A 115343-nucleotide genomic window follows, 5' to 3' on the forward strand; every position below is an offset into this window, starting at 1 on the left:
TTGTCGTACCGCGACGGACTTCACGCGGACGTGATGCGCGGTGAGGAGGTCCAGTTGCTGGGCGCGGTTGCGGCAGGGCTCGTCCCCGCGGACGCACTGCTCTGCCAGCCCGGCACGCACTGCAAATGGGCGACCGTCGAGGGCGGCAGGATCACGCAATTCACCACCGCGATGACCGGCGAACTCTTCGCCCTGCTCCGCGCGCACGGCGTCCTTTCGCGCCAACTCGGCCATCCGGTCAAGCCGGGCGCCGCATTCCTCGAAGGCGTCGCCGAGGGAGCGAAGCGTGATCTCGCCGCCAGCCTGTTCGCCATCAGGGCGCGCGGCGTGCTCGGGCTGGCCGACGACGCGCACGCAGCCTCGTTCGCGAGCGGCCTGTTGATCGGTGCTGATACCGCCGCGCGGATCACGCCCGGCGCAACCGTCCACATCCTCGCCGACCCGGCGCTTGGCGCACTTTATGCCAGCGCGATCGATGCGCTCGGCGGCGCCTCGCACCATATCGACAGCCAGGCCGCGTTCGTGGCCGGCATCACCCGCATCCAGGATCTCGCTGCATGACTCCCGACACGACCCATCGCCAAGCCTTCGACAACGCCTTCGCGAAATGCCCGCTGATCGCGATCCTGCGCGGCGTGAAGCCCGACGAGGTCGAGGCAATCGGCGAAGCACTGGTCGAGGCAGGCTTCACGATCCTCGAAGTGCCGATGAACTCGCCCGACCCGCTCGACAGCATCGCCCGGCTGGCGCGCTCGCTCAAGGGCCGCGCAGTCGTCGGTGCGGGGACGGTGTTGCGCGTCGAGGACGTCGAGGCAGTCGGCGCAGCCGGCGGGACGCTGATTATCGCCCCCAATGCGAACGTGCGCGTGATCGCGGCGGCAGCGGAACGCGGCTATGTCGCCCTCCCCGGCATCGCCACGCCAACGGAGGCCTTCGCCGCGCTCGAGGCAGGCGCAGCCGCGTTGAAGCTGTTCCCGGCCGAAGCCGCGAGTCCGGCTGTGCTGAAGGCGATGCGCGCGGTGCTGCCCAAGGACACGCGCGTGCTGCCGGTCGGCGGCGTCGTGCCCGAGATCATGGCGGAATGGCGCAAGGCGGGCGCGGCCGGTTTCGGCCTCGGCTCGGCCCTGTACGCACCCGGCATGACCGCAGCGGACGTCGGCGCCCGCGCGGCCGGCTTCATCGCGGCGTTGAAGGGCGAGTAACGCGCTTCCGTTCGTATTTTCCCCGGAGTTCGCTCTCCCTTTCCGTTCGTGCCGAGTAGCGACCGAGTAGCCCACTTGGGCGTATCGAGGGCGCGTATCGAGGTACAGGTTCCGCGCACCAACCTGTCCTTCGATACGCCGTCTCGATACGCCGCCTTCGGCGACTACTCGACCGCTACTCAGGAGGAACGGGACGGGTGGGCTGTCCCCTCTACTTTCCCCGCTTCACATACCGCCGCCCAAGAAAATCGAACGCGGGCAGCGCCTCGTGCCGCCCCAGCCCGAACCACGCCGCATTCTCCCAGTTCGAGCCCGTTCCCCACCGCGTCCCGCACCCGGTCGAGACCCAGCCCGGCTCCCAATACACCACGCCGATCCCGCCCGCATCGACCACCGTCTGCGTCAGGTCGACCAGATATTTCAGCTGCCCCTGCGGCGTCGCAGGATAGCCCGGCAGCAGCGAATCCGCGCCCAGCAGATCGGGCGACGCATCCTCCCCGACCGGGCTGAACGGATACGCAGTCTCGACCACGATCACGTCCGCCTTGTACCGCGCCTTCGCCAGCGCGATCGTCTCGCCCAACTGGATCGGCGTCCGCGTCGACCATTTCCGGTAATAGCTGATGCCGATCACGTCGAAATCGCGCACGCCAGCCTCCGCCGCATCGTCGAACCACGCCGCGACATGCTCGGGCTGGGCGATGTGCAGCATGATCCGCGGATTGATCTTCGCACCCTTCCCCGCATCGCGCACCGCCTTGATCCCGGCGTTGAGCAACGTCGCATTACGCGTCCAGTCGATCTTGCGATCCTTTACGCCGCCCATCAGCTCCGGGTTCGTCTCGTTCCCGACCTGCACCATCTCCGGCATCAGGCCGTCCGCATCGAGCTTCCCCAGCACGTCGCGCGTATACGCATACAGCGCCTTCGCCTGCCCCCCGGTGTCGAGCTTCGCCCAAGCCGCAGGCGGGATCTGCTTCTCGCCGTCCGCCCAATCGTCGGAGTAATGAAAGTCGAGCAGCACCTGCATGCCCGCCGCCTTCGCGCGCCGGATCGTCTTGGTGACGTCGGCGAGATCGCTGTATTTCGTCCATTTCGCGTCGTTCCAGATCCGGACGCGGACGATATTTCCCCCCTTCGCCTTCATCAGGACGAACGGATCGACCGGCTTGCCCTTCGAGCGATAGACCGCGCCGCAATCCTCCATCTCGTTGACGTAGGACAGGTCGGCACCGAGATAGACCCCGCCGGCCGGCTTGGGGGCGAGCGGCTGCGCGGTGGCGGTCGACGCGAGCAGGGCGAACGCGAGCAAAGCGCGCCGCATCACCGCACCGCCATGATACGCAGCGACGCGGACCTGAGCCCCTCGCCCGACACCGAAATCTCGACCGGCCCGGGTTGCGACCCGACCCGCACGATCGCCTGCGCAAGCCCGTGGAACGCCCGCCGCTGGCTTGCGACATCCGCTTCGAGGCTGGTCGGATTGCCGTTGCCGACACCGATCACCGCCGCGCCGCCGCTCGTTTCGAACCGCAGCAGCGTATCCGCGTCGGGCACCGGCCGGCCCCGCGCATCGACGATCTCCGCACGCAGCATGACCACGTCGCTGCCGTCCGCCTTCACCACGCGGCGGTCCGCAGTCAGCCGCACCGCCGCCGCCACGCCCGCGGTCTCGCGCACCGACGACGCCACCCGCCGCCCCTTGTTCAGCCCACGCGCTTCGATCCTGCCCGGCGCATAGGGCACGCTCCAGGCAAGATGCCCGTTGCGCGGCATCGGTTTGCGCCCGAGCGACCGCCCGTTGAGCAGCAGCTCCACCTCGTCGCAATTGCCATGTGCCCAGACCTCGATCGGCTGGCCCTCGCGGCCCGGCCACGTCCAGTGCGGCAGCAGGTGAACCTGCGGCAGGTCGGGCCGCCACCACGCGCGATAATAATGAAAATTGTCCTTCGGAAAGCCACACGTGTCGAGCACGCCGAAATAGCTCGAGATACTCGGGAACTGCGCGAACGGCGTCGGCTCGCCGCGATAGTCGAAGCCGGTCCAGATGAACCCGCCCGCGATATACGGTCGCGTCGCCGCGATCGACCACCAGGCTTCCGCAGTCGACGCCCACCACGGATGCTCGGTGTCGTACGCGCGCACCACATGCGCCGCGGCATCGTTCACATACGCGCCCCGCGTACTGACGGTGCTGCCGGTTTCGGTGCCCATCGTCGGCATTTCGGGGAATTGCTGGTGGAACGCCTCGATCTTGTCGGTGCGGTAGTTGAAGCCGACGACGTCGACGACCTTGGCCGCGCCCTTGTCCCAGCTATTGTCGAACGCGAACGTCGTCGGGCGGGTCGGATCGAGCTTCCGCACCGCCGCCTGCATCTCGGACGTGACGCGCGCGCCCTTGGCCGAGCCCTGTTGCGGCTCCTCGTTGCCGAGCGACCATGCGATCACGCTCGGCCGGTTGCGGTCGCGGCGGACGATCCGGTCGAGCTGCGCCATCGCCTCGTCGTCGCTGCTGTTGAGCCGCGCCTCGACGATCATCATCATGCCCATCTCGTCGCACACGTCGAGCAGCGCGGACGCGGGCGGGTTGTGCGCGCTGCGCCATGCGTTCGAGCCCATGTCCTTGAGTTGCGCGACCCGCCACGCGTGCAGCGCATCCGGGATGCCGGTACCGACGCCCGCATGATCCTGGTGATTGCAGGTCCCGAGCAGTTTCACCGGCTTGCCGTTGAGCAGGAAACCGCGCGCGCCGTCGAAACGGATCGTGCGGATGCCGAACCGCGTATCGTAGCGGTCGACGACGCGCCCGCCGACGACGATCTCTGCCTCTATGGTATAGAGCCGAGGTGTCTCGATCGACCACAGGACGGGCGTCGCGACCTGCGTTCGGGCGTCGAGCATGGTGCGGTCGCCGGCCGCTATCGCAAACGGCGTATCTGCCAAGCTCGCGGCCGCGCGCCCATCGGGACCAATCACGCGCTGCCGCACCACGCCCTCGACCTTGGCATCGCCGCTGTTGAAGATTTCGGTCGAGACCGTGACCTGCGCGCCATCGGCCTGCACGTCGCTGCGGACGACGGTTTCCCATTGCGGGACGTGCACCGAATCCGCGCGCATCAGGTCGACGTGGCGGTAAATGCCTGCGCCTTCGTAGAACCAACCTTCGCCGAGCGTCGCATCGACGCGCACCGTGATGACGTTGCCGCCGCCGTCATAGTCGAGAAAGTCGTCGATCTCGACGCGGAACGGCGCATAGCCGCTCTCGTTGCGGCCGACGATATGGCCGTTCACGAACACCAGGCAATCGCGGAACACACCGTCGAATTCGAGCCACAGCCGACGCCCGCGATCCGCCGCGGCGACCGCGATCGGGCAGCGATACCAGCCGATGCTGTTTGCCGGATGATCGCGCCCGATCGCCTTGAAGCCGTGCGCCGCGACCGCATCCTCGATTTCCTTCGGCGCGGGGGTGGCTGGCGGCGCGAAGGGCAGCGCGACCGCCCAGTCGTGCGGCACACGCACCTGTTGCCACGCACTGTCGTCGAAACCCGGTATCGCCGCATCGGCAGTCCCCGCTCCGGCCTTCGCATAGGTGCGCTGGTTCCGTCCGAACCCGAAATCGCGATCGACGTCCGCGGCGTGCCCCAGATGGAACCGCCATTCCTCCAGGCGTTCGCGACGTCGCGGCGCTGCAACGACGGGCATCGCCGTGGTCGCGCTGAACGCCGGGGTCGCGGCGACCGTCAATGCGAGCGCACTCTGCCCCAGCACCGACCGGCGGGTTAATCCTGACATCCTACTCTCCCGTTTTTTGTATGATAATTCGGCGTGGGCGATTGTGCGAGCCTGATTTGCAACGGTGGATTGCGCCCGGGGATCGTCTTCGCGGCGCGTTGCGGTTAGGGCGGCGCGATGATGTTTGCCGACCAGGAACGAGACCTCGCCACGCTGGCCGCCGCCGACCGGTATCGATCGCTCCGACCGCGCACGGGCGTCGATTTCGCCTCGAACGACTATCTCGGACTCGCCGGATCGGACCGTCTGCGCCGCGCAATGATCGAGGCTTTGGCGCGGGGCGTGCCGGTCGGCTCGGGCGGCTCGCGGTTGTTGCGGGGCAACGCGCCCGAGCATGAGGCGCTGGAGGCCGATGCGGCACGCTTCTTCGGGACCGAGGCGGCGCTGTTTTTCGCGAGCGGCTATGTCGCGAACACGATCCTGTTTGCGACGCTGCCGCAGCGCGGCGACCTGATCGTCCACGACGCCCTGATCCATGCAAGCGCGCACGAGGGTATGCGCCTCACCCGGGCGACCTGCGTGAGCGCGACGCATAACGACGCGAATGCGTTCGAGGATGCCATCGCCAACTGGCGCGCGGCGGGCGGCACGGGCCGCGTGTGGATCGCGGTCGAGAGCCTCTACAGCATGGACGGCGACCAGGCCCCGCTCGCCGACCTCGCGCGCGTCGCAGATCGCCACGACGCGATCCTGTTGATCGACGAGGCGCATGCGACCGGGGTGTTCGGCACCGACGGCCGTGGCCTCGCCGAAGGACTCGACGGGCACGAGAACGTCATCACCTTGCGGACCTGCGGCAAGGCGCTCGGCTGCGAGGGCGCGCTCCTGTGTGGCCCCGCGGTGATGCGCACGTTCATCGTCAATCGCGGCCGCGGGTTCATTTTTTCCACCGCACCGTCGCCGCTGATGGCGCTGGCGGTCGGTGAAGCATTGCGGATCATGGCCGACGAACCCGCGCGGCGGGACCAGCTGTGGGGCCTGATCGCGACGGCCGAGCGCGTGCTGGCGCCGGACGGTGTCATGGCGACTGGGTCGCAGATTCTGCCGCTGGTGCTGGGCGACGCGGCGCGGACGATGCGTGTCGCGAGCGCGATCCAGGCGGCGGGGTTCGACGTCCGCGGCATTCGGCCGCCGACCGTGCCCGACGGGACGTCGCGGTTGCGGATATCGTTGACGCTGAACGCCACCGCGTCAGATATCGAGGCACTGGGCGAGGTCATGAAGGAGGCGCTGCAATGACGATTATCGTCACCGGGACGGACACGGATATCGGCAAGACGGTGTTCGCCGCCGGCCTGACCGCCGCGCTCGGCGCGCGTTACTGGAAGCCGGTCCAGGCCGGGCTTGCGGACGGCAGCGACGCGGCTTCGGTCGTGACCCTGGGTGTGCCCGCGGACCGAGTCCTGCCCGAGGCATACCGCCTGACGACGCCGTGCTCGCCGCATCTCGCCGCGGAGATCGACCGCCTGACGATCGATCCGGACCGGCTCGCGCTGCCCCAAGTCGACGGCCCGCTGGTGGTCGAGGGTGCGGGCGGCGTGATGGTGCCCGTGACACGCGACCTGATCTTCGCCGACCTGTTCGCGCGCTGGGGCAAGCCGGTGGTGCTCGTCGCGCGCACGGGCCTCGGCACGATCAACCATAGCCTGTTGTCGATCGAGGCGTTGCGCAGTCGCGGCGTGCCGATCCTCGGCATCGCCTTCGTCGGCGACGCGGTCGAGGATAGCGAGGCGACGATCGCCGCACTCGGTAAGGTCTGCCGCCTGGGCCGCCTGCCCCGCCTCGATCCGCTCAACGCCGCGACGCTGGCCGAGGCGTTCGCCGCGAACTTCGACCTGGAGGCATTCCAGTGAATTCCCCCGTCTGGCACCCCTTCACGCAGCACGGCCTGCGCGAGCCCATCCCGCTCGTCACGCATGCCGAGGGCGCGGCGCTCTATACCGCGGACGGGCGGCGGATCGTCGATGCGATCTCGTCCTGGTGGGTGACGACGCATGGCCACGCCAACCCGAAGATCATGGCGGCGATCGCCGAGCAGGCGGGCAAGCTCGACCAGATCATCTTCGCCGGCTGGACGCACCAGCCCGCCGAGGACCTCGCGCGCGGGCTGACCGCGATCATGCCGCCCGAATTGACCCGCGTGTTCTTCTCGGACTCCGGCTCGACCAGCGTCGAGTGCGCGCTGAAGATGGCGCTCGGCTATTGGCTCGATCGCGGCGAAGACCGCCACCGCATCCTCGTGCTGGAGCATGGATATCACGGCGACACGATCGGCGCGATGTCGGTCGGCGCACGCGGCGTGTTCAACCGGGCGTACGAACCGCTGCTGTTCGACGTCGGCACGATCCCCTTCCCTGCCGCCGGGCAGGAACAGGCGACGCTCGACGCGCTGGAGAAGGCCTGCGCCGCGCACCCTGCCGCGTTCATCGTCGAGCCGCTGCTGCTGGGCGCGGGCGGGATGCACATCTATCCAGCACACATCCTCGGTGAGATGCGGCGGATTTGCGCCGCGCACGGCGTGCTGTTCATCGCCGACGAGGTGATGACCGGCTGGGGCCGCACCGGCACGTTGCTCGCCTGCGAACAGGCCGGCGTGGTGCCCGACATCTTGTGCCTGTCGAAGGGGCTGACCGGCGGGGCGATTCCGCTCGCAGTGACGATGGCGACCGAGGCGATCTACCAGGCGCATTACGGCACCGACAGGTCGCGCATGTTCTTCCACTCGTCGAGCTACACCGCCAACCCGATCGCCTGCGCCGCCGCCAATGCGAACTTGGCGATCTGGCGCGACGAACCTGTGCGCGACCGGATCGCCGATCTCACCGCACGCCAGCGCACGCGGTTGGAGACGTTGGCCAAGCATCCCCGCATCGCCAACCCCCGCCAGATTGGCACCATCACCGCCGTCGAACTAGAGGGCGAGGACGGCTATCTCTCGCAGATCGGTCCGCGCCTGCTCGCGTTCTTCGGCGAGCGCGATCTGCTGCTCCGCCCGCTCGGCAACACCGTCTACGTGATGCCGCCCTATTGCATCGACGATACCGATCTCGACCGGATCTACGCGGCGATCGGCGACGCATGCGACATGCTCGGACAAGACTCCTGACGTTCTTGCTGCACTGCAGCAACAAATGATGTACGTGCGACGTTGAGATAAGATCGCGGCCGAGTACGCTGGCGACGAAAGGCTCGATTCACGTGAGAAACATCGCCGATACCATCGCCCGCATGGCGCGTGCCGGGGCCCCGACTCCGCGCGAAACCGTGCCAAGCCGCCTTACCCCGCTGATCGAGTTCGGCACCAATCCGGGCGCGCTGCTTGGGCACAGCTACGTCCCCAAGGACCTGCCACCCGGCGCGCCGCTGGTCGTCGTCCTGCACGGCTGCACGCAAACCGCGGCGGGCTATGACCACGGCTCGGGCTGGTCGCAGCTCGCCGATCGCGCCGGGTTCGCGCTCCTGTTTCCCGAACAGACGCGCGCGAACAATCCCAACCTCTGCTTCAACTGGTTCGCGTCGGAGGACACCGCGCAGGCCGGCGGCGAGGCCGAATCGATCGCGCAGATGACCGAGACGATGATCGCCCGCCACGGCCTCGACCGCAGCCGCGTATACGTCACCGGGCTGTCGGCAGGCGGCGCGATGACGATGGCGATGCTGGCAACCCGGCCGGACCTGTTCGCGGGCGGCGCGGTGATCGGTGGGCTAGCCTATGGTACCGCGACCGGCGTGTCGCAGGCGCTCGACCGGATGCGCGGGCACGGCGATACCAGCAACACCGCGCTGGCCGACGCGGTCCGCAGCGGCTCGCGCGGACATGACGGACGCTGGCCGACGCTCGCGATCTGGCACGGCGGTGCGGACGCGACGGTGAGCGTGGCGAATGCGGACACGATCGCGCGACAGTGGCGCGGCATCCACGGCGTCGATGCGAAAGCCGTGCGCACGGAGCGAGTCGGCACCGCCGTCCACCGGATCTGGTCGGACGCGGAAGGGCGCGACGTAGTCGAGGACTGGACCGTACCAGGCATGGGCCACGGCACGCCGATCGACCCGTCGCGTGGCCAGCGGCTGGGGGCGGCGGGGCCGTTCATGCTCGATGTCGGGATTTCGAGCACGGTGATCGCCAAGTCCTGGGGCCTGGTTCCGGTTGCAAGGACCGAGACCGCAGCCAAGCCCTCGCCGGTCGAGCGCGTCGCCAAGATTGCCATCCCCGCGGCGACGAAGCCCGCGCTGAAGCCGCGTACCGAAGCACCTGCCGGTATCCAGGCGACGATCGAAAACGCCCTCCGCGCCGCTGGGCTGATGCGCTAGATGCCGGGGTGGCCGCGGCCCTCTTAGAAATGGCGCTGTCGACCGTGTCCATGCAGTTGACCGAAACAACCGTCACCCCAGCGAAAGCCGGGGTATCCCACGAGGCAGATGACGCCCGCCCCATGATGATCTCCCAGCTTTCGCTGGGATGATGGAGTTTGGGAGCGGCGCGTGCATCGAAGATCCGATCGTTCGTCCGTGAACCAGCGTCCATGAACTAGCGAGGTCCCCCTGCCTCGATCCTCCCCTCGCAGGGGAGGATAACGGAATAATCGACTTGGCCGTGAACCCGGCTAAAGCCGGCGCATGACGTCCACCCCGCCCCACCCCTGGCGCACCGAATTCGCGGCCACGCTGAAGCTCGTCTGGCCGCTCGTCGCGACGAACCTCGCCCAGGCGCTGGTCGGCGCGACCGACGTGGCGATGCTCGGCCGGCTCGGGCCGGATACGCTGGCGGCGGCGACGTTGGGGCTCAACCTCTACCTCGTGTTCCTCGTCTTTGGCATGGGCCTGACGACCGCCGCGGTCCCGATGATCACCCGCGAGCGCGGCGCCCGGCCGCATGCGGTGCGCGATATTCGGCGGACCGTGCGCCAGACGATCTGGGTCGCCGCCACGCTCTGCATCCCGTCCTGGATCATCCTCTGGAATGCCGAGGCGATCCTCGTGCACCTGCTCGATCAAGACCCGCTGCTAGCGCACGACGCGGCGCGATTCGTGCGCGCAGTGATGTGGGGCATGCTCCCGAGCCTCGCCTTCCTCGTGCTGCGTGCATTCGTCGCCGCGCTCGAGCGGCCGGGCTGGTCGCTGGTGGTGATGCTCGGGCTGCTGATCGTCAACGCCGGGCTCAACTGGCTGCTGATCTTCGGACACGCAGGATTGCCAGCCCTCGGTCTGCTCGGATCCGGCACCGCGAGCAGCATCGCCAACGGCCTCAGCTTCGTCGCGATGGCCGCCGTGATCGTCTGCGCCAGGCCGTTCCGCCGCTATCGCCTGCTCGGCCGGTTCTGGCGCAGCGACTGGCCGCGATACCGCGCGGTGTGGACACTCGGCCTGCCGATCGCGATCACGCTCGGGTTCGAGTCCACCGTGTTCATCGCCGCGGTGTTCCTGATGGGACTGCTCGGCACCGTGCCACTTGCAGCGCATGCGATCGCGATCCAGATCGCCAGCGTCACCTTCATGGTTCCGCTCGGCATCGCCCAAGCTGCCACCGTCCGCGTCGGACTCGCCTCGGGCCGCGGCGATCGCGCGGGGATCGGTCGCGCCGGCTGGGCGGCGTTCGCGATTGGCGAGGGCTTCATGGTACTGACCGCCGCGCTGCTGATCCTCGCGCCGCAACTGCTGATCGGCATCATCCTCGACGTCGACGCGCCCGCCAATGCACCGGTCGTCGCCCTCGCGATCTCGCTGCTCGCGGTCGCCGCGGTGTTCCAGGTGGTCGACGGCGCGCAGGTGATCGGCGCAGGCATGTTGCGCGGGCTGGGCGATACCAAGGTGCCGATGATCTACGCGGCGGTCGGCTATTGGGGCATCGGCATCGGCGTCGGCGCGTGGCTCGCATTCGGACGCGGCTGGGGCGGGGTCGGCATCTGGACCGGGCTCGCGACCGGACTGGCGGTGGTATCCGTGCTGATGATTGCCCGTTGGCAGGCGCGCGAGCGACTTGGGCTCGGCTAAGGCTCGCTTGGCCTCTTTATCCTATATTACTGATACATAGCGGCTGCGACGTGTTAACGTGTGTTACACCAACGGAGCCTGACATATGCCTGATCAAGACCGCATCGTCGCGATCGGGTTGCTCACGCAGCGCGACGTTTTCGCGCTCGGACACGACCTGTCGCGTGTCTATCCGATCGACGAGGTGCCGTGTTTCGGTAGCCTTCTCGGCGCGATCGACGACGCCGACCGCGCGTTCCACCGCGCCCGCGATGCACGCCAGCTTGCCAGTCAGGTCCAACACGGCGCAACCTCGCCGACATAGCGGCGTTCGATATCCGCTGCCCCCTGCGGAGATCGACCATGACGCATTTGCCTACCGAATTGCTGCTGCTCGGCTGGTCGACGGTCCTGCTGTTCACGTACATCATGATCCAGGGCCAGACCGCGACGCGTGATCGCGGGCTCGACTGGAACGCAGGCTCACGCGACGGCGAGCAGAAACCGCTCGGCGAAATGGCCGGTCGCGCCGAACGTGCGCTCAAGAACTTCCAGGAAACCTATCCGGTGTTCGTCGCGCTCGCTCTCGGGCTGGCGGTGACCGATCGCACCGGCGGGTTGGGGGCGATAGGTGCATGGCTCTGGTTCGGTGCGCGGATCGCCTACATCCCGCTCTATCTGTTCGGCATTAAATATGTCCGCAGCCTGTGCTGGATGGCGTCGATCCTCGGACTGTTGCTGATGCTGATCTGCTTCCTCTGAGGCTCAGTCCCGTAACGTGCGGATGATCGCCGAGAAGTCGAGGCCGCCCTGCCCGGCGTCGGCGAACGCCTCGTAGCGCTCGGCGGCCTTCGCGCCCATCGGCGTATCCGCGCTGACATCCTGCGCCGCCGCCATCGCCAGCCGCAGGTCCTTGAGCATCAGCGCCGCCGCGAAGCCGCCCTGATAATCGTGATCGGCGGGCGTATCGGGACCAATCCCGGGCAGCGGCGCGTACGTCGTCATCGACCAGCTCTGCCCCGACGACACACTAGCGATATCGTAGAACGCCTGCGCATCGAGCCCCAGCTTCTCCGCCAGCACGAACGCCTCGCAGGTCGCGACCATCGTCGCGCCGAGAATCATGTTGTTGCAGATCTTCGCCGCCTGCCCCGCGCCGTTTGTGCCGGCATGGATGACGGCCTTGCCCATGTCGGCGAGGATAGCCTGCGCCCGATCGAACGCCTCGGCCGAACCCCCGACCATGAAGGTCAGCGTGCCCGCATTGGCCGCACCGATCCCGCCAGAGACGGGCGCATCGACTGCGACGAGGCCTTTCGCCTGTGCCGCCGCGGCGACCTGCTTGGCGGTGGCGACGTCGATCGTCGAGCAATCGATTAGGATCGCGGAGGGCGACGCGACGCCGAACAGCGTGTCGTACACCTCAGCGACGTGCTTGCCCGCCGGGAGCATCGTCACGATCGCCTCGGCGCCATCCGCGGCTTCCCGCGCAGAAGCGACCGGCAGGCATCCCGCGGCCTTCGCCTTGTCCAGAGCGTCGGAACTCAGATCGAACGCGCGGACGTCATGGCCCTTCTTGGCGAGGTTCGCCGCCATCCCGCCGCCCATGTTGCCAAGCCCGATGAATCCGATCCGTGCCATGTTCTCTCTCCTAATCTTTGCTCCCCTCCCGTTCACGGGAGGGGTTGGGGGAGSSCMGCGCCGCAATCACAGTGTCGGCAATCGGGGCACTCCCCTCCCCTGACCCCTCCCGCAAGCGGGAGGGGAATTCGTCATTTCCCCGTCCAGCTACCCGGCCGCTTCTCGACAAACGCGGCCATGCCTTCGCTCTGGTCCTCAGTCCCGAACAGCCCGTGGAACAGCCGCCGCTCGAACTGGACGCCCATCGTCAGGCCCGTCTCGAAGGCCGCGTTGACCATTTCCTTGTTCGCCAGCACCGCCAGCGGCGCCATCGCCGCGATCGTCGCGGCGGTCTTCACCGCCTCCTCGACCAGATCGTCCGCCGGCACGATCCGCGACACGAGGCCCGCGCGCTCGGCTTCCTCGGCATCCATCATCCGTCCGGTCAGGCACATCTCCATCGCCTTGGCCTTGCCGACTGCGCGCGTGAGGCGTTGTGATCCGCCCATGCCGGGGGACACGGCCAGCTTGATCTCGGGCTGGCCGAACTTGGCGGTATCGGCCGCGAGGATAAAGTCGCACATCATCGCCAACTCGCAACCGCCGCCGAGCGCATAGCCCGCCACCGCCGCGATCACGGGTTTCCGCGTCCGCGTGAAATGCTCCCAGCCCGCGAAGAAGTTGCTCGCGTACATCTCGGCAAAGCCCTGCGACTGCATCTCCTTGATATCCGCCCCCGCCGCGAACGCCTTGGCCGAGCCCGTCAGCACCGCGCAGCCCTGGGAAGCATCCGCATCGAACGCCGCAAACGCAGCGATCAGGTCGGCGAGCACCTGCGAATTGAGCGCGTTCAGCGCCTGGGGCCGGTTCAGCGTGACGAGCGTGACGCCGCCGCGCTGCTCGACGAGGATCGTTTCGTATTCGGCCATTCCAAACCCTTCCAATTTCGTCACCCCAGCGAAAGCTGGGGTCTCATCATTACCGGGAGACCCCAGCTTCCGCTGGGGCGACGTGTTTTCTGTTCAGCCCGGCGTCCACGCCTCATGCTCCGGCAAAGGCGCGAAGATCTGATCGATCACATGATCGGTCACAGCCTCGGGCGTCGCCGGTTCCCATTTCGGCGCATTGTCCTTGTCGACAATCACCGCGCGCACGCCCTCGATAAAGTCATGCCGCTGCACGACATGCGCACCGACCGCATATTCCTGCCGCATCTCGTCCGCGAAACTTGCCATCGCAGCGCCCTCGTGGAGCAACCGCAGCGACACCTTCATCGTCTGCGGCGACTTGGTCTTGAGCGTCGCGAGCGTCTGCACAGCCCATTCTCCACCATCCGCGTCGAGCGCAGCGTAGATTTCCTCCAGCACGTCCGACGCGAACAGTCGGTCGATGTCGTCCTTCCGCGCGAGTATCTTCGCCTCGGGCGCCGATGTAGCCAGCGCATCAAGCACCGCCGCAATATCCTGCGGCGTCTTGCCGATCCGCGTCTTGGCTGTCTCCACCGCGTCACTCGACAAATAATGCGTAGCGAGCCCCAGCGCCAAACACTCCGCCCCGTCGAGCCGATGCCCGGTCAACGCGAGATACTGCCCGATCCGCCCCGGCAATTGCGACAGATACCAGCCGCCGCCGACGTCCGGGAACAGCCCGATCCCCGTCTCCGGCATCGCAAACTTGGTGTTCTCCGTCGCGACCCGATACCGGCACGGCAAGGCCAGCCCGACGCCACCGCCCATCGTGATCCCGTCCATGAACGCGACGATCGGCTTGGCATAGGTGAACAGCCGGTGGTTCATCCGATACTCGGCATGAAAAAACGCCCGCGCCTCGACGCCATCGGTCGCGCCGGACGCGGCAAGCATGCGGATATCCCCGCCAGCACAGAACCCGCGCCCCTCGGCATGATCGACCACGATCGCCTCGACCGCCGCGTCGCCACGCCACGCTTCCAGCGCCTCAAGCACGCCTTCGCACATCGCTAGGTTCAACGCGTGCAGCGCCTTCGGGCGGTTCAACCGAATCCGGCCGACAGGCCCTTCACTCTCGACGATCAGATCATCGGTCACGCGTTCACCTCCCGAACATCATCTCCGCGCCTCTGCGCCTCTGCGCGAACAAGAAACTTTTTCGCGCAGAGGCGCAGAGGCGCGGAGCAGAAGAAAGACTTGAAGCTGCGCGGACTCACTGCCGCGTCAGTTCGCGACCGACGATCATCCGCATCACCTGGTTCGTCCCCTCGAGGATCGAATGCACGCGCAGATCGCGCCAGAAGCGTTCGATCGGATAGTCCTGCAGATACCCGTACCCGCCATGCAGCTGCAACGCGCGATCGACCACCGAAGACCCCGTGTCCGTCGCCAGCCGCTTCGCCATCGCCGCAAACTTGGTCTTGTCGGGCGCGTTCGCAGTCACCTTGGCCGCGGCGATATACAGCAGCGCGCGCGCCGCCTCCAATTCGGTCGCCATGTCCGCCAGCATGAACTGCGTGTTCTGGAAATCGGCGATCGCCTTGCCGAACTGCTTGCGGTCCTTCGTATACGCGATCGCCTCGTCGAGGCACCGCTGCGCCCCGCCAAGCGAACACGCGCCGATGTTCAACCGCCCGCCATCGAGCCCCATCATCGCGATCCGGAAGCCCTCGCCCTCGCCGCCGACCATGTTTGCGGCCGGCACGCGGACTCCGTCGAAGATCACCTGTCGCGTCGGCTGCGAGTGCCAGCCGAGCTTCTTCTCGTTCGCGCCAAACGACACCCCCGGCATGTCCTTCTCGATCACCAGGCACGAGATGCCCTTGGGCCCCTCCTCCCCAGTGCGGACCATCGTCACGTATACCTCGTTCTCGCCCGCACCCGAGATGAACTGCTTCGAGCCCGTCACGACCCAGTCGTCGCCATCACGCACTGCGCGCGTCTTCAGAGCAGCCGCGTCCGACCCAGAGCCCGGCTCGGTCAGGCAATAGCTCGCCAGCCGGTCCATCGTCACCAGGTCAGGGAGGTACTTGTCCTTCACCACGGCCGACCCGAACCGGTCGATCATCCATGCCGCCATATTATGGATGCTAATAAACGCCGACGTCGAGGGACACCCGTACGACATCGCCTCCATGATCAGCGCGGCTTCCAACCGCCCGAGCGCGATCCCGCCGCTCTCCTCGCTGACATAGATCGCTGCAAAGCCGAGTTCTGCCGCCGCCTTGATCGTATCGCGCGGGAAAATGTGCTTCTCGTCCCACTCAGCCGCCTCCGGCGTGATCCGGTCTGCGGTGAAGCGGCGCGCCAGCTCCTGGATCTCGCGCTGGTCGTCGGTAAGGTCGAACTGGTTCATCATCTGTCCTTCAGCGAGCGGCGCCGTTCGGCTGTCCAATCCATTCCTCTCGTTTAGCGAAACACCACGGTACGCTTGCCGTTCAACAACACGCGCCGCTCGGCGATCCATCCCACCGCCCGCGCGAGCACCTGCGCCTCGCTGTCCCGGCCGATCGCGATCAGATCATGCACGGTAGCGCGGTGATCGACGCGCTCGGCCGCCTGCTCGATGATCGGACCCTCGTCGAGATCGCTGGTCACGAAATGCGCGGTGGCGCCGATCAGTTTCACCCCGCGCGCATGCGCCTGGTGATACGGCCTGGCGCCCTTGAAGCTCGGCAGGAAACTATGGTGGATGTTGATGCAGCGCCCGGCCAGTAGCTCGACCAGATCCGCGCTCAGCACCTGCATATAGCGCGCGAGCACCAGCAGATCGGCGCCGCTCGTCTCGAACAGGTCGAGCAACGCCGTCTCCTGCGCCGCCCGGTTGCCCGTATCGACCGGCAGATGGTGGAACGGCAGTCCGTGCCATTCGGTCAGCCCGCGCAAAATCTCGTGGTTCGACACCACGCCGATTGGCTCGATCGGCAGTGCACCGGTCGACCAACGATGCAGCAGATCGTTGAGGCAATGCGACGTGGTCGACACCGCGATCAGCACGCGCGGCCGGGCATCCGCAGCGACCAGCGACCAGTCGAGCGCAAACGTCTCGCCGACCGTGCCGAGCCGCGCGCGCAAATCCGCCTCGCCGTCCTGGGCCGCGCTGAACACAACGCGCATGAAGAACCGCCCGGTTTCCAGATCGGCATATTGCTGGCTGTCGAGAATGAACCCGCCCGCCGCCGCGAGTTCACCTGTGACCGCGGCGACGATCCCGACGCGATCCTCGCACGTGAAGGTCAGTATCTGCGCGCTCATGCGCTCGTCTCGATCAGGTCCCATCGGTTGCCATATAGATCCGAGAACACCGCCACCCAACCATAGGTTTCCCGCCGCGGCGCCTCTTGGAAAGTAACGCCGCGCGCGCGCATCGCATCGTAGGTCGCTCGAAAATCGTCGACCTCGAGAAAGAACGCGACGCGTCCGCCTGCCGCCTTGCCGATTGCCCCGACCTGCTCATCGCCAACTGCCCGGGCAAGCAGCAGAGCGGCGCCACCACCCGGCGCGGCAACGTGCACCCAGCGCTTGCCGCCGCCGAGATCACTGTCCTCGACCAGCACGAAGCCGAGCATATCGACGAAATACCGGATGGCTTCGTCATAGTCGCGAACGACGAAGGCAACCGACGCGAGCCGCATCACCCCATCGTCGGAATGACGAACGCGTCGTTATTCCGCGCCGGACCGCCATCCTCGGCCATAGCCGGCAGGGCCGACCCGTCCGGCCAGCGCTGCGTGATCGTCTTGACCTTGGTCCAGAACTTCACGCCCTCCATGCCGTGCTGGTTGGTGTCGCCGAACGCCGAACGCTTCCACCCGCCGAACGTATGATACGCGACCGGCACCGGGATCGGCACGTTGATACCCACCATGCCCACATTGACTCGCGCCGCGAACTCGCGCGCCGCGTGACCGTTGCGCGTGAAGATCGCGACGCCATTGCCGTATTGATGCTCGCTCGGCAGCCGCACCGCTTCCTCGAAGTCCGCGGCGCGGACGATCTGGAGGACGGGTCCGAAGATCTCCTCCTTGTACGCCGACATCTCCGTCGTCACGTGATCGAACAGCGACGGCCCGATAAAGAAGCCCTTCTCGTGCCCCTGGAGCGAAAATCCACGACCATCGACGACCAGTTCCGCGCCCTCGTCGACACCGGTCTGGATCCAGTTCTCGATCCGCGTGCGATGCGCAGCATTCACAACCGGGCCATAATGCGCGTCGTTGTCGGTCGACACGCCGACGCGCAGCGCCGCGATCGCCGGGATCAGCTTCTCGCGCAACGCAATCGCGGTCTTCTCGCCGACCGGCACCACCACCGGCAGCGCCATGCAGCGCTCGCCCGCCGAGCCGAACGCCGCACCCGACAGGTCGGCGACGACCTGGTCGAGGTCCGCGTCGGGCATGACGATGCCGTGGTTCTTCGCGCCGCCCATCGCCTGGACTCGCTTGCCCGCCTCGACGCCGCGACGGTACACGTAATGCGCGATGTCGGACGAGCCGACGAAACTCACCGCGCTGATCGCCGGATGATCGAGGATCGCGTCGACCATTTCCTTGTCGCCGTGAACGACCTGGAAGATGCCCTCGGGCAACCCCGCCTCGACGAACAATTCGCCAAGGCGCACCGGCACCGAAGGATCGCGCTCGGACGGCTTGAGGATGAACGCGTTGCCGGTGGCGATCGCGACTCCGCTCATCCACAGCGGGATCATCGCCGGGAAGTTGAACGGCGTGATGCCTGCGCCGATGCCGAGCGGCTGGCGCATCGAATAGACGTCGATCCCCGGCCCTGCGCCCTGGGTGTATTCGCCCTTGAGGATGTGCGGGATGCCGCAACAGAACTCGATGACTTCGAGCCCGCGCTGGATATCGCCCTTTGAATCCGCGATCACCTTGCCGTGCTCGGACGAGAGCAGCCGCGCGAGTTCGTCCATGTTCGCCTCGACCAGCCGCTTGAACTCGAACATGACGCGGGCGCGACGCTGCGGATTGGTCGCCGCCCAGGCGGGCTGAGCCTTCTGCGCGGCCGCGACGGCGCGGTCCAGATCGGTCGCGCCCGACAGCCGGACCCGCGCCTGCACCTCGCCCGAATTCGGGTCGAACACGTCGCCGAAGCGCTCCGCTTTGCTCGCCGCACCGCTCACGAAATTCTCGATGGTCCGCATGGCATCCTCTTCTAGTTATCCACACCGTCGGGCATAAGCGTTTCGCAGCCAAGTGGGGCTGTTTGCAGATTCGCTCTGCAAATATGCAGCTTGAGGTAAGGCGTTCATGGATTGGGACGACGTCCGGTATTTTCTTACGTTAGCGCGTACACACCGGCTTGGGCCTGCTGCAAAATTGCTCGGCCAGGACGCGACGACGGTCTCGCGGAGGCTGCAACGCCTCGAACGGCGACTCCAGACGACCTTGTTCGAGCAGACCGTGGCCGGATACGCGCTGACCGAACGCGGCGCAGCTTTGCTCGACCACGCCGAGACGATGGAGGCGTCCGCGCTCGGTATCCAGGAAGTGGTCGGCAATGATGCCGGCGTGCTCGCGGGACCGATCCGGCTGAGCGTCTCGGAAGGGTTCGGCAGCCGTATCCTCGCGCCACGCCTTCCGTCGTTCACCAACCAGCATCCGCGGATCGCCATCGACCTGATCGCCTCGACCGGCTTCCTCAACCCGTCGCGACGCGAAGCGGATATCGCGGTAATGCTCGCGCGGCCGAAGAGCGGCCCACTGGTGGCTCGGAAGCTCACCGACTATCACCTTGGCCTCTACGCGCATCCCGATCATCTCGCGCGGACGGGACCGATCGCGACCACTGCGGACCTCATGCGGCACCGGCTGATCGGCTATGTTCCCGACATGATCTATGCCCCCGAACTCCGCTATCTGGCCGAGATCGACGGGCGCCTCGATGCCTCGATCCGCAGCTCGAGCATCGTCGCGCAGGCCGAACTGATCGCGGCAGGGGCGGGCTGCGGGATACTGCCCTGTTTCATCGGCGACCGCGTACCGGGGCTGGTCCGCGTGCTGCCGGACGCCGTCGATATTCAACGCTCGTTCTGGCTCGTGGTTCACCGTGACGTCCGCCGGATCGCACGGATCGACCGGTTCATCGCGTGGCTGGACGCAACGGTCGGCGAGCTGAAGCCACTGATGCTGGGTGTGTCGCCGACCTCGATTGCGGCCCCCGGATGAGCCCCGTATAGCCCGCCCCGCAACGAGCCCCGTTTGCCCGGAGTACCGCGTTGATTCCCACACTCTATCACCAGATGATCGATTCGATCGGCGACGGCACCGGCCTGCCCGACACGATCCTGCATATTCATGCCGGCATGGCGCTGCTGATGCTCGCGCGGCTGGTGACGCGACGGTCGTTCGGGACGTTCATCCCGTGGTGGGTGGTCGCGGCCGGCGAAGCGTTCAACGAGATCATGGACCGGCTGAACTTCGGCTCGTGGCGGTGGGAGGATACCTCGCTCGATATCGTCAACACGTTGCTGTGGCCGACGGTGATCTGCCTTGGCGTGCGGCTGCGGCCGATGATCCGGTCGCGGACGACAATCGAGCGCGAAGTGGCGGAACGGAATCTGGCGGATCGTACGGTGGCGGAGGGTGAGCACTCAGCACTCTAACGAACGCACAATATAGTCATCCCCGCGCAGGCGGGGATGACGCATGCTGCGCAAGCGAGCTTAGCGGCTCCACACCAGTCTTATCCCAACGCGATATACCGCTGCAGGTGAAAGTCCTCGTCGCCGAGCTGGTGGTCGATCATCACCAAGCGCTTGGCGTAATGCGACACCGCATATTCCCACGTCATACCGATACCGCCATGAAGCTGGATCGACTCCTCCGCGACCAGCGCGCCGGTCCGCCCGATCGTGTATTTCGCCGCGGCCAATGCCCGCTCGCGCGCCTTCGCATCGTCGCCGTCGAACGCCGACGCTGCGTTGATCACCGCCGACTGCGCCTGCTCGATCTCGAGCAACACCGTCGCCATGCGGTGCTGGAGCGCCTGGAACTTGCCGATCGGCACGCCGAACTGCTTCCGGTCGCGGAGGTAGCCGAGCGTGGCTTCCTTGACGAACTCCATCGCCCCGACCGCTTCGGCCGACAGCGCGAGAAGGCCCGCACCGACCGCCGCGTCGACGATCGCCTGCCCCTGCCCGTCACCGCCGACGCGCGCGTTCGCCCCCAGCGTCACGTTCTCAAACGTCACGTCACCAGCGCCGCCACCCTCGACGACGTTGTAGCTCCGTACCGAAACGCCGGTCGTGTCGGCAGGCACGAGAAACACGAGCGGACCACCGTCCTGCTCGACCGTCACCACGAACACCGACGCCGCGCCCGCCTGCGGAACGACCGCCTTGGTCCCGCTCAGCGTCCAGCCATCGCCGCTCTTCGTCGCGGTTACCGGCGTCGCGCCATCCTCATGTGCAAACGCGGCGATCGTCTCGCCGGACACGATCCCGGCCAGCGTTTCATCATGCCCGCCGCCCGCCGCCAGCGCACGCCCCGCCATCAGCGCGCCGAGAAACGGCTCGACCACCAGCGCACGGCCAAGTGCCTCGAACACCACCATGATGTCGAACCCGCTGCCGCCGAAGCCGCCGGCCGCCTCGTCGAACAGCGCCGAGACGATGCCGAGTTCGGTCAGCTGCTGCCAGACCGCCGGATCGTACCCCGCCTCGCTATAGGCGCCCGCATTGCGCGTATCGATCGGATAGCCGTCCCGCAGCGCGCGGACGAGCGTGTCGGCGAGCATGCGGCGGTCGTCGGTGTGTTCGAAGTTCATGTGATCAGAGACCCAGGATGGCTTTGGAGATGATGTTCTTCTGGATCTCGTTCGACCCGCCGAAGATCGACAGTTTGCGGTTGTTGAAATAGCTCGGCGCCGCCATCGCCGCGTCCTCCGGACCGACATCCTCGCCGTTCCACCCCGCCTCCAGAGCCTCGGGTATGTACGGCGCCGCGTACGATCCATAGGCGCGGCGGGTCAGCGAGGTGATCTCCTGGCGGATCTCGGTCCCCTTGATCTTGAGCATCGAACTCTCCGCACCTGGCGCACCACCGCCCGCAACTGCCGCTAGCACGCGGAGGTTGGTCGTCTGCATGTTGGCCAGATCGATCTCGACCCGCGCCATCCGCGCCGCGAACAGCGGATCGTCGGCCAGCGCACGCCCGCCCTTCTTCTGCATCTGCGCGACTTCCTTCAGCCGCTCGAACGACGCGATCGAGAAACCGACGCCGGCGATGTTGGTGCGCTCGTACGTCAGCAGATACTTGGCGTAGGTCCAGCCGAGGTTCTCCTCGCCGACGAGGTTCGCGACCGGCACCTCGACATCGGTGAAGAACACCTCGTTCACCTCCTGCTCGCCGTCGATCAGCGTGATCGGGCGAACCTCGATGCCCGGCGACTTCATGTCGATCAGCAGGAACGAGATGCCCTCCTGTTTCTTCGCCGCCGGGTCGGTGCGGACGAGGCAGAAAATCATGTCGGCATGCTGACCGAGCGTCGTCCAGGTCTTCTGGCCGTTGACGACATAGACGTCGCCCTTCCTGACCGCCGTGGTCTTCAGACCGGCGAGATCGGATCCCGCCCCCGGCTCCGAATACCCTTGGCACCACCAGTCGGAGCCATCGAGGATCCGCGGCAGCCACTGCTTCTTCTGCTCTTCGGAGCCGTATTTGATCAGCACCGGCCCGAGCATGTTGACGCCGAACGGGACGACGCGAGGCGCGTGCGCGAGCGCGGATTCATTGTCGAAGATGAAGCGCTGGATCACGCTCCAGCCAGGGCCGCCCCATTCCTCGGGCCAATGGTTCGCAAGCCAGCCGCGCTCGTTGAGGATGGCGTGCCATTCCTCCATGTCCGACTTGCGCAGGCGCTTGCCTTCGCGGACCAATGTCGAGAGCCGCGCGGGGAGTTTGTCGCGGAAGAATGCGCGGACTTTGTCGCGGAATGATTCTTCTTCGGGCGTGAAGCTGAGATCCATGGCCATGTGCTCCTGATGTTGGAGCCCATGTGCCACAGTCGAACGTGGAATTGAAGGACCGGTATGGTCTGAATTACCGAATTTGTTGCGCGGAGCGACGCAGGTTAATCCGAACGGTATCGCCGCGCCTTGATCCTCCCCTGGCAGGGGAGGATCAATAGGTTATCAGAACCGGTAGCTGATCCAGCCGGCCAGGAAGTCGGAGTTCTTATACCCCGCGTTCGTCAGCGCAGGCCCCGCGATCAGATGCTCGTAGCGCCCCGTGAACGACAGCCGCGAGGTGAACGGATACACCGCCTGGAACCGCAACGTATCCGCGATCCTGCTGCCCGAGACGTTCTGCGTGCCGGCAAACGCGGACCCGTTCGCGCGGTACACCGCATCGCTCGTCGTATCGCGCCAGGAACGCTGATATTCCGCGGTGAGCCTCAGCTTGTCGAACACGCTGAACGTCACGTTCGGCGCCAGCGCGACAAGGTTGGTCGGCGTCGCGAACAACTGATAGCTGTAATAGATGTTGTTGCCGAACGGCGCGAGCGCGGTGCGCAGCGTGCCATTGCCATAGGCGCCACCGCCGCTGGCATAGTCCGCGTGGAAGCCGACACGCGGTGCGTTCTTGCCCTCGCCCAGCTTGTAGGTCTGCGCCAGGAGTATCAGCCACGCCTTGATCGAGCGGTTATCGTAGCTGCCGCCCTGATAGTTGATCGTCCAGTCAAGGTTGACCGGCCCGGCATCACCCCAGACGTGAAGGCCGTAGAAATTGCGGACCTCGCGCGCGGTGTCGGTGCCCCATACCGCCGCGCGGTTACGCAGCCGCCAAAGGAAGGGATCGACGTACAGCTTCGATCCGCCGAACAGCGATTCGGGAACGACGATCCCGGTCGAGATGCCCGAGAAACGCCGCGCGCTCTCCGCATTGTCATCCTGAGTACCGCCATTGCCGTATGCGGTCGGCTTGAAGTCGAACACGTCGGCACGGACGCCGGCCGTGCGCGCCCAGGCCCGGAAGCCGTTGAACCCGAAGAACAGCGTGTTGTTGTCACGCGGCACGACCAGCAGGTTCGGACCGTCCGCGAACGTCTGGCGGCCATAGCGGACGCCGACATCGACATCGGCGACCGTCCCGGTCAGGTCGACGAACGCCTGCTGCACCGCCAGCTTGTTGCGCAGGTTCGGCAGCGCGGTGCCGAGATTCTCTCCCTCCAGCGTGCCATGCGCGAGCTCGCCGTAGAAGCGAAGATGCTGACCGACATGTAGATCGGCACCCCCGAACAGGCGGAGAATATCCTGCCGCTGCGCTTCAGAGTCGCGCAGATTGGGGTTGGTGGTCTGGTTGACGCGCAACCGCGCCTCGCCCGACAGCGTCAGATACACGTCGCCATCACCGGCGAGGGAAATGAACTTCAGCTGGTCGACGATATCCTTGCGCTTCTTCGGGTCGCGCAGCTTCGACCAGTCCTCCGCCCAGCGCGACTGGTTGTAGCCGCCCGCCGTCACCCCGTCGCCGATCGCGGCATCGGGATAGCTCTCCGCGATCGGCGATGCGTCGGCGGTGCTCGACACGTCCTTGGCGCCGATATTGGCCTGCCGTGACGGCGGCGCCTCGGCCTGGGCGGTGGCAACATTCGCGAACGCGAAGATCGAGAGTGCGGACGTGGCAAGGCCAGCCGCGTGCCGCAAGCGGCGCATCGTCATCGAGGTCATAAGCAAGTTCCGGTACTGGCTGGCGGGAACGGGCGAACGGGGACGGACTGGCCGTCCCCGTCGGCATCAATGGGCGGTGGCAGCGGCGGGGATTGCCGCCGGCACGAACTCGGGAAGCTTACCCGACAGCGCCGCGTCGAGCTTGTCGCGGTCGAGTGCACCCTCCCAGCGCGCCACGACGATCGTCGCGACCGCGTTGCCGATGAAGTTGGTGAGGCTGCGGCACTCGCTCATGAAGCGATCGACGCCCAGGATCAGCGCCATGCCCGCGATCGGCACCGTCGGCACGATCGACAGCGTCGCGGCCAAGGTGATGAAGCCCGCGCCGGTAACGCCCGCCGCACCCTTGGACGAGATCATCGCCACGACCAGCAGCAGCAGTTCCTGGCCGAGCGTCAGATGCGTGTTGGTCGCCTGCGCGATGAACAAGGCGGCCAGCGTCATGTAGATGTTGGTGCCGTCGAGGTTGAACGAATAGCCGGTCGGCACGACCAGCCCGACGACCGATTTCTCGCAGCCTGCAGCTTCCATCTTCTGGATCAGGTTCGGCAGGGCTGCTTCCGACGACGACGTCCCGAGCACCAGCAGCAATTCAGCCTTCAGATACTTGATCAGTTTGAAGATCGAGAAGCCGGTCAGCCGCGCGACGGTGCCGAGCACGACCACCACGAACAGGATCGCGGTGAGATAGAAGGTCGCGACCAGCGCACCGAGATTGGCGAGGCTGCCGATCCCGTATTTGCCGATCGTGAAGGCGATCGCACCGAACGCACCGAGCGGGGCCGCGCGCATCAGGATGCCGACCAGCTTGAAGACGATCAGGCTGAGGCGCTCGAGGAAGTTCAGCACCGGCTTGGCAGGCTCGCCGACCAGGCTCAGCGAGATGCCGAACAGGATCGCGACGAGCAGGATCTGGAGGATGTTGCCCTCGGTGAACGCGCTGACCATCGTGTCCGGGATAATGCTCATCAGGAACCCGGTGATCGTCGTCTCGTGCGCCTTCACGGTATAGTCCGCGATGCCCTTGGTATCGAGCGTGGCGGCGTCGATGTTCATCCCCGCGCCCGGCTGGACAACGTTGGCGACGATCAGCCCGACGATCAGCGCGAGCGTCGAGAAGAACAGGAAGTAGGCGAACGCCTTGCCCGCGACCCGACCGACCGAGCCGAGCTCCTTCATCCCGGCAATGCCGGTGACGAGCGTCAGGAAGATCACCGGTGCGATGATCATCTTCACCAGCTTGATGAACGCATCGCCGAGCGGCTTCAGCGCCGCGCCATAGGTCGGGTAGAAATGCCCGAGCGCCGCGCCGAGCGCGATCGCGATCAGCACCTGGATATACAGCTGGCCGCTCCAGCGCTTGCGCGCAGGCGTTTCCGCGACGCCATATGTCTGGGATGGTAGGGTCAACATCGCCTCCTGAAACTCTCGTCCACTGCCACGGGACGTTATGGCGACGGTAATGCCGGGCCGGACCGGGGACTACAAGACTAGGTCGCATTCGGTATAAAACGTTGGTTTTGCGTGCTTTGTCGGCATACCGCGTTTTCAGATGTGCGGGAAATGCCGTTTTTGAGTGATGGCGAACCCCGTTCGTGTGTGATAATCCGCACAAATGGCGCGGCTTCGATCCCCTCTTTTCATGACCGCGCTGGCGGTGCTGTTGGCGTTTGCAGCACTCGGTGTGATCGTCGCCGGAGTCGCCTCGATCTATGGCCCGCGCGCGGTGGCGGACGTGACCGCCACGGTGCGGATGCGCGCGGTCCAGCAGACCCGCAGCAACCTCCGCCTGCTCGAAGCCGAGTTGCAGACCTATCGCCTGCTCCCGGTCATGCTCGGAGAATATCCCGCGGTGCGCGCTGCGCTCGCATCGGGACGCGTCGACCCGGCGCTCAACGAAAAGCTGGCAATGCTGGCGGAACGCACCGGCGCGCCGGTGATCTACGCGCTCGATACGCGGGGGATGACGATCGCCGCGTCGAACGCCGCGCGGCCCGACAGCTTCCTCGGCCACGACTACCGGTTCCGCGAGTATTTCACCAAGGCGATGGCATCGGGCGCGACCGAGTTCTTCGCGCTCGGCAGCGTCAGCGGGCGCCCCGGCCTGTATCTCTCGCGACGGATCGACCGTGACGGACGACCGCTCGGCGTAGTCGTGGTCAAGGTCGAGTTCGGCAAGATCGCGCGCGCTTGGATCCAGGACCACATGGCGACCTTCGTCACCGACGCCGACGGCATCATCCTGATCTCCAGCGACCCGGCGCTGCAATTCCGCACGACCCGCCCCCTGTCGTCAACGCGCCGCGCGGCACTGATCGCGACGCGACAGTTTGGCGCCTCCCCGCTTACGCCCGCGCCCTTGATACTCGACGCCGATCGCGCGCGTCTCGCAGACGGGACTCCGGCGGTAGAGGTCTCGCTGCCCGTACCGATCGCGAAGTGGCGGCTGGTCCATATGGAGCCGCTCGACGCCGCGCTGCGCACTGCCGCCGCGCGTACCCGCTGGGCGACCGCGATCGCGGCGCTGGCGACGATCGCGACAATGCTGGCCGCGTGGTGGCTCTATGAACGTCGCAAGCGCAATGCGGGTGCGCGCGCGGAACTCGAAGCCGAAGTCGCACGCCGCACCGCCGAGCTACGCGCTACCGCCGACCGTCTCCAGATCGAGGTGGAACAGCGCGAAGCCTCCGACCAGCGCTTCCGCCAGGCGCGCGAGGAACTCGCCCACGCCAACCGCGTCGGCTCGATCGGCACGATCACCGCCAGCGTCGCGCACGAGATCAACCAGCCCGTCGCCGCGATCCGCACCTTCGCCGACAACGCCGCCGCCTTCCTGGACCGCGGCGAACCGGTGCGCGCGGCGACCAATCTCCAGTCGATCGTCGACCTCACCAGCCGGATCGGCACGATCACCGCTGGGCTCAGGCGCTATGCGCGGCGCGGCGCAGGCTCGATCGGCCCCGTAGCGCTAGACGAGGCGATCGACGGCGTCCGCCTGCTGATCGGCGACCGCTTCCGCGCGAAGGGCGTGAGGCTCGACCTCCCGACCGGTCCCGAGGCGCGGCTGACAGTCATCGCCGGCCGCGTCCGCCTGGAGCAGGTCCTGGTCAACCTCCTCCAGAACGCGCTCGACGCGGTCGCTGATCGCCGCGACGCGCGCGTGAGCGTCACGGTCGGACGGAAGGGCCGCGACGTCGTGCTGACCGTCGCCGACAACGGCCCCGGCATCGACGCGGCGATCGCCGACCACCTCTTCACCCCGTTCGCGACGAGCAAGAAGGACGGCCTCGGGCTCGGCCTCGGCATCGCGCGCGACATCATGACCGAGTTCGGCGGCACGCTCGACCTCGTCCCAGCACCCGAAGGCGCCATTTTCCGTATGATCCTGGTGAAGGCATGAGCGAGCAAGCGGTATTGCTCGTCGACGACGACGACGTGTTGCGCGGTGCGCTCGAGCAATCGTTCGAACTCGCCGGCATCGCGGTGATCGCCGAGCGCGACCCGACCGTCGCGCTGGCCCGCGTGACTGCGGGCTTCGACGGCGCGGTGGTGTCCGACATCCGCATGCCGAAGATGGACGGATTGGAACTCTTCCGCCGGATCGCCGCGATCGACCACGAAATCCCGGTGCTGCTGATGACCGGCCACGGCGACGTCGCGATGGCGGTCGCCGCGCTGAAGAACGGCGCGTTCGACTTCATCCCGAAGCCGTTCGCGACCGATCACCTGATTGCGGGCGCGCGGCGTGCGCTCGAAATGCGCCGCCTCGTCCTCGACAACCGCCGGCTCCGCGCCGCCGCCGAGGAAACGATCGGCGCCGAGCCACTGATCGGCGAGACCCCGGTGATGGTCCGCCTCCGCGAAACGATGCGCCAGATCGCGCAAGCCGACATCGATGTCCTGATCGAAGGCGAGACCGGCACCGGCAAGGAACTCGTCGCAGTCCTGCTCCACCGCTGGAGCAACCGCCGTTCGCGGCCGTTCGTCGCCGTCAATTGTGCCGCGCTCCCCGAGGCAGTCGCGGAGATCGAGCTATTCGGCCACGACGGCGACTCCCGCCTGCCGCGCACCGGCCGGATCGAGGCCTCGAACCGCGGCACGCTGTTCCTCGACGAGATCGAGAGCACGCTGCCTGCATTCCAGGCCAAACTGCTGCGGGTGCTGGAGGAGCGTGAGGTGATGCCAGTCGGCGGCGACTTGCCGCGGGCGCTCGACCTCCGCGTGATCGCCGCCGCCAAACCCGGCCTCGAACAAGCGGTCGAAGAAGGCCGTTTCCGCGCCGATCTCCTGTTCCGCCTCGACGCGGTACGCCTACGCATCCCGCCGCTGAGGGAACGTCGCGACGACGTGCCGCTGCTGTTCGGCCACCTGCTCCACCAGGCGGCAGAACGGTTCGGCCGCGAAGTGCCGACGATCGACACCGCCACGCTCGCCTATCTCGGTCAGCACGACTGGCCCGGCAACGTCCGCGAACTTGACAACCTCGCCAAGCGCCTTGTCCTCCGCGTCGAGGCCGAAGACCCGGTCGACGAAGACAGCGACATCCCCCTCCCCGCCCGCGTCGACAAGTTCGAGGAAGCCACCATCCGCGCCACCCTCCAACAGGTCAGCGGCGACGTCCGCTCGGCCCTGGCCGCACTCGGCATCCCGCGAAAGACGTTCTACGATAAGCTGAAGCGCCACGACATCGACGTCGAAGCCTACCGCCCGACCAAGGCGTGACTGCAGATCCTCCCCTGCAAGGGGAGGTGGCAGCGTGAAGCGCTGACGGAGGGGTGCCCCGCTCCCGATAGCGCGACACCCCTCCGTCGCTGCGCGACACCTCCCCTTGCAGGGGAGGATCAGATTTAGGTCGGGATGACCGGCGGCGGCACACCACCCTGCCGCGTCGCCACGAACTTCGCGAGCGGTGGCCCGATCAGCAACACGCCCAGAAACCGCAACACCTGCAACGCCATCACGAACGGCACGTCCACCGGACTCGACGCCGCGATGATCGCGACCGAGTCCATCCCGCCAGGGCTAGTCGCCAGATACGCGGTCACCGGATCGATCCCCCACCACCGCGTCAACACCGCAGCAATTCCCCCACAGAACGCGATCAGCAATGCCACCGACAACAGGATCCGCGGCATCGCCTTGCCGGCCACCCGCAGCGTATCGCGCGTAAACGACAGCCCGATCCGCCACCCGACCACCGCGTAGCTGATCGCGAGCAGCCACTGCGGCAACACCGGCTGCGCGACGCCGGTAACGTTGAGCGCCGCCCCCGCCATCAGCGACCCAAGCAGGGCGCCGGCGGGAAGCTTGAGCGCCACGCCGACACCCGCACCAACACCAGCAATCGCGATCGTCCGCAGCACGGCAACCGGATCGACGGATGCGAACCAAGTGCCCGCAACATGATGCCCGCTCCCACCACCGACCATCACCGCTGCCAGCACCGAAGCGACCACTGCCACGCTCACCACCCGCGTGTAGGTCATCACCGCGACAAGCCGCGAGTCCGCGCCGTACGCCTGCGCCATCAACACCATCGCGCTCGCCGCGCCCGGGGTCGATCCCCACACCGCGACGGTTCCCGGCAACACCTGCCACCGGCTCAGCAGATAGCCGAGCACGCTGCTCGCCGCGAGCGTGACGAAATTGACCATCAGGAACACCGGCCAGTGATCCGCCACCGTCGCGACGATCCCGGTCGTGATCGAGCCCGCGATGAGCGTCCCCACCGCCGCCTGAGCGGCGCGAAACGCCGAGGTCGGCACGGTCAGCGACCACCCCCGCACCGCCAGCACCACCGCCGCGACCATTGGCCCGAGTAGCAACCCCGCGGGAAGCCCGACCAGCTCCAGCACCCCCGCAATCACCGCTGACAGCGCGATCAATACGGCCCAGCGCCCGATCATGCCTTGGTAGCGAACCAAATCGTATGCCGCGCGCCGCCCTTCCGCGTCGCGCGCGCAATCACCTCGTCGACCGCGAACCCCGCTTCGGCCAGTCGGGTAGCGAACGGCTTGCTCGGTGCCGACGACCACACGGCAAGTATGCCCCCCGGTCGCAACGCCGCCCGCGCCAACGACAATCCGCGTGCGCCATATAGCCGATCGTTACCCGGCCGCGAAATCCCGTCTGGGCCGTTGTCGACGTCGAGCAGGATCGCATCCCATTTACCCTCGGCAATCGCTGCGGCAACGTCGCCCTCGAAGATTCGGGTCCGCGGATCGGTCAGGCCGTCACCATGCAGCGCCCCCATCGGCCCGCGCGCCCACTCAATCACCGCGGGCACAATCTCGGCGACGGCTACCTCGGCATCGGCCCCAAGCCGGCCAAGCGCAGCACGAAGCGTAAAGCCCATCCCAAGACCGCCGATCAGCATCCGCACCCCCGGCCGGTCGCCGATCCGGTCGCAAGCCTGCTCCGCCAGCGCCTCTTCCGACCCGCTCAGCCGACTGTTCATCAACTCGTTCGCGCCTAGCATGATCGAGAACTCCGCACCACGCTGGAGCAACCGAAGCTCCCCCCCGCCCGGCACCTGCGCCGTCCCGAGAAGCACGCGCGGGATCATGCCGACCACGCCGCGATGTCGTCCTGCTCGCCGATCAATGCGAGGCCGTGCGCGATCGAGGTCAGTTCGCCGCCGCTCATGATCGCCGCCTCGCCGAACCGCTCGACGAAGATCCGCCGGATGCGCGGAATCAGCGACGACCCGCCGGTCAGGAACACCCGGTCGATCTCGTCGCCACCGACGTTGGCCACCTCCAAGGCCCGGTCGACCGCCGCCTCGATCCGCACGACGTCGTCGGCGATCCAGCCCTCGAACTGCGCGCGCGTCACGTCCGCCTCGATCTCAAGCCCCGCGCCCGCAAAGTGGAAATGCGCGTCCTCGCCGCTCGACAGCGCACGCTTGAGCGACCCGACCGCATCGTACAGCGGATACCCCAGTTCGTTCTCGATCACCGCGATCATCCGCCCGATCGCGTCGGGATCGATCGCGGTCTTCTGCAACCGCTCCAGCTCGGTCATCGTCTTGCGGTTGCGCATCAGCGCAAGGCGCGACCAGTCCGCGAAATCGGCGAAATACGCGCGCGGAATCTCCAGTTCCTTGCCGAACGACTTGTACGCGCCGCCCTTGCCGAGCATCGGCAGCACCAGCCGGTCGAGGATCCGGTAATCGAACCGATCCCCGGCAATCCCGACGCCCGCATGTCCCAGCGGCGTACACCGTCGCGCCGCGCCCGGCTCGGCGACGCGCACCACCGAAAAATCGCTCGTACCGCCGCCGAAATCCGCGACCAGGATCGTCGCCGGTTCGGTCAGCCGCGTCGCGTAGCTATAAGCGGCACCGAGCGGTTCGTAGACATAGTGGATCTCCGCGCCGAAACCCTTGAACATCGCGTCATAGCGCGTGCGGGCGAGCGCCTCGTCGGGCCGCGCGCCGGCATATTCGACCGGCCGCCCTACCACGATCCGGTGCGGCCGCGTGTCAAGCCTGCCGCCCGCATGCGAAATCAGCTTTTCGAGGAACAGCTGGCCCATTTCCTCGAACCGATAGCGCTTGTCGAAGACCGAGGCCTGCTCGAACGTCTTCATCGCCGCGACCGACTTGAACGACTGGATGAACCGGCTGTCGAGCGGATACTCCATATATTCCGCGATCGCCCACGGCCCGGCATCCGACGCGAGCCCCTTGCCGCTGTCGTCCTGCCAGAAACACAACGCCGAGCGGAACACCGGGCTCGTCTCGGCGGGGGCGGCAAACGTCACCAGCTCGGGTGAGCCACCGCGCGTCCCCAGCGCCACGACGCTATTGGTCGTGCCGAAATCCAGCCCCAAGGCGGGGCCGCCAGCGTCCGTCTGCATCGCGTCGTCCTTTAATGAACGCGGGCCTATGCCGATGCGGGGGGCGGGATGGCAACCCCGCGCGTGCGCGGAACCACGGGTTTGTCGGATCAGGCCGATCCTCCCCCGCCAAGGGGAGGATCGCGAACAACCGCCCCCTTACCGCCCGATCATCGCGCGTATCCGGTTCGCCAGCACATCCAGCGCGAACGGCTTGGTGATCATGTCCATGCCCTCGTCCAGGAAATCGCCACGCACCGCCGCCTTCTCCGCATAGCCCGTCACGAACAGCACCTTGAGCCCCGGCCGACGCTGGCGCGCGATCTCCGCGACCTGACGGCCGTTGAGCCCCGGCAGGCCGACGTCGCTGACCAGCAGGTCGATCCGCTGCTCGCCCTCCAGGAACGGCAGCGCGGCGCGCCCGTCCGCCGCCTCCAGCACGCCGTAGCCAAGCCCCGCCAACACATCGACGATCAGCATGCGCACCGCAGGATCGTCCTCGACCACCAGCACGCGCTCGCCGTCGGCACGAGGCAGCTCGGCATCAGCGATCTCCGCCACCGCCGCCGCGCCGCCGCGGAACCGGGGCAGGTACAGCTTTACCGTCGTCCCACGCCCCTCCTCGGAATAGATCCGCACGTGCCCGCCCGATTGCCGCGCAAAGCCGTAGATCATCGACAGGCCGAGCCCGGTGCCCTGCCCGATCGGCTTGGTGGTGAAGAACGGATCGAACGCCTTGGCGATTACCGCCGCGCTCATGCCCGTGCCGGTATCCGACACCCCGATCACGACGAAATCGCCCGGATCCAGGTCATCGATCGTCTCGGTATAATGCGCGTCGAGATGAGCATTGGCCGTCTCGATCGTCAGCAAGCCGCCCTCGGGCATCGCATCGCGCGCGTTGATGGCCAGGTTGAGCAGCGCGCTTTCGAGCTGGTTGGCGTCGGTGTACGCCGGCCAGATTCCCGCCTGCCGCCGCACCTCGAGTCCCGCATTCTCGCCGAGCGTCCGCCGCAGCAGGTCCTCGATCCCGTCGACCAGCACGCTCACATCGACGGCCTTCACGTCGAGCGACTGGCGGCGCGAGAAGGCGAGCAGGCGCTGCGTCAGCCCCGCCGCGCGGTTGGCGGAGACGGTCGCCGCCTCGATGTACCGATCGACGCGCTCGTGCCGCACCTCGGGCAGGTTGCGCTTGACCATGTCGAGCCCACCGATGATCCCGGTGAGCATATTGTTAAAATCATGCGCGATCCCGCCGGTCAGCTGGCCAACGGCTTCCATCTTCTGCGCCTGGCGCAACGCATCCTCGACCCGAGCGAGCCGCGCCTCGTTCTCCTTTTCCTCGGTGATGTCGCGACCGATCGCGTTGATCATCCCGTCGCCGGGCTGCGCGGCCCAGCTGACCCACCGATAACTGCCATCCTTGTGGCGGTAGCGATTGTCGATCCGCGTCACCAGGTCGCCGCGGACGATCGCGGCGACGCTGTGGCCGGTCTGGGCGACGTCGTCGGGGTGCAACAGCGCGAACAGCGGTCGACCGACGATCTCGTCCATCGCCCAGCCGAGCATGTCGGTCCAGGCCGGGTTCACCGCGACGATCGTGCCGTCATATTGCGCGCGCAGCATGATATCCGACGACAGGTCCCAGAGCCGGTCGCGATCCGCCTTCGACGCGACCACCGCCTCCTCCAGCCCCTCGTTGATCGCGCGCAACTGCCGCTCGACCGCCTTGCGCGCGGACTGGTCCAGCATCGCGCCGATCATCCGGATCGGCGCACCATCCTCGTCGCGGATTAGATAGCCGCGGTCGAGCACGTCGGCATAGCTGCCGTCGGCGCGCGCGAACCGGTATTCCTCGCTCCAGTCGCTGCCGCCACCGTCGATCACCGCGTGGATGCTCGTATCCATCCGGGCGCGGTCGTCGGGATGGATATGCCCGATCCACCAGTCGCCGGTCGGTTCGACCTGCGCGAGGTCGTGGCCATAGGCGGCGGTCAGCGCCTCGTTCCACAACACGTGATTGCGGCGCAGGTCCCAGTCCCAGATCGCGTCGTTGGTCGCCCGGCTGGCCAGCCGCAACCGCTCGCTCGTCTCGCGCAGCACCGCCTGCGCCTTGCGGTCCTCGGTCACGTCCAGCACGGTCCCGATCAGCCGGATCGGCTCCCGCCCATCGAAGAAGGCCACACCGTGCGCGGCGATATACCGCTCGATCCCGTCGTCGCGACCGATCGCACGATAGTCCGCATCGAAACGGCGCGGACCGTCGGGATCGAGCGTCGCGGCGACCGTGGCGTCCATCCGCGCGCGGTCGTCCGGATGAACCGCAGACTGGAACATCGCATAGGTCACCGGCTCGCCAGCGGGCAGGCCGAACAGCTCGCGACACCGATCGTCCCAGGTCAGCCGCCCGGATGTGGGATGGTAATCGAACCGCCCGAGCCGGGCGACGCGCGTCGCCAGTTCCAGCTCCTCGCGGCTTTCGGCCAGCGCGATATCCTTGCGCCGCCGATCGCTGATGTCGTTGAACAGCACCGCGACATGATGGAGGCCCGGCGCATCGACGCGGTAGGCGTAGACCTCGTACCAGCGATCGTCGAGCGCGGCGGCCGGATCCTCGAACCGCGTCGGCTCGCCGGTGATCGCGACATGGCCGTAGAGGTCGAACCAGCGCTGTTCCATGTCCGGGGCGAAATCGCGCATGGTCCGGCCGATGACGTCGTCGAGCCCGGTGTTGCGCGCGAACGCCGCATTGACCTCGATGAAGCGGTAGTCGTGCGGTGTGCCGTCGACGAACAGCATCTCGATCACGCAGAACCCGGCGTCGATCGACTCGAACAGCGAGCGATACCGTCCTTCGCTGGCCCTGAGCGCGGTTTCCGCCCGTGCCCGCTCGACCGCATCCGCGGTGCGCAACGCGACGTCCTCGACCAGCGCGATGTCGGCATGCGTCCAGTGGCGCGGCTTCGGCTCGTGAAGGTAGAAGATCGCGGTCAGTCGATCGTCATGGATCAGCGGGTACACGATCAGCGCACAGGCACCGATCCGCGTCCAGGTGGCACCATACGCCGGATCGCTGGACCGGGGGTCGGTATGGCAATCGTCGACGATGACCGTGTGCCCCGCGCGCAGATCGTCGAGCAACCCGGTGCCCAACGTGCTCAGCGCGCAGGAATCGCCAGCCAGACTTGCCAGGCTGCCACCGATCCAGTCGCCGCCGCCGTGCAGCACGGTTCCGTCCTCGGATACCTCGCCATACCCACAGCGCGCGACGTCGAGATGCGATCCGAGTGCCGAGGCGGCCGCGGCCATGATGTCCTCGGGCCGCTCCAGGGCGCGCAACAGGTCGACCAGCGCAAGCTGGAACGCCTGGCGTGCCAGCAATTCGTCACGGTCGAGCAGATGTGAGCGCATGCAAGGTGTGTGCCTCGCGGCGATACGGAAGTCGAGACGTCGGAGGGTCTTAACCTCGTTTAAGGCGTACCAGTGCCGCATCGAGCGCGGACAGGAAGCGCGAACGGTCGGTCTTGGAGAACGGCGCCGGCCCGCCGATCACGTCGCCGCCGGCGCGCAGGTCGGCCATGATCGCGCGCGTCGCGATCGCGCCGCCGATCGAACTGGTGGTGAACGGCTTGCCGGTATTGGCTAGCACCGTCGCGCCGGCCTTCACGCAGCGATCGGCGAGCAGGATGTCGGCGGTGATCACGACCGACTTCGCATCGGCCTGTTCGGCGATCCAGTCGTCGGCCGCGTCGAACCCGTCGCTGACGACGATGCGCGAGATCAGCGGGTGGACGGGGATGCGGAAATGGCTGTTCGCGACGATCGTCACGGGGACTTCGTGCCGCCACGCGACCTTGTAGATCTCGTCTTTGACGGGACACGCGTCGGCGTCGACGAGAATGCGGATTGGAGTGTCCGCGATCATGTGGACCATCGCGATTGCATGCCCACCACGCTCCACACCTTCAACTTGGCAGCCCCAATTCCGTCATCCCAGCGAAAGCTGGGATCTCCCTGTTAGTCGCATGTCGCGAGCCACGTGGGATACCCCAGCTTTCGCTGGGGTGACGGGTTTGGGTCAGGTCGCACTCACACGTTCGTGAATCCGATCCCTCAGGTCCGGTCGCGATTACCGCGGTACGGCGGCTTGCGCGCAGGCGCCGGACCACCACGGGGCGCCGCACGGTGCAGCGTCGAACGCGGGCCGTTCGCATTGCTGCGACCGCCACCGCCATCATGCCGCGCACCGCTCTCCGGCGCACCTTGCATTGCCTCGATCGCCACGCCGCTCTCTTCTTCGCCAGCCTGTGCCGTACGCTGGATCGCCGCCGAGAACCGCGACGCCACCGCGCGGGGAATCTCGAACGCGGTCTCGTTCGGCCCGATCCGGATCGCACCGATCTCCGACTTGGTGATGTGCCCGCGACGGCAGATCAGCGGCAGGATCCAGCGCGGATCGGCGTTCTGGCGACGACCGATGTCCATCCGGAACCAGACGGTGTCCTCGAAGCCTGCGCGCGGCCCCTGCGAACGCTCGTCCTGCGTCGGCTGCTTGCTCTGGTCGATCAGATCCTCGGCCTGCGGCATCGTCGCGCGGTGCATGTGCACCAGTGCCGCAGCGATATCCTCCGGGGTCTTCTCGGCCATCAGGCGGACGGCGAGCGCGCGATCCTCCTCCTCGACCTCGACCGGCTGCAACAGCATGCCGATCAGCCGCTCGTGATCGTTCTTGCGGATGTCCTCCGCGGTCGGGGCGTTGACCCACTCCGCGTTGATCTTCGCACCACGGAGCATCATCTCGACGCGACGGCGACGCGGAAACGGCACGATCAGGACGGCGGTGCCCTTCTTGCCGGCGCGACCGGTACGACCCGAGCGATGCTGGAGCGTCTCGGCGTCACGCGGCAGTTCGACATGGACGACCAGCGACAGCGTCGGCAGATCGATCCCGCGAGCCGCAACATCGGTGGCAACGCAAACGCGAGCGCGACGGTCGCGCAGCGCCTGAAGCGCCGCGTTACGCTCGTTCTGCGAATGCTCGCCCGAAAGCGCCACGGCGGCAAAGCCACGCTCGACCAGGCTCGCGTGCAGGTGACGCACGTTATCACGCGTCGCGCAGAACAGCATCGCCGTCTCCGCCTCGTGGAAGCGCAGCAGGTTGATCACCGCATGCTCGATCTCGGACGGCGAGACCGTGACGGCCTGGTACGAGATATCGCCATGACCGCGATCCTCGCCGACGGTCGAGATCCGCAGCGCATCCTTCTGATAGCGCTTGGCGAGTGCGACGATCGGCCGCGGCATCGTCGCCGAAAACAGCAGCGTGCGGCGCGCTTCAGGCGACGCGTCGAGGATCTGCTCGAGGTCTTCGCGGAAGCCCATGTCGAGCATCTCGTCGGCCTCGTCGAGCACCGCGACCTTGAGGGCCGACAGGTCGAGCGCGCCACGCTCGAGGTGATCGCGCAGACGGCCCGGCGTGCCGACGACGATATGCGCGCCGTGGGCGAGCGAACGACGCTCCTTCGAGGCGTCCATCCCGCCGACGCAGGTCGAAATGCGCGCACCGGCCTTGGCATAAAGCCACATCAGCTCACGGCTGACCTGGAGCGCGAGCTCGCGAGTCGGCGCGATGCAGAGGACGAGCGGCTTGTGCGGCGCGGGCAGGCGCTGGACGCCGTCCTCGCCGGCATCACCGAGCAGTTCGCCGGCCATCGCCAGGCCGAACGCCACGGTCTTGCCCGAGCCGGTCTGCGCCGACACGACGAGGTCGCGACCGATCGCATTGTCCTCGATCACATGAGCCTGAACGGGGGTGAGCGCGGTATAGCCGCGCGCTTCGAGCGCCTCGGAAAGAAGCGACGGAATATTTGTAAAAGGCATGTACGTCCTAATTGGTGGCCGGCTTGACGCTACGGCAAAGCACTGGCGTGGTGGTCCCTACAGGACTTGGCCCGCGGCCCACCCGCTCGCCCATGCCCATTGGAAGTTGTAGCCGCCGAGCCACCCTGTGACATCGACCGCTTCGCCGACCGCATACAACATTGGTACGCGTTTGGCTTGCATTGTTTGCGAAGATAGTTCCGCAGTGCTGATTCCGCCAGCGGTGACCTCGGCCTTGGAATAGCCTTCTGAGCCATTTGGCGTGAATTGCCAATGACTTAGCGCACGTTCGGCGTCCTGGAGCTTGCGGTCGGTGAGCGTGGAAATTTCGCCGCCCATGCCCAATCGCTCGCTCAAAGTCTCCGCGAGTCGGTCCGGCAGCGTGCTGCCAAGCAGTTTCCGGAGAGTCGCGCGCGGCGTGGTACGCTTGGCGGCGGGGAGCCAGCCGGACTCGCGATTGGGGAGGAAATCGATCCCGATCGGCTGGCCGTTGCGCCAATAGGACGATGCTTGGAGGATCGCGGGGCCCGACAGCCCCCGGTGCGTGAACAGCGCGGCCTCGCGAAACGCGGTCTTGCCTGCGGTGGCAACCACGTCGGCGGCGACCCCAGACAGTTCGCGGAACAGGATTTCATCGCCGCCCAGCGTCAGCGGGACAAGTGCGGGGCGTGGTTCGACGACCTTCAGCCCGAACTGCCGCGCGAGATCATAGGCGAACCCGGTCGCGCCCATCTTCGGGATCGATGGGCCTCCGGTTGCGATGACCAAAGCGGGGGCGGTGACGGTGCGACCGTCGAGCGACACGCGGTACTGCCCGTCGGCGTGGTCAACCCCTGTGACCGCGCGGCCGAGCGACAGGTCGACCCGCCCCTTGTCGCATTCGTCGAGCAGCATTTCGACGATCTGCTTCGCGGAGCCGTCGCAGAAGAGTTGCCCCAGCGTCTTCTCGTGCCACGCGATCCCATAGGACTCGACGAGCGCGATAAAGTCCTGAGCGGTGTAACGGCCGAGCGCGGACTTGGCGAAGTGCGGGTTCGCGGAGATGTAGCGATCGGCGGCGGTGTGGACGTTGGTGAAGTTGCACCGCCCGCCGCCGGAGATGAGAATCTTTTTGCCGGCCTGGTCCGCATGATCGACGAGCAGGATCTTCCGCCCGCGCTGGCCGGCGACGGCGGCGCACATGAGACCGGCTGCGCCTGCGCCGAGGATTATCGCGTCGTAGTCGGACAAGTGTCGCTCCGTGCTGCTTCGGTCAGCAGCTGCCAATTAAGAATGTTTCCCCGCGAAGGCGGGGACCCAGACTGGACTCCCGCCTTCGCGGGAGAACAAGAAGGGGTGGCCGCTGTAGCGTGTTTGGAATTGCCCACAAAGGTGGTGATCTGCTCCCGCGTCCACTAACGCCTTACATGGGGATTGCCCCACCCCGGCGAAGGCCGGGGCCCAGTTGGGGGCCGGCAGTGGCGCAGGTTGCCCCTCGTTACAGCGACCTTTCCAACTGGGCCCCGGCCTTCGCCGGGGTGGTGCCTTCGGTTGGTCAAGCTTCAGTTATTTTGCAGGGCGGCTCACCGCACTCCTGCTCCCTCTCCCCTCCGGGGAGAGGGCTGGGGTGAGGGSCMGCCAAGCAGTGCATCGCCCAGAACAGCCCCTCACCCAACCCTCTCCCCGAAGGGGAGAGGGCTAAGCACGCCCCAAACTACCGCAACTTGGCGATGTTCAACGAATCTTCCTTCGCCCGAACCTTCACCGACTCCTCGCTCCGGGTAAGCGCCTTGGCGATCGCCTTTAACGCCATGCCCTTCTTGGCCAAGGTATGAAGCTTCTGGATTTCGTCCTGCGTCCAAGCCTGACGATGCCGCTCGAATTTCGCCTCAGCCATCAGCCATCATCCTTGTCGATCGCCAGCACCTCGATCGCGTCCGCCTTGTCCGCAAACGCCACCGTCTCGCCAACCGCAGCCCCCATCAGCGCACGCGCCAACGGTGCAGAGAACGCCAGCCGGTCCTCGCCAGGCTCGGCTTCGTCGCCACCGACGATAGAGATAACCCGCTCCGCCCCGTTCATCCGAACGCGCACCCGCGAGCCGATCCCGACCTCGTCCTCTTCCGGCGACGGCGCAATCTCGGCCGTCGTCTGCCGCGTATGCCAATAGCGCAGATCGCGCAGCAGAAGCTTCCGAGCCTCCTCGTCCGTCTCCGCTGCGACCGCAGCCTCGATCGCGACCACCCGCTCGCCAATCAACCGCAATCCCCGCGCCGTGACCAGATTAGGTCCCGGCGCGATCGGCTGTTCGAACTTCGGCTCGAGATGTTCCTCGTCACTCTCGCGACGGAAAGCGACGCTCATGCCATCACTTCAGACACGCGACGATCCCGGCGATCGCCGCCAGCGTGCCGTCGACGTTCTTCACCTTCACGACGTCCAGCCCAAGCTGCTCCGCCGGATAGTCGTTCCCACCCGGGAAGATCGCGTCGCCGATGAACATCATCTTGTCGAGCGCGATGCCACTGGCCTCGTTGAGCTTCTTCAAACCATACGCCTTGTCGACACCCTCACGCGTGATGTCGATCGAGGTCGCGCCACCCATGTTGATCGACAACCCCGGCAGGCGCTTGCGCAGATCCGCCTGGATCACCTTGCGCTTGGCGAAATCGGGATCCCAGCTGTGCTTGGCATCGATCGGCGCTTCCTGGCCGAGTGCCGAGAACGTGATCTGGCTACCCCGATCCTCGATCCGCTCGCCCCAGGTCTTCTCCGGCACGAAGCCGGTAGCCTCCAACGACTCGTCGAACGCCTTGAGGATCTTCTGCTTCTCGTCGTCCTCGAACAGCTCGGCATACACCGCGCGCCATTCGCCATCGAACCGGTACAGCTTGGTCCCCGTCGTTGGCATCAACCAAAGCTTGGTACGATCCGCCCGCTCGGGCAGCCGCGACGCGACCTGCTTCTCGAACTGCGGCCAGTCGCCACCCGAGATCACCGCGACATGCGCGACGTCGAGCAGGTTCGCCAACGCCTCGCCCATCGGCTCCTGCAAGGGCTGCTTGCTCTCGGCCAGCGTTCCATCGAGGTCGAAGGCAACCAACTCTTTCATGCGGAAACTCCAGTAAGGATAAAATTGTCGATCGCGTGTGCGACGCCGTCGGCATCGTTCGCGCTGGTAATCTCGTGCGCAACGTCGCGGACATTCTGCGGCGCGTTGCCCATCGCGATCGCCAGCTTGGCGCGCTTGAGCATCGCGATGTCGTTCGCCTGATCGCCGATCGCCGCGGTCTCGGTCAGGGATATGCCGAACGCGTCTGCCAGTTCCTCGATGCCACTGCCCTTGTTGCCGGCCACCGGCGTGATGTCGAGATAATAGGTCTGCGACTGGACGATCGTCGCCTGCGCGTCGAACTTCGCCGCGACTTTCGCATGCAGGTCGCGCAACAGGTCCTCGTCATCACTGACGAACGTGACCTTGTCCGCCTTAGCCAGCAGATCGGAAAAATCGGACACGATCACCGGATCCTGCGCCGACGCTTTCCGCTCGCTACCGACATGCCCGCCCTGATCGGTGCTCGCATACCACACGTCATCCGCAAAGAACCATGTATCGACCGGGGCATCGCCAACGATCTCCATCGCGCCGCGCACGACATCGACGTCGATCATGTGATGCTCGATCACGGTGCCGTCACGCTTGAACACGATCCCGCCATTGAACGCGCCCATCGGCTCGTCGATGCCAAGCAGCTCCGCGATCGGCATCATCCCCGAGCGCGGCCGTGCGCTGATGATCGTGAAACCAAGGCCCGCCGCCTTCAACCGCTTGACCGCATCGACAGTGGCGGGCGCGACCTTCTTCTCCTTGTCGACGAGCGTCCCGTCGACATCGGAGACGAGGAGCTTGATCGCGCTCACTGCGGCATCTCGACATGACCGCCAAAGCCATAGCGCATCGCCGACAACAGCTTGTCGCCGAACGTGTGGTCCACGCGGCTGCGATAGCGCGCATACAGCGCCGCGCTCAGCACGTTTGCCGGCACCTTCTCCTCCATCGCCGCGTCGATCGTCCACTGGCCCTCGCCGGAGTCCGCGACGCTGCCGCTGAATCCTTCAAGCGTGCCGTCCTTCGCCAGCGCGATCGCCGACAGGTCGAGCAGCCACGACGAGATCACGCTGCCGCGACGCCACACTTCGGCGACGTCGGTCAGGTTGATGTCGAAGCGCTGGTCCTCCGCGACATGCTCGCCCAACTTGCCCTTGAGGATGTCGAAGCCCTCGGCATAGGCCTGCATCAGGCCGTATTCGATGCCGTTATGAACCATCTTGACGAAGTGGCCGGCGCCCGGAGGACCCGCGTGGATATAGCCTTTCTCGGCGCGTGGATCGGCCTGACCCTCGACGCGGCCCGGCGTGCGGACGATGTCGCCCAGCCCAGGTGCCAGCGTCTCGAAGATCGGATCGAGATAGTCGACCGTATCCTTCTCGCCGCCGATCATCATGCAATAGCCGCGCTCGAGGCCCCACACGCCGCCCGACGTGCCGACGTCGACATAGCGGATACCCTTCTCAGCGAGTTCCTTCGCGCGACGGACGTCGTCCTTGTAGAAGCTGTTGCCGCCATCGATGATGATGTCGCCGTCGTTAGCCTTCGCGGCGATCGCCTGGACGGTCTGCTCGGTGGGCTCGCCTGCGGGCACCATCACCCACCAGATCGCCGGGCTCGCGAGCTTGGCGCGCATGTCGTCGAGCGAGTCGGCGCCCTCCGCGCCGTCGGCAGCGAGCTTCTTTACCGCCTCCGCATCGCGATCATAGGCGACGACCTCATGGCCGTTCTTCATCAACCGGCGCGCGATATTGCCGCCCATCCGGCCGAGGCCGATCAGTCCGATCTTCATGATTTCACTCCGCGCTTTCGCTGGAAAAATAACTGCCGTTCGTCCCGAGTAGACGTCGAGCTTGTCGAGACGACGTATCGAAGGACATGTACCTCGATACGGTCTCTCGACTTCGCTCGATCCCTACTCGGCACGAACGGAAAAGTTGCGTTACGCCGTTGCGGGCTGCTTCTTGGCGATCGAGCCGAGCAGGTCGTCGAACGCCTTCACGAACGACGCCACGCCTTCCTCGACCAGCTTGCCGGTCACGCCATTCAGGTCGAGCCCCAGCCGCTCAGCTTCGGCGAGCGTATGCTTCGCGCCCTCCACATCCTGCGTGATCGTCTCCGCCGCGGTGCCATGGTCGCGAAACGCGTCCATCGTCTTCGGCGGCATCGTGTTGACCGTGTCCTTGCCGATCAGCGTGTCGATGTAGAGCGTGTCGGGATAGCTCGGATCCTTCACCCCGGTCGACGCCCACAACAGCCGCTGCGGCTGCGCACCCTTGGCGGCGAGCGCCTGCCAACGATCCGACTTGAGGAAATCGAGATACCATTGATACGCCATCTTCGCGTTCGCGATCGCGACCTTGCCGCGGACCGCCTTCAGCGCTTCGGCCTCGGCATCGCCCTTCTCAAGACGCGCATCGATCTCCTTGTCGATCGACGAATCGATCCGGCTGACGAAGAAGCTGGCGACGCTGGCGATCTTGTCGATCGGCTGCCCCTGCTTGACGCGCTCCTCGAGCCCCGCGGCATATGCCTCGGCGACGCGGATGTAGGCGTCGAGCGCGAACAGCAGCGTCACGTTGACGTTGATCCCGCTGGCGATCGTCGACGAGATCGCCGGACCACCCGCGAGTGTCCCCGGGATCTTGATCATCAGGTTCGGCCGGTCGACCGCGGCCCACAGCTTCTTCGCCTCCGCGATCGTCGCGTCGGTATCGTCCGAGATATACGGCGACACCTCGAGGCTGACATAGCCGTCCTTCGCGTCGAGCTTGTCGTAGACCGGCTTCAACGTCTCCGCCGCCGCCTTGATGTCCTGGATCGCGAGATGCTCGTAGCGATCGATCGTCGCCGCGCCGGGATGCTGCTTGTCGTATTCGGCCAGCGTCGCGTCATAGGCATCGCCGTGACCCATCGCCTTTTCGAAGATCGACGGGTTCGACGTGACGCCGGTCAGTCCGTCCTCGTCGACCAGCTTCTGGAGACCACCGGCCTCCAGGAACTTCCGGTCGACGAAATCGAGCCATACCGCCTGGCCGAAGCCTTCGAGATCGTTGAGCGCACCCATCACTTGGTCTCCATCACTTGGCGGGCGACCTTGACGACATTGTCGACGGTGAACCCGAACTTGTCCTGCAGCTTGGCGAGCGGTGCCGAGGCACCGAAGGTCGACATCGTCACGGTCGCGCCGTCGAGCCCAACATAGCGGTCCCACCCGATCGACCCGGCCATCTCGACCGCAACGCGCGCGCGCACTTCGCGCGGCAGCACGCTTTCCTTGTACGCGGCGTCCTGCAATTCGTAGCGATACCAGCTCGGCATCGACACGACCCGGCTCTTCACGCCGTCCGCAGTCAGCTTCTCGTGCGCCTCGACGACCAGCGACACTTCGCTGCCGGTCGCGATCAGGATCACGTCGGGCGTGCCATCGCTATCCGCGAGGACATAGCCGCCCTTTTCGAGCCCGTCGGCGCTCGCATATTTGGTGCGGTCGAGCGTCGGCAGAGCCTGGCGCGACATGATCAGCGCGGCCGGCGTGCTGGCGTCCTTCAGGACCGCCTTCCATGCCGCGACGACTTCGTTCGCGTCGCTCGGACGGATCGTGTCGAGACCGGGGATCGCGCGCAGCGTGGCGAGATGCTCGATCGGCTGGTGCGTCGGGCCGTCCTCGCCGACACCGATCGAGTCGTGCGTAAACACCCAGATCGCGCCGACTTCCATGATCGCCGACAGGCGCACCGGCGCGCGCATATAGTCGGCGAACACCAGGAAGGTGGAGCCGTACGAACGCAAATGCGACAGCGCCATGCCGTTGACGATCGCGCCCATGCCATGTTCGCGGATGCCGAAGTGGAAGTTCCGCCCGGCGTAGTTCTCTGCCTCGAACGACGGCTGACCCTTGATGTCGGTCTTGGTCGACGGCGCGAGATCGGCGGATCCACCGATCAGCCACGGCACCTTCGCCGCGATCGCGTTGAGCACCTTGCCGCCGGAGTCGCGGCTGGCGACACCCTTCGCATCCGCCTCGAAGGTCGGGATGTCGGCATCCCAGCCCTCGGGCAGTTCGTCCTTGAGCAACAGGTCCAGCTCAGCCGACAGCTCAGGGTACGCGGTACGATACTTGTCGGTCAGCGCGACCCACTCGTCGCGCAGCTTGGCGCCACGCTCGGCGATCGCGCCGTTGAAATGCTCGATCACGCCGTCGGGCACGTAGAACGACTTGTCCTCGGGCCAGCCGTAAGCCTGCTTGGTGAGGCGGATATTCTCTTCGCCGAGCGGCTCGCCATGCGCCTTCTCGCTGCCCGCCTTGGGGCTGCCGTAACCGATCACCGAATGCACGACGATGAAGGTCGGCTTGTCATTGGTCGCCTTGAACGTCTCGATCGCGCGGCTGAGCGCGGCGGTATCGTTCGCGTCGTCGATGTGGATGACGTTCCAGCCATAGGCGTCGAAGCGCAGGCCGACATCCTCGTCGAATGCGAGATCGGTCGCGCCCTCGATCGAAATGTGGTTGCTGTCGTAGATCCAGCACAGGTTCGAAAGCTTGAGGTGGCCGGCGAGGCTCGCAGCCTCGGCCGAAACGCCCTCCATCATGTCGCCGTCGCCGCAGATCGTGTAGACGTCATGGTCGAACAGCGTGAAGCCATCCTTGTTGTAGCGCGCCGCGAGCCAGCGCTCGGCGATCGCCATGCCGACCGAATTGCCGCAACCCTGGCCGAGCGGACCCGTCGTGGTCTCGACACCGGTGGTGTGGCGATATTCGGGGTGACCGGGAGTCTTCGACGACAGCTGACGGAACTGCTCGATGTCCGCGAGGCTGACGGCCTCCTTGCCGGTCTTGTTACCCTCGGCGTCGATCTCTTCGATCTTGGCGAGGTGGATCAGCGAATAGAGCAGCATCGACGCATGGCCGACCGACAGCACGAAACGGTCGCGGTTGGGCCAGTCGGCATGCTTCGGGTCATAGCGCAGGAACTTCGACCAGAGCGTGTAGCCGACCGGCGCGAGCGCCATCGGCGTGCCGGGATGGCCCGAATTGGCCTTCTGCACCGCGTCCATCGACAGCGTGCGGATGGTATCGATCGCGAGGCGTTCGGGCGAACCGTCCTCGTGCAGCATGGGGTCCGCCTTGGGGGCGGCGGTTGCGGTATCGGTCATGGAAGAAGCCTCGCTCTAGACGGTGACCGAACGCCGCGCATCCGATCTGGTTGCCAACATAGGGTGCCTTTAGTCGGATGCACCCGCCCGTTCCAGTCGCGTAACGATGCCATTCGTAGCAATATACGCGGCGTCGACCTCGTCGAGGAACAGCCCGTGCCCGAGAATGCCCGGGATTGTGGAGAGGGTGGCGGCGGTTGCGTGGGGATCTTCGAGGGTCGCGAAATGGCAGTCGACGACGAGATTGCCTTGGTCCGTCCGGTAGTTGTCGCGGATGATAGGCGCGGCACCCATGTCGGCGAGGACACGCATCACATAGGCTATGGCGAACGGCAGCACCTCGACCGGCAGCTTGGCCGCGCCGATCCGGTCGACGCGCTTGGAGCCGTCGGCGATCACGACCATCCGTGCCGAGCTCGCGGCGACGATCTTCTCGCGCAACATCGCCCCGCCGGCGCCCTTGATCGCGAAACACCGCGAGTCGATCTCGTCCGCACCGTCTATCGTGAGGTCGACGGCGGCAATGTCGACGAAATCGAGGACGTCGATGCCGACGTCGCGTGCGAGTTTGCCGGAGGCTTCGGACGTGACGACCGCGCGGATCTGCAGACCGTGCGCGACCCGCTCGCCTAGCGCCCGGATCGCGAATGCCGCTGTCGAGCCGGTCCCAAGGCCGACGAGCATCCCCTCTCGAACTTCAGCGACGGCCGCAACCGCGGCGGCCTTCTTGTCATCATCGATAGAAGCCATCAGCCCACCCCATCCGTCATGCCGGGCTCGTTACGGCATCCACCGCTCAACGCACCCGAGAGAATTTGGTTTGGAGGACCCGGAGAACAAGCACCACCCCGGCGAAGGCCGGGGGCCAATTGGGAGACGTCTTTAACGGAGCGCAGCCCCTCGTTACCACGACCATTCCAATTGGGCCCCGGCCTCCGCCGGGGTGGTTCTGTGGGTGCGCGCTGTGCGGGCAATCGCGGGCGAACACCCTTCCCTTGTTCTCCCGCGAAGGCGGGAGCCCAGTCTGGATCCCCGCCTTCGCGGGGAAACAATCTTCTTGGTTTGGCGATCGCTTCACCCGCAACCAAACAAACCAGGTTACTCTTCCTACCCTATTTCTCACCCCCGCTTTTCAACTGACATACTTCTGGTACATCCTCGTGGTTTAGCCCGACCAACAGCTGCCCACACCGATCGCGAGCGGATACCAACTTGATAGCCACACGATTTTCCACGCGGCAGTGCGCCCTCCTGCTGGTGCCTGCACTCGCGCTCGCCGCCTGCTCCGGCGGTGACGACAAGGCTCAGGGCAAGGCAGGTCGCGCAGGCCAGCCAGGCCAAGGCACCCCCACAGTCGGCTATGTCGTCGTCCAGCCGACCAGCGTCGCGATGACCACCGAACTCAGCGGCCGCACCACCGCGTTCGAAAGCTCGGACGTCCGCCCGCAGGTCACCGGCATCATCCGCCGCCGCTTCTTCACCGAGGGCACGCTCGTCAAGAAGGGCCAGCCGCTCTACGAGATCGACCCGCGCCTCTATCGCGCCGCCGCCAACGAGGCGCAGGCCAACCTCCAGAGCGCGCGCGCCAACCAGCAGGCGCAGAATATTCTCGCCCAGCGCTACAAGCCGCTCGCCGAGATGGAGGCGATCAGCAAGCAGGATTACACCAACGCGGTCGCCACCTCGCGCCAGGCCACCGCCTCGGTCGCGCAGACCCGCGCCGCACTCGAGACCGCGCAGATCAACCTCAAGTTCACGACCGTCCCCGCGCCGATCACCGGGCGCATCGGCCGCTCGCTGTTCACCGTCGGTGCGCTCGTGTCCGCGACGCAGACCGATCCGCTCGCGCAGATCCAGCGACTCGATCCGATGTTCGTCGACATCCAGCAATCCTCCGGCGACCTGCTCGCGCTGCGCCGCTCGCTCGGCCAGAACGGCATCGTCGCGACCCGCGCCGAGGTCCGCCTCACGCTAGAGGACGGCAGCGAATACGGCGCGACCGGCTCCGTCCAGTTCGCCGAGGCGCTGGTCAACACCGAGACCGGCACCGTGACGCTGCGCGCCCGCTTCCCCAATCCGCAGGGGCTGCTGCTGCCCGGCATGTTCGTCCAGGCCAAGTTCGCGCAGGCGATCAACCAGCGCGCGTTCCTCGTGCCGCAGGCGGGCGTGTCGCGCGACGCGAAGGGCAATGCGACGGTCTACGTCGTCGATGCGAACAACAAGGCAGTGCAGAAGAAGATCAAGGCGGACCGCACCCAGGGCGCCTTCTGGGTGGTCACCAGCGGGCTCAATCCCGGCGACAAGATCATCACGCAGGGCCTGTCGAAGATCGCGCCCAATCAGGGCGTGAAGCCGGTGCCCGAAAACACCGCGCAGAAGATCGAAGCGCCCAAGGATGACTCCTCAGGCGGCCAGTCCAGCCAGAAAAAGGCCGACTAAGCCCTTATGTTGTCCCGTGTCTTCATCGATCGCCCGATCTTCGCCTGGGTGCTCGCGATCATCGTGATGCTTGGCGGCATCGGCGCGATCATGAGCCTGCCGATCGCGCAATATCCCGACGTCGCGCCTCCACAGGTGACCGTCCGCGCGACCTTCCCGGGCGCCAACGCGCAGACCATCCAGAACAGCGTGACGCAAGTCGTCGAGCAATCGCTGACCGGCATCGACGGGCTGATCTATTTCAGCTCGTCCTCGTCGTCGCGGGGGTCGGTGACGATCACCGTGACGTTCGAGAAGGGCACCGATCCCGACATCGCGCAGGTCCAGGTCCAGAACCAGGTCCAGCAGACGCTCTCCCGCCTCCCCTCGCAGGTCCAGCAGCAGGGCCTAGTCGTCCGCAAATCGAACCCGGACAACCTCCTGATCGTCGGCGTCTACGACGAGACCGACAAGCTGACCAACCAGGACGTCTCGGACTATCTGGTTTCGAACCTGCAGGACCCGCTCGGCCGTATTCCCGGCATCGGCGACAGCAACGTGTTCGGCGCGCAATACGCGATGCGGATCTGGCTGAACCCGAACAAGCTCGCCAGCTATCAGCTGATCCCGAGCGACGTGACGACCGCGATCCAGGCGCAGAACACAGAAGTCGCGGCCGGCGAACTTGGCGGCCAGCCCCAACCCGACACGCAGATGCTGAACGCGACCGTCACCGCGCAGTCGCGCCTCCAGACGCCCGAGCAGTTCGCCAACATCATCCTGAAGACCACCAACGACAGCGCGGTGGTCAAGCTGCGCGACGTCGCCCGGATCGAACTGGGCGCGGAGAACTACAACGCCCGCAGCCGCGTCAACGCGCATCCCGGCGCCGGTATCGCGGTGCTGCTCGCGCCGGGGGCCGACGCGCTCAAGACCGCCGAGCTGGTCAAGGCGTTCGTCGCCAAGTCCGCCAAGAGCTTCCCGCCCGGCCTGAAATTCGCCTACGCCAACGACACCACCGACTTCATCAAGCTGTCGATCGACGAGGTCGTGAAGACGCTGATCGAAGCCGTCATCCTCGTCGTCATCGTCATGTTCGTGTTCCTGCAAAGCTGGCGCGCGACGCTGATCCCGACGATCGCGGTCCCGGTCGTGCTGCTCGGTACGTTCGGCGTGTTCTATCTCGCCGGCTTCTCGATCAACACGTTGACTCTGTTCGGGCTCGTGCTCGCGATCGGCCTGCTGGTCGACGACGCGATCGTCGTGGTCGAGAACGTCGAGCGCCTGATGGAGGAAAATCCCGAGATGACGCCTCGGGAGGCGACGATCGAATCAATGAACGAGATCACCGTCGCGCTGGTCGCGATCGCGCTGGTGCTGTCGGCGGTGTTCCTGCCGATGGCGTTCTTCGGTGGCTCGACCGGCGTGATCTACCGCCAGTTCTCGCTGACGATGGTGTCGGCGATGGTGCTGTCGGTGCTGGTCGCGCTGATCCTCTCCCCCGCGCTCACCGCGACTCTGCTCAAGCAGAAGAAGAAGGACGCCGAGGGCAACCACGAGAAGAGCTGGGGCGAACGCAAATTTCCCAAGGTCGCGTATTTCTTCACGCGCGCGGGCGACAAGTTCAACAGCGGGTTCGAGAAGGGCACGCAGAAATACACCAGTGCGGTCCAGTCGGTGATCGACCGGAAGTGGATTTTCCTGCTGATCTACGTCGCCGTCGTCGCATTGCTCGCGGTGCTGTTCCTGCGGCTGCCGACGGGCTTCCTGCCGACCGAGGACCAGGGCTCGGGCATCGTCCAGTTCCAGCTTCCCGCGGGCGCCACGCAAGGCCGTACCTTCGCGCTGCAGAAGCAGATCGAGCAATATTACTTCACCAACGAGAAGGCCAATATCCGCACGATGTTTACCGTCAGCGGTGGCGGCGGTGGCGGCGCGAGCGGCCAGAACACCGGGCAGGGCTTCGTCTCGTTCGCGCCGTGGGATGATCGCAAAGGCAAGGAAAACACCGCCGATGCGATCACCGGTCGCGCCTCGAAGGCCTTTGCCGGCTTCCGTGACGCGCAGGTCTATTCGCTCGTCCCGCCGGCGGTGCGTGGTCTCGGGTCGTCGAACGGCTTCACGATGGAGTTGCAGAACGCCGGTGGCCTGACGCAGATCGAGTTCAACGCCGCGCGCGACAAGCTGCTCGCGCTCGCCCGCGCCGACTCGTCGCTGACCGCGATCCGCCTGACCGAACTGCCCGACGTGGCCACGCTGCGCGTCGATGCCGACCAGCAGAAATTGTCGACGCTCGGCCTGACCCAGGCGAACGTGAACTCGACGCTGTCGACCGCCTGGGGCGGGCAATACGTCAACGACTTCATCGACCGCGGTCGTGTGAAGCGCGTCTATGTCCAGGGCGACGCGCAGTTCCGCGCGCAACCGTCCGATCTCAGCCAGTGGTTCGTGCGCGGATCGAACGGCCAGATGGCGCCGTTCTCGTCGTTCGCGAAGACCAGCTGGGGCCAGGCACCGACGACGCTGTCGCGCTTCAACGGCATCGCCTCGTACGAGATCCAGGGCTCGGGCGCGCCCGGCGTCAGCTCGGGCGACGCGATGAACCGGATCGCCGAGCTTGCGGGGCAGATCCCCGGCACCTCGGTCGCGTGGTCGGGCCTGTCGTATCAGGAACGCCTGTCCTCGGGTCAGGCGCCGTTCCTCTACGGCCTGTCGCTGCTCGTCGTCTTCCTCTGCCTCGCCGCGCTCTACGAGAGCTGGACGATCCCGATCGCGGTGCTTCTCGTGATCCCGCTCGGCCTGGTCGGCGCGATCCTCGCGGTGACTCTGCGCGGGCTGATCAACGACGTCTATCTCCAGATCGGCCTGCTGACGACGATGGGCCTGGCCGCGAAGAACGCGATCCTGATGATCGAGTTCGCCGAGCAGGAGGAGAAGAAGGGCAAGCGTGTCATCGAGGCGGCACTGTCCGCGGCGAAGATCCGGTTGCGCCCGATCCTGATGACGTCGTTCGCGTTCATCCTCGGCGTGTTGCCGCTGGCGCTCTCGACCGGTGCGGGTGCCAACAGCCGCATCGCGATCGGGACCGCAGTGGTCGGCGGCATGCTGACCGCGACGATCCTCGCGATCTTCTACATCCCGCTGTTCTTTGTCCTCGTCCGCCGCGGCGCGCGCGATGGCATCGCCAAGCTGCGGGGCAAGCCCACCGGCTTCCAGGGCCATGACGACCACGGCGGCGATCACAACGAACCGCTCGGACCACCCGAACCACAGGGCCCTCACCGGCCGGAGCCCGCATGATGCGCTCGCTAGTCCTGATCCTCGCCGCCTCGACCGCGCTCGCCGGCTGCTCGCTCGCACCGAAATACGCGCGTACCGAGCTCCCCACACCGCCGTCATGGCCGGTCGGCGACGCGTATCTCCGCCAGTCCGAAGCCGCGCTCCCCGCGATCACCTACCGCGACGTGTTCAGGGACCCGCGCCTCCAGCAGATCATTGTCCAGGCCTTGGCGAACAACCGCGATCTCCGCGTTGCCGCCGCCAACATCGCCGCCGCCCGCGCGCAATACCGCATTCAGCGTGGCGACCTGTTCCCGCAGATCGACGCGAGCGGTCGCTACACTTATTCGGGCGGCGGCAACGGCGCGAGCACCACCGCGACGAGCAACACGGGCACCGGGACGGGAACGGGAACCGGAACTGGTACAGGCACCGGGACCGGAACGGGCACCGGCTCCACCGGGACGGTCGTCAGTTCGTCGTCCAGCTCGAACAGCGCCTTCTCGGTCGATCTCGGTACCACTGCGTTCGAACTCGACCTGTTCGGCCGTATCCGCTCGCTGACCGGCGCCGCGCTCAGCCGCTATTTCGAGACCGAGGCCGCCGCCCGCGCGACCCGCCTCACCCTCGTCGGCGACATCGCCGATGCCTGGCTCACCTACGCGTCGGACCAGAGCCTGCTGAAGATCGCGCAGGACACCGTCGCCAGTTCGCAGCGCAGCGTCACGCTGACCGAAGCGCGGCTTAAGGGCGGCGTCGCGCCGCGCACCGACCTCCGCCAGGCGCAGCAGATCCTGTTCACCGCGCAGAGCGACCTCGCGACCCAGAAGACCGCGCTCGCCCAGGATATCAACGCGCTGCAACTGCTCGTCGGTGCGCCGGTGAACAGCGCGTTGTTGCCCGCCTCGATCGAGACCGCGCTGCCGACGATCGCCACGCTGCCCGCCGGACTCGACAGCCGCATCCTCCTGCGTCGCCCGGACGTGGTACAGGCCGAATACGAACTGCGCGCCACCAATGCCGAGATCGGCGCGGCGCGTGCGGAACTGTTCCCGACGGTCTCGCTCACCGGCCTGCTCGGGTTCGCCAGCAGCGCGCTGTCGTCGCTCTTCACCGGCGGCGCGTTCAACTATTCGGTCGCGCCGTCGGTCAGCTACCCGATCTTCCGCGCCGGCGCGGGCGTCGCCAACGTCGCCTACACAAAGGCGCAGCGCGACGCCGCGCTGGCGACCTATGAAAAGTCGATCCAGACCGCGTTCCAGGAAACCGCCGACGCGCTCGCACGGCAGGGCACGATCGCCGATCAGCTCGCCGCCAACGTCAACTTCGCCGCCGCCGCACAGGACACGTTCCGCCTGACCGACGCACGCTATCGCGGCGGCATCGACACGTTCCTCAGCTCGCTCGACGCGCAACGCTCGCTGTATACCGCGCAACGCAACCTCGTCGCGACGCAGCTGGTCGGTGCCAGCAACCGCGTGACGCTGTACCGTGTGCTCGGCGGGGATTCGACGCTGGAGGCGACCGCGAACGGTCCGCAGCCGGTCACCGCGAGCGGTGCGCCACGGGCGGAGACCGACTGAGCGACCTCCCCGACCGTCAGGCCGCCTTTAGCATCACCTGATCGAGCAGCCCGGCGATACGATCGCTCTCGACCGGCCGGCTGAACAGATAGCCCTGGATGTTCCCGCAGCCCTCGCCACGCAGGCGGTCGAGCTGCTCGACATGCTCGACCCCCTCCGCGGTCGTCTCCATGTGCAGCGCGGTGGCGAGGTCGACGATCGCGCGGACGATCGCCGCCGCGCTGGGATCGCTCGCGACGCTGGTGACGAACGAGCGATCGATCTTGATCTTGTCGAACGGGAAGCTGCGCAGATAGCTCAGCGACGAATAGCCCGTGCCGAAATCGTCGAGCGCGATGCGGATGCCCATCTCGCGCACCCTGTGCAGCAATGCGACGACCGGCCCCTCACCGCCGAGGAATACCGATTCGGTAATCTCGATCTCCAGCCGGTTCGCGGCGAGGCCGCTGTTCGCCAGCGCCTGCAGGATGATCGTCTGGAACCCGGCGTTGCGGAACTGGAGCGGCGAGACGTTCACCGCGACGCGGACATGCTCGGGCCAGTGTACCGCCTGGCGACACGCCTCGTGCAGCACCCATTCGCCGATCGCGACGATCAGCCCGGTATCCTCGGCGACCGGGATGAATTCGACCGGCGACACCAGGCCCTGGGTCGGGTGATGCCAGCGGAGCAACGCCTCGAACCCGCCGATCCGATCGGCCTTCAGGTCGAACACCGGCTGGTAGTTGAGCACGAACTGGCCGCGGTGGATCGCCTCGCGCAGATCGAGCTCGAGTTGCCGGCGGCGGCGCGCAGCGGCGTCGAGCGCGGGTTCGAAGAAGCGAAACATGCCGCGCCCGTCCTGCTTGGCGCGGTGCAGGGCAAGGTCGGCATTCTCCAGCAGGCGATCGGCGGTGTCCCCGTCGACCGGCCCGATCGCGATGCCGATGCTGATGCCGATACCGACAGGGTGCCCGTCCGCGTCGACCGGCACGCGCACCGCATCGAGGATCGCCTGCGCCAGTGCCCGCGGGCGATCGGCCGCGAACGGCCCCGCCAGCACGATCGCAAAATCGTCGCCGCCGAACCGCGACACCAGCCCATCGGGTGCGAGATCGACAAGCCGCCGGGCGATCGATGCCAGCAACGCGTCGCCGACCGGATGGCCGAGCGTATCGTTGACGGCCTTGAACCGGTCGAGATCGATACACAGTACGGCGATGGTTGCCCCGGCGCGGTCGGCGCCGCCACGATCGCCTGCGCCCCTATCGCCGCTGCCACGCCCCGTTTGCGCGATCACCCGGTCGAGCGACTGATGGAAATACGCACGGTTGGGCAGGCCGGTGAGCGGATCGTGAAAGGCGAGATGGCGGATCCGCGTCTCGCGCTCGGCGATCCCCGCCGCCATCCGGTTGAAGCTCGCGGCGAGCCGGCCGATCTCGTCGTCGCCCTCGATCACCGCGGGTGCCCGCCCGCCTTCTTCGAGCGCCCTTGCGGCGGCATCGAGCGCGGCGATCGGCTGCGCGATGCCGCGTGCCAGCCGGCCACTCGCGAGCAGCACGAGCAACAGTCCGGCAAACCCGGCGAGCATGATGCCCGCCTGCAACGGCCGGTACGGCGCCAGCGCGGCGTCGAGCGGATAGCGGATCAGGATCGCCGCTTGGGGCGCACGGCCGATCCCCACGAGCGGCTTGGCGATCGCGAAGGCGCGCCCCTGGCTGAGACCGAGCGTCGCGAGCGCGCGTTCCGATCGGGAGCGAAGGACGAGCGCATCGATCGCTTCCGAGGCCGGGATCGATCCATCCGCCGCCAGCCAGTGCCCGGTCGCATCGCGGCGCATCATCGTCGCGACCAGCGGTATCGCCGACAAGCGTTCGAGCGCGCGCATCTCGGTCGAATCGAGCCGGACCGCGAACACCACCCAGCCGATCCGGGTCGGCGCCATCACCGGCGACAGGACGAGCCGGTACACCTGATCCCCGACCGCGACCACCGCATCGCGACGGCCCTCGGCAACCGCGAACGGGAATTGCGCGACCGCCGATTCGAGCGCGCCGGGCGGACCGGTCACCTGCCCGTCGGTATCGACGACATAGGCGGCCGAAACCGAGGCCCGTTGGCCGAGATTGGCGAGGGCCGACGCGATCGTCGGCCGGTCGCCGCTCGCCACCGCGGCGCGAAATCCGAAATCGCGCGCCAGCACGTCCGCCGAACTGGCGAGCGACTGGGCCTTCAGCGCCCAGAGACGGTCGTACACGCTGCCGCTGGTCGTCAATTCGGCGCGCACCGACTCGCGCGCGTGGCTCCAGATCATGACCTGCGCGACGACCGCCAGCAGCACCAGCACGACCGCGAACAGCCCGGCATACAGCACCGACAGCTTGGTCCGCAGCCGCCGGAACCGGAACCGCCCAGATCGCCAGAATCCCGATACCCCGGGCAGCGACACACGCATCAGCGGTGCAGCGCGAAGGTCGTCGACAGTCCCGATGTCGCCACCGTCACCGGTTGCGACGCGGTGCTGCCCGGCGCGCGGATCGACGGATGCCAGACACGCACGATCGCGCCGCCGGCGGGGATGCCGGTCATCGCGACATGCCCGGCCGCATCGGTCAGCGCGGCGAACGGCGTGGCCGTGACGAACACGAAGCCGCTCATCGAATCATGGATGTTGCAGCCGAGCGGGACGACCCCCGGCGTGTCGAAGGTCACCGTCCGCGCATCCTCGCGCCCATAGAGCTTGAGGTCGAAGCGCTTGGCCTTCGAGAAGGAATAGACATGGTGGCGCACCTTGTCGCGATTCGGAAAGCCCACCGCGGCACCGACGGGCACGATCAGCACATGCGGCTGGAACGCGATATCGCGCTGCTCGACCATATAGGGGCCACGCACCGTCACCGGCGGTGCCTTCGGCGTCTCGATCGTGACGACGGCACCCACCAGCGGCCGGCCGTCGAGACCGCGCACGTCGATCGACACGGGCGCCGCATGGGCCTCGAACGGCGCTGCGATCAGCGCGAGAAGGGCGATTGGGAGGAGCGAGACGCGGAATACCATGCGGTTTCGGATAATATTCCATGATTACAAACTGGTGAAGATCGAACCATTTTGACTTCTAATACCGCGTTAACCAGTGCCCGGTATCGAGACCGGATGAAGGACCCCAAGCGTTCGCGCCACCGCGCCAGATCGACTCCAGTCATCACCCTCGTTTTCGCGCTATCGTTGATGGCGTCGGCTCCCGCCCTGGCCGGCGAAGGCCGCGCCGGCGGCAAGCTGATGCTCACCAACGGCGTCTCGACGATCGAGGGCAGTTCCGGCGGCGGCATCTCGACCTGGGCGCTGATCGCCGGCAACGAAACCGCGGACGGCATCGGCGGGTCCGCGCACGTCTCGGTGATCGCGCTGCCCGACTTTCGCTGGACCAGCTATGGCGGCGCGATCGGGATCGAGGACCGCCTCGAACTCAGCTATGCGCGGCAGAATCTCGACACCCGCGCGGTCGGCGCGACGCTCGGCATCGGCCGCAACTATACGCTGAACCAGGACGTGTTCGGCGCTAAGGTGCGGGTCGCGGGCGACGCCGTCTATGGTAGCGCCTGGCTGCCGCAGGTCGCGGTCGGGTTGCAATACAAGCACAATCTCGACGCGCCGATCACCGCCGCGGTCGGCGCGCGCCATGCGAGCGGAGTCGATTTCTACGCCGCCGCCACCAAGCTGCTGCTGCGCCGGAGCATCCTGCTCGGCGCGACCGCGCGCTATACCAAGGCGAACCAGAACGGGCTGCTCGGCTTTGGCGGCGACCAGGGGCGCAACCGCTCGCTTCAGGTCGAGGGTACGGTCGGCTACCAGGTGTCGCGGCGGTTCGTGGTCGGCACCGAATATCGCTCGAAACCCGACAATCTGGGGTTCGCCCGCGAGGACGACTGGAAGACGGCCTATGCCGCCTATGCGATCGGCCGAAACCTGACTGCGACCGCCGCCTATGTCGATCTCGGATCGATCGCTACCGCCGACCGCCAGCGCGGCGGCTTCCTGTCGCTCCAGGCAGCGTTCTGAGGACATGACGATGCTCCCCCTCCTGCTCACATTGCTCCAGACCGCTTCCGCCCTGCCCGGCGAGGACCCGGTCGCGCCCTATGCAATGGCCGACGCCAACGCCGGCGCCCGCCCGTTCACCGGCACGGCGCTGCTCGATGCGTTCCATGGCCGCGCGGGGATCGACCGCATCGTCGACGACCTCGTCGCCACCAGCCAGTCGGATCGCAGGATCGGCGACATCTTCAAGGGCCAGGACATGAACCGCCTGCGTCGCACGCTGAAGGAGCAGTTCTGCTATCTGCTGGGGGGCGGCTGTAGCTATTCGGGGCGCGACATGACGACCGCGCACAGGGATCTCGGCCTCCAGGCCAAGGACATGAACGCGCTGGTCGAAAACCTCCAGGCCGCGATGCGCCGCGAGGGCGTGGCGTTCGCCGCGCAGAACGCACTGCTGAGCAAGCTCGCGCCGATGAAGCACGCCGTCATCACCCGCTGACGCGTCCCCGCGCGCCTATCGTCCGAACGTCCGGTTAACCTCGATAGCACGCCATCTCGGCAAGCTATTACACTCATAACGGGTTTATGTACGCGCCACTTCCCATTGCCGATCGTCGCGCGCGCGATCGATCGCCTGCGCCGGCCGTGTTCGGCCTGGTCGAGGATTCGCGCGAGCAGGTCACGGTGCTGCTCGAATCGAAGCTCGCCCAGATCGCCGCTCTGTGGCCGTTCACGCTGGCGACGCAGATGCTCGCCTGCGCGCTGCTGATCGTGGTCGGCTTCGTCGCACCGCCCCTCCGCGCGTTCGTGCCGATCGTCGCCATCCATGCGATGCTGCTCTGCGCGATATCGTCGGCGATGTTCGGCGTACTGCATCTGTCGGTGCCGCGACGCTGGCCGGCCTATCGCCGCAACCGCATCGTCATGCTGTGCGTCGCGGCGATCGCGGCGGTGCTGCTGTCGCTGGCATGGACCAGCGCACGGATGCCGGCGGGGCCGTTGCAGTTCGGCTGCATCGTCGCGGTCGCCGGCGCGATCGTCGTCACCACGGTCGGCATCCACGCCGTCCGCGCCGCGACGCTCGGGTTCGGCATCGGCGCGGTAGCGGCGCTGGCGATACTGGCGGGAATCGGCGTGGCGCTGATGGTCGCGATCCTGTTCCTCGGCTGTCTCGCGATCGCCACCCGGCGACTCGCGCAAGTCGATCACGGCGTCGAACTCGATCGTGCCGAACACGCCAGCCATGGCCGCCTCGCGGTCCGGATGATCGCCGAATTCGAGGGCCAGGGCACCGGCTGGTTCTGGGAAGCCGATCGCCAGGGCCGCGTCACCTATCTGTCGGCCAAGGTCGCACAGGATCTGGGCCGCACCGACGGCGCGATCGGCCAGCCGCTCATCGACCTGTTCCGAATGGACAGCAACGCGCCCGGCACCGAGCGCACGCTCGCCTTCCACATCGCCTCGCGCACGTCCTTCTCCGACTATTCGGTCTGCGCGGCGAGCGATGCCGATTGCGAGCGCTGGTGGTCGATTTCCGGCCGGCCGGTGGTCGACGATCTCGGTCGCTTCCAGGGTTTTATCGGCTCGGGCAGCGACCTGACCGAAAAGCGCCGGTCGGAAGCGGAGATCACGCGCCTCGCGCTGTTCGACGGGCTGACCGGCCTCGCCAACCGCCAGCGCATGCGGCTGTCGCTCGACAAGACGCTCGCGCAGCAGGCCGGGCCGTACCGCGCGACCTCGCTGTTCCTGATGGACCTCGATCGGTTCAAGGCGGTCAACGACACGCTCGGCCACCAGGCCGGCGACGCGCTGCTGCAACAGGTGGCGCAACGCCTGCAGCGCGGGGTCGGCGATGCCGGACTGGTCGGACGCCTTGGTGGCGACGAATTCGAGGTCGTCCTGCCCGGCATCGACAACCGCGACACGCTGGCCGCGCTTGCGCGTGATCTGATCGCGTCGCTGTCGCAGCCTTATTTCATCAGCGGCACCGCGGTCACGATCGGCTGTTCGATCGGCATCGCGATCGCTCCCGACGACGGCGACACGTCGGAAACGCTGGTCCGCAACGCCGATCTCGCGCTGTACGCGGCGAAGGGCGATGGCCGCGGCGTCCACCGCTTCTACTCGGACGCCATGCTGACCGGCGCCAGGACGCGGAAACTGCTCGAGGACGATCTGCGCGCTGCCGTCACCGAAGGCGCGTTCCACCTCTGCTATCAACCGGTCGTCGACACCAGGACGACGCACATCGCCGGCTACGAGGCGCTGATCCGCTGGGATCACCCGACGCGGGGCCCGGTCTCGCCCGCCGACTTCATTCCGGTGGCCGAGGAATGCGGGCTGATCGAGGCAATCGGCGAATGGGTGCTGCGAACCGCCTGCCACGAGGCGGCGCGCTGGCCCGACACCGTCCGCATCGCCGTCAACGTCTCGCCGATCCAGTTCGCCAACGCAGGTCTGCCCGCACTCGTCACCAGCGCGCTGGCCCAGTCGGGAATCACCCCCGGCCGGCTCGAACTCGAGATCACCGAAGGCGTCTTTCTCGACGAGACGACCTCGTCGGAGCAGATGTTCAAGGCGCTCAAGGGCATCGGCGTCCGGCTCGCGCTCGACGATTTCGGCACCGGCTATTCGTCGCTCGGCTATTTGCGCAACGCCCCGTTCGACAAGATCAAGATCGACCAGTCGTTCGTGAAGGGCGCCGCCGAGCCCGGCAACCGCAACGCCGCGATCATCAAGGCGATCGTCACGCTCGCCGATACGCTCGGCATGGAGACGACTGCGGAGGGGGTAGAGATCCAGGACGAGATCGACCTGATCCGCGATCTCGGCTGCAGCCATATCCAGGGCTATGTCTACGGTCGCCCGGTCCGCGCCGACGAGGCGTTACGCCAGTTGGGCGTCGAGAACGGGGTCGCCACCGCGAGCGGTTTCAAGGTCAGCCGCGCGCCGCGCCACAAGATGCTGCGTTCCGCCCAGATCCTGATCGACGGCGTCCGCGGCGACGTCCGGATCCGCGACATCTCGACCACCGGCGCGCTGCTCGACGGGCTCAGGATCGACGGCAATCCGGTCGGCGTCGAGATGCGGATCGAACTGCTCGAAGACCAGATGACACCCGCCCGCATCCGCTGGGCGCGCGGCGGTAAGGCGGGGATCGAGTTCCACGAGGCCTTCAACCTGGACCGGTTGAACCAGGGCCCCGCGTCCCGCATCCGCCGCGCAGGTTAATAGGTCGCAAGCATCACGATCCTCCTCGCCAGAGGGAGGATCGCAAGACCATCGCGACGCGCCAGTCCAGGCCAAGCGCGCCTAGTGTCGTCCCGGCTCCACGTCACCACCAAGCCCCACCCGTCACCCGTCACCCGTCACCCCAGCGAAAGCTGGGGTCTCACGCGGCAGGCGCGCGCGATTACCAGAAGACCCCAGCTTTCGCTGGGGTGACGATCGGGAGGGATTTCGGGTGCGCCACAGGGCTAAAGTCTCGGGGCTAAAGGCTCGGGGGTGTGGCTCGCGGGTGTAGCCCGGGGATAACCGACATCGTCGCCAACCCCACCAACCACCCCGGCGAAGGCCGGGGCCCAGGTGGAAAGGTCGCGGTAACCCCGCGCAGCACTGACCAAATGCTGCACGCCCACCCGGCCCCCAGCCTCCGCTGGGGTGGTAGATAGCGGACCACCCGCCCGCCCCCTCGGAACCAACCGCTCCCAACACCGTCTTTCCCCCATGCCCACGCCCCCCATCAAAGCGCTCGCGTTCGACGTCTTCGGCACGGTAGTCGACTGGCGCTCGGGCATCGCCCGCGACGCAGCGTCGGTCCTCGCGCGTCTCGGCCGCACCGACATCGACCCGCACCGGTTCGCGGATGGCTGGCGCAAACGCTACCAGCCCGCGCTGGAGGAAGTCCGCAGCGAGCAGCGGCCATTCGTCATCCTCGATACGCTCCACCGCGAGGCGCTCGAAGACCTGCTCCGCCACCATGCGATCGATCCCGCCACGCTGGACGAGGGCACGCTGGTCGACCTGACCCACGCGTGGCACCGGCTCGATCCCTGGCCCGATTCCGTCGAAGGCCTCACCCGCCTGAAGACGCGTTTCCCGATCGTCACGCTCAGCAACGGTAACATCGCGCTGATGCTCGACATGGCGCGGCGGGCCGGGCTTCCCTGGGACGCGATCCTCGGGGCCGAAGTCAGCCGGGTCTACAAGCCGCTTCCCGAATCCTACCTCGCGACCGCCCGCATGCTGGGTAACGAGCCCGCCGAACTCTGCCTGGTCGCCGCGCATCACAGCGATCTCGCCGCCGCCCGCGCCGCCGGATTGCAGACCGCCTATGTCGACCGCCCCCTGGAATATGGCGGCCGCCGCGCACCCGATGCCGATGCCGCGCAGGATTGGGACTTCACCGTCGATACGCTGACCCAATTGGCCGTCGAACTGTCTTCGTGATTGATCCATGATGGTTCGAACGATGGATAATGCCGCGATCAGCGCCTATCCGATCGCCCGTCCGATTGTCGCCGACACACGCCCAAGGATCTGAAATGCATACCGATATCGCGGCGGACGCGGATTTCCTGACCGGCGGCGGCGAAATGGCCGCGATGATCCGCGCGCACGACTGGTCGCATTCCCCGCTCGGCCCGATCGCGCGCTGGCCACAGTCGTTGCGGTCGATCGTCTCGCTGATGCTCGCGTCCGAATTCGCGATGTGCGTCGCGTGGGGCCCGGAGCTCGGCTTCCTCTACAACGATCACTACGCGCGTATCCTCTATGACAAGCACCCCGCCGCGCTCGGCGAGCGGTTGCCGGAAATCTGGTCCGAACTCTGGTCGGACATCGGCCCTCTGGTCGACAAGGCGCTGGCCGGGCAAGCCTCGTTCTTCGAGAACCTGCCGCTGCTCGTTAATCGCAAGGGCTATGACGAGCAGACGTGGTTCACCTTTTCCTATTCGCCGGTGCGCGACGAGAGCGGCGCGGTCGCGGGCATGTTCTGCTCGACCTACGAGAGCACCGAGGGCGTCCTCACCGAACGCGCGCTACGCGACGAACGCGAGCGGATGGGGCAGATGTTCGCGCAGGCGCCGACCTTTATGGCGATGCTCCGCGGCCCCGACCATCGGTTCGAACTTAGCAATCCGGGGTATGAAAAGCTCGTCGGCCACCGTCCCGTGCTCGGCCGTACCGTCGAGGAGGCGCTTCCCGACGCGGTCGAACAGGGGTTTCTCGAACTGCTCGACCATGTCTACGCGACCGGCCAGCCGTTTACCGCATCCGGCATGCTCTACGCGGTCCAGGCCGAGCCCGGCGGCCCGATCGACGATCGATATCTCGATTTCGTCTACCAGCCGATTCGCGATGCCGGCGGCGCGGTCGTCGGGATCTTCGTCGAGGGCGCCGACGTCACCGATCGCAAGCGGCTCGAACGCGACCTGCAGGCACTCAACGCCGACCTTGAGCAACGCGTCCGCGATCGCACGCAGGAACTGGTCGAGGCGCAGGAGGCACTCCGCCAAGCGCAGAAGATGGAGGCTGTCGGCCAGCTGACCGGCGGCATCGCGCATGATTTCAACAACCTGCTGCAAGGCATCACCGGCAGCCTGGAGATAGTCCAGCGCCGCGTCGCGCAAGGCCGCGTCGGCGAGCTCGATCGCTTCATCACCGGCGCCACCACCGCCGCCAACCGCGCCGCCGCGCTGACCCACCGGTTGCTCGCCTTCTCGCGCCGCCAGCCGCTCGATCCACGCCCGGTCAAGGTCAACCCGCTGGTCGCCTCGCTCGAGGATCTGCTCCGCCGCACCACCGGCGAGCAGATCGAGTTGGAGATGGTGCTCGGCACCGGGCAGTGGACGACGCTGTGCGATCCCAACCAGCTCGAGAATTCACTGCTCAACCTCGTCATCAACGCGCGCGACGCGATGCCGCATGGCGGCAAGCTGACGATCGAGACCTGCAACGCACATCTCGACGATCATTTCGCCGCCAGCCAGCGCGACGTGCGGCCCGGCCATTACGTCTGCATCTGCGTGTCCGACACCGGCACCGGCATGTCCGCCGACACGATTGCGAAAGCGTTCGAGCCGTTCTTCACCACCAAGCCGATCGGCCAGGGCACCGGTCTCGGCCTGTCGATGATCTACGGTTTCGCCCGCCAGTCGGAGGGCTATGCGAAGATCTACAGCGAGATCGGCGAGGGCACGACGATCAAGCTCTATCTCCCGCGGCACTACGGCGAAGCGGAACAGGACGAGGCGCTCCCCGGCCTGACGCAGGACCACGTCACCGACGCAGGCGAGATCGTGCTGGTGGTCGAGGACGACGCCGTCGTCCGCGCGCTGATCGTCGAGGTGCTGGGGGAACTGGGATATCAGGCGGTCGAGGCGCATGACGGCCCGACGGGGCTCGAGAAGCTGCGGACGATGGAGCGCATCGACCTGCTGGTCACCGACATTGGCCTACCCGGCTTGAACGGCCGCCAGATCGCCGACGCCGGCCGCGCACTGCGCCCAGGCCTCCGCGTGCTGTTCATGACCGGCTATGCGGAAAATGCCGCATTGGCGTCGGGCTTCCTCGAGCCCGGCATGTCGATGATCACCAAACCCTTCGCGATGGAAGCGCTGGCCACGCAGATCCGAACGATCATCGAGGGGTAGCGCTGGGGACGTCCCGCCACCCTCCCACCGCGGCCACCCCGGCGAAGGCCGGGGCCCAGTTAGCAAGGTCGCAGTAACGACGCGCTGCACTCCATTAGCGACGTCTCCCAACTGGGCCCCGGCCTTCGCCGGGGTGGTTCTCTCGTTTGGAAGAGGAGAACGCCCCCATCCCGTTCCCCCGCGAAAGCGGGGGTCCGGGAATCACGCAGGACGACGCTCGCGGCTCCTGGGCCCCCGCCTCCGCGGGGGAACTAGAGATGGAATGGAGCCCCTACGGAAACCAAGCCACACCTCCCGCACCCTCCCCAAAACCAAAGCAACATTTGCCACTCCCACCCCTTAAATAATTTTTCGTTCCCGCCCCGTTCCCTTGCACATCGCGAACCCCGCAGAACTCCACGCGTCGCGAATCCCCCGCTCGTCCAACCCCGCAACGAACGCGACGAACCGAGCCCCGACCCGCCCCCGCACCCCCTTGCGTCTCCCTGCGCTTTGGCACAATCTCTTGGGGTTGCGTTCGGGGGCGGACCCAATCGCTGGTAGAACAACCCTCGCATAGTCCTATGCGATATGACCGTAAGCGCGCCTTCCACCGCCGCGATGGTCACTTTTTGTTCTCCCGTTTGAGCTCGCCCGATGGTAGCATGGCGACAGGCGACCGATTCGAACGAATACAGAACACTAGGAGCGGTTTCGATGGATTTCAGAGACAGCAGCCGGGATAGCGACATGACCACAGACACGATCGAACAAACCACTGCCACGCCTGAAGCCGAGGCCCCCAAGGCGCCGCGCCAGGCGCAGGACAGCCACTCCGTGCGCGCCCAGATCTACCCGGTCGAGGTCGATCACAGCCGCGACGCGCTGCTGACCGAATTCGGCAAGGACACGCTCAAGGACCGCTACCTGCTCCCGGGCGAGAGCTATCAGGATTTGTTCGTCCGCGTTGCGTCGGCCTATGCCGACGACGCCGGCCACGCGCAGCGCCTCTACGACGCGATCTCGAAGCTCTGGTTCATGCCCGCTACCCCCGTTCTCTCGAACGGCGGCACCGGTCGCGGCCTGCCGATCTCGTGTTATTTGAACTCGGTCCCCGACAGCCTCGGCGGGATCGTCGACACCTGGAACGAGAATGTCTGGCTCGCCTCGCGCGGCGGCGGCATCGGCACCTATTGGGGCAACGTCCGCGGCATCGGCGAGCCGGTCGGCCTCAACGGCAAGACCAGCGGCATCATCCCGTTCGTCCGCGTGATGGACTCACTGACGCTCGCGATCAGCCAGGGTTCGCTGCGTCGTGGCTCGGCGGCGGTATACCTCGACGTCTCGCATCCCGAGATCGAGGAATTCCTCGAAATCCGCAAACCGTCGGGCGATTTCAACCGCAAGGCGCTGAACCTCCACCACGGCGTGCTGATCACCGACGCCTTCATGGAAGCCGTCCGCAACGGTGAGGAATGGCACCTGCGCTCGCCGAAGGACCAGGCAATCCGCGCCACCGTCGACGCGCGCTCGCTGTTCCAGAAACTCGTCGAGACCCGCCTCCAGACCGGCGAGCCGTACATCGTCTTCGCCGACCACGTGAACAAGGCGATGCCGAAACATCACCGCGAGCTCGGCCTCAAGGTCTCGACCTCGAACCTGTGCTCGGAGATCACGCTGCCGACCGGCAAGGATCACCTCGGCAACGAGCGTACTGCGGTGTGCTGCCTGTCGTCGCTGAACCTCGAGACGTGGGACCAGTGGAAGGACGAGAAGGGCCTGATCGAGGACGTCATGCGCTTCCTCGACAACGTCCTGCAGGATTATATCGACCGCCACGAGCCCGGCATGGAACGCGCCGCCTATTCCGCCGGCCGCGAGCGCTCGGTCGGGCTCGGCGTGATGGGCTTCCACAGCTTCCTCCAGGCGCGCGGTCTCGCGTTCGAGGGCGCGATGGCGAAGTCGTGGAACCTGCGCATGTTCAAGCACATCAGCACCCAGGCCAACGAAGCCTCGATGCAGCTCGCGATCGAACGTGGCCCCTGCCCCGACGCCGCCGACGTCGGCGCGATGGAGCGGTTCAGCTGCAAGATGGCGATCGCACCGACCGCGTCGATCAGCATCATCTGCGGCGGCACCAGCGCGTGCATCGAGCCGATCCCGGCGAACATCTACACGCACAAGACGCTCTCGGGCAGCTTCTCGGTCAAGAACCCGTATCTCGAAAAGGTGCTGAGCGAGAAGTCGAAGAACAGCGATGCTGTCTGGAACTCGATCCTCGAGCAGGGTGGTTCGGTCCAGCATCTCGACTTCCTCTCGGTCGAGGAAAAGGACTGCTACAAGACGTCGTTCGAGATCGACCAGCGCTGGCTCCTGGAGCTGGCGGCGGATCGCACGCCGTACATCGACCAGGCACAGTCGCTGAACCTGTTCATCCCCGCCGACGTTGAGAAATGGGACCTGCTGATGCTCCACTTCCGTGCGTGGGAGCTCGGCATCAAGTCGCTCTATTACCTCCGCTCGAAGTCGGTCCAGCGCGCAGGCTTCGCCGGCGGGGTCGAGGCCGACAACACGATCGACCTGCGCCAGATCGACGTCGAGTCGAAGGATTACGATGAGTGCCTTGCCTGCCAGTAAGGCGCCTCGGCGTTCAAGCGTGACCCCGGCCCGTGAAGTACGGACCGGGGGGCGCCTGACGCACGAAACCTCGGCCCGTGGATCACGGACCGGGGTTCGGGCAGTCTCGGCGGCGCGTACGACACGCGCCGCTAGGGACTCAGGCCTCTTCTTCGAACGTCACCGCCACGTCGGCGTTGGCGGAAAGGCGGACCTTGCCGTCCTCGATATCCGCGACCAGCCCGAGCGAGATGAAGTGATGATGCCCTTCATGGCTGCCCGTGCCCTCGACGACCTGCGGACCCGAGTCCTTCTTGGTCAGCTTGATGCGGTTGCCTTCGACCTTGTCGACGGTGCCGACATGGACGCCGTCCGCACCGATGACTTCGGCATGTTCCTGGATCTGGGTTGCATCGACCATGGTCGTTCTCCTGTTTTGGGTTCCGCATCTCAACGCACGCCGTGCGAGTTGGTCGCATGACATATGGTTCAGCTATCATGTTCGTGGTCGCCGGCGTGCTCGGAATCGTCGGCACCGCGATGCTGCTCCGGCTCCGTTCGCCGAGCATCACCGAACCGCAGACCTACGCGTTCCGCATGATCGGCATCATGCTCACCTCGGGCGCGATCGTCCTCGCAATGTCCGCCGCCGCGATGTGGCAGTGGAGCACCGAGACATGACGCCGCCCTCCTGATCCCACCAGTTTCCCGATTTAAAACCCATCCCCCGAAAGGCCTCCCATGTCCCTCCTCGAAGCCCGCAAGCAGTACAAGCCGTTCGAATACCCCTGGGCGTTCGAGTTCTGGAAGCGTCAGCAGCAGCTCCACTGGCTACCCGAGGAAGTACCGCTCGGCGAGGATTGCCGCGACTGGGCGCAGAAGCTCACCGATCACGAGCGCAACCTGCTGACCCAGATCTTCCGCTTCTTCACGCAGGCGGACGTCGAGGTGCAGGATTGCTATCACGAGAAATACGGCCGCGTGTTCAAGCCGACCGAGATCAAGATGATGCTGGCCGCGTTCAGCAACATGGAGACGGTCCACATCGCCGCCTACAGCCATCTGCTCGACACCATCGGCATGCCCGAGAGCGAGTATGGCGCCTTCCTCGAATATAGCGAGCTGAAGGACAAGCACGACTATATGCAGAGCTTCGGCGTCGACAACGACGAGGACATCGCCCGCACGCTCGCGATGTTCGGCGGCTTCACCGAGGGCGTCCAGCTGTTCGCCTCGTTCGCGATGCTGATGAACTTCCCGCGCTTCAACAAGATGAAGGGCATGGGCCAGATCGTCACCTGGTCGATCCGCGACGAAAGCCTGCACTGCGAGGGCATCATCAAGATGTTCCACACCTTCTGCGCCGAGCGCCAGTGCCTCACCAAGGCGGTCAAGGACGACATCGCCGACGTCTGCCAGACGACGATCCGCCTCGAGGACAATTTCATCGACCTCGCCTTCGAGATGGGCCCGGTCAACGGCATGACCCCCAAGGAGATCAAGAAGTACATCCGCTACATCGCCGACTGGCGGATGAGCCAGCTCGGCCTGAAGCCGATCTACATGATCGACGAGCACCCGCTGCCCTGGCTGATCCCGATGCTCAACGGCGTCGAGCACGCCAACTTCTTCGAACAGCGCGCGACGGAATATTCGAAGGCCGCGACCAAGGGCCAGTGGAACGACGTCTGGGACTCGTTCGACAAGCGCCAGACCGCGAAGAAGGGGCCGATTGCGAATGTGGACATGAGCGAAGTTCGGGACATGTTCAGCGATTCGGTTGCAGCGGAATAGGGCATAACATGGTCGGAATCGTACTTGAGTTGCAAAGAGATTGCCTTGAAAGCACGGTTCCGGCCAGCTCGATCCTGCGCAAAGCGAAGGTCATTGCGGCCAAACTAGAATTAAACCAGCTCAAAACATGGTTATCTGCCGAGCTGGAGGGGTACAACTGCGCACCCAACGATTTACCTGAATATCGGAAAGGCATTGGTCAGCCTAAATTCAATAACCCATACAATGGGTGGTGCCCTATTATGACTGACGATGGTCAATTCGGCAGAATTATCCGGACAGTGTTCTTCATGCAACCTATTGCCGAACTAGAAGAGCTAGCGGCAGGCGATGGTACATTAATAATGTACTACAATCCTACCGTTCAAGAAACGCTTCAGAGAAGCTTGCCCGCACGCATGGAGTGTGGCCTCCATTTTTCAAAAACCCAAATCAAAGTCGCCTTGGATTACGTCCGAAATAAAACGTTGGATTGGACCCTCGAACTGGAAGGACATGGTATTTTGGGCGACGGATTCACGTTTGGAGAGGCCCAGAAAAATGAGGCAAAAATGGTTACAAATCATATCTATGGCGGCAACATAGGCGTCATCGGCGATGTGGAAGGTGATGCCGTTAACAGTGGATTTTTGAGCAATTCTGGAAATGTCGATTTCGCAAAGATTTCCAGGCTGGCAGATCAGATAGAAGAAGCCACCCCTGGCCTACCTCGTGCAACTGCAGAGAAATTGAGACCGAGCATTGAAATGCTGCGCTCTTCATTAGAAAATGATGACGAATCGGCAGTAAAAAAGGCATTATCTGCCATTCGAAAGGTCCTAGAGGGAGCCGGAGGTAGTTTAGTTGCTTCAGCAATTTTGGCTGCAATTGGTGCGAGCTAAGCCGGGCATGATCGCCGGTCCAGACCTTGATGATTAAGCTCGTCCGCCTTGCGGTGGTTGGTGACGACGCCCTGCAACTTATATTTTCGGACGGCGCGGCCACGCTCTGGTCCGCGACTGATCTCATTGAACGCGACACCGTCATGACGCGCCCTCTTGCCGACCCCACCTACTTCGCTCGGGCCTTCATCGAAAGCGGCGCGCTCGCCTGGCCAAACGGGTTCGAATTGTCAGCCGACAGTCTTCATTGCCGGCTGGGGCTGACGGGTGAGGACACACTCTTCCTCGCCTGACGACGTATTAGCAAAGACACACTGCAACAGAACTGCGGGGCAGGTTGCAGCGCTTCGCCACATTCAGACCTCCAGTTCGCGCAGCACCTGTTCGATCGGAACCATCTTCGATCGGTCGCGCGCTTGCGCCATTCCGCGCTCGATCTTGGCCCGTTTCCACGCGTCATAGTTGCGCTCAGCCCGCTGCCCCGACTCATTCGTTCCAGTCATCTTCTGCCTCCTCGTCACGCGCCCCATGCCTGACGCGCAAAATGATCACGCAATCGTCAACGACGCGATAGCGAAGAATATACGGCCAGACCGTGGTTCGCTCACGCCGTCCGTCGCCAACGTCGCGACCTCGATCTGGAAAGCTCGCGAGGCTGTCCGCCACCGCGATAAGCCGCGCCCCCAACGCATTGGCCGCAACGGGATTGAACGCGGAGACATAGGTAACGATCGCCTCTAGATTGGCGACGGCATCGTCCGTCCAGACGATGCGCAACTAATCGCCGACGCGAGGTCGGGGTAAAGGCTCGGGCGACCCCCATGACACGAGCCAGCGCTTCACTGCATCGTGACTGATCAACCGTCCGCTTTGCACGTCTGCATCTGCACGCGCGTTGGCCTCAGCCTCCGCAGCGGGATCGCTCGTATCGAACAGGGCATCATCGCGGGCCATCGTTGAGGGATACACCTCGATGGCAATCACGACCAGCGGCAACTCGCGCCCGCTAACACCAAGGCGAGCGCTTGCCGCCGCCATAGTGACGCGCGAGGCCGTGGCGGACCAAGACCGCGCCCAGCGACACCCCGTTGCGCTCGACGATGCGCAGTTTGCGGCCGTAGCGGTCGACGTCGCGCTTAATCGGGACCAGCGTGAACGGGCCGGCGTTGAGCAGCGCCTGCATCTTCACCGTCGCCGCCTCCCCCAGCCGCCCCTCGCGGGCGCAGCGGGGCGGGTGCGTCTCCGGCGTGTCGATGTCGGCGATGCGGATCTTGGTGCCCGCCATCCAGAACGTGTCGCCGTCGACCATGCAGTCGATCCGCTTGGCATGGCCGCAGATCGTGAAGCGCGCCGAGACCGCCTTGCCGCCCGACAGCGCGGAGGCGAGCGCCGCCGCGGAGGACGCTGCACTGGCGACACCCGCCGCGGTGGCAAGAGCGCCACTCGCGGTGGTGGCGGCACCGGCATTGGCCGCCGCACCGGCAGCCGCAGCCGCAGCGGACGACGCCCCCGCCTTCGCAGCGTCCGCACCCCAACCCCAGCCGCCGGGCACCCGCAGGTGCCCGGCGGGCCAGGCGATGCCGAACCCGGTCGGCCACTCGATCTTGAGGCCAGGCGGCACCAGCGCCGACCAGTCGATCTGGCGGATCACCGGCATCATCAGCCCCAGCAGCACACCGTAGAAGATCAGACGAAGTTGCAGCAGCACGCCCGGCGCAGGGCGACGCCCCGCTCCACCGCGACGCGTGGCGCCGGCGCGGTCGCCGCTCAGCAACCGCATGAAATCAAACACATACTCCATCGTCCTCCGCGCGTACGCGCGCGCGCGACGATGTCACCTGCCCGATCGATCGACTTGCGCCGAGTGGAGTCGGAAATGAGGCGAACGCATCGTGAACATCGCACTGGTCACGTCTGCGGCGAAAATCGGCAACGGCAATGTCCGCGCCTTGCATGGCCAGCAACGTTTTGCTGCCCCAAGCCAGTCCGACATGCTCACTCCGACACACGCCCGCACGCCCGCACGCCTTGGGTTCAACGCGACAACGTACGCACGTCGCCTACGATCGTCGCACGGACACCCGCACCGTCCACACGCCACTCGCTCGACGCGCGCCGACGCCAGACGCACGAAGGGCGGGAAATGGCCCTAGCCACTCCCCGCCCCCCGTTACGCATCCAGCTTAAACCTCTTGCGAGGCGCAAGGCTTAGAAATGCGTGATGATGCCGAGCATCGGACGGAAGCTCTGTGCCGAACCGAAGGTGTTGACCTCGGCGCGGATGCGGAAGCCTGCGTTGCCGGTGATGCCCTTCAGGCCAATGCTCTGCGGACCGACTTCTGCGCCGATGCCGTAGGTCACGGCGTTGTAGTCACGGCTGGTGTTGCCACCGTTGGTCGACAGCGCCGAGAAATGGTCGAAGTTGACCCACTGGTAGCCGACCTTGCCGTAGATCAGGCCGCTGTCGCCAGCGCGGAAGCCGAAGCGGCCTGCTGCGCCGTATTCCCAATCGATGTTGCCATCGATGCCCTTGATCACGTTGCCTTCTGCGCCGACGAAGACCGGGCCGAGCGGCACGTTCACGCCGAGCACGCCCTGAACCAGCGAGCCCGATGGCTTGTAGCCGCGACGGGTCGAGCCGTCAGCGTTCAGCGCCTGCGGGATGCCGTGGCCACGCTCGTTGTCGAACTGCTCCCAACCGCCCATGACGCCGAAGTACGGCTCGATGCCGAATGCCTTCGAGCCGTCGGGCGCTGCTGCTTCGCCGGGCTGTGCGCTGTTGTCGGTCGGGGCCGACATGTCCTGCGCGAAAGCGGGTGCAGCGAAGGCTGCGGCGGCGAGGGCGACTGCCAGGGAAAGCTTACGCATGAAGAAATGACCTTATATCGTGTGTTGCGTGGATCCCCGGCTGCACGGTGCGCCGGTGTGGTCCAGGCCAGTGGAAACCGGCCGGCACGCGGTTTGTTGCACGAAAATCGTCATGTTCCGGGAACTCTTCGCGGGTGTTGCGCTACAGCAACGGTTCCTGTCAGTTCGATGAACGAACCATGTCAATGAAGGCACTCAGACTGCCGAAATACAGCGGAAAAGTGGCAAAAAACAGTCTGCGCTCACGTTAAGCCTATCCGTTGGCGCTCTGGTGAGAACCTATGTGCGATGCAGCATGAATGGGGTTTTCGCGTCTTTTTCGCAGCCGCTGGGCGGCGCTGTTCTGGTCGGCAGGGATCCTGTGGACCGCCTATGACGTCGCCAACGACGCCCCGGAACCACCGACGAACGCAGCGTCGGGAATGGCCGCCGCGCAACCCATCGATGCGACCGGCGCGGCCTTCGACGCCCACGATCTCGCCGTGCTGGCGAACGCGGGCGGATAGCGACGCGCTCACCCGGAGCGCGTCGCATATGGATCAGTGACTCAGCCGGTCAGGGCTTCAGCGCGATGTCGTCTGCGTCCTTGAGGTCCTCGTCGTCGTCGATGCTGTCATCGTCGAGTTCGTCCTGGACGTCGTCCTCGTCCATGTCGTCCTCGTCCATCGTGACGGAGGCGTCGGTCTCGCCGACCTCTTCGGAGTCCATCTTCGTCTCGTCGATCGACTCGTCGTCCTTGTCGTCCTCGCCCAGGTCGGGATCGAGGTCGGTCAGGATGATGCCGTCGGTCGGCCCGCTGCGGGTCGCTTCAAGGATCTCGGCGCGCTGGCTCTCGTCATAGCCTTCCTCGTCATAGCCGTCGTCGCCCGAACCGGCACTCGGCACCTGATGTCCGCCCATCGTCACACTCCCTCGTTCCAGGACGCCTGCATGATGCAGGCCTACCGGATGCGAACGGTGGACGTGCGCGCTAGTTCCTTCAAGCGCGGGCGGTAACGCCGACGGTCGGCCGGAACAGCCGCCCCCGCTCGGTGATCAGGATCGCCACCAGCGCCACCAGCGCCGCCAGCAGGAACCCGCCGACAAGCGGCACCGTCGTGCCATTGAACGCCTGCCCGATCAGCGCGCCGAACACCGCGCCCACGGTCACGCTGACGAACCCCTGCACGCTCGACGCGGTGCCCGCGATCCGCCCCATATTCTCCATCGCCATCGCCGAGAAATTGGACGTCGCCAGCCCGAAGCAGCCCATCGTCAGCGCCTGCAATATCGCAAAGCTGGCGAGCGTCTCGAGCCCCGTCCAGATCACCGTCAGATGCACCAGCGAGACGACGACCAGCACGACCAGCGCGCCGTGGCTGATCATCCGCGTGCCGAGCCGCATTACGATCCGCGAGTTGAGCAGGTTGCACGCCGCCATCGTCACCGACGTCACCGCAAAGATCAGCGCGAGCAGAGTCGGCCGGTGGAACACGTCCGCCATGATCTGCTGGATCGAATTGAGATAGCCGTACAGCGCCGCCATCAGCGCCGTCGACGCCAGCGTATAGCCGAGAGACAGCCGGTCGCCGAGCGTCTGGCGCCAGTCCGACAGGATCCGCCGCGGCGTGATCGGCAGGACGTTCTCGGGCGCCAGCGTCTCGGGCATGCGCAGATAGAACCACACGAACACGCCGATCGTCAGCACCGCGATCGTCCAGAAGATCGCCCGCCAATTGCCGAACTGCAGCACCGTCCAGCCGAACGTCGGCGCGAGAATCGGCACGATCATGAACACCATGAACGCGATCGACATCACCCGCGCCATCGCCCGCCCGTGATAGCAGTCGCGGACCAGCGCGATCGTCGCGACGCGGGCCGCGGCGATCACCGCGCCCCCGAGCGCGCGGGCGGCGAGCAGCAGCACGAAGCTGCCCGCGATCGCGCACGCGACATTGGCGACGACATACAGTCCGAGCGACCAGAGCAGCACGGTACGCCGCCCGAACCGATCCGCGAGCGGCCCGTGGATCAACTGCGCCACGCCGAAGCCGATCACGAACGCCGTCACGACGAACTGCCGCGCATTCTCGCTCGTCACGCCCAGCGCGTTGCCGATCGCGGGCAGCGCCGGCAGCATCGAGTCGATCCCGAGTGCGGTCAGCGACATGAGCGACGCAACCAGCGCAACGAATTCGACGAAACCGATCGGCGCGCCGCGCATCGCCGGCGCGTCGGATTGGGGGTTCTGGGTCTGCATGATGCCAGCGCCCTTACCCGCTCGGGCCCGCTTGCGAAACCCGTTAACCGGCGCCTGGCGTACCAGCCCGCCAACCGGCGCTTGCGTTGCAGGTGCGTTGCAGGAACCGCCCGCACCGCCTATCTGTATTGCAACCACAATACACTCGGGAGACGATCATGTTCCGCCCCCTCCTCCTCGCTACCGTCGGCCTGTCCGGCGTGCTCGCCTTGTCCGCCTGCGACCGCTCGAACGAGGGCGCGTCGGTGTCGATCAACGCCGACGGCGGCAACGTGCTCGGCGCGATCAATGGCGAGACCGGCGAGATGAAGATCGACGTCCCCGGCTTCCAGGGCACGGTGAAGCTGCCGAAGATCAGGCTCGACACCGGCAATTTCGATCTCAACGGCGTACGGCTATATCCAGGCTCGTCGATCAAGAATCTGAACATCGTCGGCAACGACAAGGCCGGCGGCCTCCGCGTGGCCTTCGCCAGCCCCGCGACCCCAACGATCGTCCGCGACTGGTTCGCCGAGCGGTTGGGGAAGGTCGGCTACAAGGTGCATCCCGAGGGCACGAACCTGATCGGCACGACCGACGAAAACAAACCCTTCCGCCTCGAACTCGCTCCCGACGGCAAGGACAAGGCGACCGGCACGATCGTCATCAGCGGGTAACCTACGATCCTCCCCCGCAGGGGGAGGTGGCTGGCACTTGCCAGACGGAGGGGGAGGAAGGAGCAACGCCTGTTCCGTGTCTCCCCTCCGCCACCTTCGGCGCCCCCTGGCATGGGAGGATCGTCCAAAATGTAAACCCACCCTAACCCAGGCATTTGGCACCGCCTCGCCAATCCCCTATATCGGTCGTCCCCCAATCCGGACACGAACCCCATGCTCGACACGCCCGCCGCCCAGGTCCCGACTCTCAGCCTCGCCACCCAAGCTACCGACCCCGATGGCTTCGCCGCCGCGTTCGGCGAATCGTTCGAGCGGTTCGGCTTCGCGATCGTCGCCGATCACGGCATCCCCGCCGACCTGATCGAGCGCGCTTGGGCCGAGACCAAGCTTCTGTTCGACCTCCCCGAGGACGAGAAGCGCGGCTATCACATCCCCGGCGGCGGCGGCGCGCGCGGCTACACGCCGTTCAAGACCGAGATCGCCAAGGACGCGAAAGTCGTCGACCTCAAGGAATTCTGGCACGTCGGCCGGGAATTACCCTTGGGCCATCGTTACGCCGACACGATGGCGCCCAATATCTGGCCGACCCGGCCCGAAGGCTTCAAGCCCGTCTTCCTAGAACTGTTCGCCGCATTCGACCGCGCCGGCGACAAGCTCTTGTCCGCGATCGCGCGTCATCTGAAGCTCAAGCCCGACTGGTTCGACCCGGCGGTGAAGGACGGCAATAGCATCCTCCGCCTGCTCCATTACCCGCCGATCCCCGCCGATGCCGAAGGCGTCCGCGCCGGCGCGCATGAGGACATCAACCTCATCACATTGCTGCTTGGTGCCGAGGAAGCCGGTCTCGAACTGCTCGACCGCGCCAACGGCCGCTGGCTGTCGATCAAGCCGCCCGAGGGCGCGATGGTCGTCAACGTCGGCGACATGCTCCAGCGGCTGACCAACAACGTGCTGCCCTCGACCACGCACCGCGTAATCAACCCGCCCCCCGAGCGCCGCGGCCATTCGCGCTATTCGATGCCGTTCTTCCTGCATCCGGCGCCAGACTTCCTGATCGAGACGCTGCCCGGCACGATCACGCCGGACAACGCGAACCGCTATCCGACCCCGATCACCGCGCATGATTATCTGTACGAGCGGCTGGTGGAGATCGGGCTTATCAAGAAGTAAAGGCAGCATGTTTCCCCGCGAAGGCGGGGATCCAGACTGGGCTCCCGCCTTCGCGGGAGAACAAGGAACGCTGGCACTGACCACTGCACCACCCCGGCGAAGGCCGGGGCCCAGTTGGAACGGTGGTCGTAACGACACGCACCGCCCTGTTATTGCCGTCCCCCAACTGGGCCCCGGCCTCCGCCGGGGTGGCGGTTCCTTATGGGGACACGACCGCCCCCAAACACCCCACCGCTTTTCTCCCCACCTGATACCCAACAACCACGCTTCCGCCATTGGAGGCCGCCCCCGCATCCGCTAGACCGCGCGCGATGCCCCATCTCTATCTCGTCGACGGCTCCGGCTATATCTTCCGCGCCTATCATCGGCTGCCGCCGCTCACCAACAAGCATGGCGAGCCGGTCGGCGCGGTGTACGGCTATACGACGATGCTGTGGAAGCTCGCAGACGAGGTCCACGCCGCCGATGGTCCGACCCACATGGCGGTCATCCTCGACAAATCGTCGAAGACCTTCCGCAACGATCTCTACGACAAGTACAAGGCGCAGCGCCCTCCCCCACCCGAGGATCTTGTCCCCCAGTTCCCGATGATCCGCGACGCCACGCGTGCGTTCAGCCTCCCCTGCATCGAGACCGAGGGACTCGAAGCCGACGACATCATCGCCTGCTATTCGAAGGCCGCGCTAGCCCAAGGCTGGGAAGTCACGATCGTCAGTTCCGACAAGGATCTGATGCAGCTGATCGAGCCCGGGCTCGACATGTACGACACGATGAACAACCGCCGGCTCGGCGCGGAGCATGTCGCGGAGAAGTTCCACGGCGTCACGCCCGCGCAGCTCGGCGACGTGCTCGCGCTGATGGGCGACAGCGTCGACAACGTTCCGGGCGTCCCCGGTGTCGGCCCCAAGACCGCCGCCAAGCTGATCCTCGAACACGGCGACCTCGAATCCGTGCTGGCGGCTGCCGACGGCATGAAGAAGGGCAAGCTGCGCGACAACCTGATCGAGCATGCCGAGATGGCGCGGCTGTCGAAAGTGCTCGTCACGCTGAAATGCGACGTCGCGCTGCCCGAGCCGCTCGAGGATCTCGAACTCAAGGGCATCCCCGACGCCCCGTTACGCGCGTTCCTCGAACATCACGGCTTCAAGTCGCTGATCGCCAAGCTCTCCGCGGTCGCCGAAGCCCACGTCGAGGCGCCCACGAGCACCGCCGATCTCGACGAAGACGAACCGTGCAAGCACGACGACTATGAAACCGTCGTCGACGAAGCCGCGCTCGATCGCTGGATCACCGTCGCCCGCCACCAAGGCTGGATCGCGATCGACACCGAGACCACTGGCATCGACGCCACGCGCGCGGATCTGGTCGGCGTGAGCATGGCGCTGCATCCGAACCTCGCCTGCTACGTACCTGTCGCACATGGCGGCACCGATTTGCTCGCGGAGAACCCGGTCCAGCTCGACCGCGCCCTCGTGCTCGCGAAACTCAAGCCGTTGCTGGAGGATCCGAGCATTCTGAAGATCGGCCACAACCTCAAATACGACATGATCGTCCTCGGCCGCGCCTACGCGTCGACCGGCGGCGTGCAGATCGCGCCGTTCGACGACACCATCGTGATGAGCTTCGATCTCGACGCCGGCCTCCACGGCCACGGCATGGACGAACTCGCCGCAACGCACCTCTCGCACACCTGCATCGCGTTCAAGGACGTCGTCGGCACCGGCAAGACTCAGCGGACCTTCAACGAAATCGACCTCAAGGCCGCCACGCGCTACGCCGCCGAGGATGCCGACGTGACGCTCCGCCTCTGGCGCCGGTTCAAGCGCCGCCTGCCCGCGGAAGGCTCGACCCGCGTCTACGAGATGGTCGACCGCCCGCTCGTGCCCGTCATCGCGCAGATGGAGATGCATGGGATCAAGGTCGACGCCGCGAAACTGTCGAAACTCTCGACCGAGTTCGCCGGCCAGATGGCGAGCCTGGAAACCGAAATCCACGCGCTCGCCGGCGCGCCGTTCACGATCGGCAGCCCCAAGCAATTGGGCGACGTGCTGTTCGAGAAGATGGGCATCAAGGGCGGCCGCAAAGGCAAGTCCGGCGTCTATTCGACCGACGTCAACGAACTCGAGCGGATCGCCGCCGACAAGGATTCGCCCGGTGCAGTGATCGCGCGCAAAGTGCTCGACTGGCGCCAGTTGTCGAAGCTGAAATCGACCTACACCGACGCTTTACAGGCGCAGATCAACCCGGCGACGGGCCGCGTCCACACGTCGTACAGCCTCACCGGCGCGCAGACCGGACGGCTGTCGTCGACTGATCCCAACCTGCAGAACATCCCGATCCGCACCGAGATCGGCCGCCAGATCCGTGACGCGTTCGTGGCCGAGCCCGGCAACGTCATCCTCGCGGCGGATTACTCGCAGATCGAGCTGCGCTTGGCGGCGCACATGGCCAACGTTCCCGCGCTAAAGGCCGCGTTTGCGAACGGCGACGACATCCACAGCCTCACCGCGCAGGAACTGTTCGGCGAGGTAAACCGCGACACCCGCGGCCGCGCGAAGACAATCAATTTCGCGATCCTCTACGGCATCTCGCGCTGGGGCCTTGCCGGGCGGCTGGACGTCTCGGCGGACGAAGCGCAGGCGATGATCGACCGCTATTTCGACCGCTTCCCCGGCATTTCGACCTACATCGTCGAGACGACGGAGAGCGTCCGCGCCACCGGCTACACGACCACGCTGTTCGGCCGAAAGACCCACTTCCCGCGCATCCGGTCGAAAATCCAGCACGAACGCCAGGGCGCCGAACGTGCCGCGATCAACGCCCCGATCCAAGGCACCAGCGCGGACATCATCAAGCGCGCGATGGTCCGCATGGGTCCAGCGTTGCTCGAAGCCGGCCTCCCGAACGTCCGCATGCTCCTGCAGGTACACGACGAACTCGTGTTCGAACTTCCCGAGGGTGACGTGGAAGCGGCCAAGCCCGTAATCGAACGCGTCATGGCCAACGCCGCACTGCCCGCAGTTATCCTCGACGTACCGCTGGGCATCGAAATTGGCACCGGCCTGAGCTGGGGCGCAGCGCATTGAGCCAGCCCACTCCGTCATGCCGGGCTTGTTCCGGCATCCACCGTGCCGCGAACTCGCCGACCTATAGGTATGCGGAACGGTGGACCCCGGAACCAGTCCGGGGTGACGGAGGCTATTGGCAGTGACCGAAGCCACGCAGGACATCGACACACTCGCCAAGGGTGGTCGGACCAACATCGCCGGCTTCGTCCTCCGCCTCGCCGCGCGCATCCCGTTCCTGTTCATCGCCGGCCGCATCTACGGCCCCGACCTCGTCGGCCGCTTCGCGATCGCGGTCGTGGTCGTCGAACTCGCGGCATTGCTGGCGACACTCGGCCTGAAGCGCGGTCTCGCCCAGGCGCTCAGCAGCGCCGACCGTCCGCACGCCAACGTCGTATGGGACGCGATGGCGGTCGCCTTTATCGCCTCGCTCATCGCCAGCGCCGTGCTCTGCACCTTCCCGCAGATCATGTATCCGAACAGCGCGATCACCGGGCTCGACCGATTCCTGCCGCTGATCATCGTCGCGATCGCCTGGTCCGACGTCAGCCTCGCCGCGCTCGCCTACCGCCTCAACGTCAAGGCCGCCGTCACCGCCCGCGCGGTCGTCGAACCGTGGACGATATCGATCGCCGCCTGGGCATTCTCCTATTTCACGATCCGCGACGGCCTCGTCCTCAGCTACGTCGCGTCGATGACCGCGGCGCTGATCGCCAGCCTCGTCCCGTTCCTGCGCAGCTACGGCGTCCCGCGCGGTTGGTCGCCGCACCTCCGCCCGCTCTATGCGCTAGCCCGTGCCAACGTGCCGCTCGCCGGCGCCGACATCCTCGAATGGGGCAGCCGCAACGTCGACCGCTTTATCCTCGGCGTGATGTTCGAGCCGAAGGTCGTCGGCATCTATTACATGGCGCAACAGGTCGCGAGCCTGCCGCAGAAGCTCAAGACCAGCTTCGACCCGATCCTCGGCCCCGTCATCACGCAGAGTCTGGCCAACAACGACCGCGCCGCGATCGCCAACCAGGTCCGCCAGGTCGCGTTCTGGATCATGGCGGCGCAAGGCGGACTCGCGCTGATGGGCTCGATCCCCGGCGAAGCGGTGATGGGCGTGGTCGGCCCGCAGTTCGTCGCCGGCACCGCGGCGCTGGCGTTCCTGCTCACCGCCGAAGTGCTCGCCTCGACCGGAGCCGTCAGCGAATCCGCACTCGTCTACATCGCGCGCCACCGCAACCTGATGATTTCCGCGGCAATGCTCGCCTTCCAGGTCGGGCTCAGCTTTGCACTGATCTTCGCGATCCGAGCGCTGGGCTATCCCGTCAACTATCAGGCGGCGGGCCCGGCAATCGCACTGATGCTATCGGTCGCGCTGACCTCGGTAATCAAGTCGAAACTGCTCGGCCATCTGCTCGGTGCGAAGGTCTCGCCGTGGCGCTGGCCGCTGGTCTGGGCAGCCGGCGCCGCAATCGTCGTCGGCGCTGCGTTCACCGCATTGCCCAAGCGCTACGAATGGGTCGAACTCGCGATCGGCGAGCCCGCGATCGCCGCGACCTATCTCTACATCCTGTGGAAATACGCATTCGGCCCCGCCGACCGCGCACTGTTCGCCAAAAAGCCCGACTCCGACGAAGCGGCCCTACCCAATGCGGGCGCCCCGATCGCCTAGAGCATCCCGTACAGCAACGTGCCGTTCAGCCCGATGATCACCGCGGCGATCACCCAGGCGAGGGTCTTCAGCCAGACCGGGCTCACCAGTTCGCCCATGATCGTGCGGTCGCCGGTAAACTTGACGAGCGGCACGACCGCGAACGGAAGTTGCAGGCTCAGCACGACCTGGCTCAGCACCAGCAGCTTCGTCGCCCCCGAATCGCCGGTCGCACCGACCACGAACACCGCAGGAACGATCGCGAGCAATCGCGTCACCAGCCGCCGCGCCCACACCGGCATGCGCAGGTTGAGGAAGCCCTCCATCACGATCTGGCCGGCGAGCGTGCCGGTCACCGTCGAGTTCTGGCCCGAGGCGAGCAGCGCTACCGCGAACAGCACGCTCGCCGCACCCATCCCGAGCATCGGCGCCAGCAACTCATACGCCTGGTCGATTTCGGCGACGTCGGTACGGCCGGCGACGTGGAAGGTCGCCGCCGCGAGGATCAGGATCGCCGCGTTGATGAAGAACGCCAGCCCCAGCGCGACGGTGCCGTCGATCGTCGCCATCGTGATCGCGTCGCGCTTGCCCGCAGCGTCCTTGGTGAACGCGCGCGTCTGGACGATCGACGAATGGAGGTAGAGGTTATGCGGCATCACGGTCGCGCCAAGGATGCCGATCGCAATGTAGAGCATCGCCGGGTTGGTTACGATCTGCGTCGTCGGGACGAGTCCGCCGAGCACGCCAGCCATGTCGGGCCGCGCGAGGAACAGCTCGAAGATGAAGCAGCCGGCGATGATCACCAGCAAGGCGACGACGAACGCCTCCAGCTTGCGGAACCCGAAGCGTTGCAGCGCGAGGATCAGGAACACGTCGAGCGCGGTGAGCACGACGCCGTAGACGAGCGGCAGGCCGAACAGCAGCTTCAGCGCGATCGCCGTGCCGAGCACCTCGGCCAAGTCGCAGGCGATGATAGCGATCTCGCACAGGAACCAGAGCGCGACCGAGACCGGCTTCGAATAATGCGCGCGGCAGGCTTGGGCGAGGTCGAGCCCGGCGACGATGCCGAGCCGCGCGGACAGCGCTTGCAGGACCATCGCCATCAGGTTCGACAGCAGCACGACCGACAGCAACGTGTAACCGAACGCGGAGCCGCCGGCGATGTCGGTCGCCCAGTTGCCGGGGTCCATATAGCCGACCGCGACAAGATACCCCGGCCCGACGAAGGCGAACAGCCGCCGCCAGAAGGAGGCGCCTTCAGGGACGACGACGGTGCGGTGGCTCTCGGCGAGCGAGTTGGCGAAATCCGACGCGGGGAGATTGGGGGCTGACATCGCGGGCTGCTTTGCCGGAAGGGGGCGGGTCGGACAAGCAGGGTGTGACCCACTCAATCAATCCTCCCCTGCAAGGGGAGGTGGCTGGCGCTTGCCAGACGGAGGGGTATCCGCCCTATCGAGAGGGTGTCACCCCTCCGTCAGTCCTGCGGACTGCCACCTCCCCTTGCAGGGGAGGATCGAAATCGCCGTCTCAGATCACCTTCATGTCCGCCTGGTAATGATGCCACGCGAAGATCGCCGCCGCACCCCGATGCGGGCGCCAAGACTCCGCCACCTCACGAGTCAGTTTCTCGCTCGGCCGCGTTTCGTGGCCCAATATACGCCCGACCTCGATCTGGATCGCGAGGTCGCCTGCCGGCCAGATGTCGGTACGGCCTTCCGCGAACAGCAGGTAGATTTCCGCGGACCAGCGGCCGATGCCTTTCACGCGAACCAGTGCGGCAATCGCCTCTTCATCGTCCTCGGGCAGGTTGGTGAGATCGAGCCGCCCGCTCGTCACCTCGTCGGCGAGGCTGCGCGCGTAGCCGAGCTTCTGGCGGGAGAGGCCCGCGCTCTTCAGCAACTCGTCGCTGGCGGCGGCGATCTTCGCCGGATCGCCCGCGCCGCCGACCACTGCGTCGAGCTTGTTCCACACCGCCGCCGCCGAGGCGACGCTCACCTGTTGGCCGACGATCGTCCGCAACAGCGTCGCGAAACCGCGCGCGCTGATCCGCGGCGCGGGGTGGCCGGCGTTGCCGACCGCGACCGCGAACGCCGGTTCGATTTCGCACAACGCCGCCATCGCGGTTTCGAGTTGCTCTGCACTCAGGCCCATGATGCTTGATCCCTGGCGCGCGCAACGGCATGAACGCACGAGAATTTTTCGGAGAATGACATGCCCAAGCTTATCGTCGTGACGCGCGAAGGGGAAGAACGCGAGATCATCGGCGAGGCGGGGCTTTCTGTGATGGAAGTCATCCGCGACGCCGGGATCGACGAGATCCTGGCGCTGTGCGGCGGCTGTTGCTCGTGCGCCACCTGCCACGTCCATGTCGACCCGGACTTTGCGGCCAAACTCAAGCCGATGGGGCCGGACGAGGATGACCTGCTCGATTCGACCAGCGACCGCGACGAATTCTCGCGCCTGTCGTGCCAGATCGAGCTGACCGAAGGTCTCGATGGCCTGAAGGTAAAGATTGCAGCGGAGGACTGATTCCCTCCCCCCTCCGGGGAGAGGGAGGGAGGCGCGCTTGCGCCGGAAGGGAGAGGGGCGTTGGGATGGAATGTCCCCAGCCTCACTCCCCTCTCCCTTCCCACCGCAAGGGCGGCGGCCCCCTTCCCTCTCCCCGTAGGGGCGAGGGAGTTAAGGTCAGCGTGTCGTAATCGCGTACAGCGCGATCGCCGCTGCGTTCGACACGTTCAGGCTCTCCACCTTCTCCGAGATCGGCAGTTTCGCCAGCTCGTCGCAATGCTGCTCGGTATTCTGGCGCATGCCCTCGCCTTCCGCGCCGAGCACGATCGCGATCCGCTGCGTGCCCATCGCTTCCGACAGCGTCTGCGTCGCGTGGCCGGTCAGCCCGATCCGCCAGAACCCCGCCGCCGCGATCTCTTCCAGAGCGCGCGCGAGGTTCACCACCCGAATCCACGGCACGCTCTCAAGCGCACCTGAAGCCGCCCGAGCGATCGTCCCCGACTCAGGCGGCGCATTGCGATCCGGCGTAATGATACCCAGCGCATCGAACGCCGCCGCCGAGCGCAGGATCGCGCCAACGTTATGCGGATCGGTCACCCCGTCGAGGATCACCAGCGGGCGATTATCGTCCTTGCCGTGCTCCAACAGGTCGGCGAGCCACATGTCCTCGAGCGGCTCGACCTCGATCACCACGCCCTGGTGCGGCGCATCGCCCGGCACCAGCCGCGCCAGATCCATCGCCTCGGCATAGGTTACCGGTACGTCGGCGGGCAGGTCGAACCCGGCCAGCGCCTCGCGCGTGCCGAGGATTTTCCGCACCGTGCGCTCCGGATTGGCGAGCGCCGCCCCTACCGCGTGCTTGCCCCAGAAGCGGGGGCGGCCTGCCGGTGCCTTGCTCGGCCTGTGTCCCTTGCGTGCCATATTCGCTCTCTATCGTGTCTGTGTATGCCGCGTCCTTGTCGGCATTCCGCTCCCGCGGCAACTATGAACCACGAAACTTCGCAAAACCCGCGTTGACAGGCGGGGCGCGCTTCGCCATTGAGCCGCCTCGCTTGAAAGAGCGGCGCTTGCAAAAGCGGCCTGGACAGGTGGCCGAGTGGTTAAAGGCAGCAGACTGTAAATCTGCCGGAGTTTCTCCTACGTAGGTTCGAACCCTACCCTGTCCACCACCGCCCCAGCGCGGTGATGCACAAGATCTCAAAGCATCAGCAGAGCAAGTTCTTCCGATCGCGGAAGGAAGTCCGCGTGACATCGGCTCGCGGAGGGTTAGGATCACGGCGACCGTAACGATTTCGGAAGCCGCGTGACCTCAGACCCCGCCGTACAGCAGCCCGCCGTTCAAGATCTCGCCGACTCGATCCTAGACACGCTCGTCCACCGCATCGGCAAGGATGCCCAGGCCGCGAGGCCGCACGACTGGCTCGCGGCAACGATCCTGACCGTCCGCAACGACATCGTCGAACGCTGGATGGCCTCGACCAAGGCGGCGCACGCGGCCGGCGCCAAGCGCGTCTATTATCTCAGCCTCGAATTCCTGATCGGCCGGCTGCTGCGCGACGCGGTGACCAACCTGCAGCGCAACGACGAGGTCACGCAGGCCCTAAAGCTCCACGGCGTCAACCTCGCCGAACTGGAGGAGATCGAGCCCGACGCGGCGCTCGGCAATGGCGGCCTCGGCCGGCTCGCCGCCTGCTTCATGGAGAGCATGGCGAGCCTCGCGCTGCCCGCTTACGGCTACGGCATCCGCTATGTGAACGGTATGTTCCGCCAGCGGATCGACGATGGCTGGCAGGTCGAGATGCCCGAGAACTGGCTCGCCCACGGCAACCCCTGGGAGTTCGAACGCCGCGAGAGCGCCTATTTCGTCGGCTTCGGCGGCGAAGTGACCGTCGCGGACAACGGCAACGTCCACTGGAGCCCGTCCGAGGCGGTCGAGGCCACCGCCGTCGACACCCCCGTCGTCGGCTGGCGCGGCAAGCACGTCAACACGCTCCGGCTGTGGACGGCCAGCGCGTTCGACCCGATCAAGCTCGACCGTTTCAACGCCGGCGATTTCTCGGGTGCGCTCGCCGACCAGACCCGCGCCGAAACGCTCACCCGCGTCCTCTACCCCAACGACTCCACCGCCGCCGGGCAGGAACTCCGCCTCCGCCAGGAGTATTTCTTCTCGTCCGCGTCGATCCAGGACATCGTCCGCCGACACATCCAGTATTTCGGCGACATCCGCACGCTGCCCGACAAGGCCGCGATCCAGCTCAACGACACGCACCCCGCGGTGTCGGTCGCCGAACTCATGCGGCTGCTGATCGACCACCACGAATTCGCGTTCGACGAGGCGTGGAAGATCACGCGCGCCACCTTCGGCTACACCAACCACACGCTGCTGCCCGAGGCGCTGGAGAGCTGGCCGCTGCCGCTGTTCGAACGCCTGCTCCCGCGCCACATGCAGATCGTCTACGCGATCAACGCCAAGCTGCTCCGCGAGGCGCGCGGCACGGACGGCATAGACGACCGCGCGATCGCCGCGATCAGCCTGATCGACGAAGGCGGCGAGCGTCGGGTGCGGATGGCGAACCTCGCCTTCGCCGGTTCGCACAGCGTCAACGGCGTCGCCGCGCTCCACACGCAGTTGATGAAGAAGACGGTCTTCGCCGATCTCCACAAGCTCTACCCGACGCGGATCAACAACAAGACCAACGGGATCACGCCGCGCCGCTGGCTCCAGCAGTGCAACCCCGGCCTCACCGCGCTGATCCGCGATGCGATCGGCGACGCTTTCCTCGACGATGCCGAGAAACTGGTCGATCTGGATGTTTTTGCAGATGATTCCGGTTTCAGGGAGCGCTTTGCGGCGGTTAAGCGTTCGAACAAGGTGGCATTGGCTAATCACATCAAGGACAACATGGGCCTAAGGGTCGATCCGGACGCGATGTTCGACGTCCAGATCAAGCGCATCCACGAGTATAAGCGTCAGCTGCTCAACATCATCGAGACGGTCGCGCTCTACGACCAGATCCGCAGCCATCCCGAACGCGACTGGACGCCGCGCGTAAAGCTGTTCGCGGGGAAGGCGGCGTCGAGCTACCACAACGCGAAACTCGTCATCAAACTGGCGAACGACGTCGCGCGCCGGATCAACGCCGACCCGTCGGTCGGTGGCCTGCTCAAGGTCGCGTTCCTGCCCAATTACAACGTGTCGCTGGCCGAGAAGATCATCCCCGCCGCCGATCTCAGCGAACAGATCTCGACCGCCGGACTCGAAGCGTCGGGCACCGGCAACATGAAGTTCGCGATGAACGGCGCCCTGACCATCGGCACGCTCGACGGCGCCAACATCGAGATCAAGGACCGCGTCGGCGACGACAACATCTTCATCTTCGGCATGACCGCGGACGAGGTCGAGGCAAAGCGCGCCAACGGATACGATCCCCGCGCGGTAATCGACGGCTCGAACGAACTTCGCCAGGCGGTGTCGGCGATCGCGTCCGGCGTGTTCTCACCCGACGACAAGACGCGCTATGCCGGACTGATGGGCGGGCTGTACGACGGCGACTGGTTCATGCTCGCCGCCGATTTCGACAGCTATGCTACCGCCCAGCGTGCGGTCGACACGCGCTGGAACGACCGCGACGCCTGGGTCGCCTCGACCGTCCGCAACGTCGCGCGCGTCGGCTGGTTCTCGTCCGACCGCACGATCCGCGAATATGCGCGGGAAATCTGGACGGTGATGTGAAGCCACCCGAAGGCGCCATCGTTGCCCTGCTGGAAGGGCGTCACGACGATCCGTTCTCGCTGCTCGGCGTCCACAGCGGCCCGACCGGCGTGTTCGCACGCGTCTGGCTGCCCGGCGCGGACACGGCGGAGGCGCACGCGCTTGACGGCACCGCGCTCGGCATCCTCCCCCGCATCGACGATCGCGGCCTGTTCGAGGGTCCGATCGACGGCACGCAACAGCCGGTGAAATACCACGCCAAGGCGGGTGAAACCTCGTGGTGGGTCACCGACCCCTACAGCTTCGGCCCCGTCCTCGGCCCGATAGACGACCTGCTGATGGCGGAGGGCACGCACCGCCGCCTCCACGACAAGATGGGCGCGCACCTGATCGAGCATGAGGGCGCACACGGCGTCCACTTCGCGCTCTGGGCTCCCAATGCGCAGCGCGTGTCGGTGGTCGGCGATTTCAACGATTGGGACGGCCGCCGCCACGCGATGCGCAAGCGTGGCGACGTCGGCGTGTGGGAGATCTTCATCCCCGACATCGCCGAATATCGCGCGTACAAGTTCGAGATCGTCGGCCCCGATGGCCAGCTGCAACCGCTGAAGGCCGACCCGTTTGCCTTCGCCAGCGAACTCCGCCCCGCCAACGCCTCGATCACGCGAAAACTCGCGCACGACTGGGCCGACACCGATCACCGGAAACACTGGTCCTCGGTCGATCCCCGCCGCGTGCCGATCAGCATCTACGAGGTCCATGCCGGATCGTGGGACCGCGACGCTGATGGCTGGTTCCTGACCTGGGACGCGCTCGCCGATCGCCTGATACCGTACGTGGTCGAGATGGGCTTTACGCACATCGAATTCCTACCGATCAGCGAACATCCGTACGACCCGAGCTGGGGCTACCAGACCACCGGCCTCTACGCGCCGTCCGCCCGCTTCGGCGACGTCGAGGGATTTGCGCGGTTCGTCGATGGCGCGCATCTCGCCGGGATCGGCGTGTTGCTCGACTGGGTCCCCGCGCATTTCCCGACCGATGCGTTCGGCCTCGCGCATTTCGACGGTACCGCGCTGTACGAACACGAGGACCCGCGGCTCGGCTTCCACCCCGACTGGAACACCGCGATCTACAATTTCGGGCGGCGCGAAGTGGCGTCGTTCCTCGTCAACAACGCGCTGTTCTGGGCCTTGCGCTATCATGTCGACGGCCTGCGCGTAGATGCGGTCGCGTCGATGCTGTACCGTGATTATTCGCGCAAGGCCGGCGAATGGATTCCCAACGAGCAAGGCGGCCGCGAGAATTGGGAAGCGGTCGCATTCCTCCGCGACATGAACCGCGAGATCTACGGCCAGCACCCCGGCGTCTTCACGATCGCCGAGGAATCGACCTCTTGGCCGGGCGTCTCCGCCCCCGTCGGCGACGACGGTAAGAGCGGCGGCCTCGGGTTCGGGTTCAAGTGGAACATGGGCTTCATGCACGACACGCTCCAGTACATGGCGCGTGACCCGCTTCACCGGAAGCACCATCACGGCGAGATCAATTTCGGGCTCGTCTACGCGTTCAGCGAGAATTTCGTCCTGCCGCTCAGCCATGACGAAGTGGTTCACGGCAAGGGTTCGCTGCTCACCAAGATGCCCGGCGACGACTGGCAGCAATTCGCAAACCTGCGCGCGTATTACACATTCATGTGGGGCTATCCGGGCAAGAAGCTGCTCTTCATGGGGCAGGAATTCGCGCAGCGTCGCGAATGGTCCGAAGACCGCGCGCTCGACTGGGACCTGCGCAATGCGCGCAGCCATGAGGGGATCCGCAACCTCGTCCGCGATCTCAACACGGTTTACCGCGAGAAACCCGCGCTCCACGCCCGCGACTGTGAGGCAGAGGGTTTCGAATGGCTGATCGCCGACGACGCCGCCAATTCGGTCTTCGCTTGGCTGCGCAAGGCCCCCGGCGCCAAGCCGGTCGCGATCATCGCGAACATGACGCCGATCGCCCGCGCGCCGTACCGCATCCCGTTGCCGCACGACGGCCGCTGGTGCGAGATCATCAACAGCGACGCGCATGAATATTGGGGCAGCGGGCTCGGCAATCTCGGCGGTGTCGTCGCGAAGGACGGTGCGGCCTGGGTTACCCTGCCCCCGCTCGCGACGATCATGCTCGAGTTCGAGGAGTAAGCTCGCGCCCTGAAGACCGGAACCGGTTCGGGGTGACGAGACGTTGTACGCACGAACTGAAAACGAAGGCGGGAGAGACGACATGGTGGAACGGCGGGGACAGCCATTGGCGCGCGATGCGATGGCGTATGTGCTGGCCGGCGGCCGCGGCAGTCGCCTGATGGAGCTGACCGACACGCGCGCGAAACCCGCGGTGTATTTCGGCGGCAAGGCGCGCATCATCGATTTCGCGCTGTCCAACGCGATCAACTCGGGCATCCGCCGGATCGGCGTCGCGACGCAGTACAAGGCGCATTCGCTGATCCGCCACCTCCAGAGCGGCTGGAACTTCCTGCGCTCGGAACGCAACGAGAGCTTCGACATCCTCCCCGCTTCGCAGCGTATCAGCGAATTCCAATGGTACGAAGGCACCGCCGACGCGGTCTACCAGAACATCGACATCATCGAGAGCCACGCGCCCGAATACATGGTCATCCTGGCGGGCGATCACATCTACAAGATGGACTACGAGCTGATCCTGCAACAGCATTGCGAGACCGGCGCGGACGTCACGATCGCCTGCCTCGAAGTGCCGCGGATGGAGGCGGTCGGCTTCGGCGTGATGGCGGTGGACGAGCATGACAACGTCACCGCGTTCGTCGAAAAACCCGCCGATCCGCCCGCGATCCCCGGCAACCCGGATATCGCGCTGGCGTCGATGGGGATCTACGTCTTCCATACCAAGCTGCTGTTCGACGAACTCCGCCGCGACGCCGAGACGCCCGGTTCTTCGCGCGATTTCGGCAAGGATATCATCCCGTACCTCGTCAAGCACGGCAAGGCGGTCGCGCATCGCTTCTCCGACAGCTGCGTGCGGTCGGGGCTCGAGGTCGAAGCCTATTGGCGCGACGTCGGCACGGTGGATGCGTATTGGGAGGCGAACATCGACCTCACCGACGTGGTGCCGAAGCTGGACCTCTACGACCGCAGCTGGCCGCTCTGGACCTATTCGGAGGTCACGCCACCGGCCAAGTTCGTTCACGCGGACGATGGGCGGCGCGGCGAGGCGGTGTCTTCGCTGGTATCGGGCGATTGCATCATCTCGGGTTCCTCGATCCACCGCAGCCTGATCTTCACCGGCACCCGCGCGCATAGTTATTCGATGCTCGATCAAGCCGTGATCCTCCCGCACTGCGTGATCGGTCGCGGTGCGCGTCTGTCTAAGGTGGTGGTGGATCGTGGCGTGGAGATCCCCGATGGCCTGGTCGTGGGCGAAGACGCAGAGCTCGACGCACAGAGATTCCGCCGTACCGACAGCGGCGTGGTGCTGGTGACCAAATCCATGATCGACCGGCTGACCGCGTGATGACCAACACAAATCCTCCCCGGCACGGGGAGGGGGACCGTTCGCCATTGGCGAAGGGTGGAGGGGGCTCACCGCGAGCGTACCCTGCGATCGAAGGCAAACCGTTTGCGGAAGCCCCCCTCCACCATGCGATGCATGGTCCCCCTCCCCGTGCCGGGGAGGATTTGATGCGCGTCCTCTCCGTCGCCTCCGAAGCCTACCCCCTCATAAAAACCGGCGGTCTCGCAGACGTCGTCGGCGCGCTGCCGGCAGCGCTCGCGCCGCACAACGTTGCGCTCACCACCTTCCTCCCTGGCTACCCAGCCCTCGCCGCCGTCACCAAGCGCGCGAAAGTCGTCCACCGCTACACCGACCTGCTCGGCACCGAAGCCCGCATCCTCAAGACGAAGATCGGCGACCACGCCCTCTTCGTCCTCGACGCCCCCGCGCTGTTCGCCCGAGGCGGCGGCCCGTACGGCGACGCGACCGGCGCAGATTGGCCCGACAACTGGCGCCGGTTCGCCGCGTTCAGCCGCGCCGCCGCCGATCTCGCCTCGGGAGTCGTCCCCGGCTACGCGTTCGACATCCTCCACGCGCACGACTGGCAGGCGGCGATGGCCCCCGCCTATCTCCGCTACGCACCCGGCCCCGGCGTCCCCGCCAAGACCGTCGTCACGATCCACAACATCGCGTTCCAGGGGCGCTATGGCTACGACATCTTCGCCGACCTCGCGCTGCCCGACATCGCGTTCGCGCTCGACGGCGTCGAATATTATGGCGGCGTCGGCTACCTCAAGGCCGGGCTCGAAGCCGCCGACGCGATCACCACCGTCAGCCCGACCTATGCCGCCGAAATCCGCCGCGCCGAATTCGGCATGGGCCTCGAAGGCCTGATCAACGACCGTGCCAGCCGCGTGACGGGGATCGTCAACGGCATCAACCCCGCCGTCTGGAACCCTGAGACCGACGCGTCGCTCCCCGCACGCTATACCGCACGCACGCTCGCCCGCCGCCGCACCAACAAGCGCGCGATCGAAAGACTGTTCGACCTCGACACCGAAGACGGCCCGCTCTTCACCGTCATAAGCCGCCTCACCGGGCAAAAGGGCATGGACGTCCTCGCCGCGTCGCTCGACGAACTCGTCGCACTCGGCGGTCGTCTCGCGCTGCTAGGCTCGGGCGACACCGCCCTGGAACACGCGTTCCTCGCCGCAGCCGAACGCCACCCTGGCCGCATCGGCGTCCGCATTGGCTATGACGAACCCGTTTCACACCTCCTCCAAGGCGGCGCCGACGCGATCCTGATCCCGTCGCGGTTCGAACCCTGCGGCCTGACGCAGCTCTATGGCCTGGCATACGGCTGCATCCCCGTCGTAGCCCGAACCGGCGGGCTCGCCGACACCGTGATCGACGCCAACGAAGCCGCGATCGCCGCGGGCGTCGCCACCGGCGTCCAGCACGACGGCGTCACGCCGGAAGCGCTCAGCCACGCGCTGCGCCGAACGATGGCGCTCTATGCACGCCCCGATCGCTGGGCCATGCTGCAGCGCAACGCGATGCGCGCGGACTTCTCGTGGGACGAGAGCGGCCGCCGCTACGCAAACCTGTATTCGAGCCTCCTGGAGCCCGCATGATCCGCACCGTTTCGACCACGCCCTACACAGACCAGAAGCCCGGCACGTCGGGCCTGCGCAAGAAGGTGAAGGTCTTCCAGCAGCCGAACTATGCTGAGAATTTCGTCCAGAGCGTGTTCGACGTGGTGGCGGACAAGGCCGGCGCGACGCTGGTCATCGGCGGTGACGGCCGCTTCCTCAACCGCGAAGTCATCCAGGTCGCGATCCGGATGGCGGCGGCTAACGGCTTCGGCCGTGTGATCGTCGGTCGTGGCGGCATCCTCTCGACCCCCGCCGCGAGCCACATGATCCGCAAGCGTGGCGCGATCGGCGGGCTCGTTCTCTCGGCAAGCCACAACCCCGGCGGCCCCGACGAGGATTTCGGGATCAAGTACAACATTGCCAACGGCGGCCCCGCGCCCGAATCCGTAACCGACGCGATCAACGCGCGCACGCTCGAGATCGACCGCTGGCTGACCGTCGACGCCGACGACATCGACCTCGACACCGACGGCGAAGTCACGGTCGGCGGCATGCCCGTCGAGGTCGTCGACCCGGTCGAGGATTACGCCGCGCTCATGGAGACGCTGTTCGACTTCGACGCGATCCGCGCGGCAAAACTGACGATGGCGTTCGACGCGATGAGCGCCGTCACCGGGCCGTACGCGACCGAAATCCTCGAACGTCGCCTCGGCTTCGCGCCCGGCACGGTGCGCAACGGCACGCCCCTCCCTGATTTCGGCGGCCACCACCCCGACCCCAACCTCGTACACGCGCACGCACTGTACGAGACGATGATGGCACCCGATGCGCCAGATTTCGGCGCCGCGTCGGACGGCGACGGCGACCGCAACCTGATCATCGGCAAGCACCGCTTCGTCACCCCCTCGGACAGCCTCGCGATGCTGGCCGCGAACGCGCACCTGGCGCCCGGTTACGCAGGCGGCCTCAAGGGCATCGCCCGCTCGATGCCGACCAGCGCCGCCGCCGACCGGGTCGCCGCCGCGCTCGGTATCCCCGCCTACGAGACGCCCACCGGGTGGAAGTTCTTTGGCAACCTGCTCGACGCCGGGATGGCGACGATCTGCGGCGAGGAAAGCGCGGGCACCGGCTCGGATCACGTCCGCGAGAAGGACGGCCTGTGGGCGGTGCTGCTGTGGCTCAACATCCTCGCGGTCCGCGGCGAAAGCGTCGACGCCATCGCCCGCGATCACTGGGCGAAGTTCGGCCGCAACTACTACGCGCGCCATGATTACGAAGGCGTCGAAACCCCGCGCGCCGACGCGCTGATGGCCGCGCTTCGTGCAAGCCTCGCCACCCTCCCCGGCCAGCAGTTCGGCGACCTGACCGTCGAGGCCGCGGACGAGTTCGCCTATACCGACCCGACCGACGGCTCGATCAGCCGCAACCAGGGCGTCCGCATCCTCTTCGAGGGCGGCAGCCGCGTGGTGTTCCGCCTGTCGGGCACCGGCACCAGCGGCGCGACGCTGCGCGTGTATCTCGAACGCTACGAACCGGTCGGCGGCGATCTCGACCGCGATACCGGCGAGATGCTCGCCAGCATCGTCGCGGCGGCAGAGTCGATCGCGGGAATCGCCAAGAACACCGGCCGCACCGCACCGGACGTCGTCACCTGATGCGCCGTTACGGCCTGCTCGCGCTCTCCTCGCTGCTGATCGCGGCATCGCCCGCGCCGCAATCGCCTGCGCAGATGTTCGGCCCGCTTTACAAGGCGGTGCAGATGCGCGGGCTGTTTCCGGATTCGAAGACCTTCGCCGACGCGACGCCCAAGCGGCCGGCGAAGGCGATCCTCGCCGACTATGCGAAATGCCGCTGCGATGCAGAGCCCGCGCTGCGCCGGTTCGTCGCGGCGAACTTCACGATCCCGACGACGCCCGCCGCGCCGCCATCGGCCGAGCGGTTGACGCTGAAGGCGCACATCGACGCGCTCTGGCCGCAACTCACGCGCACGCAGACCAGCGTCCCCGCAGGCTCCTCCGCGCTGACCCTACCGAAGCGCTACGTCGTCCCCGGCGGCCGTTTCCGCGAGATGTATTACTGGGACAGCTATTTCACGATGCTCGGCGTGCAGCGGTCCGGGCGGCAGGATCTGGTCGAGGACATGGTGGTCGATTTCGGCAGCCTGATCGACCGCTACGGCCACATCCCCAACGGCACGCGCACCTATTATCTCAGCCGCTCGCAACCACCGTTCTTCTACCTGATCGCCGGCCTGTCGCGCGACCCGAAGACGCTCGCCACCCGCACCCGCCAGCTTCGCGCCGAGCACGCATTCTGGATGGCCGGCGCCGACGCGCTCAAGCCCGGCCAGCAATCGCGCCGCGCCGTCCGCCTCCCCGACGGCGCGCTGCTCAACCGCTATTGGGACGACCGCGACGATCCGCGCGACGAGAGTTATCGCGAGGACGCGGAGCTCGCCGACCGTACGCCGTCGCGTAATCGCGGAGAACTCTTCCGTGATCTGAGAGCCGCGGCGGAAAGCGGCTGGGACTTCTCGTCGCGCTGGCTGGCGGACAGCCGCACGCTCGCGACGATCCGCACCACGCGGTTCGCACCGGTCGATCTCAACAGCCTCATGGTCGGCATGGAGCAGGCGATCGCCGCGAACTGCCGGACGCTCGGCGACACCGCGTGCGCAACGGCTTACACCGCCCGAGCAACCGCCCGCGCCGCCGCGATCCGCCAACATCTGTGGAACGGCCGGTTCTTCGCCGACTACGATCTCGACACCAACCGCGCGAACGCCTTCGCCAGCGCCGCGATGGCCTTCCCGCTATTCGCCAAGATCGCCACCCCCGATCAGGCCAAGGCTACCGCCACCGCACTCCGCCCGTTCGTCGGCGAAGGCGGCTTGCGCACGACGCTGATCGGCAGCGGTCAGCAATGGGATGACCCCAATGGCTGGGCGCCGCTGCAATGGATCGCGATCCAGGGCCTGCGCGGCTACGGCGAGACCGCGCTTGCCGACCGTATCACCACGGCCTGGCTCGCCTCGGTCGATCGCGAATATCAGGCGAGCGGCAAGCTGCTGGAGAAATACGACGTGGTCAAGCGCAAGCCGGGTGGCGGCGGCGAATACCCCAATCAGGACGGCTTCGGCTGGACCAACGGGGTCACGCGGGCACTGATGGCGGACCGCCCATGATGCGCCGCCGCCGCAGCGCACTCTACATGCCCGCGTCGAATCCGCGGGCGATCGCCAAGGCACGGACGCTCGACTGCGACGTCATCATCGTCGACCTGGAGGATGCGGTCGCGCCGGACGAGAAAGCCGCCGCGCGCGACCGGGTCGTGGAGGCGGTACGCAAAGGGGGTTTCGGTGCGCGCGAACTCGTGGTGCGGATCAACGGCCTCGGCACGCCGTGGTATGCGGAAGACGTCGCCGCGGTTCGCGGCATAGGCGTCGACGCCGTACTCGTGCCCAAGGTATCGTACCCGTCCGATCTGAAGGAAATCCGCACGTCGCTGGGCGAAGACGGCCCGCCGATCTGGGCGATGATCGAGACCTGTGCCGCGATCCTGTCGCTTCCGGCGCTGTCGCAAGCGGCTTGGGGCTCGCAGCTGACGGCGCTGATCGCCGGCACCAACGATCTCGCCAAGGAAATGCGGTGCCGTCTCGGGCCGGATCGCACGCCGCTGATCCCGGCACTCGCATCGATCGTGATCGCCGCGCGCGCGGCTGGGATCGTCGCGCTCGACGGCGTGTGCAACGCGCTCGACGATGCGCCGCGCTTCGCAGCCGAGTGCGCGCAGGGTGCGATGCTGGGATTCGACGGGAAGACGTTAATCCATCCGTCGCAGATCGATGCGGCGAATGCCGGCTTTGGTCCCAGCGAGGACGAACTGGCATGGGCGCGAGCGATCGTGGCGGCCTTCGCCAAGCCGGAGAACGCGGACAAGGGCGCGATCCGGCTGGATGGCCAGATGGTCGAGCGGCTGCATCTGGCCGAGGCAGAGGCGATGCTGGCGCGCTGAGGCAGACTTGATCCTCCCCTATAAGGGGAGGTGGCTGGCGCTTGCCAGACGGAGGGGTGAAACCCTGTCGACAGCGCGATACCCCTCCGTCAGTCCTACGGACTGCCACCTCCCCTCGCAGGGGAGGATCAGGTGTTGTCAGCCCTCCGCAGCATTCCGCCGAGTCTCCCAACCCTTCTTCGCAGCAGCAGAGCGATCGCCGCTCCGCGCCGACGCCTGCGTATCGGGCTTGCCCCGACCCGACCCGGACTTGTTGCCCCCGCCCGAATCCTTGTTCACCGTAGCCCAGGCGCGCGCCTCGGCCTCAGGCTCGGAAACACCCTTCGCCTCATAGCCATCGGCGATATGCGCAGCCTTGCGCTTCTGCTTGTCGGTGTACGCGTCCTTGTCGCCCTGTGGCATCGCAGCTCTCCTCGTCAGAGAGCCACAACGCTCAGCGCGACGCCGCGTTCAAAGCGACGCCGCGTTCAGCGCGACACGACGTTCAGCGGCCGATCCAGTCCGCCACTTCGGTCGCAACCTGGTTCGCCGCCTGGTTGATCCCCGCCGCGGCGGACGTCGCATCGATCGCCGACACCGGCACGCGCGCCTCGAAGCGGCGCTTCTCCACCGACGTCTTGCCGACGCGGGTCAGCGACGCATCGAACGTCACGACCGCCTCGCGGGTCGTCGCATCGAGCCCGAACGACCGCAGTTCGCCACCGAGCAACCCGCCCGGATCGCCGATCGACTGCGCCGTCGACAGCACCACCAGCCCGGTCCGCGACGCGACCGTGTCCGACACCAGCCGTGCGAACAGACGCGCCGGCGGCTCCGCCCACTGCGCATCGGTGACGTAGGCGATCGAGGTCGGCGTCGCCTGTACCGGCACACGCGCGGTCGCGAGCGACTGCGGCACGACCGGCACCTGGATCGTGATCGACTTCGCGGTCGCCGAATCCTGGTTCTGGCCGACCGGCACCGACGATACGCTCGTCAGCGTCAGCAACGTGGGGGGCGGTTTCGCGCCGAAGCTGATGCACCCGGCGAGTGGCAGCATCGCGATCAGGATGAGTGGTGTCTTCATGGCGTGCCTCACTTACCCTTGTAATCCGGGAGCTTCTGCTGCCCGATCAGCGAACTCGCCCCCTGCTGGTCGACCTTTTCGGCGACCGACGACAATGCCGCCGCGGTCGTCCGCAGGTCGTGGACCAGACGGTTGGCCTCGGGAATGGTCGTCTTCGAGAACGCCTGCAGGCCCGGCCGCGCATCGCCGATCGCGGCGTTGAGCGTTTCGGCACTCTGCTGTGCAGACGTGATCGCCTTGTTCAGGTTCGCCATCGCCGGCTTCACCTCTTCCGACAGCACACCGTTGGTGGTCTGCGCCAGAACGCCGAACTGCTGCGCGGCATCGCCCGCCTGCTGGATCGCCACGCGGGTCTGCGCCAGCGTCGCGGCGATCTCGGGACCACGGTCCGCGAGTGCGTCGGTCAGGCGGTTGGTGTTCTCGAGAATCCCGGCGATCGACGCCTGGTTCTTGTCCGTCAGCAGGCCGGTCAAGCGCTCGGTCAACGTCGACAGACGCTCGAGCAACTGCGGGGCCGAGTTCAGGATCGCACCCAGGCCGCCGATCTTGGTCGGAATCACCGGCACGCCGTACGGGCATTCGGTCGGCGTCTTTGTCTCCGGGCAGCCGATCGCCGGTGCACCTTTGCGTGCGCCATCGAGCGAGATCTGGCTGACACCGGTGAAGCCGACGCCCGAGATCGACGCGGTCGTGCCCTGGAGCACCGGCGTCTCGTCCTTGACGCTGATCCGGACGCGGACGAACTGCGGATCGTTCTTCCACAGCGAGATCGACTTGACCTGACCCGACGGCACGCCGGAGAACACCACGGCAGAGCCGGGTGCGAGCCCATCGACCGACTGGCGGAAGAAGATGTCGTATGCCTTCTCTTCCTTGCCGCCGATCCGCGCGATCCACACGGTGAACAGCGCCAGCAGGGCCAGCAGGATCAGCACGACGGCGCCGACTAGGACGTGGTTCGAACGGGTTTCCATCAGCGCGTCCTTGCTTCTTTCTCGGCGTATGTCGCGTCGGCGTCGTCCGGCGCGGACTGCTTGGACTGGACTTCACCCACTTTTTCATGGGGCGTGTGTCGGGCTGCTTCTTCGTCGGCGCGCTCATGCGCCTCCTGAGTCGCGACCGCGGCACGGCCGCGGGGCCCCTTGAAATATTCCTCGATCCACGGGTGATCGAGCGCGATCAGTTCGTCGATCGTGCCGACCGCGATGACCTTCTTGTCGGCCAGCACCGCCACCCTGTCGCAGATCGCATACAGCGTATCCAGATCGTGCGTGATCAGGAACACGGTCAGGCCCAGCGTCTTCTGCAACGACTGGGTCAGCCCGTCGAACGCCGCCGCACCGATCGGGTCGAGACCCGCGGTCGGCTCGTCGAGGAACAGCAATTCGGGATCGAGCGCCAGCGCACGGGCAAGGCCAGCACGCTTCTTCATGCCACCCGACAGCTCGGCCGGAAACTTGTTCGCGGCGTCGGCAGGCAACCCCGTCATCACCACCTTGTACGACGCGATTTCCGCTAGCAGCGCGGGCGACAGGTCCGGGTAGAACTCCCGCAACGGCACTTCGACGTTCTCGGCCACGGTCAGCGTCGAGAACAGCGCACCACCCTGGAACAGCACGCCCCAGCGCTTGCGGATCTCGGTCGCCTCGGTTTCCTCGCGGCCGATATTGGGCTCGCCGAACACCGTGATCTCGCCCGCCACCGGGGTCTGAAGGCCGATGATCGAGCGCATCAGCACCGACTTGCCGGTACCCGAGCCGCCGACGACCCCAAGGATCTCGCCGCGCCGCACGTCGAGGTCGAGCCCCTCGTGCACCACCGAATCGCCGAACGCGTTCTTCAGCCCCTTCACCGAGATGATGAAGTCATCGGCCTTGTCGTTTGTCTTGCGGGCCATCAGTCCCAACCCAACCAGGTGAAGAACACCGCGAAGAACGCGTCGAGCACGATCACCAGGAAGATACCCTGGACGACCGCGGAGGTGGTGCGCAGGCCGACCTGCTCAGCGTCCGATTCGACCTGCATGCCCTGGAAACAGCCGGCGATCGCGATGATCGCGCCGAACACCGGCGCCTTGATCAACGAGATATACAGGTCGGTGATCGGCACGACCTCGCGGATACGCGCGATGAAGGTGACCGGCGGAATACCGAGCTGGACCCAGCAGAGCAGGCCGCCACCGATGATCGCGATCACCGACGCATAGAAGCCGAGCAGCGGCATCATCACGATCGCCGCCAGCACGCGGGGCAGCACCAGCGCCTCCATCGGGGAGACGCCTATCGTCCGCATCGCGTCGATCTCTTCGGTGAGCTTCATCGTGCCGAGCTGCGCCGCGAACGCCGAGCCCGAGCGACCCGCGACCATGATCGCGGTCATCAGCAGGCCGAGCTCGCGGATCGTCAGGCGGCCGACGAGGTTGATCGTGAAGACTTCGGCACCGAACTGGCGGAGCTGGACCGCGCCCTGCTGGGCGATGACCATGCCGATCAGGAAGCTCATCAGCCCGACGATGCCGAGCGCGGCGACGCCGACCACCTCGAACCGCTGGACGACCGCGTTGAAACGAAAGCGCTGCGGGTGGCGGATGACGCTGCCGAACGCGATCGTCGTCGCACCGAGAAACCCGAGCAGGCCGAGCATCGTCTTGCCCGACAGCACGACCGCGTCGCCGATCTCGCCGACCACGCGGGAGACCGCGCCGACCTTGGCAGGCCTGGCAGCGACCGGCTGATCGGACGCGACGACCTGGTCGAACAGCGCCTGGTCGTTCTCGTCGAGCCCGTCGATCGTCGCGTCGTTGCGCGCCGCGAACCGGTGGACGACCCACGCGCCGATCGTGTCGATCCGGTCGACGCCGCTTAGGTCGACATGCTTGACCGAGGATGCATCAACCGCCTCGAGCCGATCGGGCAGATTGCCGATCTTCGCCAGCGACAGATCGCCGGTAAACCGAAGCGTGCCGGTATCGGCACCGTCCTGTTGGAAATCGGCCATCGCGCTCATCGGCCGCACCTTTGCGGCAAAGTGACTGGATCGGCAAGACGAATGCGGCGTAAGTCGCGACGATGACCGAAAACCCTTCCATCCGTCTGGCCATCTACGACATGGACAAGACGATCACGCATGCGCCGACCTGGACGCCGTTCCTGCTGCACACCGCGCGAAAAGGCGGCGCACCGTGGCGGCTGGCGCTCGTGCCGTTCGCCGGCGTCGCCGCGCTCGGCTATGTCGGCAAGCTGATCAGTCGCGGCCGGCTCAAATATCTGATGCAGCGGATGATGCTCGGCAAGCGCATGACCCCTGCCGAGGAACGCCGCGCGGCGGAGGCGTTTGCCGACCGCGTGATGCGCGACGGCGTCTTCGCGAGCGCACGGACGCAAATCGAGGCAGACCGCGCGGCGGGCTATCGTCTCGTGATGGCAACCGCATCGTACCGATTCTATGTCGAGGCGATCGCGAACCGGCTCGGCTTCGACGCGGTGATCGGAACGGAGAGCGTGCGCGACGGCGACGGCGTGCTGCTGGCGGGGATAGAGGGCGAGAATTGCTACGGCCCGGCCAAGTTGCGGATGATCGAGGCGTGGATGGCGCGCGAGGGGATCGTGCGCGAGACGGCGCACGTGCGATTTTATTCCGACCACGTCTCGGATGCGCCGACCTTCGCCTGGGCGGACGAGCCGTTCGCGGTGAATGCGCATGGTCCGTTGCGGTTGCTGGCGAAGGCGAAGGGCTGGCCGACGCCGGATTGGGAACGGTAGCGGCTCGGCGTTCAAGAGAAAGGCAAGAGAAGGGTAGGTTCGCAAGGCTTGAGACACTTTACCCCACTCACCACCCCTTTTCCCCATTCACCACCCCGGCGGAGGCCGGGGCCCAATTGGCAAGGTCGCGGTAACGACGCGCAGCGGGACTCAGCAACGTTCCCCAATTGGGCCCCGGCCTCCGCCGGGGTGGTGGTGTAGCGGAATAGCGCTCGCCCATTAAACGGGGCGGGCGCGGAAACAGCGAGGGCGTGGCCGGTAGAACGGCTGTTCTTTACCTCATTTGTTTCCCCGCGAAGGCGGGGACCCAGACTGGGCTCCCGCCTTCGCGGGAGAACAAGGAGGCACAAGACACAGCGTGAAGCGGAAGCCGCGCCCCTACAGCAGCACATCCACGCTGTGGATCACCAGCCCGACAAGACCACCGACGATCGTCCCGTTCACCCGGATATATTGCAGGTCCCGCCCGACCGCATTCTCCAGCCGGCTGGTGATCGTATCCGCATCCCAACTGCGCACCGTCTCCGACACGAGCTTGACGATACCGTCGCCGTAATCCGCCGCCGCGCCGACCGCGGCCCTCCGCACGAACCGGTTGATCGTCCGCGACAGCCGTGGATCGTGCTGCAGCGTCTCGCCCAACTGGCGGAGGATGTCGCCCAGCTTGCCCGCCATCGCCCGCTCGGGATCGCGCGCGATCGCCAGCAGCGCGGCGCGCGCCTGTTCCCACAACCCGTCGAGCCAACGCTGCATCGCCGGGTTGTCGAGCAGGTCGTTCTTCATCGCCTCGACCCGCTCGCGCATGCGGCGATCATATTGCAGGTCCCACGCCAGCCGATCGAGCCCCTCCTCCGCCTTCAGCCGCAGCGGATGCTCGGGATCCTCTGCCATTTCGCCCAGCAGCCGGTCGAAACCGCCGATCAGCTTGTCCGCGACGGTCGTATCCAGCCCGGTCCAGCGCAGGATCGAGCCAGCCTTGTCGTGCACCATCGCGCGGACGAGGTGATCGTTTGCCGCCAGCGTCTTGGCCGCCCAGCGGATCGCGCTTTCGAGCAGCGGCGCGTGGCGGCGCTCGGCGATCGCGGCCTTGAGCAACTGGCCGAGGATCGGCGCAACCTCGGTCTGGCGCAAGCGCGTGCCGATCCCCGCCTTGACCATCCCGCCGAGCCGCGCCGGATCGAGCCCTTCGAGCACCTGCGCGACGAGCTTCGACGCGCCCTGCCTGAAGCGCCCTCCTGCGCCCTCGGGCGGATCGGTCAGCCAGCGGGCGATCGCGCCGGCGACGTCCAGCCGCCGCGTCCGCCGTGCGATCACGATCGGAATCAGGAAGTTCGCACGCAGGAACTGCGCGAGCGTGTCGCCGATCCGATCCTTGTTGCGCGGCACGATCGCGGTATGCGGGATCGGCAGGCCAAGCGGGTGCCGGAACAACGCAGTCACCGCAAACCAGTCGGCAAGTCCGCCGACCATCGCTGCCTCGGCGAACGCGCGGACGAATGCGAAGGCGGGGTGGACGGGCACGAGCGCGCGGCTGGCGAAGAAGGTCGCCGCCATCAGCACGAGCAGGCCGGTCGCGACCACCCGCATGCGAACGAGCGCGGCCGGGGCTGCTTCGCCGACCGGGCGCGTACGGTGTGAAAACTTCATACCCGAAACAATCCCCCAGCGCCGGTATAGTTCAGGCGCCGAAGGATTGTTCAAGATCCGATTCCGCATTCCTGCGTCGCCGGACCGCGCATGCGCGTCATTCGGCCGGGTGCGGACCATCGCCGTGGCCGAGCTTCGCGGTCGTCGGGCCCAGCAACGGTCCCGGTGCGGGTCCCTCGATCACCGGACCACCTTCGTCGCCTGGGCGATAGGTGAGCAGGCGACGGCTGAGCCGGGGCCCGACGCTACGCTCGATGCCCACCGCTAGGCTGAAGGCCGCGGGAATGATCAGCAGGGTCAGCAGCGTCGACAGCGCGAGACCGCCGATCACGACCGTGCCCATCGGCGCGCGCGACGATGCATCGCCGCTGAGCGACAAGGCGGTCGGCACCATGCCCGCGACCATCGCGACCGTGGTCATGACGATCGGCTGCGCGCGCTTGTGTCCGGCGTCGATGATCGCGGTGAACGCATCGACGCCCTTGCTCATCTCGTCGAGCGCGAAGTCGATCAGCAGGATCGAATTCTTGGCGACGATCCCGAGCAGCATCAGCAGGCCGATATACACCGGCAGCGACAGCGGCTGGCCGGTGGCCCACAGCGCGAGCAGGCCGCCGAGCGGCGCCAGCAGCAGCGACCCCATGTTGACGAACGGCGGCAGGACGCGGCGGTACAACAGCACCAGCACCGCGAAGACCAGGAACGTGCCCGAGATCACCGCGGTGATGAAGTTGGTGATCATCTCCGCCTGCCACTTGGTCTGGCCGAGCTGGAGTTCGCTCACCCCGACCGGCAGGGTCTTCATCGATGACAGCGCGTGGACCTGCTTCATCGCATCGGAGATCACGACGCCGGGGGCGAGATCGGCGCCGAGCGTGATCTGGCGCTGCTGGTTGACGCGGTCGATCTTGGTCGGGCCCGAGCCAAGCCCGATATCCGCGACCAAGCTGAGCGGCACGGAGCCGCCCGCCGCGGTCGATACCGGCAGGTTCTGGATCGTCGACAGGCTGGTCCGCGCCGACTGGTCGAGCGCGACGCGGATCGGGATCTGGCGATCGGAGAGCGAGAAGCGCGCCGAATTCTGGTCGATATCGCCCAGCGTCGCGATCCGGATCGCCGACGACAGCGCCTGCGTCGTCACGCCGAGCGTCGCCGCCAGGTCGAACCGCGGCCGGATCACGATCTCGGGCCGCTGCATGCCGCCCGACACGCGCGGCGCGGTCAGCGACTTCAGCGACGCCATCTCGGCAACGATCTTGTCCGCCGCCTGCTGCAGCTTGATCGGGTCGCTGCCGCCGAGCACGACGGTCACGTCGCGGCCGCTGGTGCCCCAGCCCGACTGCGACCGGAACGACACGCGTGCATCGGGGATCGCGGCGAGCTGTGGCGCCAGCCGGCGCTCGAACTCGACCGAGGTCTCCTTGCGATCGGGCCGCAGGTTGGCGGTCACGTTGCCGCTGCCGACCCGGGTGCGTGCATAGACCGTCGTCACTTCGGGCTGCTGGCCGAGGATCGTGCTGACGCGTGCGACGACCGCATCGGTCTGCGCCAGCGTGGTGCCGGGGACCATCTCGATCTGCGCGCTCGAATCGTCCTCGTTGCGGGTCGGCTGGAACTGCGACGGAATGACGGTGAACATGAACAGCGTCAGCGCGAAAGACGCGACGCCCGCGCCGATCGCCCACATCCGGTGATCGAGCACGCGGTTGAACACTCGCCGCATGCCGCCCCGCGCGCGCCACGCCGCCGCCTTGCGGCTGTCGAGCGTCCAGTGCAGCGTGCGGACGTACCAGTCCATCACCTTGCCTTCGCCGTGGCTGGCATGACCGAACGATTTCAGGAAATACGCCGCGATCATCGGCGTCACGAGCCGCGCGACCGCGAGGCTCATCAGCACCGCGGCGACCACGGTCAGGCCGAAATTCTTGAAGAATTGCCCGGCGATACCCGGCATCAGCGCGACCGGCAGGAACACCGCGACGATCGCCATCGTCGTCGCCAGCACGGCGAGGCCGATCTCGTCGGCGGCGTCGATCGATGCCTGATAGGCGGACTTGCCCATCCGCATATGCCTGACGATGTTCTCGATCTCGACGATCGCATCGTCGACCAGCACGCCCGCGACCAGGCTGAGCGCCAGCAGCGTCATCCCGTTCAGGTCGAAGCCGAGCAGTTCCATGAAGAAGAACGCCGGAATCGCCGACAGCGGGATCGCGAGCGCCGAGATCGCGGTCGCACGCCAGTCGCGCAGGAAGATGAACACGACGATCACGGCCAGGATCGCGCCCTCGATCATCGCATGGATCGCGCTCTCATACTGCGCTTCGGTATAGTCGGTGCTGGTGTAGCGCTGGATGAACTTGACCGACGGATTGCGCTTTTCGAGCGCGCGCAGTTTCTCGATCGCGGCGTGATAGACGGTCAGGTCCGACGCACCCTTCGAGCGCTGGAAATCGAAGGTGATCGCCTGGCGCCCGTCGACGGTCGCCCGCGTCCGCTGTTCGGCATAGAGATCGCGGACCTGCGCGATGTCCGCCAGCCGCACGGTGCGGCCGTTGCCGACGTTGATCTGGGTCTGGCCGAGATCGGTGGCATCGCGCGCGTTGCCGAGCACGCGGATCGACTGTTCGGACCCGGCGATCTCGGCACGACCGCCCGCCGCGTTGAGGTTGACCAGTCGCAGCTGCGCGTTGACCTGGCTCGCGGTCAGCCCCTGGCTCTGCAATTTGAGCGGATCGAGGATCACGCGGATCTCGCGGCTGACGCCGCCGTTGCGGCTGATCGTCGCCATGCCGGGCACCGACAGCAGCTCCTTGGTCACCGTGTCGTCGATATACCACGACAGCTGTTCGACGGTCATGTCGGTGGTGATCGCCGCGAAGCTCGCGACGTCGTCGCCGCTGGTGTTCGCGCGATAGACCTGCGGCTCGAGGATGCCGTCGGGCAGGTCGCTGCGGATCTGCGCGATCGCGTCGCGCACGTCGTTCACCGCACGATCGATCGGCGTGCCGATGGTCAGCTGGATGATCGTCTGCGACTGGCCTTCGGTGACGGTCGAGTTGATCTCGTCGATGCCCTGGAGCGAGCGCAGCGCCGCCTCGACGCGCTGCGTGACCTGCGTCTCCATCTCGGTCGGTGCCGCACCCGGCTGGTTGACCACCACGATCGCGATCGGGAAATCGATGTCGGGATCGCGGTTGACGTCCATCCGCATGAAACTGACGGTTCCCGCCAGCATCAGCGCGAGGAACAGCACGATCGGCGGCACCGGGTTGCGGATCGACCACGCCGAGATGTTGCGGAAGTTCATGGGCCTCAGCTCGCCTTTTGCGTGATGGGCTTGGTGATCGGCTTCACCTTCTGGCCGGGCGCAAGGAAGCCGCCGGCGGACAGCACCACCCGCTCCGTGCCGCCGAGCCCGCCGAGGATCGTCACGCCCGCATCGGACACCTGGCCGATCTTGACCGGGCGTCGCTCGACCTTGTCGCCGGCCCCGACGATATAAACGAAGCTGCCCTTCTCGTCGCTCTGCAGCGCCGAATCGGGCAGCAGCGGCGCCTGGGTCGCACCGCCGACGATCGTCGCCGCGGCAAAACCACCGGGGCGCAGCGCCGGGTCATAGGCGACCGCGATCCGCGCGATGCCCTGGCGGGTCTGCGGATCGATGACCGGCGACACCTGCCATACTTCGCCCGCGAAACGCTGGGTCGAGCCGACCGGCACGATCTGCGCACGCGATCCGGCATGGATCCCGGCGAGATCGGCCTCGCTCAACTGCGCACGCATCTCCATCTGGCCGCCCATCGCCATTCGGAACAGCACGCCCGCGGAGGGTCCGACGATCTGCCCCGCCTCGACGCCGCGCGTCAGCACGAGGCCGGCGGCGGGGGCGCGAATATCGAGCCGCCCGTTGCGCGCGCGCGCCTCGCCGAGCGTCGCCTGCGCCACCTTCACGCGCGCGGCGGCGGCATCGCGCGTCGCCGCCTTGCGCTGGAGATCGGCCTTCGAGATGAACCCGCGATCGACCAGCTGCCGGGCGCGATCGAGTTCGGCCTGCGCGATCGTCTCGTCGGAGCGTGCGACGCTGACCGACGCGGCGAGCGACGCCGCGGTCTCGGTCTGGACCGAGCGATCGACCGTTGCCAGCACCTGCCCCGCCGCGACCCAGGTGCCGGGTTCGACTAGCACGCGCGTGATCATGCCGCCCTCGCCCGCGACGCCGACCGGCATCTCGCGCCGCGCGGCGATCGTGCCGGTGGCAGAGATCGTGCTGTCGACGGTCTGGCGACCCGGCACGACGACCGACACGGTCGGCACCTGCTCGATCGCGGGCCCGGCGACCGCATCCTTCTTGCCGGATTTGAACGCGAACACCGCGGCGACGATCGCCAGGACGATGATGACGGCAATGATGATGTTGCGACGGCGATGCGACGGCGCGGTGTAATCCGGAAGGGCCAGCTGCTCGTCGCTCTCGCTGCCGACCATTTTCGTCTCGTAATTCATGCGCGTCACAATCCCCTCATACGGGCCTATTCCACGAGCCCATCCGACCCGCAGCCCCGACCCGCACTCGCAGCGTCGCTCGCTGTGTTATCTGAATAAGTCACCGTGCTCAAGTGGTCTCGGTGAGCACGGCGCGAATACATGCTTCGAATTCGATCTATTCGCAATGGCCCGGGGCGGCGTTCAGCTTGCGTTGCCCTGCGTGCGGGCACACGCTCGGCGACATGCTTTCGGGAGGAAGAAGCCATGAATACCGCAACGTTATTGATCGCCGTCGCCGCACTGCCCTTGGCTGCTGCCACCAGCGTGCAGGCCGGTGCACAGGCCGCGCCGACGACGGTCGAGCCGATGGTCCCTGCGGCCGGCACCGTGCTGGACGTGTCCGCAGAAGGGCGCACGACCCGCATACCCGATCTCGCGACGATCCGCGCGGGCGTCGTGTCGCAGTCGCCGACCGCCGCCGCGGCATTGACCGACAATGCGCAGCGCATGGCAAAGGTGCTCGCGGCGCTGAAGCGGGCGGGCGTTGCGCCGCGCGATGTCGCGACCTCGTCGGTCCAGCTTTCGCCGCAATATCGCTATGCCGACAACCAGCCACCGGTGATCACGGGCTACCAGGCGACCAACACCGTCTCGATCCGCTTCCGCGACGTTGCGAAGTCCGGCACGATCCTCGACGCGCTGGTGGCGGAGGGGGCGAACCAGATCGACGGGCCGAACCTGTCGATCGACCAGCCCGAGGCGGCGCTGGACGAGGCACGGACCAACGCAATCGCGCAGGCGAAGCGCCGCGCCGACCTGTATGCGAAGGCAGCGGGCCTGCGTGTTTCGCGGATCGTCTCGATCACCGAATCGGGTCAGGACACGGGCGGCTCGCCGCAACCGATGATGATGATGCGCGCCTCGATGGCCAAGGACAGCACGCAGATCGCCCCCGGCGAGAAGGACGTGACCGTCACGCTGTCGGTCAGGTTCCTGCTGAACTGAGCAACCCACTGATCCTCCCCCGCCAGGGGGAGGTGGCTGGCGCTTGCCAGACGGAGGGGGAGGAAAGGGCAACGTCTGTTCCGCGTCCTCCCCCTCCGTCACCTTCGGCGACACCTCCCCCTGGCGGGGGAGGATCGCAAGGGAGATGCGCCAAACATCGCCCCACACGAAAAAAGGGCACGAAAAAAGGGCCGCCCGGTTGCCCGGACGGCCCTTTTTCTTCGCGTGACGATGCGAACTCTTAGCGAACGCTACCGCGACGCACGAGATTCACGATCGCGAGCAGGACGATCGCACCCAGCAGCGACACGATGAACGAGGTCAGCGTGAGCGGTGCGCTGTTGATCGAGCCACCCGACAGGATCAGGCCACCGATGAACGCGCCGACGATGCCGACGACGATGTTCAGCAGGATGCCCTGCTGCGCGTCGGTGCGCATGATCATGCTAGCGATCCAGCCGATGACGCCGCCGATGATCAGCCAAAGAATGAGACCCATGATATTTTCCCTCCGTTGAACCCGTATCCGGGCGATGGCGGAAAGACGAGCGAGCGGTTATTTTTGTTCCGCCCGCGTTTTGAGTTTTAGGTCTCAGTACTTTTGCTGGCGCTCGTACAACGACTTATAGTGCTGGATGCGCGTAACGCGGAGTCCGGGCATGCCCGACCGGTCGATCGCGCGCTGCCAACTGGCGAACTCCTCCACGGTCAGGCCATAACGCGCGCACACATCGTCGACGCTCAACAGTCCGCCATTCACCGCGGCGACCACTTCGGCCTTGCGACGCACCACCCAGCGGGTCGTGCTGGGCGGCGGCAGCGTATCCAGCGTCAACTGTTCGCCCAACGGCCCGATGACCTTGCCGGGGCGGATTTTCTGGTTCTCGATCATTTGAAACCTCTGGTCGGGGCGGGGGGCCCCCTCTCGATACGCACACACGACATATAGTCGCAGGATTTGAAGATCGGCTGAAACGCCGCGGTAAACAGCATCTTCATTCGTCCTTCCAACGGGTTAAGGCCGCCGCCATCGGCCCATTGAATGCCCCATGCAGCGGCGCGAACAGCTTGGGGTCGATGGTCGCGCGCGCAAATCCCGCCTGCACCGCCGCAGTCGGGCTCGCTGCCTGTCGGGCCGCGATACCGACGATCAGGACGGCCAGGTCACCCGGAAGGACGGTGACCTCGGCATCGCGATCGAAACGGGGAAAACTCAGGTCCAACGGGATACTCGCGACTACATCTGGGAAGCCCGGTCTAGCGCGAGGGGGTGAAGGGACCGTAAAACTCGGCGAAAGAGTTCGTGAACTTGTCGCTTTTTTGCAATCGCTGGTCGCGTTTTTCCATCGACTCGTCCTGATGCACGTTAATCAGTGCATCTTTTTGCAACCGCACGCCGTCGCGCTTATGTGGTGACCATGGATCAGACCGATTTTCAGCTCGGGCCAGGCGCGAACAGCGTGGGGCCAGGAAAGCGCATCGTCGTGGCGATGTCCGGTGGCGTCGACAGCTCGGTCGTCGCCGCGCTCGCGCATGCCACCGGTGCCGAGACGATCGGCGTGACGTTGCAGCTTTACGATCACGGCGAGGCGGTCGGCCGCGCCGGCTCATGCTGCGCCGGCCGCGACATCCGCGACGCCCGCGCGGTGTGCGACCGACTCGGCATCGCGCATTACGTGTTCGATCACGAGACGAGCTTCCGCGAGCAGGTGGTCGACAAGTTCGCCGACGAATATCTCGCCGGGCGTACGCCGATCCCGTGCGTCCAGTGCAACATGGGGCCCAAGTTCACCGACCTGCTGAAGCTCGCGCGCGATCTCGGTGCGGATTGCCTCGCCACCGGGCATTATGTCCGCCGCGTCGAGGGCACGCACGGCGCCGAACTCCACCGCGGCGCCGATCCGGCGCGCGACCAGAGCTATTTCCTGTTCGCCACCACGCAGACCCAGCTCGACTATCTGCGCTTTCCGCTCGGCGGCCTGCCCAAGGCGCGCGTGCGCGAGATCGCGGCGGAACTCGGGCTGGGCGTCGCGGCCAAGCCGGACAGCCAAGACATCTGCTTCGTCCCCGACGGCGATTATGCCGGGCTGGTGAAGAAGCTTCGGCCCGAGGCGGCGGAGACCGCGGGCGACATCGTCGATCTCGGCGGCGCGAAGCTCGGCGAGCATCGCGGGCTGATCCACTTCACCGTCGGCCAGCGCCGCGGGCTGGAGATCGGCGGCAGTCCCGAGCCGCTCTACGTCGTCCGCGTCGAACCCGAAACCAAGCGCGTCGTCGTCGGCCCCCGTCGCGCACTCGCGGTCGAGGCAGCACGGATGACCGACATCAACTGGCTCGGCGGCGACTTCACCGGGCCGCTGACCGCCAAGGTCCGGTCGATGGCCAAGCCCGTCCCCGCCCGCCTGATCGGCGACCGCGTGGTGTTCGATGCACCCGAATACGGCGTCGCACCCGGCCAGGCGGCGGTACTCTATGCAGGCGAGCGCGTGCTCGGCGGTGGCTGGATCGCGGAAACCGAGGCCGCACTCGTAGCTGCCTGACGCGTGCCCTTTGCGCACTTGGTGCGTTGAGGCGGCATGGATATCGACGATCTACGCCGCCAGATGGAAACCGCCGCCGCCGCGATGGACTTTGAAACCGCGAGCCGGTTGCGCGACCAGATCAGCGTGCTGCGCGGCGGCGGCGACGTCGCGGACACGGCTGGGCTGACCCGGCAACAGCCCGGCGCGATGGGGCTAGGCACGAGCCAGCAACGCATGACGCCCCCGCCGGGCTGGGTGAAACCGAAAAAGCCCGATCCGATGACCAAGGGGCGCAAGCGGTAGGTATCGCAGGACGGGTTCCAAGCAAGGCCACCACCCCGGCGAAGGCCGGGGCCCAGTTGGGAAACGAGGGTTGGTGAGTGCATCGCGCCGTTACCACGACCTTTCCAACTGGGCCCCGGCCTTCGCCGGAGTGGTGGCACCTTCAACCACGCCAAGACATCAAGGCAGCAGGAACGTGCCCTCGATCGTCGTCACGCAGGCCCCGCCCAGCACCACGCGATCGCCAACCAGCCGACACGTCAGTTTCCCGCCCCGCACACTCGCCTGATACGCGGTGAAGCTGTCCCCTAGAGTCGGCGCCCAATACGGCACCATCACGGCATGTGCCGACCCCGTCACCGGATCCTCGTCTATCGCGTAGTACGGCGTGAAGACGCGGCTGACGATGTCGGTCGCCTCCCCCCGCGCCGCGACGATCGCGACGATCGGGAATGCAGCCAGCGCGGCGAAGTTGGGCTTCAGTTCACGCACCACCGCCTCGTCCTCGACGATCACCAGCGCATAGCCCTTCTCGTGCCACAACGTCTCGACCGGCTCTGCGACGTTCAGCGCAGCGACGATCTCCGGGATCGCCTTCGGGCTCGGACCCCATGCCGGCAGTTCGAGGGTGTAACCGCCATCCGCCCGCGCGACCTCGAGCATCCCCGCCTGCCGCGTCCGGAACCGCACCCGATCAAGCGCGGTATCCGACGACAGCACGAAATGCCCGCTCGCCAGCGTCGCATGGCCGCACAGCGCAACCTCCGCCCCCGGCGTGAACCAGCGCAGGTCGAAATCGACACCCTCGTCGTCCGACGCAACGATGAAGGCCGTCTCGCTGAGGTTGTTCTCCTGCGCGATGTCGAGCAGCACGGCATCGTCGAGCCACGCCGACAGCGGCATCACCGCCGCCTGGTTGCCACCGAACGGCGTGTCGGAAAACGCATCGATCTGCGCGAACGGTATTCTCATGTCTGAAGCCCCTTAGACCCGCTTGCCGAACCCCGAGCGGGTTATACCCGCTTACCAAACCAGTGCGGCGTCACGTCCGCCTCGACCAGCGGATTGTCGGTGTCGACATGCCCCTCGGGATCGAGATGGATCAGCACCTCGACCTTCGGGAACGCGGTGCGCAAATTGCGCTCGACCGCCTCGACGATGTCATGCGCATTCGCCACGGTCAGGTCGCGCGCGACCTCCATGTGAAACTGCGCGAAGTCGTGGCTGCCCGACCGCCGCGTGCGGAAATCGTGGATCCCGCGAATGCCAGGCTGGCGCGCCGCGACATCGAGGAACTGCGACCGCAGATCCTCGGGCCATTCCTTGTCCATCAACTGGTCGATCGCATTGGACGACGCCGAGAACGCGCCCCAGGCGAGCCACAGCGCGATGACGATGCCGAAGATCGGATCCGCGCCGCTCCACCCCACATATTGATCGAGCACCAAAGCGACGATCACCGAGCCGTTGAGCAGCACGTCGGACTGGTAATGCACATTGTCCGCCAGGATCGCGACCGAGCCGGTCTGGCGGATGATCCGACGCTGATAGGCGAGCAGGAACACCGTCGCGACGATCGCGATCACCGACACGCCGATGCCGAAGTCCGCGCCCGTCGTTGGCTGCGGATCGCCGAACGCGAGGATAGCACGCCACGCGATGCCGACTGCCGACGCGGTGATCAGCATGACCTGGAACAGCGCGGCCAGTGCCTCCGCCTTGCCGTGGCCAAAGCGGTGGTCGTGATCCGCCGGCGTCGCCGCGAGCCGCACGCCGTACAGGGTCACCAGCGACGCGAGCAGGTCGAGCGCGGTATCCGCGAGCGAGCCGAGCATCGCCACCGACCCCGTCGACCACGCCGCAAAGCCCTTCAGCAACAGCAGGAAACACGCCATCGCGACGCTGGCGAGCGCCGCGCGGGTGGCAAGAGGTATGACCCTGCGACGTTCGTCCTGCGTCATGGAAACAACAGCCCTTCGCTCCAGCCGCCGTCCTGACGCGTAAACAGCCGGCGTTCGTGCAACCGATGCGCGCGGTCCTGCCAGAACTCGATCCGCGTCGGCGTCACGCGGTAGCCACCCCAATGCGGCGGCCGCGGCACGTCCTGACCCTCGAACTTCGCGGTCATCTCGGCAAAGCGCTGCTCGAAAGTGTCGCGACTGTCGAGCGGCCGGGACTGCTCCGACGCCCACGCGCCCAACTGCGAATCACGACCACGCGAGGCGAAATAGGCGTCCGACTCTTCGTCGGTGGCCCATGATACCGGCCCCTCGATGCGAACCTGCCGGCGCAGCGACTTCCAGTGGAACAGCAGCGCACCCTGCGGATTGGCCGCCAGTTCGCCCGCCTTGCGGCTCTCGCGGTTGGTGTAGATCACGAAGCCATCGGGACCATGCCCCTTCAACAGCACCATGCGCACCGAAGGCCGCCCCTCGGCATCCGCCGTCGCGAGCGCGACCGCATTCGGGTCGTTCGGCTCGGACTGCTTGGCCTCGGCGTACCAGCTATCGAACAGCGTGAAGGGATCGTCTGACATGCCGCGCGCCTTAGCGGGATTCGGCGCGGAACGAAACTTGGGAACGACTCTACCGTGCCGATGATTGACCCAGGTAATCGAATCGTTTCCGCAACGAAGGGACGCCAAGTGGCAGCACGCGCATATTGGCAGGGGCAGATCCGGCTGGCCTTGGTCTCGATCCCGGTCGAGATCTATTCCGCGACCAAGTCCGGCGCGGCGGTGTCGTTCAAGCAGATCCATGAGCCGTCAGGCCAGCCGATCCACTACGACAAGGTTGTCACCGGCGTAGGACCGGTCGATGCCGACGAGATCATGAAAGGCTATGAGGTCTCGAAGGGCGAATACGTCCTGCTCGACCAGGACGAGATCGACGCGGTGAAGCTCGAATCGAAGAAGACACTCGAACTCACCCAGTTCGTCGACGCGAGCGAGATCGACGTGCTCTATTACGAGAAGCCGTATTTCGTCGTGCCGGCGGACGATCTTGCGGAGGAGGCGTTCATCGTACTGCGTGAGGCGTTGAAGCGGACGAAGAAGGTCGGGCTCGGCCAACTCGCGATGCGCGGGCGCGAATATGTCGTCAGCCTGAAACCGTGCGGGCGCGGCATGGTGCTGGAGACGCTGCGCTACGCCGACGAGGTGCACAAGGCGCAGGGCTATTTCCGGGATATTCCCGACGACAAACCTTCGGAGGAACTGCTGGAACTGGCCGAGGCGCTGATCGGGAAACGGAGTGGCGACTTCCACCCGCAGGAGTTCCACGATCGCTATGTCGACGCGCTGAAAGACCTGATCGAACGCAAGCGCAAGTCGAACGGGAAGAAGATCATCGAGGACAAGGATACCGGCGGGAAGACCGGCTCGAACGTGGTCGACCTGATGGCGGCGTTGAAGAAGTCGATGGCGGCGAAGGAGCCGGCCAAGGCTGCGGAGAAGAAGACGCCGGCCAAGAAGGCGCCTGCGAAGGCCACTGCGGACAAGCCCGCCGCGGCAAAGAAACGTGCATAACCCTATTCTCCTCCCCTCCCGCWWGCGGGAGGGGAGTAAATGGTCGACGATCCCCTCGCCCTCTACAATGCCAAGCGAAACTTCACCAAGACCGCCGAACCAGCCGGCACGCTAGCCCCCGGCAACGGCAATTCGTTCATGGTCCAGAAGCACGACGCCACCCGCCTCCACTGGGATTTCCGCCTCGAAATCGACGGCGTCCTCAAAAGCTGGGCCGTCACCCGCGGCCCCAGCCTCGACCCCAACGAAAAACGCCTAGCCGTCCGCACCGAGGATCACCCGCTGAGCTACGCCACCTTCGAAGGCACGATCCCTCCGTCAGAATATGGCGGCGGCACGGTAATGCTGTGGGACCGCGGGACATGGTCGCCGATCAAGGGCAAGTCCGCCAAGGATCTCGACAAGGGCCACCTCCACTTCGTCCTCGATGGCGAACGGATGAAGGGCGAATGGCTACTCATCCGCCTGAAGCCCCGCGCGAAGGAAAAACGCGAAAACTGGCTCCTGCGGAAAATCGACGACGCCGCGGCCGGCGGCACCGACACGCTGGTGGAAGAAGCGCTGACCAGCGTCTCGACCGGCCGCACGATGATCGAGATCGAAGAGGGCAAATCCTCCCCGGCACGGGGAGGGGGACCAGCGAA

The 115343-nt window shown here is 66.3% G+C and carries 99 protein-coding genes and 1 tRNA gene (2 of these 100 cut by a window edge); 46 read left to right on the forward strand and 54 right to left on the reverse strand.

The window, feature by feature from the left end; translation table 11 throughout:
• Positions 1-561, forward strand: the 3' portion of a protein-coding gene (locus VH567_RS13830; RefSeq protein WP_423326840.1) for a 2-dehydro-3-deoxygalactonokinase. 303 nt of this gene lie to the left of the window's left edge; 561 of the gene's 864 nt are visible here — the last part of the coding sequence; its start codon lies beyond the left edge, outside the window; its stop codon occupies positions 559-561.
• Positions 558-1202: a 2-dehydro-3-deoxy-6-phosphogalactonate aldolase gene (locus VH567_RS13835; protein WP_423326841.1), complete on the forward strand. Its 645-nt coding sequence runs from the start codon at positions 558-560 to the stop codon at positions 1200-1202. Before VH567_RS13830 ends, VH567_RS13835 begins: the two co-directional genes overlap by 4 nt.
• A gap of 211 nt (positions 1203-1413) precedes the next feature.
• Here the strand turns inward: VH567_RS13835 and VH567_RS13840 are convergent, their stop codons facing one another.
• Together VH567_RS13840 and galA are read right to left on the reverse strand one after the other, a co-directional pair.
• Positions 1414-2526, reverse strand: a complete 1113-nt coding sequence (locus VH567_RS13840) for a glycoside hydrolase family 53 protein (protein ID WP_423326842.1) — start codon at positions 2524-2526, stop codon at positions 1414-1416.
• Positions 2526-4997 (reverse strand): beta-galactosidase GalA, encoded by a 2472-nt coding sequence (gene galA / locus VH567_RS13845; protein ID WP_423326843.1) that lies wholly within the window; start codon positions 4995-4997, stop codon positions 2526-2528. Before galA ends, VH567_RS13840 begins: the two co-directional genes overlap by 1 nt.
• A gap of 117 nt (positions 4998-5114) precedes the next feature.
• Between galA and VH567_RS13850 the strand changes: the two genes are divergently transcribed.
• From VH567_RS13850 to VH567_RS13880, 7 genes are all read left to right on the forward strand, one after another.
• Positions 5115-6236, forward strand: a complete 1122-nt coding sequence (locus tag VH567_RS13850) for an 8-amino-7-oxononanoate synthase (RefSeq protein WP_423326844.1) — start codon at positions 5115-5117, stop codon at positions 6234-6236.
• Complete coding sequence (bioD, locus tag VH567_RS13855) at positions 6233-6850, forward strand: dethiobiotin synthase (RefSeq protein WP_423326845.1); 618 nt, start codon at positions 6233-6235, stop codon at positions 6848-6850. Before VH567_RS13850 ends, bioD begins: the two co-directional genes overlap by 4 nt.
• Positions 6847-8103, forward strand: coding sequence for an adenosylmethionine--8-amino-7-oxononanoate transaminase (locus VH567_RS13860; RefSeq protein WP_423326846.1), 1257 nt, complete (start codon positions 6847-6849; stop codon positions 8101-8103). Before bioD ends, VH567_RS13860 begins: the two co-directional genes overlap by 4 nt.
• Positions 8104-8195: 92 nt before the next feature.
• On the forward strand, positions 8196-9311 hold the full coding sequence (locus VH567_RS13865) for an alpha/beta hydrolase family esterase (protein WP_423326847.1): 1116 nt from the start codon (positions 8196-8198) through the stop codon (positions 9309-9311).
• A 306-nt stretch (positions 9312-9617) separates the two neighbouring features.
• Positions 9618-10991 (forward strand): MATE family efflux transporter, encoded by a 1374-nt coding sequence (locus VH567_RS13870; protein ID WP_423326848.1) that lies wholly within the window; start codon positions 9618-9620, stop codon positions 10989-10991.
• 85 nt (positions 10992-11076) lie between these two features.
• Positions 11077-11295 carry a hypothetical protein gene (locus VH567_RS13875; RefSeq protein ID WP_423326849.1) on the forward strand — a complete coding sequence of 73 codons (219 nt, stop codon included), beginning with the start codon at positions 11077-11079 and terminating at the stop codon, positions 11293-11295.
• Between the two features lie 38 nt (positions 11296-11333).
• Positions 11334-11732, forward strand: a complete 399-nt coding sequence (locus tag VH567_RS13880) for an MAPEG family protein (RefSeq protein WP_423326850.1) — start codon at positions 11334-11336, stop codon at positions 11730-11732.
• A gap of 3 nt (positions 11733-11735) precedes the next feature.
• On the opposite strand, the gene mmsB is transcribed toward VH567_RS13880, so the two are convergent.
• The 7 genes from mmsB to VH567_RS13915 all read right to left on the reverse strand — a co-directional run bounded on the left by mmsB (position 11736) and on the right by VH567_RS13915 (position 18719).
• A complete protein-coding gene (gene mmsB, locus VH567_RS13885; RefSeq protein WP_423326851.1) occupies positions 11736-12611 on the reverse strand; it encodes a 3-hydroxyisobutyrate dehydrogenase in 876 nt (291 codons plus the stop codon).
• Positions 12612-12742: 131 nt separating this feature from the next.
• A complete protein-coding gene (locus VH567_RS13890; protein WP_423326852.1) occupies positions 12743-13519 on the reverse strand; it encodes an enoyl-CoA hydratase in 777 nt (258 codons plus the stop codon).
• 93 nt (positions 13520-13612) lie between these two features.
• The gene (locus VH567_RS13895) at positions 13613-14656 is read right to left on the reverse strand and encodes an enoyl-CoA hydratase/isomerase family protein (protein WP_423326853.1); all 1044 of its coding nucleotides are present in this window, start codon (positions 14654-14656) and stop codon (positions 13613-13615) included.
• A 115-nt stretch (positions 14657-14771) separates the two neighbouring features.
• On the reverse strand, positions 14772-15917 hold the full coding sequence (locus VH567_RS13900) for an acyl-CoA dehydrogenase family protein (RefSeq protein ID WP_423326942.1): 1146 nt from the start codon (positions 15915-15917) through the stop codon (positions 14772-14774).
• A gap of 50 nt (positions 15918-15967) precedes the next feature.
• Positions 15968-16813, reverse strand: a complete 846-nt coding sequence (gene purU, locus VH567_RS13905) for a formyltetrahydrofolate deformylase (protein WP_423326854.1) — start codon at positions 16811-16813, stop codon at positions 15968-15970.
• Positions 16810-17193, reverse strand: a complete 384-nt coding sequence (locus tag VH567_RS13910) for a VOC family protein (RefSeq protein WP_423326855.1) — start codon at positions 17191-17193, stop codon at positions 16810-16812. Before VH567_RS13910 ends, purU begins: the two co-directional genes overlap by 4 nt.
• Positions 17193-18719, reverse strand: coding sequence for a CoA-acylating methylmalonate-semialdehyde dehydrogenase (locus VH567_RS13915; protein WP_423326856.1), 1527 nt, complete (start codon positions 18717-18719; stop codon positions 17193-17195). The genes VH567_RS13910 and VH567_RS13915 overlap by 1 nt, the downstream gene beginning before the upstream one ends.
• Positions 18720-18825: 106 nt before the next feature.
• On the opposite strand from VH567_RS13915, the gene VH567_RS13920 reads away from it, so the two are divergent.
• Positions 18826-19743: a LysR family transcriptional regulator gene (locus VH567_RS13920; protein WP_423326857.1), complete on the forward strand. Its 918-nt coding sequence runs from the start codon at positions 18826-18828 to the stop codon at positions 19741-19743.
• Between the two features lie 50 nt (positions 19744-19793).
• Entirely contained in the window at positions 19794-20180 is a 387-nt protein-coding gene (locus tag VH567_RS13925; protein WP_423326858.1) for a hypothetical protein, read from the forward strand.
• Positions 20181-20260: 80 nt separating this feature from the next.
• Here the strand turns inward: VH567_RS13925 and VH567_RS13930 are convergent, their stop codons facing one another.
• The 4 genes from VH567_RS13930 to VH567_RS13945 form a co-directional block, all read right to left on the reverse strand.
• Positions 20261-21343 (reverse strand): acyl-CoA dehydrogenase family protein, encoded by a 1083-nt coding sequence (locus tag VH567_RS13930; RefSeq protein ID WP_423326859.1) that lies wholly within the window; start codon positions 21341-21343, stop codon positions 20261-20263.
• A 4-nt stretch (positions 21344-21347) separates the two neighbouring features.
• Positions 21348-22544, reverse strand: coding sequence for an acyl-CoA dehydrogenase family protein (locus tag VH567_RS13935; RefSeq protein ID WP_423326943.1), 1197 nt, complete (start codon positions 22542-22544; stop codon positions 21348-21350).
• 165 nt (positions 22545-22709) lie between these two features.
• Positions 22710-24248, reverse strand: a complete 1539-nt coding sequence (locus VH567_RS13940) for an alginate export family protein (protein WP_423326860.1) — start codon at positions 24246-24248, stop codon at positions 22710-22712.
• Positions 24249-24314: 66 nt separating this feature from the next.
• Complete coding sequence (locus tag VH567_RS13945) at positions 24315-25658, reverse strand: dicarboxylate/amino acid:cation symporter (protein WP_423326861.1); 1344 nt, start codon at positions 25656-25658, stop codon at positions 24315-24317.
• A gap of 232 nt (positions 25659-25890) precedes the next feature.
• On the opposite strand from VH567_RS13945, the gene VH567_RS13950 reads away from it, so the two are divergent.
• On the forward strand, positions 25891-27648 hold the full coding sequence (locus VH567_RS13950; RefSeq protein WP_423326862.1) for a sensor histidine kinase: 1758 nt from the start codon (positions 25891-25893) through the stop codon (positions 27646-27648).
• Positions 27645-28970, forward strand: a complete 1326-nt coding sequence (locus VH567_RS13955; protein ID WP_423326863.1) for a sigma-54-dependent transcriptional regulator — start codon at positions 27645-27647, stop codon at positions 28968-28970. Before VH567_RS13950 ends, VH567_RS13955 begins: the two co-directional genes overlap by 4 nt.
• A 125-nt stretch (positions 28971-29095) precedes the next feature.
• Here VH567_RS13955 and VH567_RS13960 read toward each other — a convergent pair whose 3' ends face one another.
• The 15 genes from VH567_RS13960 to rpiA all read right to left on the reverse strand — a co-directional run bounded on the left by VH567_RS13960 (position 29096) and on the right by rpiA (position 46962).
• Entirely contained in the window at positions 29096-30154 is a 1059-nt protein-coding gene (locus tag VH567_RS13960) for an AbrB family transcriptional regulator (protein WP_423326864.1), read from the reverse strand.
• The gene (locus VH567_RS13965; RefSeq protein WP_423326944.1) at positions 30151-30813 is read right to left on the reverse strand and encodes a spermidine synthase; all 663 of its coding nucleotides are present in this window, start codon (positions 30811-30813) and stop codon (positions 30151-30153) included. The genes VH567_RS13960 and VH567_RS13965 overlap by 4 nt, the downstream gene beginning before the upstream one ends.
• Positions 30810-32108, reverse strand: coding sequence for an Hsp70 family protein (locus VH567_RS13970; RefSeq protein ID WP_423326865.1), 1299 nt, complete (start codon positions 32106-32108; stop codon positions 30810-30812). Before VH567_RS13970 ends, VH567_RS13965 begins: the two co-directional genes overlap by 4 nt.
• Before the next feature lie 138 nt (positions 32109-32246).
• The gene (locus tag VH567_RS13975; protein ID WP_423326866.1) at positions 32247-35498 is read right to left on the reverse strand and encodes a PAS domain-containing protein; all 3252 of its coding nucleotides are present in this window, start codon (positions 35496-35498) and stop codon (positions 32247-32249) included.
• Positions 35499-35547: 49 nt separating this feature from the next.
• Complete coding sequence (locus VH567_RS13980; protein ID WP_423326867.1) at positions 35548-36012, reverse strand: YaiI/YqxD family protein; 465 nt, start codon at positions 36010-36012, stop codon at positions 35548-35550.
• Between the two features lie 188 nt (positions 36013-36200).
• Complete coding sequence (locus tag VH567_RS13985; RefSeq protein WP_423326868.1) at positions 36201-37967, reverse strand: DEAD/DEAH box helicase; 1767 nt, start codon at positions 37965-37967, stop codon at positions 36201-36203.
• Between the two features lie 57 nt (positions 37968-38024).
• Positions 38025-39197, reverse strand: a complete 1173-nt coding sequence (locus VH567_RS13990) for an NAD(P)/FAD-dependent oxidoreductase (RefSeq protein WP_423326869.1) — start codon at positions 39195-39197, stop codon at positions 38025-38027.
• Between the two features lie 463 nt (positions 39198-39660).
• Positions 39661-39843, reverse strand: coding sequence for a hypothetical protein (locus tag VH567_RS13995; RefSeq protein ID WP_055881387.1), 183 nt, complete (start codon positions 39841-39843; stop codon positions 39661-39663).
• Positions 39843-40310: a GreA/GreB family elongation factor gene (locus VH567_RS14000; protein ID WP_423326870.1), complete on the reverse strand. Its 468-nt coding sequence runs from the start codon at positions 40308-40310 to the stop codon at positions 39843-39845. The genes VH567_RS13995 and VH567_RS14000 overlap by 1 nt, the downstream gene beginning before the upstream one ends.
• Before the next feature lie 4 nt (positions 40311-40314).
• Positions 40315-41058 (reverse strand): HAD-IIB family hydrolase, encoded by a 744-nt coding sequence (locus VH567_RS14005; protein ID WP_307086933.1) that lies wholly within the window; start codon positions 41056-41058, stop codon positions 40315-40317.
• Positions 41055-41867 (reverse strand): Cof-type HAD-IIB family hydrolase, encoded by an 813-nt coding sequence (locus VH567_RS14010; RefSeq protein ID WP_423326871.1) that lies wholly within the window; start codon positions 41865-41867, stop codon positions 41055-41057. Before VH567_RS14010 ends, VH567_RS14005 begins: the two co-directional genes overlap by 4 nt.
• Entirely contained in the window at positions 41864-42847 is a 984-nt protein-coding gene (gene gnd / locus VH567_RS14015; protein ID WP_423326872.1) for a phosphogluconate dehydrogenase (NAD(+)-dependent, decarboxylating), read from the reverse strand. Before gnd ends, VH567_RS14010 begins: the two co-directional genes overlap by 4 nt.
• Before the next feature lie 150 nt (positions 42848-42997).
• On the reverse strand, positions 42998-44122 hold the full coding sequence (gene tal, locus VH567_RS14020; protein ID WP_423326873.1) for a transaldolase: 1125 nt from the start codon (positions 44120-44122) through the stop codon (positions 42998-43000).
• Entirely contained in the window at positions 44122-46212 is a 2091-nt protein-coding gene (tkt, locus tag VH567_RS14025) for a transketolase (protein WP_423326874.1), read from the reverse strand. Before tkt ends, tal begins: the two co-directional genes overlap by 1 nt.
• Positions 46213-46281: 69 nt before the next feature.
• Positions 46282-46962 (reverse strand): ribose-5-phosphate isomerase RpiA, encoded by a 681-nt coding sequence (rpiA, locus tag VH567_RS14030; protein WP_423326875.1) that lies wholly within the window; start codon positions 46960-46962, stop codon positions 46282-46284.
• A 465-nt stretch (positions 46963-47427) separates the two neighbouring features.
• Between rpiA and VH567_RS14035 the strand changes: the two genes are divergently transcribed.
• Genes VH567_RS14035 through VH567_RS14045 form a run of 3 tightly spaced genes read left to right on the forward strand, consistent with a single transcriptional unit; the run spans position 47428 to position 53492 of the window.
• Entirely contained in the window at positions 47428-48651 is a 1224-nt protein-coding gene (locus tag VH567_RS14035; RefSeq protein ID WP_423326945.1) for an efflux RND transporter periplasmic adaptor subunit, read from the forward strand.
• Positions 48652-48657: 6 nt separating this feature from the next.
• On the forward strand, positions 48658-51930 hold the full coding sequence (locus VH567_RS14040; RefSeq protein ID WP_423326876.1) for a multidrug efflux RND transporter permease subunit: 3273 nt from the start codon (positions 48658-48660) through the stop codon (positions 51928-51930).
• Entirely contained in the window at positions 51927-53492 is a 1566-nt protein-coding gene (locus VH567_RS14045) for an efflux transporter outer membrane subunit (RefSeq protein ID WP_423326877.1), read from the forward strand. Before VH567_RS14040 ends, VH567_RS14045 begins: the two co-directional genes overlap by 4 nt.
• 16 nt (positions 53493-53508) lie before the next feature.
• On the opposite strand, the gene VH567_RS14050 is transcribed toward VH567_RS14045, so the two are convergent.
• Together VH567_RS14050 and VH567_RS14055 are read right to left on the reverse strand one after the other, a co-directional pair.
• Positions 53509-55926, reverse strand: a complete 2418-nt coding sequence (locus VH567_RS14050; protein ID WP_423326878.1) for an EAL domain-containing protein — start codon at positions 55924-55926, stop codon at positions 53509-53511.
• Positions 55926-56528 carry a methylamine utilization protein gene (locus tag VH567_RS14055; protein WP_423326879.1) on the reverse strand — a complete coding sequence of 201 codons (603 nt, stop codon included), beginning with the start codon at positions 56526-56528 and terminating at the stop codon, positions 55926-55928. The genes VH567_RS14050 and VH567_RS14055 overlap by 1 nt, the downstream gene beginning before the upstream one ends.
• Before the next feature lie 96 nt (positions 56529-56624).
• Here VH567_RS14055 and VH567_RS14060 point away from each other — a divergent pair, with 96 nt between their 5' ends.
• From VH567_RS14060 to VH567_RS14085, 6 genes are all read left to right on the forward strand, one after another.
• Positions 56625-57530: a DUF3034 family protein gene (locus tag VH567_RS14060; protein WP_423326880.1), complete on the forward strand. Its 906-nt coding sequence runs from the start codon at positions 56625-56627 to the stop codon at positions 57528-57530.
• Between the two features lie 10 nt (positions 57531-57540).
• Positions 57541-58008 carry a group I truncated hemoglobin gene (locus VH567_RS14065; RefSeq protein WP_423326881.1) on the forward strand — a complete coding sequence of 156 codons (468 nt, stop codon included), beginning with the start codon at positions 57541-57543 and terminating at the stop codon, positions 58006-58008.
• Positions 58009-58094: 86 nt separating this feature from the next.
• The gene (locus tag VH567_RS14070) at positions 58095-60740 is read left to right on the forward strand and encodes an EAL domain-containing protein (protein ID WP_423326882.1); all 2646 of its coding nucleotides are present in this window, start codon (positions 58095-58097) and stop codon (positions 60738-60740) included.
• A 495-nt stretch (positions 60741-61235) separates the two neighbouring features.
• Positions 61236-61958: a haloacid dehalogenase type II gene (locus VH567_RS14075; protein WP_423326883.1), complete on the forward strand. Its 723-nt coding sequence runs from the start codon at positions 61236-61238 to the stop codon at positions 61956-61958.
• Between the two features lie 95 nt (positions 61959-62053).
• Complete coding sequence (locus VH567_RS14080) at positions 62054-64162, forward strand: PAS domain-containing protein (protein ID WP_423326884.1); 2109 nt, start codon at positions 62054-62056, stop codon at positions 64160-64162.
• Positions 64163-64891: 729 nt separating this feature from the next.
• Positions 64892-66778, forward strand: a complete 1887-nt coding sequence (locus VH567_RS14085) for a ribonucleoside-diphosphate reductase subunit alpha (RefSeq protein ID WP_423326885.1) — start codon at positions 64892-64894, stop codon at positions 66776-66778.
• A 139-nt stretch (positions 66779-66917) separates the two neighbouring features.
• On the opposite strand, the gene VH567_RS14090 is transcribed toward VH567_RS14085, so the two are convergent.
• Positions 66918-67178, reverse strand: coding sequence for a DUF2171 domain-containing protein (locus VH567_RS14090; RefSeq protein WP_380782046.1), 261 nt, complete (start codon positions 67176-67178; stop codon positions 66918-66920).
• Between the two features lie 56 nt (positions 67179-67234).
• On the opposite strand from VH567_RS14090, the gene VH567_RS14095 reads away from it, so the two are divergent.
• Genes VH567_RS14095 through VH567_RS14110 form a run of 4 tightly spaced genes read left to right on the forward strand, consistent with a single transcriptional unit; the run spans position 67235 to position 69725 of the window.
• A complete protein-coding gene (locus tag VH567_RS14095; RefSeq protein ID WP_060527254.1) occupies positions 67235-67438 on the forward strand; it encodes a hypothetical protein in 204 nt (67 codons plus the stop codon).
• A gap of 60 nt (positions 67439-67498) precedes the next feature.
• Positions 67499-68551 (forward strand): ribonucleotide-diphosphate reductase subunit beta, encoded by a 1053-nt coding sequence (locus VH567_RS14100; protein WP_423326886.1) that lies wholly within the window; start codon positions 67499-67501, stop codon positions 68549-68551.
• Between the two features lie 8 nt (positions 68552-68559).
• On the forward strand, positions 68560-69432 hold the full coding sequence (locus tag VH567_RS14105; RefSeq protein WP_423326887.1) for a hypothetical protein: 873 nt from the start codon (positions 68560-68562) through the stop codon (positions 69430-69432).
• A 29-nt stretch (positions 69433-69461) separates the two neighbouring features.
• Positions 69462-69725, forward strand: coding sequence for a hypothetical protein (locus VH567_RS14110; protein ID WP_423326888.1), 264 nt, complete (start codon positions 69462-69464; stop codon positions 69723-69725).
• A gap of 63 nt (positions 69726-69788) precedes the next feature.
• On the opposite strand, the gene VH567_RS14115 is transcribed toward VH567_RS14110, so the two are convergent.
• The 4 genes from VH567_RS14115 to VH567_RS14130 all read right to left on the reverse strand — a co-directional run bounded on the left by VH567_RS14115 (position 69789) and on the right by VH567_RS14130 (position 72300).
• Positions 69789-69935: a hypothetical protein gene (locus VH567_RS14115; RefSeq protein ID WP_423326889.1), complete on the reverse strand. Its 147-nt coding sequence runs from the start codon at positions 69933-69935 to the stop codon at positions 69789-69791.
• The gene (locus tag VH567_RS14120) at positions 69919-70209 is read right to left on the reverse strand and encodes a type II toxin-antitoxin system RelE/ParE family toxin (protein ID WP_423326890.1); all 291 of its coding nucleotides are present in this window, start codon (positions 70207-70209) and stop codon (positions 69919-69921) included. Before VH567_RS14120 ends, VH567_RS14115 begins: the two co-directional genes overlap by 17 nt.
• Positions 70210-70438: 229 nt before the next feature.
• The gene (locus tag VH567_RS14125; RefSeq protein WP_423326891.1) at positions 70439-71224 is read right to left on the reverse strand and encodes a thermonuclease family protein; all 786 of its coding nucleotides are present in this window, start codon (positions 71222-71224) and stop codon (positions 70439-70441) included.
• Positions 71225-71640: 416 nt separating this feature from the next.
• Positions 71641-72300, reverse strand: a complete 660-nt coding sequence (locus VH567_RS14130; protein ID WP_423326892.1) for an outer membrane protein — start codon at positions 72298-72300, stop codon at positions 71641-71643.
• Positions 72301-72599: 299 nt separating this feature from the next.
• Between VH567_RS14130 and VH567_RS14135 the strand changes: the two genes are divergently transcribed.
• The gene (locus tag VH567_RS14135) at positions 72600-72806 is read left to right on the forward strand and encodes a hypothetical protein (protein WP_423326893.1); all 207 of its coding nucleotides are present in this window, start codon (positions 72600-72602) and stop codon (positions 72804-72806) included.
• A gap of 49 nt (positions 72807-72855) precedes the next feature.
• On the opposite strand, the gene VH567_RS14140 is transcribed toward VH567_RS14135, so the two are convergent.
• Together VH567_RS14140 and VH567_RS14145 are read right to left on the reverse strand one after the other, a co-directional pair.
• A complete protein-coding gene (locus VH567_RS14140; RefSeq protein WP_423326894.1) occupies positions 72856-73200 on the reverse strand; it encodes a DNA primase in 345 nt (114 codons plus the stop codon).
• A gap of 79 nt (positions 73201-73279) precedes the next feature.
• Positions 73280-74539, reverse strand: coding sequence for a multidrug effflux MFS transporter (locus tag VH567_RS14145; RefSeq protein ID WP_423326895.1), 1260 nt, complete (start codon positions 74537-74539; stop codon positions 73280-73282).
• A 158-nt stretch (positions 74540-74697) separates the two neighbouring features.
• Between VH567_RS14145 and VH567_RS14150 the strand changes: the two genes are divergently transcribed.
• The 4 genes from VH567_RS14150 to VH567_RS14165 all read left to right on the forward strand — a co-directional run bounded on the left by VH567_RS14150 (position 74698) and on the right by VH567_RS14165 (position 81090).
• Positions 74698-75195, forward strand: coding sequence for a hypothetical protein (locus tag VH567_RS14150; protein WP_423326896.1), 498 nt, complete (start codon positions 74698-74700; stop codon positions 75193-75195).
• 213 nt (positions 75196-75408) lie between these two features.
• On the forward strand, positions 75409-76365 hold the full coding sequence (locus VH567_RS14155) for an isopenicillin N synthase family dioxygenase (RefSeq protein ID WP_423326897.1): 957 nt from the start codon (positions 75409-75411) through the stop codon (positions 76363-76365).
• A gap of 311 nt (positions 76366-76676) precedes the next feature.
• Positions 76677-79451: a DNA polymerase I gene (gene polA / locus VH567_RS14160; protein ID WP_423326898.1), complete on the forward strand. Its 2775-nt coding sequence runs from the start codon at positions 76677-76679 to the stop codon at positions 79449-79451.
• A gap of 121 nt (positions 79452-79572) precedes the next feature.
• Complete coding sequence (locus VH567_RS14165; protein ID WP_423326899.1) at positions 79573-81090, forward strand: lipopolysaccharide biosynthesis protein; 1518 nt, start codon at positions 79573-79575, stop codon at positions 81088-81090.
• Here VH567_RS14165 and VH567_RS14170 read toward each other — a convergent pair.
• Both VH567_RS14170 and VH567_RS14175 read right to left on the reverse strand, forming a co-directional pair.
• Complete coding sequence (locus VH567_RS14170) at positions 81087-82403, reverse strand: Nramp family divalent metal transporter (protein ID WP_423326900.1); 1317 nt, start codon at positions 82401-82403, stop codon at positions 81087-81089. The two genes, VH567_RS14165 and VH567_RS14170, sit on opposite strands and share 4 nt — an antisense overlap.
• 193 nt (positions 82404-82596) lie before the next feature.
• Positions 82597-83220, reverse strand: a complete 624-nt coding sequence (locus VH567_RS14175) for a DNA-3-methyladenine glycosylase family protein (RefSeq protein ID WP_423326901.1) — start codon at positions 83218-83220, stop codon at positions 82597-82599.
• Between the two features lie 60 nt (positions 83221-83280).
• Here VH567_RS14175 and VH567_RS14180 point away from each other — a divergent pair, with 60 nt between their 5' ends.
• Positions 83281-83598: a 2Fe-2S iron-sulfur cluster-binding protein gene (locus VH567_RS14180; protein ID WP_056484766.1), complete on the forward strand. Its 318-nt coding sequence runs from the start codon at positions 83281-83283 to the stop codon at positions 83596-83598.
• Positions 83599-83754: 156 nt separating this feature from the next.
• Here VH567_RS14180 and rlmB read toward each other — a convergent pair whose 3' ends face one another.
• Positions 83755-84498 (reverse strand): 23S rRNA (guanosine(2251)-2'-O)-methyltransferase RlmB, encoded by a 744-nt coding sequence (rlmB, locus tag VH567_RS14185; RefSeq protein ID WP_056055070.1) that lies wholly within the window; start codon positions 84496-84498, stop codon positions 83755-83757.
• Between the two features lie 161 nt (positions 84499-84659).
• Between rlmB and VH567_RS14190 the strand changes: the two genes are divergently transcribed.
• The 8 genes from VH567_RS14190 (at position 84660) to VH567_RS14225 (ending at position 96402) form a co-directional block, all read left to right on the forward strand.
• A tRNA-Tyr gene (locus VH567_RS14190) sits at positions 84660-84746 on the forward strand.
• A 134-nt stretch (positions 84747-84880) separates the two neighbouring features.
• Positions 84881-87310, forward strand: a complete 2430-nt coding sequence (locus VH567_RS14195; RefSeq protein ID WP_423326902.1) for a glycogen/starch/alpha-glucan phosphorylase — start codon at positions 84881-84883, stop codon at positions 87308-87310.
• Positions 87307-89469, forward strand: coding sequence for a 1,4-alpha-glucan branching protein GlgB (gene glgB / locus VH567_RS14200; RefSeq protein ID WP_423326903.1), 2163 nt, complete (start codon positions 87307-87309; stop codon positions 89467-89469). Before VH567_RS14195 ends, glgB begins: the two co-directional genes overlap by 4 nt.
• Positions 89470-89554: 85 nt before the next feature.
• A complete protein-coding gene (gene glgC, locus VH567_RS14205) occupies positions 89555-90814 on the forward strand; it encodes a glucose-1-phosphate adenylyltransferase (protein WP_423326946.1) in 1260 nt (419 codons plus the stop codon).
• A gap of 167 nt (positions 90815-90981) precedes the next feature.
• The gene (gene glgA / locus VH567_RS14210) at positions 90982-92427 is read left to right on the forward strand and encodes a glycogen synthase GlgA (protein WP_423326904.1); all 1446 of its coding nucleotides are present in this window, start codon (positions 90982-90984) and stop codon (positions 92425-92427) included.
• Complete coding sequence (locus tag VH567_RS14215) at positions 92424-94043, forward strand: alpha-D-glucose phosphate-specific phosphoglucomutase (RefSeq protein WP_423326905.1); 1620 nt, start codon at positions 92424-92426, stop codon at positions 94041-94043. The genes glgA and VH567_RS14215 overlap by 4 nt, the downstream gene beginning before the upstream one ends.
• On the forward strand, positions 94043-95572 hold the full coding sequence (gene treA, locus VH567_RS14220) for an alpha,alpha-trehalase TreA (protein WP_423326906.1): 1530 nt from the start codon (positions 94043-94045) through the stop codon (positions 95570-95572). Before VH567_RS14215 ends, treA begins: the two co-directional genes overlap by 1 nt.
• Positions 95572-96402 carry an HpcH/HpaI aldolase/citrate lyase family protein gene (locus VH567_RS14225; RefSeq protein ID WP_423326947.1) on the forward strand — a complete coding sequence of 277 codons (831 nt, stop codon included), beginning with the start codon at positions 95572-95574 and terminating at the stop codon, positions 96400-96402. The genes treA and VH567_RS14225 overlap by 1 nt, the downstream gene beginning before the upstream one ends.
• 138 nt (positions 96403-96540) lie before the next feature.
• Here VH567_RS14225 and VH567_RS14230 read toward each other — a convergent pair whose 3' ends face one another.
• The 5 genes from VH567_RS14230 to VH567_RS14250 all read right to left on the reverse strand — a co-directional run bounded on the left by VH567_RS14230 (position 96541) and on the right by VH567_RS14250 (position 100474).
• Entirely contained in the window at positions 96541-96804 is a 264-nt protein-coding gene (locus tag VH567_RS14230) for a plasmid stabilization protein (protein ID WP_423326907.1), read from the reverse strand.
• An 82-nt stretch (positions 96805-96886) separates the two neighbouring features.
• On the reverse strand, positions 96887-97468 hold the full coding sequence (locus VH567_RS14235; RefSeq protein ID WP_423326908.1) for an ABC-type transport auxiliary lipoprotein family protein: 582 nt from the start codon (positions 97466-97468) through the stop codon (positions 96887-96889).
• Between the two features lie 8 nt (positions 97469-97476).
• Entirely contained in the window at positions 97477-98442 is a 966-nt protein-coding gene (locus VH567_RS14240) for an MlaD family protein (RefSeq protein WP_423326909.1), read from the reverse strand.
• Positions 98442-99365: an ABC transporter ATP-binding protein gene (locus VH567_RS14245; protein WP_423326910.1), complete on the reverse strand. Its 924-nt coding sequence runs from the start codon at positions 99363-99365 to the stop codon at positions 98442-98444. Before VH567_RS14245 ends, VH567_RS14240 begins: the two co-directional genes overlap by 1 nt.
• Entirely contained in the window at positions 99365-100474 is a 1110-nt protein-coding gene (locus VH567_RS14250; RefSeq protein WP_423326911.1) for an ABC transporter permease, read from the reverse strand. The genes VH567_RS14245 and VH567_RS14250 overlap by 1 nt, the downstream gene beginning before the upstream one ends.
• Before the next feature lie 62 nt (positions 100475-100536).
• Here VH567_RS14250 and VH567_RS14255 point away from each other — a divergent pair, with 62 nt between their 5' ends.
• Complete coding sequence (locus tag VH567_RS14255; RefSeq protein WP_423326912.1) at positions 100537-101229, forward strand: HAD family hydrolase; 693 nt, start codon at positions 100537-100539, stop codon at positions 101227-101229.
• A 378-nt stretch (positions 101230-101607) separates the two neighbouring features.
• Here VH567_RS14255 and VH567_RS14260 read toward each other — a convergent pair whose 3' ends face one another.
• The 3 genes from VH567_RS14260 to VH567_RS14270 form a co-directional block, all read right to left on the reverse strand.
• The gene (locus VH567_RS14260) at positions 101608-102876 is read right to left on the reverse strand and encodes a DUF445 domain-containing protein (RefSeq protein WP_423326913.1); all 1269 of its coding nucleotides are present in this window, start codon (positions 102874-102876) and stop codon (positions 101608-101610) included.
• A 97-nt stretch (positions 102877-102973) separates the two neighbouring features.
• Complete coding sequence (locus VH567_RS14265; RefSeq protein ID WP_423326914.1) at positions 102974-106186, reverse strand: efflux RND transporter permease subunit; 3213 nt, start codon at positions 106184-106186, stop codon at positions 102974-102976.
• 5 nt (positions 106187-106191) lie between these two features.
• Complete coding sequence (locus VH567_RS14270; protein ID WP_423326915.1) at positions 106192-107382, reverse strand: efflux RND transporter periplasmic adaptor subunit; 1191 nt, start codon at positions 107380-107382, stop codon at positions 106192-106194.
• 246 nt (positions 107383-107628) lie between these two features.
• On the opposite strand from VH567_RS14270, the gene VH567_RS14275 reads away from it, so the two are divergent.
• Positions 107629-108369: an SIMPL domain-containing protein gene (locus VH567_RS14275; RefSeq protein ID WP_423326916.1), complete on the forward strand. Its 741-nt coding sequence runs from the start codon at positions 107629-107631 to the stop codon at positions 108367-108369.
• Between the two features lie 241 nt (positions 108370-108610).
• Here the strand turns inward: VH567_RS14275 and VH567_RS14280 are convergent, their stop codons facing one another.
• The 3 genes from VH567_RS14280 to VH567_RS14290 all read right to left on the reverse strand — a co-directional run bounded on the left by VH567_RS14280 (position 108611) and on the right by VH567_RS14290 (position 109592).
• Entirely contained in the window at positions 108611-108868 is a 258-nt protein-coding gene (locus VH567_RS14280) for a GlsB/YeaQ/YmgE family stress response membrane protein (protein WP_423326917.1), read from the reverse strand.
• 93 nt (positions 108869-108961) lie between these two features.
• Entirely contained in the window at positions 108962-109261 is a 300-nt protein-coding gene (locus tag VH567_RS14285; protein WP_056412261.1) for a DUF1153 domain-containing protein, read from the reverse strand.
• Between the two features lie 103 nt (positions 109262-109364).
• Complete coding sequence (locus tag VH567_RS14290) at positions 109365-109592, reverse strand: hypothetical protein (protein ID WP_423326918.1); 228 nt, start codon at positions 109590-109592, stop codon at positions 109365-109367.
• Between the two features lie 195 nt (positions 109593-109787).
• Here VH567_RS14290 and mnmA point away from each other — a divergent pair, with 195 nt between their 5' ends.
• Both mnmA and VH567_RS14300 read left to right on the forward strand, forming a co-directional pair.
• A complete protein-coding gene (gene mnmA, locus VH567_RS14295) occupies positions 109788-110909 on the forward strand; it encodes a tRNA 2-thiouridine(34) synthase MnmA (protein WP_423326919.1) in 1122 nt (373 codons plus the stop codon).
• Between the two features lie 36 nt (positions 110910-110945).
• The gene (locus tag VH567_RS14300; RefSeq protein WP_423326920.1) at positions 110946-111194 is read left to right on the forward strand and encodes a UvrB/UvrC motif-containing protein; all 249 of its coding nucleotides are present in this window, start codon (positions 110946-110948) and stop codon (positions 111192-111194) included.
• 159 nt (positions 111195-111353) lie between these two features.
• Here VH567_RS14300 and VH567_RS14305 read toward each other — a convergent pair whose 3' ends face one another.
• The 3 genes from VH567_RS14305 to pdxH are packed head-to-tail and all read right to left on the reverse strand — an operon-like array spanning position 111354 to position 113709.
• Entirely contained in the window at positions 111354-112145 is a 792-nt protein-coding gene (locus VH567_RS14305; RefSeq protein ID WP_423326921.1) for a PhzF family phenazine biosynthesis protein, read from the reverse strand.
• A 41-nt stretch (positions 112146-112186) separates the two neighbouring features.
• Positions 112187-113134, reverse strand: a complete 948-nt coding sequence (locus VH567_RS14310) for a cation diffusion facilitator family transporter (RefSeq protein ID WP_423326922.1) — start codon at positions 113132-113134, stop codon at positions 112187-112189.
• Entirely contained in the window at positions 113131-113709 is a 579-nt protein-coding gene (pdxH, locus tag VH567_RS14315; RefSeq protein ID WP_423326923.1) for a pyridoxamine 5'-phosphate oxidase, read from the reverse strand. The genes VH567_RS14310 and pdxH overlap by 4 nt, the downstream gene beginning before the upstream one ends.
• 108 nt (positions 113710-113817) lie before the next feature.
• Between pdxH and VH567_RS14320 the strand changes: the two genes are divergently transcribed.
• Positions 113818-114699: a Ku protein gene (locus VH567_RS14320; RefSeq protein ID WP_423326924.1), complete on the forward strand. Its 882-nt coding sequence runs from the start codon at positions 113818-113820 to the stop codon at positions 114697-114699.
• A gap of 39 nt (positions 114700-114738) precedes the next feature.
• A protein-coding gene (ligD, locus tag VH567_RS14325) for a DNA ligase D (protein WP_423326925.1) crosses the window boundary here: on the forward strand, positions 114739-115343 show its start. 1909 nt of this gene lie beyond the right edge of the window; 605 of the gene's 2514 nt are visible here — the first part of the coding sequence; the start codon lies at positions 114739-114741; its stop codon lies off the right edge, out of view.

Origin of the sequence: Sphingomonas sp. 4RDLI-65 (genome assembly GCF_049472435.1) — a bacterium.
Taxonomy (GTDB): domain Bacteria; phylum Pseudomonadota; class Alphaproteobacteria; order Sphingomonadales; family Sphingomonadaceae; genus Sphingomonas.

Excerpts from the sequence above, each read along its gene's own strand:
- VH567_RS13835 (WP_423326841.1), top strand. The coding sequence starts at position 558 with ATGACTCCCGACACGACCCATCGCCAAGCCTTCGACAACGCCTTCGCG.
- VH567_RS13840 (WP_423326842.1), bottom strand. The coding sequence starts at position 2,526 with ATGCGGCGCGCTTTGCTCGCGTTCGCCCTGCTCGCGTCGACCGCCACC.
- galA (WP_423326843.1), bottom strand. The coding sequence starts at position 4,997 with ATGTCAGGATTAACCCGCCGGTCGGTGCTGGGGCAGAGTGCGCTCGCA.
- VH567_RS13850 (WP_423326844.1), top strand. The coding sequence starts at position 5,115 with ATGATGTTTGCCGACCAGGAACGAGACCTCGCCACGCTGGCCGCCGCC.
- bioD (WP_423326845.1), top strand. The coding sequence starts at position 6,233 with ATGACGATTATCGTCACCGGGACGGACACGGATATCGGCAAGACGGTG.
- VH567_RS13870 (WP_423326848.1), top strand. The coding sequence starts at position 9,618 with ATGACGTCCACCCCGCCCCACCCCTGGCGCACCGAATTCGCGGCCACG.
- VH567_RS13875 (WP_423326849.1), top strand. The coding sequence starts at position 11,077 with ATGCCTGATCAAGACCGCATCGTCGCGATCGGGTTGCTCACGCAGCGC.
- VH567_RS13880 (WP_423326850.1), top strand. The coding sequence starts at position 11,334 with ATGACGCATTTGCCTACCGAATTGCTGCTGCTCGGCTGGTCGACGGTC.
- mmsB (WP_423326851.1), bottom strand. The coding sequence starts at position 12,611 with ATGGCACGGATCGGATTCATCGGGCTTGGCAACATGGGCGGCGGGATG.
- VH567_RS13890 (WP_423326852.1), bottom strand. The coding sequence starts at position 13,519 with ATGGCCGAATACGAAACGATCCTCGTCGAGCAGCGCGGCGGCGTCACG.
- VH567_RS13900 (WP_423326942.1), bottom strand. The coding sequence starts at position 15,917 with ATGATGAACCAGTTCGACCTTACCGACGACCAGCGCGAGATCCAGGAG.
- purU (WP_423326854.1), bottom strand. The coding sequence starts at position 16,813 with ATGAGCGCGCAGATACTGACCTTCACGTGCGAGGATCGCGTCGGGATC.
- VH567_RS13910 (WP_423326855.1), bottom strand. The coding sequence starts at position 17,193 with ATGCGGCTCGCGTCGGTTGCCTTCGTCGTTCGCGACTATGACGAAGCC.
- VH567_RS13915 (WP_423326856.1), bottom strand. The coding sequence starts at position 18,719 with ATGCGGACCATCGAGAATTTCGTGAGCGGTGCGGCGAGCAAAGCGGAG.
- VH567_RS13920 (WP_423326857.1), top strand. The coding sequence starts at position 18,826 with ATGGATTGGGACGACGTCCGGTATTTTCTTACGTTAGCGCGTACACAC.
- VH567_RS13930 (WP_423326859.1), bottom strand. The coding sequence starts at position 21,343 with ATGAACTTCGAACACACCGACGACCGCCGCATGCTCGCCGACACGCTC.
- VH567_RS13935 (WP_423326943.1), bottom strand. The coding sequence starts at position 22,544 with ATGGATCTCAGCTTCACGCCCGAAGAAGAATCATTCCGCGACAAAGTC.
- VH567_RS13940 (WP_423326860.1), bottom strand. The coding sequence starts at position 24,248 with ATGACCTCGATGACGATGCGCCGCTTGCGGCACGCGGCTGGCCTTGCC.
- VH567_RS13950 (WP_423326862.1), top strand. The coding sequence starts at position 25,891 with ATGACCGCGCTGGCGGTGCTGTTGGCGTTTGCAGCACTCGGTGTGATC.
- VH567_RS13955 (WP_423326863.1), top strand. The coding sequence starts at position 27,645 with ATGAGCGAGCAAGCGGTATTGCTCGTCGACGACGACGACGTGTTGCGC.
- VH567_RS13960 (WP_423326864.1), bottom strand. The coding sequence starts at position 30,154 with ATGATCGGGCGCTGGGCCGTATTGATCGCGCTGTCAGCGGTGATTGCG.
- VH567_RS13965 (WP_423326944.1), bottom strand. The coding sequence starts at position 30,813 with ATGATCCCGCGCGTGCTTCTCGGGACGGCGCAGGTGCCGGGCGGGGGG.
- VH567_RS13970 (WP_423326865.1), bottom strand. The coding sequence starts at position 32,108 with ATGCAGACGGACGCTGGCGGCCCCGCCTTGGGGCTGGATTTCGGCACG.
- VH567_RS13975 (WP_423326866.1), bottom strand. The coding sequence starts at position 35,498 with ATGCGCTCACATCTGCTCGACCGTGACGAATTGCTGGCACGCCAGGCG.
- VH567_RS13980 (WP_423326867.1), bottom strand. The coding sequence starts at position 36,012 with ATGATCGCGGACACTCCAATCCGCATTCTCGTCGACGCCGACGCGTGT.
- VH567_RS13985 (WP_423326868.1), bottom strand. The coding sequence starts at position 37,967 with ATGCCTTTTACAAATATTCCGTCGCTTCTTTCCGAGGCGCTCGAAGCG.
- VH567_RS13995 (WP_055881387.1), bottom strand. The coding sequence starts at position 39,843 with ATGGCTGAGGCGAAATTCGAGCGGCATCGTCAGGCTTGGACGCAGGAC.
- VH567_RS14000 (WP_423326870.1), bottom strand. The coding sequence starts at position 40,310 with ATGAGCGTCGCTTTCCGTCGCGAGAGTGACGAGGAACATCTCGAGCCG.
- VH567_RS14005 (WP_307086933.1), bottom strand. The coding sequence starts at position 41,058 with ATGAAAGAGTTGGTTGCCTTCGACCTCGATGGAACGCTGGCCGAGAGC.
- gnd (WP_423326872.1), bottom strand. The coding sequence starts at position 42,847 with ATGAAGATCGGACTGATCGGCCTCGGCCGGATGGGCGGCAATATCGCG.
- tal (WP_423326873.1), bottom strand. The coding sequence starts at position 44,122 with ATGGGTGCGCTCAACGATCTCGAAGGCTTCGGCCAGGCGGTATGGCTC.
- tkt (WP_423326874.1), bottom strand. The coding sequence starts at position 46,212 with ATGACCGATACCGCAACCGCCGCCCCCAAGGCGGACCCCATGCTGCAC.
- rpiA (WP_423326875.1), bottom strand. The coding sequence starts at position 46,962 with ATGGCTTCTATCGATGATGACAAGAAGGCCGCCGCGGTTGCGGCCGTC.
- VH567_RS14040 (WP_423326876.1), top strand. The coding sequence starts at position 48,658 with ATGTTGTCCCGTGTCTTCATCGATCGCCCGATCTTCGCCTGGGTGCTC.
- VH567_RS14045 (WP_423326877.1), top strand. The coding sequence starts at position 51,927 with ATGATGCGCTCGCTAGTCCTGATCCTCGCCGCCTCGACCGCGCTCGCC.
- VH567_RS14050 (WP_423326878.1), bottom strand. The coding sequence starts at position 55,926 with ATGCGTGTGTCGCTGCCCGGGGTATCGGGATTCTGGCGATCTGGGCGG.
- VH567_RS14055 (WP_423326879.1), bottom strand. The coding sequence starts at position 56,528 with ATGGTATTCCGCGTCTCGCTCCTCCCAATCGCCCTTCTCGCGCTGATC.
- VH567_RS14060 (WP_423326880.1), top strand. The coding sequence starts at position 56,625 with ATGAAGGACCCCAAGCGTTCGCGCCACCGCGCCAGATCGACTCCAGTC.
- VH567_RS14065 (WP_423326881.1), top strand. The coding sequence starts at position 57,541 with ATGCTCCCCCTCCTGCTCACATTGCTCCAGACCGCTTCCGCCCTGCCC.
- VH567_RS14070 (WP_423326882.1), top strand. The coding sequence starts at position 58,095 with ATGTACGCGCCACTTCCCATTGCCGATCGTCGCGCGCGCGATCGATCG.
- VH567_RS14075 (WP_423326883.1), top strand. The coding sequence starts at position 61,236 with ATGCCCACGCCCCCCATCAAAGCGCTCGCGTTCGACGTCTTCGGCACG.
- VH567_RS14080 (WP_423326884.1), top strand. The coding sequence starts at position 62,054 with ATGCATACCGATATCGCGGCGGACGCGGATTTCCTGACCGGCGGCGGC.
- VH567_RS14085 (WP_423326885.1), top strand. The coding sequence starts at position 64,892 with ATGACCACAGACACGATCGAACAAACCACTGCCACGCCTGAAGCCGAG.
- VH567_RS14090 (WP_380782046.1), bottom strand. The coding sequence starts at position 67,178 with ATGGTCGATGCAACCCAGATCCAGGAACATGCCGAAGTCATCGGTGCG.
- VH567_RS14095 (WP_060527254.1), top strand. The coding sequence starts at position 67,235 with ATGACATATGGTTCAGCTATCATGTTCGTGGTCGCCGGCGTGCTCGGA.
- VH567_RS14100 (WP_423326886.1), top strand. The coding sequence starts at position 67,499 with ATGTCCCTCCTCGAAGCCCGCAAGCAGTACAAGCCGTTCGAATACCCC.
- VH567_RS14105 (WP_423326887.1), top strand. The coding sequence starts at position 68,560 with ATGGTCGGAATCGTACTTGAGTTGCAAAGAGATTGCCTTGAAAGCACG.
- VH567_RS14110 (WP_423326888.1), top strand. The coding sequence starts at position 69,462 with ATGATTAAGCTCGTCCGCCTTGCGGTGGTTGGTGACGACGCCCTGCAA.
- VH567_RS14115 (WP_423326889.1), bottom strand. The coding sequence starts at position 69,935 with ATGACTGGAACGAATGAGTCGGGGCAGCGGGCTGAGCGCAACTATGAC.
- VH567_RS14130 (WP_423326892.1), bottom strand. The coding sequence starts at position 72,300 with ATGCGTAAGCTTTCCCTGGCAGTCGCCCTCGCCGCCGCAGCCTTCGCT.
- VH567_RS14135 (WP_423326893.1), top strand. The coding sequence starts at position 72,600 with ATGGGGTTTTCGCGTCTTTTTCGCAGCCGCTGGGCGGCGCTGTTCTGG.
- VH567_RS14140 (WP_423326894.1), bottom strand. The coding sequence starts at position 73,200 with ATGGGCGGACATCAGGTGCCGAGTGCCGGTTCGGGCGACGACGGCTAT.
- VH567_RS14145 (WP_423326895.1), bottom strand. The coding sequence starts at position 74,539 with ATGCAGACCCAGAACCCCCAATCCGACGCGCCGGCGATGCGCGGCGCG.
- VH567_RS14150 (WP_423326896.1), top strand. The coding sequence starts at position 74,698 with ATGTTCCGCCCCCTCCTCCTCGCTACCGTCGGCCTGTCCGGCGTGCTC.
- VH567_RS14155 (WP_423326897.1), top strand. The coding sequence starts at position 75,409 with ATGCTCGACACGCCCGCCGCCCAGGTCCCGACTCTCAGCCTCGCCACC.
- polA (WP_423326898.1), top strand. The coding sequence starts at position 76,677 with ATGCCCCATCTCTATCTCGTCGACGGCTCCGGCTATATCTTCCGCGCC.
- VH567_RS14170 (WP_423326900.1), bottom strand. The coding sequence starts at position 82,403 with ATGTCAGCCCCCAATCTCCCCGCGTCGGATTTCGCCAACTCGCTCGCC.
- VH567_RS14175 (WP_423326901.1), bottom strand. The coding sequence starts at position 83,220 with ATGGGCCTGAGTGCAGAGCAACTCGAAACCGCGATGGCGGCGTTGTGC.
- VH567_RS14180 (WP_056484766.1), top strand. The coding sequence starts at position 83,281 with ATGCCCAAGCTTATCGTCGTGACGCGCGAAGGGGAAGAACGCGAGATC.
- rlmB (WP_056055070.1), bottom strand. The coding sequence starts at position 84,498 with ATGGCACGCAAGGGACACAGGCCGAGCAAGGCACCGGCAGGCCGCCCC.
- glgA (WP_423326904.1), top strand. The coding sequence starts at position 90,982 with ATGCGCGTCCTCTCCGTCGCCTCCGAAGCCTACCCCCTCATAAAAACC.
- VH567_RS14215 (WP_423326905.1), top strand. The coding sequence starts at position 92,424 with ATGATCCGCACCGTTTCGACCACGCCCTACACAGACCAGAAGCCCGGC.
- treA (WP_423326906.1), top strand. The coding sequence starts at position 94,043 with ATGCGCCGTTACGGCCTGCTCGCGCTCTCCTCGCTGCTGATCGCGGCA.
- VH567_RS14225 (WP_423326947.1), top strand. The coding sequence starts at position 95,572 with ATGCGCCGCCGCCGCAGCGCACTCTACATGCCCGCGTCGAATCCGCGG.
- VH567_RS14230 (WP_423326907.1), bottom strand. The coding sequence starts at position 96,804 with ATGCCACAGGGCGACAAGGACGCGTACACCGACAAGCAGAAGCGCAAG.
- VH567_RS14235 (WP_423326908.1), bottom strand. The coding sequence starts at position 97,468 with ATGAAGACACCACTCATCCTGATCGCGATGCTGCCACTCGCCGGGTGC.
- VH567_RS14240 (WP_423326909.1), bottom strand. The coding sequence starts at position 98,442 with ATGGAAACCCGTTCGAACCACGTCCTAGTCGGCGCCGTCGTGCTGATC.
- VH567_RS14245 (WP_423326910.1), bottom strand. The coding sequence starts at position 99,365 with ATGGCCCGCAAGACAAACGACAAGGCCGATGACTTCATCATCTCGGTG.
- VH567_RS14250 (WP_423326911.1), bottom strand. The coding sequence starts at position 100,474 with ATGAGCGCGATGGCCGATTTCCAACAGGACGGTGCCGATACCGGCACG.
- VH567_RS14255 (WP_423326912.1), top strand. The coding sequence starts at position 100,537 with ATGACCGAAAACCCTTCCATCCGTCTGGCCATCTACGACATGGACAAG.
- VH567_RS14260 (WP_423326913.1), bottom strand. The coding sequence starts at position 102,876 with ATGAAGTTTTCACACCGTACGCGCCCGGTCGGCGAAGCAGCCCCGGCC.
- VH567_RS14265 (WP_423326914.1), bottom strand. The coding sequence starts at position 106,186 with ATGAACTTCCGCAACATCTCGGCGTGGTCGATCCGCAACCCGGTGCCG.
- VH567_RS14270 (WP_423326915.1), bottom strand. The coding sequence starts at position 107,382 with ATGAATTACGAGACGAAAATGGTCGGCAGCGAGAGCGACGAGCAGCTG.
- VH567_RS14275 (WP_423326916.1), top strand. The coding sequence starts at position 107,629 with ATGAATACCGCAACGTTATTGATCGCCGTCGCCGCACTGCCCTTGGCT.
- VH567_RS14280 (WP_423326917.1), bottom strand. The coding sequence starts at position 108,868 with ATGGGTCTCATTCTTTGGCTGATCATCGGCGGCGTCATCGGCTGGATC.
- VH567_RS14285 (WP_056412261.1), bottom strand. The coding sequence starts at position 109,261 with ATGATCGAGAACCAGAAAATCCGCCCCGGCAAGGTCATCGGGCCGTTG.
- mnmA (WP_423326919.1), top strand. The coding sequence starts at position 109,788 with ATGGATCAGACCGATTTTCAGCTCGGGCCAGGCGCGAACAGCGTGGGG.
- VH567_RS14300 (WP_423326920.1), top strand. The coding sequence starts at position 110,946 with ATGGATATCGACGATCTACGCCGCCAGATGGAAACCGCCGCCGCCGCG.
- VH567_RS14305 (WP_423326921.1), bottom strand. The coding sequence starts at position 112,145 with ATGAGAATACCGTTCGCGCAGATCGATGCGTTTTCCGACACGCCGTTC.
- VH567_RS14310 (WP_423326922.1), bottom strand. The coding sequence starts at position 113,134 with ATGACGCAGGACGAACGTCGCAGGGTCATACCTCTTGCCACCCGCGCG.
- pdxH (WP_423326923.1), bottom strand. The coding sequence starts at position 113,709 with ATGTCAGACGATCCCTTCACGCTGTTCGATAGCTGGTACGCCGAGGCC.